Below are 115343 nucleotides of genomic sequence, written 5' to 3'. Positions count from 1 at the left end.
CTACCGTAAGTTACATTGCTGCTCATATAAGCCATATTGGTGCGATCCCCAATAACAATATCGCTTCCTTCAAGCACACCTATCTTCTTTTCTGAAGGTAATGATTCTCCGGTCAATGCGGCTTCCTCTGTTTTCAAAGAAGCAGCTTCTAACAGTCTAATATCCGCCGGAACTACATTTCCAGCTTCCAGCAATACGATATCCCCAGGTACGAGATCTTCACTTTTAATCTCTGAGACCTGTCCTCCACGTCGCACTCTGGCATGCGGAGAGGACATACTTTTCAGGGCATCTAGCGCCTGCTCTGCCTTATTTTCCTGAATAACGCCAAGTACCGCATTCAGGATGACTACCAACAAAATAATGACTGTATCTGTCCATTCTCCCAAAACCCCAGACAATACTGCCGCCACTAGCAAAATAAAGATCATTACATTTTTAAATTGTTCAATAAATTTTCCTAGCAGAGATTTGGTTTTTGCTTCTTGAAGTACGTTCTTCCCATACTGCTCCAGAAGTTTAGCGGCTTCACCGGAAGACAAACCATCTTTCCTAGTTTCCAGCCTTTTGAGCACTTCTTCCTCACTTAGTGTATGAAAAGGTACCTGCCCCTGCGATTTTGGATCATTTGAGTTCAAGACAATAGCCTCCTTCCGGGATTGAGATTCTGGTAAAACCTCTCATATGAGTCTTACCCAAAAAAGGCACGGTGATTCTAGAACGTTATGTACAATTTTAGAAATTAAGCTGTTCCGTCTGCTTGACTCGATCAAAGCTCTTGAATCTAGTCCCTTGATAAAGGAGTTCTCCTCGATCCCCTTCTACAATCAGACCAAAATCCTGATCTCGAACCTGCAATTCCAAGCGTCCACCATCTTCAAACTCAAACGTCACATAATAACTAGTATGTGCGCTCGATTCACCCGATCCACCCCATACCTCAGTCCGTTTCGTTACAGCTTTAGAGCTAGCTTTTATCAAGGGACTTGCGTTGTTGGCTATCCAGCTTCTCACTGATTTATAAATTATAAAGACGAAAACACCTAGAATAAACAAAGCAAATAATTTAAAAAATAGGGGCATCTCATGAATGAAACTTCCGAAAAAGCTTCGTTTATCAAAACCGTTAAAATCCTGCCATTCGCTCAAATTCATTCCTCCTGACTGATAGAAGATAATAAAAGTCTTCTTTTCTACGAAATACGTCATTTTTCCCGTTCGGTTTCTTGTTTTCATCGTTTTCAAATGAATTTTTTTCACAAAACAATTTGGAATCAAATGATAAGGTATGGTATGCTTTTTATACTACATACAGTTGGGAGGTGTTATTTCGGTGCAATATATAGCGCGCTTGTCACTACTTTGGTTTCTTCGTATAGTCCTAATTCTGGGAATGATGTTTTCTTTTCCACCGGTTTGGTCTGGCGGATTATTCACTACGGAGCAAGAATCAACGACAACCGAAATTGAACGCTTCGAGCGAAAGTTTATAGCTCCCGTAAGGACGGTACCCCAAATAACTCCTCAAATAGGAGCCATCAAAATAACTGAACAGTGGGGAACTAAATCTATTGCGGTAGCCGCGATACTCCCTGTGCTTTCTTTTGTATTCCGTCCTGTGATCTATAAATTCTTGCTTCGACTGCGACTGTACCTGTTAAAATTCACTTCTCACTTTCTAATATCACGCAATGCGAATTTCATCTCTATCTTAAATGATTGTTACTGAGGGTCATTTAGAACTTCCATTGATAAAAATTCGAAGAAAGCGAAATAATTATAAGACACCTAAATGTAGGCTAGACTTTCATGGATTATAGAGAATCGGATTTAACGAGAATCGGTAAAAATTTGTTATGCAAACTTACTTCTAGCATAGGAATCAAAATGGATCTATAAATTATTGGATACAGTATATAAATTAAAGAAGTGACATGCTGTTAAAATTATCCCAAAAAGCTGTCGCTACCTACGAAATGAATAAAGTTGTTTCCCCTGCTAAAGGAGGAAAAACATTGCAGACTAAGACAACACAACATAAACAATTACGTAAAAATTCAGTATTCCGAGTTCTAACCGTTATTGCAGGAGCACTACTTGCCGCAGTAGGATTAGAGTTATTTCTCATACCACATGGGCTTGTAGTTGGTGGAATCACAGGTTTATCGGCATTATTCGCTCATACCACTGAAATGCGGCTGGGATTGTTTCTTTTTCTATTCAATCTACCTTTTATTTTCATGTCTCGAAAGCAAGTGAATCTTCGCTTTGCTCTGTATACTGTTCTAGGATTAGCTTGCTTGACCATCGCTTCTCTTGCTCTACACCGTTTTCCTGCAGTGATTAGTGATCCTTTACCTGCTGCTATGGCAGGTGGCATCTGTTTAGGACTCGGTATCGGTATATCTGTCCGATTTGGTGGTGTGAACAAACATGCAAGTGATCAAGGATATTCACTTCTAAGTGGTGGACCGCCAAAGTCAACCGAAGTCGTCATCATGATTCTGAACTGTGCTATTTTGCTTATAGCAGGCACACTATTTGGCTGGGAGCAAGCCATGTACTCCATTATTGCTTACTTATTGGCCTTCGAAGGTGTGAGATTCTCACTCCGAGGGTTATCCGATTCACGCGCTGCATGGATTACCAGCAATAGTTGCATGGATATCCAGGAAGCTCTCGAAAACTCATTAAATCGAGAAGTTGGGCTTGCTGAAGGCTCCGGGCAAAATGGAGAGCTGAGCACATTGTTTTGTCTCATCAACAAAATGGAAGAACATCAATTGCGGACCATTGTTCTTAATTGTGATCCTGACAGCCAAATTGTGCTCAAATCAGCTGCCAGTGATCAAAGATTGAGTAACCTGCCATCCTAACTAATAGGGCAGTACGATGAGTAGGATGATTACGTCTTCTTTGTTTGAAGGTAACCTTTATGATTCCACGTAATAGAAATAGCGTTTCTCCCGTGTATGGGGGGAGCGCTACTTTTGCGATATCAACCGAGGTTCTTTCGCTGGAATTGCGATATCCTGCAAAAGTACATCTTTTGGCTCAGATATCAGCTCCATTAAGCCCAAATCCTGCTAATGTACAGGAATATCCTCATTTATGGCTCGAAGGCTTCTTCTGATGCAAGAATTCCTGCAGATTTGCAGGAATCAATACTTTAACCCTCCTCGTATCATCTAAAGATGTACTTTTGCAGGAATTTCACCGGAAAATTATTGGTTAGTCTACATTCGTTAATCAGCATTGGTCAGTCAGCACTTGTCAATCTACGTTCGTTTATCAACGTTAATGAGCCAGCGTTTGTTTGTCTGCTTTTCCCTAGAATTCATCCTTGATTCACACAAAAAAAAGCTGTATCAAAAGCAGCATTCACTACTTTTGATACAGCCTCTACTCCTTTAGCTAGCTGAGAATTAGACCTAAGATCTAGCCTATACTCGCTAGCACACTTTCCTAACGGAACATTCCCCACAAACGGATCAAGTGGAAGGTGTTGTTTGGATCAATTTTCTGAGCGATAATAAATTTCACAATTTGGTCTTCCTGCGTCGAGGTCAGTTTCTCGTTCAGTACACCTGACGCATTCCGTACCAACCTGCGAACAACTGCCGTGTCCTGTAGCTCTTGTTTCGAGACGCCGTTAATCATATTTTTAATACGATCTTTGACAGTCGCGTTTTTCATCTTCAGCTTGATGCGTTCCACGAGCTGAGGGCTAATTCCGAATTGTTGATAACCCAAGTGTAGCACCTCCCGTCATATCCAATCTTTCACAGTATATGAGGCTTAGGAGCTAGATGTGCCTACTTAGTCAATTAATTCCCCTTGGAAAATTTGCTCGCCTTGTAAATAATGCCGAAGAGGTGCATATTCAGGAGATGTCCAGAACTTCTCATCCTTAAGCAGCTCTGCCACATCATCACGCGCCTGCTCCAGCACTTCAAAGTCAGCCGTCATATCCGCCAAGCGAAACTCCGGTAATCCACTCTGCTTGGTTCCAAAAAAATCACCTGGACCACGCAGCTCCAAATCTCTCCGCGAAATCTCAAATCCATCATCGGTGTCCGTCATAGCAGTCATTCGTTCACGCCCGATTTCAGATTTCGGATCAGCCACTAGTACACAATAAGAGGCATGCTGACCTCTACCAACCCGTCCACGAAGCTGGTGCAGCTGTGATAATCCGAACCGGTCTGCATCCATAATAATCATCAACGTGGCATTAGGAACGTCTACACCCACTTCTACAACCGTTGTGGATACTAAGAGTTGCAGTTCATTGTTGTAAAATGCTCGCATCACTTCATCTTTTTCAGCTGGAGACATCTTTCCATGCAAAAGCCCAACTTTATAGTTAGGAAAAGCTTGGCTCATCTGAATATGTAAATCTATAGCATTCTGTACATCCAGTTTCTCCGATTCTTCAATGAGCGGACAGATCAGATAAGCCTGACGTCCCAGCTCTATTTCACGCTTAATCAGATTTAGGACACGATCCATGAGATCATGCTTGACCCAATAACTAGTTATTGGCACTCGGCCTTTCGGTCTTTCCGACAGCGTGGATACATCCATATCTCCAAAAACAGAGATCGCAAGTGTACGTGGAATAGGTGTTGCAGTCATCGTAAGTACATCCGGATTATATCCTTTACGCCGCAATACACCTCGCTGGTTTACACCAAACCGATGCTGCTCGTCCGTAACTACAAGACCCAGATCACGGAAAAATACATCCTCCTGAATCAATGCATGCGTTCCTACAACAATATCGAGCATCCCCATTTGTAGTGAAGCTAACAATTCTTTACGTTTCCGTCCAGTTACGCTCCCTGTTAACAGACCAACCGTAATTCCAAACGGCTCAAACATCTTCGTAAGTGAACGCATATGCTGCTCTGCTAAAATCTCAGTGGGCACCATAAGCGCACCCTGAAAACCAGATCGCACGGTGGCAAAAAGCGCGACGGCAGCTAGTACCGTTTTGCCGGAACCCACATCACCTTGAAGCAGTCGATTCATGCAATATGGTGATCGCAGATCATGTAAGATCTCCAGCTCCACTCGTTTCTGAGCATCTGTAAGCTCAAAAGGTAAGCTGCGAACAAACTGGCGCACGGTTGCGTTATCTACAGTATGAACTACACCATCCATCCTACCGCGATTGAGTACCCGGAATGCCTGCATCTTCAACTGGAACAGAAACAACTCCTCATACACCATCCTGCGGCGTCCCTGCTGCCCTTCACGCGTATCCTCTGGCCTATGAATGGTAGCAATCGCCCGTTTACGGGGCATAAAATCATATTGCCGCATAATAGAATGTGGTAGTATCTCGGGAATTAAATCTCCATACTGTTGAAGCGCCTGATTAATACTTTTCCTGATCCACGACTGCGTGATCTTTCCACCGACGGAATAGACCGGCTGTAGAGTCCCTGTCTTCCCTTCCCCACGATCGGGGAATTCAAAATCCGTCACTGTAATTTGATTTCGCTTCTGATCCCATTTACCTGTGAGTACAATTTCTCTTCCCACAGTAAGTTGCTCACGCACGTAATGACGATTAAACCATGTAGCTGTGAACATCCAAGGCTCAGCAACCATTTTACAACTAAGTCGTGACTTGCCTCCAAAACGTTGCAGTACAGGGATACCGATCACTTTAGCCTCTGTAGTCACTTTATCCCCATGTTTGGTTTCACTCAGCGAGCGCGGGCGATAATCCTCATAACGGAACGGATAATACTCTAACAAATCCTTTACTGTAAAGACGCCAAAGGCGTGAAGCTCGCTTTGCTTTTGAGCACTCACGCCAGTTATGTTTTTTACTTCAATTTGATTTAATGACAGTGTCATATTCATCCCTCATTTTGCAGGCCAAATGAATACAGCTAACGTACCGTTTCCGACATGGCTGCCCACGACAGGGCCGACGTTCGTCAGCACTTTCTCTTCTAGTGTAAAATGTCCTGACAGCTCTTTCAGGAACTCTTCACCGGAAGCCGGTTCAGCCGTATGACCCACGGCCACATTGATTTTGTCTACACCTTGAATATCCTTCTTAAATAATTCAATCATACGGGCAATAGCCTTCTTACGGCCTCTAACTTTCTCCACCGCATATATTATTCCTTCTGCATCAATAGACAGGATCGGCTTAATATTAAGAAGCGTTCCCAGAATGGCCGAGGCCTTTCCGATTCTCCCGCCTTTTTGTAAATATTCAAGTGTATCTACCAAGAAGTAAAGCTTACGAGATTGGCGCAGACTTTCTACAGCTTCAAGAATCGCTTCGGGACTCTTATCTTCAGCAGCCAATCTGGCGGCTTCCACCACCATAAATCCAAAACCGTAAGAAGCGGAGAGAGAATCTACTACAGTGATCCCTTCTCCCTCTTCCTCCAACATCGATTTAGCCAATAGTGCTGATTGGTACGTACCGCTTAGTCCAGAAGAAATATGAAACGAAAGGATAGGACTTCCCGGGTAACGTTCCAAAATATCTCGATACACATTCATGTATTCAACCGGTGAGGGTTGAGAAGTAGTCGGCAACTGTGACGAGCGGGGAAGTCGCTCATAGAACTGCTCCGGCGTCATATCCAGATTGTCCCGGAAAGCCTCTTCGCCGAACATCAAGGTCAAAGGGACGACCTCAATGCCATACGCTTCCGCCATTGCTGGCGGGATATCAGATGTGCTGTCGGTGACGATAATGGTACGATTCATGGATTATCTCCCCCATACTATAATTTTGCCAACTACGTAATTAGCAAGTTACTCCTGAACTGTTATAGAACCCTAAGCATCTACCTATAGCTCTACGGAGAAAAGATAATAATAAAGGGGTTGGCCACCCTCATGAATCTCAACTTCCACATTCGGGTAAGTTTCTTCCAGCCACTCGCTTAAGGAATCTGTGACCTCAGAATCAGTTTCTGCTCCAATAAGGATCGTAACGATTTCATCGCCATTCTCAAGCATATTGGACAGCAGCGCTTGACTTGCAGCTAACAGATCATCTGCGGCAGCGACAATTTTGGAGTTCGAAATTCCGATAAATTGCCCGGATTTAATCTCCAGATCATCAAAGCTTGTATCACGGACAGCATTTGTTACTTGTCCTGACTTGACCTGTGAGATTGCTTCTAGCATGTTCCCAGAATTAGTCTCCACGGAATCCTCTTCTTGGAACGCGAAGGCTGCAGCGATTCCTTGAGGAATGCTCTTGCTTGGAATAACTGTAATCTCACGTTCGCCTTCCAAGAGCTCCTTAGCTTGCTGAGCGGCAAGAACAATATTAGAGTTATTCGGCAGAATGTAAACATGCTTCGCAGAGATGGAAGAAATCGCGTTCACGAAATCCTCTGTGCTAGGGTTCATAGTCTGACCTCCAGCTAGGACTACGTCCACACCGAGGCTTTTGAAAATATCTGCAATCCCAGCGCCTGATGATACTGCGATGAAGCCGTAAGGCGCCAAATCATCTGCTGGTGGTTCAGCTGGAGCTGATTGTACACGGCTCTGCTCATCCGGCATATCCGCGAAAACATCTGGCATAGGTGCAATATCCATACCTGCAGTTAACAAGTCACGGTGTTGCTCACGCATATTGAGAATATGAATCTGCGTAATTTCCCCATAGAGGAGTGCCAGATTCAAAACTTCACCTGGAGCCTTGGAATGCACATGCACTTTAATGGTTTCATCATCCGAAATTACAATAATGGAATCTCCATTTACTGACAACGCTTTCCTAAAGGTTTCCTCATCAAAGTCCGTTCTCACGTTACCACCTAACTGGCGATTAATGAAGAACTCCATATCATATAGAAATTCTATGTCCTCTGTTGAAAGCTGTGATTGCGCAGAAGACTGTACGGAAGACAGTTCGCTTTCAGGTTTCTTTAACACCGGTACCGGTGTTGGCACGACTGGTGCCTGAGGTTGTCCTTTTACAGGTTCAGACACACCGGAGCTTCCGCTCGTCAGATGCTGGTGAAACCCTTCATAAATATAGACCAGTCCTTGACCGCCAGAGTCTACGACACCGACTTGCTTCAAGACAGGCAATTGTTCCGGTGTATAGGCTAAGGCTTCCTTTGCTTTGGCCAATACCTCTGTCATGAGCTCTGTAACATCTGTAGTTCGGCGAGCATAGTAGACAGCATGTCTTGCAGCCTCTTTTGCCACTGTAAGAATAGTTCCTTCTACAGGCTTTACAACTGCTTTATAGGCTGCGTCCACTCCACTTTGTAGTGCAGCAGCAAATTGCTGTGTGTTTAGCTCATCATGTTGAGCTGCAGATCTGCTAAATCCTCTGAACAATTGAGATAAAATAACACCGGAGTTCCCCCGTGCGCCCATTAACAAGCCCTTAGAGAGTACACCTGCACATTGACCGACAGACGTTGTATTATTTTTCTTCAATTCATTCGAACCTGCGGTCATCGTCAAATTCATGTTAGTTCCGGTATCTCCGTCTGGAACCGGAAAAACATTTAGGGAATTGACGTGTTCTGCATGCTGTTGCAGCTTATCCGCTCCAGCCAATACCATAGCGGTAAAATCTGTTCCGTTTATAGAACGCTTACTCAATTGAGAATTCCCCTTCCTAACTTCATGCCTAATCATTCTATGATTAACAGGACATAATGCACTAATTTACATTGTACTATAAGTATTAAAAGAAATAAATGTTTTTGAATCGGTTGACGTAGCAAAATTTGCTGTGATATTATAGATAAGTATTGTTTTATGCAGGTGTTAGGAATAAGGAGGTGTAATCTATGTCCCGCAAATGTGCAGTAACAGGCAAGAAACCGAGCAGCGGCAACCACGTGTCTCACGCCAATAACCGCAACCGTCGTTCTTGGGGAGTTAACGTTCAGAAGGTCCGTATCCTCGTGAACGGTAAACCAAAACGCGTGTACGTCAGCACCCGTGCTTTGAAAGCCGGTAAAGTTGAACGCGTTTAGTCTTTTGCAATTTTAAAGACCGAGCGATCACTCATATGAAGCAAAAAGCACCCTTTACATTTGTAAGGTGCTTTTTTTCATGTTTTCTTTTCTGTTCCAAGCCCAAGATCAACTCTTCTGAAATGTGTTCAAAATCGCTTTAACAAAACCTCCCAAAAACCTTGGCAGCTTAAACGTGTAAAATTTCATGGTTTACCCTCCCATCAATTCATGCCGTACGCAGGAGACTTTCTTCTTGTTCTAACGGTAACGTACTGCAGTCCTCCCTGCCAAAACAAAAAAGGCTACATGAGATTTCTGCTCATGTAACCATATTTATGCGTCGAGGACTTGGCCTATACCTTTAGTCGTAATAGCCTATTTTTTTAACGAAGTGCCGCTTCGGCTGCTTCTCGAATCTCAAGGATCGCTGCAGCACGATCACTCCGGCCAAAAACTGCATTTCCTGCAACTAAAACATCCGCCCCTGCACTGACAACCAATGGCGCTGTAGCTTCCGAAACACCACCATCGACTTCAATAAGTAGATCTGGATTGACTTCATTCGCCCATTCTCTAATTTGAGTAATTTTGCGCAAAGTGTTAGGAATGAATGCTTGACCTCCAAAGCCAGGATTGACGGTCATCACGAGAATCATATCCACATCCTCAAGCACCTCACGCACCACTGATGCCGGAGTGCCAGGATTAATAGCTACTCCTGCCTTAAGACCCAATTCCTTGATCTGATGCACCACACGGTGTAAATGAACGCAAGCCTCAGCGTGAACAGTAATCACACTAGCGCCTGCGGCAGCAAAATCAGAAATGTAACGTTCTGGAGACTCAATCATTAAGTGAACGTCTAGTGGAAGCTTGGTATGTAACGAGACCGCTTTTACAATTGGTGGACCAAGCGTTATATTCGGCACAAAATGCCCGTCCATTACATCCACATGGATCCAATCCCCGCCACTGACCTCAGCTTCTGCAACCTCTGAACCTAAACTTGCGAAATCGGCAGACAATATAGATGGTGCAATTCGTATCATGACTTAGTACCTCCGCTTTTTATCTTTCATTTCATTAAAAAATAATTTGTAATGTTCATACCGGCTATCAGCGATATTCCCAGCTTTCCATGCCTCGATAACTCGGCAGCCTGGTTCATGCTGATGACTACAACCACGGAATTTACAATCCCCAGCATAGTTAGCAAATTCACGGAAACAAGTAGAGAGCTCTTCAACCCCAAGCTCAAGAAAATCAAGCTGACTAAAACCAGGGGTATCCGCTACAAAGCCGCCCCCGCCAATATCCATTAATTCTACATGGCGGGTAGTATGACGACCACGGCCCAGACGTAAGCTGATCTCACCTGTCTCCAGTTTAAGTCCTGGCACAATACGATTCAATAAGGTCGACTTTCCTACCCCAGATTGTCCGGCAAATACACTAATACCACCAGTAAGCCGCTCTCTTAGTTCATCACTGCCAGCTCCTGTAATTGAGCTTGTAACCATCACTTCATAACCAATATCCTCATAGAGCTCTTTAACATACTTAGTGGCTTCACCATTATCATTAGCCAAATCCTGTTTGGTCAGAACGATTAAGGGTTCCAGTCCCGAGTGCTCAATATGAACTAGGAACTTGTCCAATAGATTCAGGTTCATATCAGGCTCCCGCACAGAAAATAATAGAACGGCAAGGCTTACATTCGCTACAGGTGGACGAATTAACTCAGATTCTCTAGGGAGAAGCTCATCCACCATCCCTTCACCATGCTCAGTCAGCATATAGATCACGCGGTCACCTACAAGAGGAGCGATCCCCTTTTTCTTAAGTATGCCTCGGCCTCTGCATTGAACTGAAACTTCCTCTGTTGCAATTAATCCTTCACGAAGCGGTTTTACGTAATAATATCCGCTTAACGCCTTTACTATTATTCCTTCAGGCATACATAGTGAGCCTTCCTCTCCTGATTTTGCGAAAATGACCCAAGTTTGAACATCCCCGGGTCACTTCGCTGCCACAACTATTCAAGCACTTCTGCCCTGATTAGTTATCGCTTTTATCTTTAGATTTGTCTTTGTTTTTATTATTATGCTTGTCATCATTTTTATTACTGTTCTTGTTGTTAACACTATTGGTCGATTCATTATTCACCGAATTGTTAGTAAGGAATCCCGTCTGATTGACTGATCCAGTATTAGTAGACCCTTCGTTGTCTGAACTTGGAGGCAGGATCTCAGGCTCAATGGTCGGTTCAGCAGTAGGTGTAGGATCTATCGGTGTCTGAGTCGGCTGCGGAGTCGGAACCGACGGTGGTTCAGGTTCTTGCACCGTGCCATTCTTCGCATCAATATATGGAATCACATAAGTGTCTAAAAGCACACCATCTCGGGTAACAATAACAGAGCCATCTTTATTCGGAGCAAGCACTAGATTAACGGACAACACTTGGCTCTTTCCAATGGTACGCGTTCCCCAATCTTGTTTTTCACCATTATTGCGCGCATCAACGAATTCAATTCGAATCTTGCTTTTCTTTCCATCCTGTGCAGGAGCTACTGGTACATTAAAGGTATAATTCAGGGCTTCAGGTGGATAACCTGTACTTAAGTAAATCGTAATCGCTGTTCCAGGTGGAACAGAGGTACCTTTCTCATAAGCCCAAGTCTTCGTTACCTTACCTTCATCAACTGTGAAGCTGGATTCTTCCTTTACATCTCCGAGGACCAGTTTAGATTCTTCCAAAAGCGCCTTAGCTTCACTCTCCGTCTTACCGATGAGGTCTGGCATCGTGACACTTTCTTCTCCTTTGCTAACGTAGAGGGTGATTGAAACCGTCTCTGGATCAAACTCGCTGTCAATGGCTGGGTCTGATTTTACAACCTTACCCACCGCCGTATTTTCATCGAAGAGAGGTTCATTCTTAATTTGATTCTGGGGTACACCCTTTGCTATTAGCGCTTTAACCGCTTCGTCAAAGCTTAAATTTGTAACATCTGGCATCTTAGTTAATGGTTTCGCCGTATTCACAGTTAGTATTAGGGAGGCTCCCTTTTTCACTTTGGCGTCCTTTTCCCTACTTTGCTTCATGACCACATTCTCTTCGAAATTCGGACTGTAGTCATACAGTATAGGATCAGCAACCTCAAGCCCCAAATCCTCAAGTTCAGTCTTCGCTTGTTCCAGCTGTTTACCGACCACGTATGGAACCGATACCTCAGGAACAACTAATTGGGATTTAACGTACCACACGAGACTGGCCATAGCCAGCAGTAACACTAAAGTTAAACCAATCCATAATGCAGGTTTAGTCCATTGTTTTTTACCTTTTTTCACAGGTACCGGATCGTCATCATCATCTTCATCATTATCCATCCGGTCGTGGCGATGATTACGATTTCCATTGCTTCTTTGGATCGGTTTAATCGCTGGTATTACCCGCGTTCGATCCTCGTCTTCCTCATCGTTAAAAAGAACTTTTGCTTCACTACGGCGCTCCGGCAACAAGCAGGTTTCTAAATCCTGCAGCATTTGCTTTGCAGACTGATAACGCTCTTCCGGATTTTTACGCATCGATCTTAGAATTACATTCTCAACGCTTTGCGGAATAAGTGGATTTATGAGCCTTGGCTCTTCAAACTCTTCTTGCAGATGCTTTAGAGCTACGCTAATCGGACTCTCCCCTAAGAATGGAAGACTTCCGGTAAGCATTTGATAGAGTACAATCCCTAATGAATACAGATCGGATTTCTCTCCTGTTGAGACACCTTTAGCATGCTCTGGTGAGAAATAATGAACGGAACCTACTACAGAGCCTGTCTGAGTAATGGTAGTAGATGTTACCGCACGAGCAATACCGAAATCCGTTACCTTCACCCGGCCATTGCGCCCGATCAATATATTATGTGGTTTAATATCCCGATGAATAATTTGATTCTGATGAGCGTGATCAAGTGCATCACAGATTTGTGAAGCGATCCTTACGGACTCGTCAACCTGTAATGGTGCTCGTTCTTTTATAATTTCATTAAGATTCTTGCCCTCAATATATTCCATGACAATATAATGAATTTCGTCTTCTTGTCCTACATCGTAAATACTAACCACATTCGGATGAGACAAAGATGCAGCTGATTGCGCCTCACGCCTAAAACGGCGGATAAATTCCTCGTCATGAACAAATTGATTACGCAATACTTTGATGGCGACGTTTCGGTTTAAAAGAATGTCATGTGCTCTATAGACGAGCGCCATTCCACCTCCGCCGATCCGTTCGATGACTTGGTAACGGCCGCCCAGTTCGTGACCGATCATCAATCCCACTCCTTTGTTTCGGGCACAGCGGCCTCTCCATGATGTTCTAACAAAGCGACGCTAATATTATCGCCGCCGCCAGCAAGCAGTGCCAACTGAAGTAAGCGGTCCGCTCTTTCCTCTAACGGTATCTCATGTATTCCCGCTACCTTGCCCAAATGCTCATTGTTAACAAAATTACTTAAACCATCACTGCAGAGAAGCAAAAGTTCCCCAGGTAGCAGGGTAACAGGGGCTAAATCAACCAGCACCTCAGCATCTGTTCCAAGTGCTCTCGTCAGCACATTCCGTCTCGGATGATTATCTAATTCCTCCACACTGATCTGACCGTTCTTGAACAGCTCATTGACTAGCGTGTGATCTTCGGTTAATTGAACTGCTGCACTGTCCTTTATTAAATAGGCTCTGCTGTCTCCGATGTGGCCAATATATCCGTTTGAACCATTCATCAGGGCAGCAACGACAGTAGTACCCATATTGTGGTACTTATCGTCGCTGGAAGCCTCCTTGAAGACAGTGCTGTTAGCTTCCAAAATAGCAGCTGATAACGCATCACGCAGTGCTTCGTCCTGAAGCTCAGGCAGGAGCCCGTCTAGGGTATTCCTCATCGTCTCCAAAGCAAGCCTGCTCGCGGTTTCACCAGCCTGATGTCCACCCATCCCATCGGCAATTATGCCGAGTGTATAACCGTGGCGCGTCGCGCCGATCCAGACCGAATCCTCATTGACAGAGCGCACTCGGCCAATATCGCTGGCATGAACTGTTCTGATCAAATATCCTCACCCCAACTCCATATGTTTGGCACGCAGCTGTCCGCATGCGGCCGCGATATCATGGCCTTGCTCACGGCGAATGGTAACATTCACGCCGTTATCAGCCAAAATACGTTGAAACTCAAAGATATCATTGCGTGAAGTACGTACATATTTCCGCTCTGGCACGTGGTTTACTGGAATCAAATTGACGTGGCACAGCATGTTCTTAAGCACACCTGCTAATTCCTCAGCATGCTCCGGCTGATCATTCACCCCGCCGATCAATGCATACTCAAAGCTGACCCGTCGCCCCGTCTTAGCTTGATAATAACGTAAAGATTCAATCACATCATCAAACGGAAAGCGGCGGTTAACTGGCATTAGCTTCGAACGCAGTTTGTCGTTAGGTGCATGAATCGAAATCGCCAAATTTATTTGTGTATCTTCTTCTGCAAATTTATAAATGCTCGGCACAATCCCGCTAGTGGAAACAGTAATATGCCGTTGTCCGATATTTAGACCTTTCTCATGAATCATAAGACGCAAGAATCTCATTGTTGCATCATAGTTCTCAAACGGCTCACCAGTACCCATGATAACAATACTGCTGACACGTTCACCCCGCTCATCCAAGATCTGTTGAGAGCGTACAACCTGAGCTACAATTTCACCCGCTGTCAAATCACGTTTCAATCCACCAAGCGTAGAGGCGCAGAAAGTACAGCCGATTCGGCAGCCTACTTGAGTTGTTACACAAACGCTATTTCCATAATTATGTTTCATGATAACTGTCTCGATCGCATGATCATCATGCAATCCAAACAGGAATTTTACTGTTCCATCTTTCGATTCCATTTTAGTAATCTCAGTGAGCGCTGCAATGGAGAATTGCTCGTTCAGCTTCTGACGAAGTCCTTTAGACAAATTGCTCATGGATTCGAAGTCACTTACACGTTTTACATACAACCAATCAAAAATCTGTCCACCACGAAAAGCAGGCTCACCGTTATCTTTCGCCCACTGCTGTAACTCTTCTAAAGAAAAATCATATATTAAAGGTTTCATTATTATTAGCACCTGTTCTTTCATAAGGATATGCGTATTATTTCTCATTCTTCCTATTTTAACACAAATTTCAGAGACGGTAAAAGAAATAGCCCGCCGTACGTTAGCCCGGCGGGCGGAAGATACAACGATTGTCAGTAAATTTGCTATATTACAAGACTCTTTGAAGCTTGGAGATATAGAACCCATCACTGCCATAATGATGTGGCAATAACTGAATCCCCTCACCTACAGCCAGCGCAGTACCTTCCAATCTCCCCCACAGCGGGGAAGCAAATGTTATAGAAGTGAAATCAGGATTTTGCTCCAAAAAGGCAGCTACAACCTCACTATTTTCCGTTTGCTCAGTCGTACAGGTACTATAAACCAGAACACCACCCGGTTTCAACAGTTTAGAAACAGACTGCAGCAGCTGACCCTGCAGTGATGCTACACTTACAACATCCTCAGGCTGCTTACGCCATTTGAGATCTGGCTTACGGCGGATTACACCAAGCCCAGAGCAAGGCGCGTCCAAAAGAATTCTATCGAAGGAATGATGCTCTAAGGTATGCTCAAGCTCCAGTGCATCTGCACTGCCTGTTACTACGCTTTCGAGACCTAACCGTGCAGCTTGATCCGAGATAAGCTTAGCTTTATGTGGATGCAGATCGTTAGCGAAAATAGATCCTTCATCTTTCATCAGCTCGCCCATGTGGGCCGTTTTGCCCCCAGGCGCGGCGCAGCAATCAAGCACTCTCATTCCAGGCTCAGGTGCAACAGCTTCAGCTACAAGCATGGAGCTTTCATCCTGAACAGATAGATATCCATCCCGGTACCAGGATGAAAGAGCCAGATTACCGCCGCCTTTTACAACAATACCATAAGGACTTACTTCAGAAGCAGAAGCTTGCAGACCTTGTTCAATCATCTGACTCAATAGGGCTTCACGGCTAATCATCGTAGTATTTACGCGTATACTGACAGCGGGTGGCTCATTGTTAGCAGCGCAAATAGCTTCCGCAGTGTCAACACCATACTCCGTAATCCAGCGTTTCACTAACCATATAGGATGGGAATACTGAATAGATATCCGTTTCGCAGGACCCAATCCATCAGGTATTACCGGCAGATTTCCAGCGCGCAGCACACTACGAAGCACGCCATTAACCATACCCGAAATTCCTTGATGGCCCTTTTTCTTAGCTATATTAACAGCCTCATTTACAGCTGCATGAGATGGTATGCGATCCAGGTACATAATTTGATATAAGCTTAGACGCAGTAAATTACGCACCCAGGGCTGCAATTTAGCGATCCCTTTGCTAACAAATTCCTCGAGCACATAATCAAGTGTATTCATCCGAGAGATGGTACCATAGACAAGCTCTGTAACTAGTCCAGCATCTTCTCTGCTGAGTGCAGACTTCTGCAGACTGCTGTTCAGCAATAAGTTGCTGTAAGCCCCTTGTTGTTCGACTTTAACCAGGATATCAAGAGCGATATCGCGGGCAGAAGCTGTAGCAGCTTTACCTTTATTTCCGCTACTGCCCTTTTTACCACTCACTGCTTTATGATCGTTACTATTTTTATTGCCAGAGCTATGACTCACTCCTGATCGGCCCGCACCGTTACCGCCCGCGCTCAACCTAGCACCGTCCCTGGTTTCATAACACCGCCACGGCTAAAATCCGCAGCACTCATCGCTTTCTTACCAGCAGGTTGAACCGTAGTTAGCAGCAGACTTCCGTCTCCTGTCTTAACCTCGACACCATGTTCAGTGACCGAAAGTACCGTTCCTGGCGCACTATCAGTTGATTTCTGCTCAGCAGGAATTTTTGAAGCCCATACTTTGAAGGTCTCTCCATTCCAAAGCGTAAACGCACCGGAAAAAGGTACTAATCCACGAATTCGATTATAGTTATCACGTGAGCCAGCGTTCCAATCCAAACGCTCATCCTCACGATTTAGGTTAGGAGCAAAGGTCGCTTGACTGTCGTCTTGCGGGGTCGCTTGAACAAGGCCGTTTACTAATCGCGGCATTTCAGACTTCAAAAGATCACGTCCAGCAAGGCTAAGCTTCTCGAACATCGTGCCGGAAGTATCCTCATCCTCGATAGCCACCTCGACGCGCGAGATCATATCTCCAGTGTCAAGTCCTTCAGCCATATACATCAAAGTAACGCCGGTAACCTTCTCACCGTTAATGATACTACGTTGAATCGGTGCGCCACCCCGGTATTTAGGAAGTAGTGAACCATGAACATTCACACAACCATTACGCGGTAAATCTAATACAGCTTTAGGCAAAATTTGACCATAAGCAGCTGTAACAATCAGGTCAGGCTCATATGCAGCTAGCTCTGCGACAGCCTCAGGCTTGCGCATCCGTTCAGGTTGGAGCACAGGTAAACCGAGAGATAATGCGGCTTCTTTAACTGGTGAAGGAGCCAAGATTTTTTTACGTCCTTGCGGTCGATCCGGTTGGGTGACGACTGCTACAACTTCATAGCCTTCATCCATCAGCATTTGCAAGCTTGGTACCGCAAAGGCTGGGGTTCCCATGAATACAATCTTCATATCCTCACTCCTCAGTCTCATTGCGTTCAGCTGTCATCTCGTATACTTTCTCAGCGATATCGGTAAACAGTACTCCGTTCAGATGGTCAATCTCATGTTGAAAAGCCCGTGCAAGTAAACCACTGCCGGTAATGGTAATTTCTTTTCCTTCACGGTTAAGACCACGCACGGTTACTGTCTCTGCACGGCGTACATCACCATTCAATCCGGGAATACTAAGACATCCTTCAGGTCCTAGCTGCTCCCCTTCTGTACCGATGATTTCCGGATTAATCATTTTGATCAGCCCGTGCTCTTCATCTGCATCCACCACAATTAGGCGCTTCAAAATACCAACTTGTGGAGCTGCCAGCCCTACACCTTCAGCGTCATACATCGTATCAGCCATATCATCTAACAATTTTTTAACATTAGGTGTAACTACAGTTACTTCTTTTGCTATTTTGTGCAACACTTCATCCGGTTCCTTAACGATCATACGTATCGCCATTAAAAACACCTTCCCGTTCTGTACATCTCTATATTTAGAGTTTATTGATCTAGCTCTTTTTTTACATTGTAACATGATAACGATTTACATCAACATTTGCGGATCAACATCAATGCTGATCTGGAGCCCTGTATCCCGTACAGAATCCTCCAACTCCTCAGCCACTTGTCGAACAAGCCCTATCACATCGATGGCGCCGCGCCATTTTATCATACATTGGAATCTATATCTACCCTTTAAGCGAGGGATTGGAGAAGCTACGGGACCTAACAGATCTAGTACATCCGTGGTTAGCTTATCTAGACTCCCATACCATCTTAGATTTCTGGCCTTCCCCTGCAGATTCATAGCGTAATTCTCTGCCATCCGGAGTAGTAGCGGTAACTGCTCATGGGATAATGTAACGAGTATCAGTCTGCAATAAGGCGGATAATGTAGCCCTCTGCGATGCTTCAGCTCTTCCCTTACAAAAGAGAGATAGTCATGCCCGCTAGCATGAATAATAGAATAATGTTCTGGTGTATAGGACTGAACAACGACCTCACCCGGAAGCTGATGCCGACCTGCTCTTCCAGCAACTTGTGTAAGCAATTGGAAGGTCTTCTCCGCTGCACGAAAATCGGGCAAGTTCAAGGCTGAATCTGCTGTAATTACGCCAACAAGAGTTACGTCAGGAAAATCCAAACCTTTTGCTACCATCTGAGTGCCTAGCAGAACATCCGCTTTTTTGTCTCTGAATTGATTCAGCAGCTTCTCATGCGAACCTTTTTCTGTCGTTGTATCCACGTCCATACGAATCACCCGTATCCCAGGGAACAACTTACCAAGCTCTTCTTCCACCCGCTGCGTCCCCGTTCCGAAGAACCGGATATGCTCACTTCCACACTCTGGACAAAGTTTAGGTGCTGGTTCAGCATGACCACAATAATGACAACGCAAATTGTCACTACGACTATGATACGTTAATGAAATATCACACTCGGGGCAGCCTGCTACATATCCGCAACTCCGGCACATAACAAACGTCGAGAAACCTCTACGGTTAAGCAATAACACGGTCTGTTCTCCACGTTCCAGTCTTTCAGCCAATGCAGCATGAAGCTTTCGACTGAACATTGAGCGATTACCTTCTTTAAGCTCTTCCCGCATATCCACGATATTTACCTTCGGTAGTTCGTTACCAAGCGCGCGGGTAGGCATCTCTAGAAGGACTGGTGAAAAATGAATATCACTCTGCGCTCTAGCAGCATGATAGCTTTCTAACGAAGGCGTGGCGGAGCCTAAAATCACGGCTGCCCCACACTGTTCGGCTCTGCGAATCGCTGCATCACGGGCATGATATTTCGGATTTTCCTCCTGCTTATATGAGGTTTCATGCTCTTCATCCATAATAATCAAACCTAGGTTAGAGAACGGAGCAAACACCGCTGAACGGGCGCCAACGGCAACTGTAGCCTTTCCTTCACGGATTTTGCGCCACTCATCATAACGTTCGCCAACAGATAATCGGCTATGCATTACCGCAACACCACTTCCGAAGCGCCCCTTAAAGCGCTCCACCATCTGCGGCGTTAATGCGATTTCTGGGACGAGCACTACGGCCTGTCTACCCTGATCCAAACAACGTTTGATACATTGCAAATAGATTTCTGTCTTACCACTCCCCGTAACGCCATGTAACAGAAAAACTTCATGGAGCTGTTCTTCTAGCGTTCGTGAAATACGTGTGTATACAATCTCTTGTTCTGCTGTAAGTGGCAGAGGCGTAGTAGGCTTAAAATCACGTCCTTGATAAGGGTCGCGATAGACTTCGATTTCACTGATTTCGATAAAGCCTTTTTCCTCTAAACCCTTCACGGTGCTTGCCGTCACTTGAAGTGCAGACAAGACTTCCTTAAGCGCCATTGGGAGTGTAGATTCCCTTTCAATCAGATAGCTAAGCACTTCCTTCTGTCGCGCGGACTTTTTGGGGAATTTATTCAACGCCTCACGAGCAGCCGTGATCCCTATCGCAAGATCTACTGCTTTCAGCTTCTTCTTGCCCATTTTATCTTTAATCGATTGGCTCTCTACAAGAACTCCACGTCTTAGCATGAACTTCACCGTCTCCGCAGCCTCCGGAAATGCACGGGTGAGCTGCTTCATGGAAACTTCGCCATTACGTCCGATAAACTCAGTAATTAGTCGTTCCTCATTCCCTGTATCTGCAAACATAGGGAATAATTCATCATCAGAAAATGCTGCTTCTTCTTCCACATTTCCTAGCGAAATCAGTCGTTCTGCCTTCCCTTTTAGAGCAGTGGGCAGCATCGCTTGCAGGGCTGAAATTCGTCTGCATGCATATCTTTTACTCATCCAGTCCGCTAGCTCAACTAATTCAGGAGATAAAGGTGGAAGCAAATCCAGCACCTCTTGAATAGCCTTAAGACCAGGATTCACTACTGTTTCACCTGACTCCAGAGAAACGACAAAGCCTTGCACTGTGCGGTGTCCAAACGGGACCGCTACTCGGCTGCCCACTTCAATCCATAACTTTAGTGATTCTGGAATACTATAATCAAATGGCCGGTCAGTGCTGCGTACAGGCACATCCACAATGACCTTGGCAATATCCATTATAATGAAGCTCCAGTAATTCGCTCTGCCACGAGCGTCAGCAAGCGGCGAGCGACCTCATCCTTAGACAATTGTGGCAATTCGAGCACCAATCCATCTTCATCATAAATCGATACAATATTCGTATCCGATCCGAATCCGGCTCCTGCAGCCGCTACATTGTTTGCAACAATGAGATCGCAGTTTTTGCGGACCAGCTTGTCCTTTGCATAAAATTCTGTGTTTCCCGTCTCCGCAGCAAAGCCGATCAAGAACTGCTTGTCTTTGTTCTTACCTAGCGTTTCCAGAATATCCGTTGTTTTTATAAGCTCAAGTGTCAGTGTATCTCCACTTTTTTTAATTTTGGATGGCTCACTTTGCTTAGGCCGGTAATCCGAAACAGCAGCCGCCTTGATCATGATATCGCAGCTATCCCACTGCGCAGTAACCGCATCGTACATTTCTTGTGCAGATTGAACACGAATGACATTCATATCCGGGTCCTGCGGAGGCGCTTCATCTGTTCGCGCAGCAATCAAGGTAACCTCAGCACCCATTGCACGTGCAGCACGTGCCAATGCAAAACCCATCTTACCGGAGGAATCATTGGAGATATAGCGTACCGGATCAATCCGTTCTACTGTACCACCAGCTGTGATGACGATCTTTTTACCCTTGAGGGGACTAGACTTCACACTTTCTTGCAACGCAAAAAAATCCTCAACATAACTTACAATAGTCTCCGGTTCCTCTAAACGTCCTTTACCCACGTAACCACATGCCAGCAGACCTTCTCCAGGCTCAATAAACTGAATACCTCGTTTAGCGAGGGTATCCAAATTGCTAAGTACAGCGGGATGCTGATACATATGAACATTCATAGCCGGTGCCACCATTATAGGTGCAGTAGTAGCGAGTAACGTTGTGGATAACATATCATCCGCAATTCCGTGCGCCATTTTAGCAATAATATTTGCAGTTGCTGGTGCTACTATCACAAGGTCCGCCGAATCAGCCAAATCAATATGCGAGATGGAGGATGGATCCCGTTCCTGGAATGTATCGCTATATACTCGTTGCTTCGACAGTGACTGTAGAGTTAATTCTGTAATGAACTGCTTTGCCGAAGCTGTCATAATGACATGAACCTCGGCTCCTTTTTGGACAAGCTTACTGGTCAGGGCTGCTGCTTTGTAAGCGGCAATTCCCCCTGTAATCCCAAGTAAAATAGTCTTCCCCTTCAAGCTCTTCAACATGATCTCCCCCCTGTTCCCTTCTCTTACAACGAATGATCTAATTCTTAAACTTCTTATATTTTGAGAAAAAAATAACAACCTTCCGGTTGTCAGAAACAGCCCGGTCTTGGGCTATCAGCATTCATTAAAGACCCATAATTGCTCCATAACCCAAGAAGAAACGGCATCGCCTAATAACAAATAGGCGGTATCCGTTTCTACAAAAGGTCATATCTAAATAGACTTGAGACTACTCTTCACCACGGGTAAGCGTAATGCGATCTTCGTAAATTTCTTCAAGAGCAACACCGACGAATTTATGCGATCTAGGGTTCTTCACATCTGTCTTGCCACCCTCACGCAATTGTCTAGCACGACGTGCTGCGGCTACAACGAGCGAATACTTACTGTCAACCTTGGTCATCATTTCATCAATTGATGGATATAGCACAGGGACACCTCTTCATAGTTTACTGGTAATACCTTCAGCCTTGCAGCATTCATTATCTAACTTTACAATGTTCGGCGATAATAATGCTTTCTATTCTCTTACAGGCCAGATCAATCTCATCATTTACAACAGCATAATCATAATGCTGCATTAGATTAATCTCATCCTCCGCTACAGTCATGCGGTGATCGATCACATCTGGATGTTCCGTACCCCGTCCGCGTATGCGGTCCTTCAGCTCATCCATAGAAGGTGGAAGAAGGAACACAAAAATACCTTCAGGAAATTTTTCTTTAACTTTGAGAGCTCCCTGAACCTCAATTTCGAGAATAATATCTTTGCCGCTATTGAGAGTTCTCTCTACAAAATCACGTGGAGTACCGTAAAAATTACCTACGTACTCCGCATATTCAAGCAGTTGATCGGCTTCTATCATAGCCGAAAACTCCTCTTTGCTTTTGAAAAAATAATTCACGCCGTCTTCCTCACCCGCACGCGGACTGCGAGTAGTAGCAGAAACTGAGTAGACAAGTTCGGGCATCTTCGGTCGTAGCGCAGTACATACAGTACCTTTACCCACGCCGGAAGGTCCGGATAATATGATGAGCAATCCTTTTGACATAATACACTCCATTTAGTTGTTATTCGTCGTTGTCGTCATCTTTACTGGATAAGCGATGCGCTACAGTCTCCGGCTGTACAGCCGACAGAATGACATGATCACTATCTGTAATGATTACGGCACGAGTCCGTCGGCCATAGGTGGCGTCGATCAACATATGTCGATCTCGAGCCTCCTGGATAATACGTTTGATCGGTGCAGATTCCGGACTGACGATGGAAATAATGCGATTGGCGGACACAATATTCCCAAAGCCAATGTTGATAAGTTTGATTGCCATGTTCCGGTAGTTCCCCCCATAAAGTTCTATGCTATTGCCTGTTCCCGGCTACTCTATGTTTGCCGCTTGTTCGCGAATCTTCTCCAGCTCAGCTTTCATGTCTAGCACAAGACCCACGAGTGTTAAATGATTACATTTCGATCCGATTGTATTCGTCTCCCGGTTCATCTCCTGAATGAGAAAATCCAGCTTGCGTCCTACCGGTCCTTTCCCCTTCAGGAGGGTTCTGCATTGTTCGAAATGACTATACAACCGGGTCAACTCTTCATCAATATTACAGCGATCTGCAAAAATAGCGATTTCCATCCCGAATTTATGCTCATCAAAAGCGAACGTCCCATCATTTAACTCATTTAATCGATGACGAAGCTTGTCACGATATTCAATGATTACAACAGGTGCAAGTTCGACCATTTCAGCATGCATGGATTCTAGATGATTGAGACGCTGTTCAATATCAGCGGCTAGAAAACTGCCTTCACGGGCGCGCATCTCTAGCAGAGATTGCAAACTCTGCTCAAGTCCCGTCTCCAACATTTCAGAGTAGTCTTCTAAGGCCGCGGACACGGCACCCGCAGCCTCATCTTTGCTTTCCATAATACCGGGTATAGAAAGTATATCACGTAGAGTCAACTCACCGGACAAACCATACTCGTTCTTAAGCTGATCTGCTGCCTTAAGATAAGTCATGACAGTAGAGCGATTCAGAACCGGTCCGGAAGACGACTCATCGTGCTCTCTATTGATGGTAACATCTATCCTTCCCCGTTTGACGTGCTGCTGAACCTTTCTTCTCAGCACATCCTCATAACCCGTCCAATCCCGGGGCATCCGCAGTACAACTTCGCAGTACCGGTGATTCACCGATTTCACTTCGAACATAATCTTGTAGCCGCCGAATTGCAGGGACGATTGACCGTATCCGGTCATGCTAAATGACAACGGAATCACATCCATTACACTATTGTAATTGATTATTACTAGCGAAACAAGGGGGACAATTTACGTCCTGATTTCTCCCATACATACTCGATCAGCTGTGCGCTCATATCATAGAACATAAACGGTGTCATCAAATAGATCCCATTGAAATGGGCAGTTGCAACATCTAACAACTCTTTAGCGATGGCGACCCCTTCAGCTCTTCCTGCTTCTCCTTCAAGTCCCTTCATGCGATTCCGAACATCATCCGTAAGCTGGATTCCCGGAACCTCGTTATGCAGGAACTCTGCATTACGCCCACTAGCCAATGGCATCACACCAATAAACACGGGAATATCCAGATGTGCAGTTGCCTCAGCGATCTTTACGATAAGCTCCTGATCATAGACAGGCTGAGTCATAATATAATCTGCACCAGAGGCAATTTTCTTCTCCAGTCGCTGTACGGCCTTATCTAAATGTTTCACATTCGGGTTAAAGGCAGCACCGATAACAAAATTCGCTTTCTGCTTCAAAGGTTTACCTGAGAAGGAAATACCATCATTCAACTGCTTAATCATACGAATAATTTCAAAAGAGGTTAAGTCGTAAACCGAACTTGAGCCGGGAAGATCTCCGAATTTCGCTGGATCTCCAGTCACCGCTAACACATGATCAATTCCTAGCGCATCAAAACCCATCAAATGCGATTGGGTACCAATCAGATTGCGATCGCGACAAGCAATATGCACTAGTGGACGGAGTCCAGTTTTAGCATGCACCAAATGGCCCAAAGCCATATTGCTCATCCGTGTAACCGCCAGTGAGTTATCGGCGAGTGTCAGCGCATCCGCACCTGCTCTTCTCAACGCTTCTGCACCCTTCATGAACTTGCCGATATCCAAATCACGAGGTGGATCAAGCTCAACGATAACCGTATGACGTTCCTTGACTAGATCAAGCAGGTTCGGCTCACGACCATCTCTTCCCTCATCTTCGCCAAAATGCTCCTGCAAAGATACACGCTCCACAGTCGGAAGCGTCGGTTCTGGAAGTGGCTGAGGTACGTAATCTTTCAATGCGGAAGAAATTTCAGCAATATGCTGCGGAGTAGTACCACAGCAACCCCCAATAATTCTGCAACCCATTTCTGCAAAAGTAACTGCCATTTGTCCGAAATATTCCGGTGAGGCTCCATACCGATATTCTCCATCTACATAATCCGCAACGCCCGCATTCGGATAGACCGAGGTAGGCAGAATAAGATTGCCTTGTACCGCTTTTAGTGCTCTCTTAATCCCGTTTGGGCCAGTATTACAGTTAAATCCGATGATATCCGCTCCATCACCTTCTAAGATCCGGAAAGCCTCTGGTAAAGTCAATCCATCTAATGTACGTGCCGATTCATCCACAGCAAATTGGCAAATGACTGGGAGAGTACTATGTTTACGTACTGTTCTTAGCGCAAGATGCAGTTCCTCGACATCGTAAAAGGTTTCTAGCATAATACCGTCTACTTCTTCTTCTAATAATGCTGTAATCTGCTGTGTAAAATACCTCTTCAACTCTGTCGATGAGAGATTTGCACGCTTACCGGCGCGAATAGAGCCTACAGCACCTAATACATAGCCTGTATCTCCAGCAGCTTTACGAGCGATTCTTACTCCGGCGCGATTAATTTCTTCAACCTTGGACTCCAAACCATATTTGGACAGCCTGTCAAAATTCGCTGAGAAGGTGTTGCTTTCTAGCAGCACTGCTCCTGCATCGATATAGCTGCGATGGACATCTTCGATAACCCCCGGAGAGGTCAAATTTAATTCTTCGTAGGAAATGCCGACAGGGAAACCCTTCTGATATAAATAGGTACCCATCGCTCCGTCTCCGACCAATACTTTGTTTCCCCATGCGGAACGTAAATCCGGCTTCACTGCAAGATCCTCCCCTGTCACATTAGGTTCTACTTTAGTTTCATACTAATGTAACATAAATCGCTATGGATGATAAGCTTTCATAAGAAAAGCAATCAACCCCCCAGTGGTATGCATGATCAAGTATTAAAAGCCTCATACTAACGTTAAAAACAATAAAAGGGGTATTTAAGTGAAGAAAAAAACAAGAAAGCTTCTGATCCGAAAATACACGGTAATTCTACTCTTATGCATTCTCTGCTTATTATTTCTGTATTTGGGAGATTGGATGTACGGATATGGTCTGGGCAATATCGGTTATATTCTAAATTACTTGCTATATACCCCCTCTGAGAAAGTCGCTGCTTGTATTTTATTGCTATGCCTGATTATTCCCGATATCCTAGCCTGGAAGACGGGGCATCAACCAGAACGAGGAGGGGAACTGTGACTTCTTATCGCTGTAATAATAATTAGGAGCAATGGAATCAACACCATAAAGAAGGGAAAAACCGTGTATAGCAGTTTCCCTCCCTCTTCAATATGTTCTGTGAAGCTTCGGGCATTCAGCATCGAACTGAACAGGATTATTAGAGCTACCGGATACACCATTCTTCGGTAAGGAATCTTGAACAATTCTGAAATCCCAATAAGTGCTGCTGCAAAAAAAACAGACAATTTGAAAAAAACACCGATTATTAGCACCATGACAATTAGAATATCCACACGTTGAATAAAATCGGAGATAGAGATCTTACTGATCGTAGGCATTAAGGGGAACGGAGAACGCCTGACAATATCTGTACCAAGCACCGATATATTTAAGGCCATGGTCATACTTAACAGTATACCTGATACAAATATGCCCGCTGCGATTACCCAAGGACCTTTTTTAACGTTATTCAGATAGGGCATAAGCATAGTAAAACAGATCATTTCACCAAAAGGGAAAATGTAGTTTTGATGTAAAACAGAAGAAACAATTGGCTTAATTCCATTCTCAAAAACAGGGAGCAAACGGTTCAAATTAATGGAGCCCGAGAACATTAACATGCTCGAACAAAATAAACCGATTAATATCACAATCACCGCAAACACCAACGAAGTTCGGGACAGCACTTCTACTCCTTTATGCAATACATAAGCACTAGATAATACCATTAACATCGCTACAATGAATAACGGCGTCCTGTGCATAGTAGCCATAACTAGCATAGAGCTACCATCTCGCAGATCACGACCAGCCAAATTAAGAAATATCACGATATAAGCTATGGATATCAAAGAACCCACATATTTGCCAAATAGTTGCCGGATATATGCCGTAAGGGGCAGATTCGGAAACTTTCTATAAAGATAGGCATATCCTGCAAAAACAATTAATCCTATCAAATTCCCCAGCAATATGGAAATCCAAGCATCCTTATCAGACTCCATTCCAAGATTCACTACCAGCGCCGTCCCTAGTTCAAACAACACTGTCAGGGTGAAAAATTGAAGTAGTCCTATTTTTATATTTCCCATAGCTGCCCTCCTAAATTATCATTTCTTTTTGGACTGAAAAGAATCACTCCGCATGTCGGTATGCCGAATAACTATATCCACATTAAACTTGATCTCACAGGTTGCAAATATGCTATCCCAATGATCTTTTACTTGCTTCCACCCCCGCGGATTCTCTCGTTCTACAACTTCACCAAATCCAAGATAATCGCTTTTTAACAAACGGGCTGCTGAGACAGCTGCATGTAACTTATCATTGATACTCTGTTCTAGAAGTTCCGAAAGATTATTTAAGACCTTGGGATCTGTCAAATCCAAAGCATTAGGTGATTCTTTTAAACCTGCCTGCTCAGTGATATTTATTGTGATTACCGGATGCTCGGCGTCCTTCGCATCAGCATGAATATGTACCTGAGATAAATACACGATGAACGCTACATATTCATCCTCACCAATCGAAACCACTACTGGAATTTGTGTAATTTTATTCTTTAGCAGGGCAGTACCTATAGCTTCATCACCTCGTAGCCAGCCTATCAGCTTGTCCTCTTTAAATGCAGCGAAGTCTGTAACTCTAAGAATGGCCTCAGGATCTATATTTTTCAAACTGTCGTTATTATCTTTTTTGTCCAATTCCCCTGTTACTATTACCCCATTGACGATAGGCCCACCACCAGGAATTTGAATACCACGAATTATATCGTCTACTTCCATCCGGTAATTATATCCATACTGTTTAGAGGTCGTCTGCAGCTTCTCCACTAGATCATTGGCGGGTATTTTGCCAAACGTAGTCATGGTCGTCATACTATCTACCGCCGGCTGTCCCTTTGATATAAAAATAAAACTGGTTAGCCTAGTTTCACTCTCTCTTTCTAGGACATCCATCATATCTTTGATACCTTCGCGAGCAAACTTTTCCGAAATAACGATCACTCGGATATGTCCTAAGGACAAGAAGCGCGCAGTCTGACGTGAGGCATTAGCCAACGCTTCAAACATTGTACGTCCACTGCCTTTATATACTACGACTGGCGAAGTACCTCTGGCGTTCTCGCCAGAGATTTCGTCAGCAATTATAATCTGAAAAGATAATACATATTTCTCCTCATCTGTAGGACCTCTATCAATAGCCACTCCAGAAACGATTGCCCTTCTATTTAGCTCCACACTGTCCCAGCAGCCTGTAAGACTGAGAAATATCAATAAACAAAGCAGGACAACCCCAATAAAAATAGTGCGATTACTCTTCATCCTGCACTCCTTTTTTTGGATGCTCTGCCCCAGTAGATTTTTCAAGGATTTTAGGAGAAATATTCTGTTCATGTCCTGTTGAGATCTTCTTTCCTTCCGAAATGCCTTCTTGCCTCTTTGTTGTAGAAACTTGCTCCGTTCTCAAAGCCCATAAGGGCAGTCTTAAGAACGCATCTTTTTGACCATGTGAGGATATAGGCACAATAGGGGATAGATAAGGGACACCGAATGAACGCAGACTATTCATATGTGCAAGCAAAACAATTAAGCCTAAAGTAATCCCATAAAAACCAAACATACCGGCCAGCACTAAAAATCCGAAACGGATAATTCTACCTGCTATCGCCATGTTATAAGCAGGTATAGCAAAGCTCGCAATCCCTGTCAGCGCTACTACAATAACCATAACCGGTGTGATGATTCCTGCTTCTACTACTGCCTGTCCCAAAATAAGAGCACCAACAACGGATACTGTCTGTCCTACTGCACGCGGCATTCTTACTCCAGCCTCTCTAATGATCTCGAACGCTCCTTCCATCAGGATTGCCTCCACAAAAGCAGGAAAAGGTACATTTTCACGTTGTGATAATAGATTGATTAACAGGGTTGTAGGAATCATCTCATAATGGTAAGTGGTTAACGCTATATAAACGGAAGGTCCAAGAATTAGTACAATAAAACTGATATATCGAACAAGACGCATGAGAATTGCAATATCGAACCTTTGAGCATAATCCGAGGCAGACTGAAAAAACAGTGTAAATACCGCAGGCAGAATCAATACAAACGGGGTGCCATCTATAATGATCACAACCCTACCCTCTAATAGGTTCGTCGCTGCAACGTCAGGCCGTTCACTATTATTAATGGTTGGAAAAGGTGTGAAGGTTTTATCCTGAATTAGTTCTTCAATATAACCGGATTCCATGATGGCATCGACATTAATCTGTTGTAGCCGATTTCTCACCTCTTCTACCAACTTCTCGTCTGCATTGTCTTTAATGTACATGAGGGCCACATCTGTGTGAGTTACCTTTCCGATCTTTAAATGTTCTAGTCTTAGCTTAGAAGACTTAATTCGTCTCCGAATCAAGGAAATGTTCGTAGCTACAGATTCAACAAAACTATCCTTTGGGCCTCGCACGACTAGCTGGGTGGATGGTTCGCTGACGGAGCGAGCTTCTCCTCCCTCGGTCTCACACACAATTGCACTGTCATAACCTTCAATCAGAATGACCGTTTTGCCAGAAAGGATCGCCAGTAGAACCTCATTCCACTCCTCTTGCAGCTGTGCTTGACCTATTTCCAAAGCACGGTTCAATACGAATTCCTTAAGATCATTTGTTGCAGAGATGTTCTCTTTGAGCATTTCGTCTGTAATTCCGAGTAACGAACTGATTACGAATTCATCGACCGTTTCCTTGTTGACAAGCCCATTAAGATGAATCACTGCTGCTTGAACGGGACTCTCACCTCCGATCTTTACCTGACGAATTTTGAGATCAGGACTATGACCCAACTCATTATCTATTTGGTCGAGCGTTTGGTCCAAATCATCGGTAAGCCTCGGAATTCGAGTATCTTCATGAACTGAGGCTCCTTGTTGTTCCTTAGCGGATTTGTTTCTTCTGTTTATCCCGTTTATGTTCAACAAGGTCCCCCCTTTTTTCAATCTTAGGGGTATTATTCTCGGTTATCCCTTCCATTATTCGGCTACATAAAGTCGCAAGGATGTGGAAACACAAGAAGGCAGCCCAAGAGATTCTCTTGGGCTACCTTCTTAAGTATTTTTCTAAATGGCTACACTACCTGTGAATGCAACCTCAGCAGGACCTGTCATATACACATGGTTATCCTCTTCATTCCATTCAATGTACAGATCGCCACCCTTTAGACTAATCCAAGCTGCTCGGTCCGTCAGACCATTTAGCACAGAAGATACTAAAGTTGCGCAAGCTCCAGTCCCACAAGCAAGTGTTGGTCCAGCTCCACGTTCCCATACCCGCATATCTACTCTGCCTCGATCTAGAACCGTCGCGAACTCAACGTTTACCTTTCTCGGGAACAATGGATGTACCTCTAGCTTAGGTCCCCATGTCGCTAGATCGAAAGATACGGCATCTTCTACATAAATAACGCAATGAGGATTACCCATAGATACTGCAGTAAACTTAAATTCGGTTCCATCCGATTCAATCCGCTCTGAGAGCACGGGTTCTGCATCAATAGCTACCGGAATTTGAAGACCGGACAATACAGGTTCACCCATATCAACCGTTACAGTTTCCACTACACCGTCTTTTACATTCAAGGTAACCTTTTGTTCTCCGGCACCAATCGTTTCAATAACAATCTGCTCGGAGTTTACCAGGCCATGATCGTAGACATATTTGGATACACAGCGAATGGCATTTCCGCACTGCTCTGCTTCCGAGCCATCAGAATTCATAATGCGCATCATGTAATCGCCGCGTTCAGACGGAAGGATGTATACAAGTCCGTCCGCACCAATTCCAAAGAATCGATTGCATAACGTTACAGCAAGATCCGCTGCATTACTTGGTAGCTCTTGCTCGCCGAAAACTACGATGAAGTCATTGCCTAGACCGTGCATTTTTGTAAATTCCATTGAAAGTCCACTCCTAAAGGTTATGTTAAGTTAGATACGAGCTATTTACTGCAACAAGTATACCTTTAGGAATGGAGCGTTACTATTAACTTTATGCCGAAATTTTTGTACTTTTTATCATCGAATTACTGCCGCTACGACCTCGATTTCGTTTACCGCCCCAAACACTGCCAGCCCCCATCAAGAAGGTCGGAATCCCCGCAGTTACAAATACTAGACACCATTCACGGAAATTAAGCGGCACTGTTTTGAAGACGGGCTGGAGAAATGGAATATACATAACAGCCAGCATCAAAATCACGGATGACAAAACAGCAAGAACTAGGTACTTATTCTGGAACGGATTTCGATGGAACACCGAACGAGAACTGCGGCAATCGAAGACATGAATCAACTGGGCCATAACGAGTGTCGCAAAAGCTACGGACTGTGCTCGAATCAGCTGCGCTGGATTTTCTGGTGCTACACGTAAGGTTAGCCAAAATGCTCCTAACGTACATAAACCGATTAAAAATCCACGGCTTATGATCTTCCACCCTAAACGACGGGCAAAAATATTTTCCTTTGCACCACGCGGCTTATGCTCCATTAAGTCCTTCTCAGGCTGGTCAACACCAAGCGCCATCGCTGGCAGTCCGTCTGTCACCAAGTTGACCCATAAAATTTGAATAGGCACTAATGGCAGAGGCAGACCGAGCATCATGGCAAAGAACATGGTCAAGATTTCCCCTACATTTGATGCGAGCAGGTATCGAATGAATTTACGAATGTTCTCATAGATGTTTCTACCCTCTTCAATGGCAGCTACAATGGTTGAGAAGTTGTCATCCCCTAGCACTAATGAAGATGCTTCCTTGGTCACATCTGTTCCGGTGATCCCCATAGATATTCCTATATCTGCCGCTTTGATGGCTGGAGCATCATTGACTCCGTCTCCGGTCATAGCCACAACATGACCACGGCGCTGCAAAGACTTCACGATACGAAGCTTATGCTCTGGAGATACGCGGGCGAATACGTACACATTATCCGATACTTTATCCAGCTCATCATCATCCATCCGAGTCAGTTGAGCTCCTGTTAATACTGTGCCCCCACGTTGCAGAATTCCTAATTGGTGAGCAATGGCCTCTGCAGTCGTTCCATGGTCCCCAGTAATCATCACAGTCTTAATTCCTGCTCGGCGTGTGACGCTAATGGCATCGCGAACTTCACGCCGTGGCGGATCAATCATTCCAGCCAATCCGATAAAGACAAGTTGGCACTCCGCATCCTTTTCACTATCCACATTTTCACTTGGACGCATATCACGATAAGCCATACCTAGGACACGAAGTGCACCTGAAGCCATTTGCTCATTGGCATCAAGTACTTTCTGCCGCAATGTTGGCGTTAAAGGCACGACACCGCCCTCCCAGAGCATATACGAACAGCGATTAAGCAGCACATCAGGCGCGCCTTTCGTACATACCATCCGTCCTCCGGGATGACCAATAATAACTGACATTAACTTTCGCTCGGAATCAAAAGGAAATTCCTTCTCACGGGAGTATGTTACGGCTAGCGTCTGGGCAGTCAAACCCATCTTCCCTGAAAGCGCTACTAGAGCTCCTTCCGTTGGATCTCCTTTGAGTTCCCAGATCGATGAGCTGTCAGAAGATTTATCAACTACAATGTCCTTATCCTTCCCTTTACGCTTACCTCGCACTTCGGTCGGAAAGGTCTCAATAATCTCTGCATTACTGCACAAAGCACCCACCTGTAGCATCCGTCTTAAACTTTGATCATTTTTGAGATCTACCGGTTTACCTTTCTCCAGAACCTGTCCGTTCGGAGCATAACCTTCACCTGTTACTTCAAGGCCACGTCCGCCCGTCCATAATCGGGTCACCGTCATTTTATTCTGAGTCAATGTACCCGTCTTGTCCGAACAGATGACGGATGCGCAGCCCAAGGTTTCCACTGAAGGTAATTTACGAACGATGGCCTTTCGTTTGATCATCCTCTGCACGCCCAGCGCAAGTGCGATGGTTACAATGGCCGGAAGCCCTTCCGGAATCGCAGCGACCGCCAAGCTTACCCCGGCCAAGAACATTGCTGTGGCAGGCTGTCCATGTAAAATACCGGCAGCTACAACTACAATAGTTAAACCTAGTGATACATAGATCAAAATTTTTCCTAACTGCTCGAGACGATGCTGAAGGGGAGTCTCCTGAGATTCTGTATTCTGGATCAGGTCTGCAATCTTACCCATCTCTGTGTCCATACCCGTACGAATTACGATAGCTTTACCAGTACCCCTGGTTACCATTGTGCCCATGAACCCAAGATTCTTCTGATCGCCGAGCGGAATCTCCTCCGCGCGGATCACATCCGAATGCTTCGAGACAGGCAGCGATTCCCCAGTTAGCGCGGATTCCTCCACATATAGAGAACTGCAATCTAGCCATCGTATATCCGCGGGTATTCGATCACCACTCTCCAGCAAGACAATATCACCTGGTACTAACATCTTTGCTGGAATAACCTCGCTGTTCCCCCCACGCAGTACTTTGGCAGAAGGCGCGGAGAGCTGTTTTAAAGCTCTTAGCGAACGTTCGGCGCGGAACTCTTGAACAAACCCAAGGGCTCCGTTTAAAAGGATAATCGCGATGATCGTGATGGCATCCAAATATTCGCCAAGCAAACCGGATACGAGCGTCGCACCCATAAGCACAAGCACCATGAAATCCTTAAACTGGTTCAACAGCAGGGTAAACGGGGATACGGTCTTTCCTTCGGACAGCTCGTTATACCCATTTTGCTTCCGTCGCTCCGCGGCATCCTCTCCACTGAGGCCCGTCCTCGGATGGACATTGAACATTTTCTGCAGCTCTTCTGCACCGAGCCGGTGCCAACTGTTTTGTTCCATGACTTTTCTTTCCCTCCCGGTCGTTTCTTGACTTCCGGCGGCGCACAGCTTTTCCACCTGTTCATGACCAAGTGTATTCAAGGTCGTCCAATAATATCACCGCCTAACCAATTCCCCTTTTGCGCGAATGTCCCAAAGTATGGCATCATAGAGAGGTAAGCTTAAACGTCTTCGGTGTTCTTATAAGGGCGGTAAGCGTTTAAACAAGAAATATAAGATATAAAGTATGATGTGAAACTTATACTTTCTTATATTTTCAGAAATTCATTTCACGTCGACAGGAGAGCTTTATCATGGCATTAGACGGCATTGTTACCCGAGCTATCGTGCACGAACTGCAATCATTCATTGGTGCGCGTATAGGAAAAATATATCAACCGAGCAATCACGATCTTATCTTCAACCTGCGGGGTGCCGGTGGCGGCGGCAAGCTATTGCTCTCTGCTAATCCGACATATCCGCGTCTGCATCTTACAGAAAGAAGCAGCATAAACCCCTCAGAAGCACCTATGTTCTGCATGCTCATGCGTAAGCATTGTGAAGGTGGGGCTATTGAGAGTATCACTCAGGTAGGCATGGAACGAATTATTCACATAAATGTTAAGACTAGAGATGAGCTTGGAGACGTCTCTGCCAAAAAGATCATCATAGAGCTCATGGGACGGCATAGTAATATCATCCTTACTGAGCTCAGCACAGGAACGATCATAGACGGCATTCATCATGTTACTCCATCAATCAGCAGCTACCGGATCGTAATGCCTGGTGTCGCTTACACAGAGCCTCCTCAGCAACACAAGCTGAACCCTCTGGAGATCGATAAAGAACGATTTCTCAATTTGATCTCAGCTGCTGAAGAATCCGCTCTACTGGAAGAAGATGAGAAGGAGGCCGAACCGGAAGAAATCATTGAAGGTGAGCTCGCCAACCTGATTACAAAAGAAGAGGTTGAGCAGAAACCTGACGGCTCAGGCGGTCCTTCCCCATCTGCTGACCCGGTAGGCTGGATGGTGCATGCCTTCAGCGGAATGAGTCCACTTGTTGCCGGAGAGATTTCTCTTCGTCTCAGAAATGACCTTGCGGTAGGCGATACACAGGGATCTGCACCAGAATTTCCAACAAAGTTATGGGACGCCTTCCAGTCTGTAATGGGACCTGTCCATAATTGCGAATTCTCTCCTGTTTCAGGTGCGAATGCGAAAGGGAAAATGATTTTTTCCGCTATTCCGTTATCTCTATTGGGTGAGAATGCGAAGCAATATAACACGATTAGTGAGTGCATGGAGGATTATTACGGGGATAAAGCTGAACGTGATACGGTGAAGCAACGGGTAAGTGATTTGATCCGTTTCCTGAGCAACGAACGTAGCAAAAACGTTAAGAAGCTTGCCAATCTACAGAAGGATCTAGACGAAGCGCAAGACGCAGATCGCTATCGTATTTGGGGTGAATTGCTATTCGCGTCCTTACATGCCGTGTCCAAAGGAGATAAAGAAGCCTCTTTGGTCAATTATTATGACGAAAATCAGGCAGAAATGGTCATCCCACTCGACCCTTTATTAAGCCCATCGGATAATGCACAACGTTATTTTAAAAAGTACAACAAATATAAAAACAGCCTCCTTGTCATTAATGAGCAGCTGATTAAGACCCATGAGGAAATATCCTACATGGAAAGTTTACTTCAGCAGCTTGCCCATGCCTCATTGAATGACATTGAAGAGATCCGCGACGAGCTTGTAAGTCAAGGATATCTTCGCGACCGAAGCAAAAAAGGCAAGAAAAAGAAAAAAGCAACCAGACCCACATTGCAGGTCTTCACCTCGTCTGAAGGCATCGACATTTATGTCGGAAAAAATAATTTACAGAACGAATACGTCACTAATCGACTGGCTTCACCTAATGACACTTGGCTGCATACCAAGGATATTCCTGGTTCTCACGTTGTCATCCGTAGTGAGGAATTTGGAGATGCCACACTGGAAGAAGCCGCCCAGCTTGCCGCTTATTTCAGTCAGGCGAAGCAGTCAAGCAGTGTGCCTGTAGACTGTACACTAATCCGCCATGTCCGCAAACCGAGTGGCTCGAAACCCGGATTTGTGATCTATGATCATCAGAAAACATTGTTTGTCACTCCAGATGAAAATCGCATTAAGAGTCTTCCAAATACGCTGAGAAGCTAATTAACAAAAAGAACCGGCTGTCGTCCATTTGTGGATGACAGCCGGTTTTCGTTTTTCAGTATATTATGTTCAACTGATTGAACTTAGTTTTGACGTAACATGCCAGCAACCTTCTTCAACTGTTCCAGCGCTTCAACAGAAACCGTAACACTACCGATATCTCCATGGAATACAACACCTTGGCGGGCACCATGAAAATCCGAGCCACCGGTTATAATTAAGCTGAATTCTTCAGCCATGGTTAGGTAACGCTCTGAATCAGCGGGTTCGTGATCCGAATGATAAACCTCAATCCCTTTAAAAGCCCCCTGCTCCATAATCCCTCGTACTAACTGGTCGTCACCATATAGGCCTGGATGCGCCAATACTGGAGACCCACCCGCCTCGATGATCCAATCACAGGCATCCTCGGGCGTGATTCGTGGGGGTGACACGTAAGCCGCTGCACCTTCGGCTAAATACTTATTGAACGCATCTCTCATATCCGTAGCTGCTCCAAGACGAACCAGCTCATCAGCAATATGTGGTCGCCCAATACTCTCATCAGGCTTCAGTTCCCGTCCAATTCCCGCGACAACTGCCTCAAGCGTAATTTCAATCCCAAGCCCACGTAATTTTGAGAGGATCGCCTCATTCCTTAGTGCCCGGGTTTCTCTTAGCCCTTCCAAACGGGAAAGAAACAACTCATTTTCTGGATCTACGTAGTATCCAAGGACGTGAATATCTTTTCCTCCAGCACGAGTGCTGATCTCTACACCCGGTACAACAGTGATTCCGTATTTCTCTCCTGCTTTGAGAGCTTCCTTCACACCAGCCACAGTATCATGATCCGTTATGGCAACTGCGATTAGTCCCTTCTCTTTAGCGAGACGTACATTTTCCTCCGGTGGCTGCATGCCATCAGAGGCTTGAGTATGCGTGTGAAGATCGCATCGTGAGGCGTCAATATTCTCCGGTCTGTCGCCCTTCAGTTCATCCAGTCTAGTTTCATTCTCCATTTCTATCACCTCTATCGCTAGTTTCTAAGTTTCCTGCCTCTGGTCATATTGCTTTAGTTATCATTCGAATGCTCGCGCAAAAAAGTCAAGAACGTCACTGCAGAAATTGGCAGCAGTGTCGATTTTAGATGAATGGCGTAGAATTGTCTTTTAAATGAGGCATCCGAGATATTCACGATTTTCAGTAGTCCAAGTGCAACCTCATGTTTAACAGAAGAAGTCGAGATAATAGTAACCCCAAGACCTGCCTCCACTGCCGACTTCACAGCACCCGTACTACCAAGCTCCATCACTATTTTCATCGATCCCGGATCAAGCCCCTTCGAGAAGAGCTGCTCTTCCATCACACGCCGCGTTCCTGAGCCCTGCTCACGCAGGACAAAAGGGTGCTGAAGCACCTCCTCCAAAGTGACCTCTTGCTGCTCTGCAAGCGGATGATCATGGGGCACAATCAACTTCAATTCATCCCCCATCACCGGCTCAATCACCATATCAGGATGTGTTACCGACGCTTCAATTAAACCAAAATTCAACTGATGTTTTAGGATTTCCTCCATAATTTGCGAGGTATTCATGACCTTCATCATGATTGAAATGTTCGGATACTGCTTTCCAAAAGGACCTAAGAGCCGTGGCAGCACATACTCCCCAATGGTAAGGCTTGCCCCAAGCTGCAAGCGCCCTTCCAACATATGCGTAAACGCCGACATCGCTTGATCCGTCTCCCGCATCAATTGGATACTGCGCAGCGCGTATGGCATTAACGTATGACCTGCTTCGGTGAGCATGATTTTTTTGGTAGAACGATTGAAGAGCTTGGTTCCAAAATAATCCTCTAGCGCCTGTACTTGCATGGTCACTGCTGGTTGAGTCATATGTAATGTCTGTGCCGCTGCCGAGAAGCTTCCTCGCTCTAAGACAGTATAAAAAATATGTAATTGATGAAAGTTCATGCTCTGCAACTCCTTGTGCTATCTATAAAAGAAACTTAAGTAAGGGATTATGTACGATATGAAGCTTATATATTCTTATTTTCAAAAAGGACATGCAGCCACCGCCGCATGCCTCCTGTTCGTTCTTTATACACTATTTACGTTTACGCTTCTTCTTCGTTAGCTTAGTGCGGCGGGAATTGCGCAGCAGCGAAAAGTAAGTTTTTAAATCTCTCAACTGTGGAGTCGCAGAGATTCTTCCAAGAAACGAAACGATGATCATAGAATATAATGGCTGACCTGAAATATCTTTTTCACCTATCAATTCCGTGAACTCAGCGATTACTACAGAGTCATCGTCAATTAAATACGCGTTAAAATCACTGTCTGAAAAGGGCTTGAGCCGATTCTGCATCAGGCACTGCCACATCCATGCGGCGACCTCTTCGTCATCGCTTACACCTTTACTGATCCGGTCCAAATAACGACTCTTCGCATGATTTGTTATAACGATGTCAGCGACCCTGTAGTCGTTCAGCATGATGTGGAAGGGCTCGTAAGAACTGGGCCAATCCGTCCCTTTGTTGCGCATCATCATCACACTCCACCATAAGGGTCTTTGTATGTACTTAATGTTGTCATCTTACCTCATTGCTGAAAGTTGTACAAGTTCCAGAGCACGGAAGAAACCGCGGTTACCCGAGATCTGCGCATAAAAAAACAGGTGCTACTTAAGCACCTGTTCATCTCCAAGAATTACATACCGTAGTTACGGGACTTGTCCGGCCCATTACTGGTATACTCTGTCTTAATTTCGTTACGATAGGATCTTTCGATCTTACGAACGTAGGAGAGTCTGCGGACATTCTTCATAACTTCCTCGGCACGTTCTGCATTTACATACATCACTGCATAATGCATTTTCCGAGAAACATAATGTAATGTTCCGTATTTCTCAAGGTTACGTGCCGCTTTAACGTCACTTACCCAAATGATGTATCCTGTCCGTTCCGCAAACATAAGCTAAACCGCCTTTCTCTCTCTAAATCCTAAGGGAAGCTTATCCGCAGGAGCATTTTCCCCCGCTACCGCATCCACCTTTAGGGGAAGGATCATTGCTTGGTACTTTAATGCTATCCGATACTGAAAAAGCAATCGCTTCCGACATGGAATGCAGAATGTCATCAAGAGTCTTCTCCGCCTGCTTAAAACGAGCGACCTCTTCAAACTTCTCCAATTCCGCTTCTACTGCCGAAACCTCATCCTTCGCTGAATGATAGTTCGGATGAAAATGTCCGAATCGCTGTGTTTCTTCAAACAACTCCTTCTTGGCTTGAAGCTGTTTGACCATGGCCTGAATTTCTGGGTTCGAATCAACCCGTCCTTTCCAGTATAAGTAATCCGACACTTCGGCGGATTGATTAATCATATCGCCTAATTCATAGGCGTATGTCAGCACTTCAGCCATATCGACCGTATTTAATTCCGCTACGCTCATGAACTCAGCTCTTTTCTACGTTAATGTTCTACCGAATTCAGTAGACTTTTCTATCATACCATAATCACTCGCTTCAGCAGAAGAGGAATTTCTTCGCCTTTTGGGAATTACTAACTTCATTTCCTTCCAGTCTTCAGGGGCCAGCTCTATTTCCTCAACCGTTTCACCATCGTTATACAGCAGATGGCCTTCCACTTTCCAAGGATTACCTTTTATTCTGGAGGGGATGAAATCTAACATTTGGTCCTTTAAGGAAAACCGCACCTTAATTCCCCATTTCAGCCCTTGTTCCATTACTTTCTGAGCGGTTGAGCTATGATAATGGCGCCATTCCTTGCTCCAGATCTGTGGCACATTTTCTCCACCTAATAAGATATCCTCCTCCTGCTCAGGAGAAATAACTGGTAGGTTTAAAAAGGGATTCCCTCTGTCGAGTAGCCTTAGTTCAGGATTTAGTACTGGAAGTGAATACAACGCTTGCTCGGTTTCGGCTTCTTGATGAAATGAAGTCCATTCAGCATCCACCTCTTCCTCACGTCCTCCAATCATCCTAGAAGGGGCCAATCCTGCTAAGGACAGCTCCTTACGCATCTGCTCCACAGACTCCGGAGATACAAGAAAATGAAGCGGTCCGATACGTTTAAGGCTCTCTTGCAGTCGCGGATGGGCTGCAATAGCCCCTCCGTCCTCCTCCGTCTGACAAGTCAACAGAATCACTTCAGAGAGTGATGTTCGGCCAATGCTCTTTCCCCATTGCTCTAAAGATAGCTCCACCACAGATGGCAGACCACCCAGTGCATGATCTTTAATCCAAGCTATCGCTTCTTCTGGAGGCATCCCTCGCTCTGATGCATGCACTAGCATCTCACGAGTCAGTCGGAAGCTCCACATCGTATCTGTTTGCAGTAGTTCAGCGCATTCAGCTAAAACCCAGCGCACAGTATAGAGAACATCCGGTGGAATCAGGACTTCAAAATCGGGTTGCACAATAAACTGATCATTCGAATACTCTGCCACAGAATCAGGAAAGATCTCTCTACTGTACATCAGCTTTGGTTTTGCAGCAGTCCAGCGAAAACACTGGATACCCTCAGGCGTGCTCCCCAGTTCACACCATCCAAAGCCTGTTAGACAACGAAGCCAGTTTAAGCTTGATTGTTCCAGCTCTTTCCGGGAAACTGTTCCAGTTAAATTCATATCTGCCATCCAGTCCAGAAGCTCAGGCAACGCTGTCCATTTCTCTGATACAAAAGCATTGCTGGTTATTAAATAGCGAAAATGCTGATCGGCAGGCCCAATGCTTCCAAAACGATGAATAACAATCCCATACAGGATATCAGTCATTCTTGTCTCAGGAAGTTGCAACCAACGTCCCAGCATATCCTTGTCCAGTCTATAGCCCGTTTTCAGTCTGGTAATATGCCCAAGACACAACATGATATCTACTACAAGAGCCGCTGACAGAGCATCCATTTCATTCGAAGGAGTGCCCATAGAGAGCCCCGCTAAATGCTTTTCCTGAAAAGAAAGCTGAGCCGCTAAACGATTTAAATTCTTTTTATGAATAATTCCCTTAGCGGTCAAAGGCAAGCCTTCACGAGCCATGAACAGCAAGGCCCGAAACAGATCTACTGCCAGTCCAGCACCCGCCTCCATGGATAGATTCACTGAATAACCCTCAATAAACTTAGGCTGGTATGGGAAGAATTCTTGTTCTAGCACTAATAATTGCTCAACAGGAATCTGATACAGCTTCTCCCCCAATATTTTATGCCTCGCAGTTAACAACCCCGCGCGCCGCAGTTCATTCATTGCAAGCTTTTGCTCTGCCCGGCAGAGCGTCGTAGGACGCCACCGCTCTTCTTTCCCCTCGTCAAAGGGTTGGGCCGCGTAAGCAGCACATAATCGCTTTAAGACCTCTAGGGCTTCCGCTGATAGCTGGTTCAATGGATCGTTCGCTCCTTTCCGTTCGGCACCATTTTAACGACATATTCATACCCCTGTTCTGTTAAAAACATGCGGCGGCGCATAGCGAATTCCTGCTCCCGGCTATCTTCAGATACCAGTGAATAGAAGTACGCTTTGTTCTCACCCGCCTTCGGACGCAAGATTCGACCCAAGCGCTGGGCCTCCTCCTGCCTGGATCCAAAAGCTCCTGAAACCTCAATAGCAATCGACGCATCTGGCAAATTCACCGCAAAATTCGCTACTTTAGAGACAACAAGCACCTGTATTATTCCCTCGTTAAAAGCTGCATACAACTCATCTCTTTCTCGCTGCTTCGTTTTACCCGTAATCAGAGGTGCACCGATCTTATCCGCCAGTTCAATTAATTGATCGAGATACTGTCCAATAACCAGAACCGATGATCCCTGATGGGCTTTTAGAAGCTCGACTATAACCTCAGCTTTTGCAGGATTGCATGAGGCCATACGAAATTTCTCTTTCGCTTCCGCATACAAATACTTCTGTCTCAGCTCAGAGCTCATCGGTACGATCATCTCGACACATTCTACCTCTGCAATCCAGCCCTGCTGCTCCAGCTCCTTCCAAGGCATGTCGTAACGCTTAGGCCCGATCAATGAGAATACGTCCCCTTCCTTCCCGTCTTCTCTAACCAGAGTTGCAGTGAGACCTAGTCTTCTAGTAGCCTGAATATCTGCTGTAGCCCGGAATACTGGAGCTGGAAGCAGATGAACCTCATCATAAATAATCAAACCCCAGTTGCGTTCATTGAACAGCTTCATATGGAGAAAAGGACCGCCTTTGGATTGACGGTGCGTTAATATCTGATAGGTAGCTATAGTAACAGGCCGCACTTCTCTTTTTTCACCGGAGTATTCGCCAATAGACTCATCAGCCAAATCGGTTCGCTCAAGCAGCTCATCTACCCATTGTCTTACCGAAGTTGTATTTGAAGTTAAGATCAGTGTTTCGCATTGTAGACTTTCAAGAACAGCCAGTCCCACTACCGTCTTACCCGCTCCACAAGGCAACACAACTACCCCGCTGCCTCCCTGCCCTTCTATGCCTTGAAACATCTGGACAGCCTCCTGCTGATATTCACGCAGTCCAAAAGCTTCACCTTTCGCTCCATCCTTTGCGTGATTGTGAGACTCCTTCCAGGTCAAACTTAGAGCTTGTCCGACATGATAACCAGCATAATCCAGCACAGGGTAGCCTAGTCTCATCAGCTCTTGCTTTAAAAGCCCTCTGTTCTCCGCACGGCATGAGCTTTCTAGTGGATTTATTCTCTGCAAACCTAACTCCTTTAGACCTGATTCATTAACTAGTCCATTCAGAATCTCAGCTGTCTCAGCCCTAAGCGTAATGATCTCATTCGAAGTCTCCTGACCGTGAAGGGTGAGCTTTCCATACCTAGAGAGAAGAGTTGCGATCTCATCCTCCAGCCCGGCAGGAACACCCCAGCGCGCGAGTTGATGCAGACTCGAAATAATCGTTTCAGCTGTATAATTAAGCGCTGCAGCATTCCATAATGATAATGGAGTGATTCTATAGGTGTGATAAGCCGGAGGACTCTTTACGAGCTCTGCAAAGGCTCCTAGTTCTTTCCTAGCCTTCTCAAAACCAGGATGTGCACATTCCAGTAGAATCGTCCGATCCCTTCGCACAATGCAAGCCCCTGTTTCATTCATAACGTTCCCTCCCGAACCATTAATTTTATTCAAGCCTGCGCTATGTTATCTGCTTACATTCATACAAGTAAAAACGCCTTCGGCGTCCCAAAAGGACGGTAAGCGTTTATGCGAGAAATATTAGGATAATGTATAGTGTGAAATCTATATTTTCTTAGATTTGAACAGGAAAAAGCTCATCCCCGCATAACGGTCATGAGCTTCCCTATCAAACTATTTAATGTAAATGTTGCTGCGAAATATCATGAAGCGCTTCTCCAGCCTCGTCCGCAAAAATGTTGCGCACAGCCAAGTCACCGATGGACACTACACCTATCAGCTTCTGGCCACTAGTCACAGCCAATCTGCGAATTTGCCAGCTCGACATCAGTTCTGCAGCCTCATCTACAGATGTATTCTCTGAGACGGTCTGAATTTCTCTACTCATTACCTTTTCCACAGTTGTTGATCCAGGGTGTTTAGCCGCGTAACCTCTAATCACTAGATCACGATCTGTAATTACACCGAGTAATGTCTTATCGTCTTCATTATCAATGACTGGTATAAATCCAGTGTCATGATCTCTCATTTTAACAGCGACTTCATACACATTATCCAGTAGTGTGACTGTTACAGGCTCCTTCGTCATAACCTCTTTCACTGTCTTCAAGAACGAACCCTCCTAAACGTAATCTCCATGTTATGGAATAGGTTCTCCTCTATGAAACGAAATTATACGATTGTCTTCTCTTGCAAACAGGAATTCGCCATAGCGATTAATAATTTCATCCCATGCAACATAGCATCCTCGTCAAAATCAAATTTGCTATGATGATGCGGGTAAGCTGCATCTTTATCTGGATTCCCAGCCCCTACGAACATAAAGCAGCCAGGAATTTCTTTTACATAGTAGGCAAAATCCTCAGCTGGCATCAGCTTTTCCATCCGAATCACTTGAACAGCTTCTCCTAGTGCTCCTGGTGCCACCTCGGAAAAACGCTGGTATTCGCCCTCGTGATTTACGAGTGGCGGATATCCCATCACATAGTCTATCTTAGCTTCCGCACCGTATGCGCCAGCTATTGAAACTGTCATTTCTTCGATTCTGCTGCGGATCAGATAACGGGTCTCCTCGTCGAACGCCCGTACGGTTCCTGTAATGCGACAATGCTCAGCAATGACATTCTGGGCGAATCCCCCTTGAATGGTTCCTACACTAAGAACAGCGGGCTCCAGCGGGTTCACAGAGCGGCTTACGATGCTCTGAAGCTGAGTCACAAGCGCCGCCCCGGCCACAATACTGTCTATCGTGCGATTCGGCATACCGCCATGTCCGCCCCGGCCGATGATATCAATGAAAAATTCATCAGCAGATGCCATAAGAGGTCCTGGCGCACTGCCCACGGTCCCCATTGGAAGCGGAGTCCACAAATGCAAACCATACACCGCATCCGCGCCTTCCAGCATGCCTTCGGCAATCATCCCCTGTGCACCACCCGGGCATACCTCCTCCGCTGGCTGAAAAAGAAAACGCAGCTCCCCTTCTAACTCTTCAAGGCGGCTGCTATAGTAAGAGGCTACACCCAGCAATATTGAAGTGTGTCCATCATGCCCACAGGCATGCATAACTCCTTCATTTTGCGAAACGTAGTCATTCTTATTCTCCTCTTTAATAGGTAGTGCATCCATATCCGCGCGAAGGACTACCGTTTTCCCCGGCCGATGTCCTCGCAATATACCCGTTACACCATACCCAGACGTGCTTCTCCTAACTTCAATGCCGAATTCTGCTAACTTGTCTGCTATAAATGCTGACGTTTCCTTTTCATGAAAAGACAACTCCGGATGACGGTGTAAATGGCGTCTCCATTCCACGATCTCCGGCATGAGAGAATCAACCGCTAAGCTCTTCATACGTTCTCCATCCCCTTCTTCATAAACCCGCATCAATAGCATGCGACAGCAGTCCTGTACACTTTGTTCCAGCCGTATACGGCTATAATTCTTTTATTGTAGCAGAAACGCAAAAAACTGGGTATCGTTAGGAGGTGCCTACTCTTGCACAACGTTTAGAAACATACTATCATGAGGTAGAACATCAGCAAACGGATCATGAATTCATCATTATACTTCATAAGGGGGATATGCGTGCTATGATTTTTGAGAACACGGGCCTCGTAGGATTGAAGAGTGATCTTCTCTATCTGGACGAGAGTGCGACAAAGGCTGGCTTCATTCGCTGGCAATGGGAATACTATCGTGCCACTTACGACTGCAAAATTGAAGACCCACAGGATGGTGGCGAATACTTTCTACGCATCAACACTCGCGCTGTCGAGGGGAAGCTGGAGAAAGCTGATGCCGTACTTGCAATTGAAGCCGTATACTTAGGGAAAGCAACATTCCCCCATGGCCTGGAGTATGACTCCCCGGTGCCTAAACCAGTATTGGACACTGCTGCTACTCGGATTCTCGAATTAAAGCAGCTGTTGGAGGCTTGAGTAACAGAAAGGGAACGACGAAACAAAATGTCAGCCTGCCCAAAAGAGGAACACCCGATTTCCAACTACTCATCTTAACACTACTACTCGTGGGTTTCGGTCTAGTCATGGTCTTCAGTGCTAGCTCCAGTTTGACCTTAGCAAGCTCGAAGTTCGGTAATGACCCTCTATATTTCATGAAACGCCAAATGATTTGGATCGCACTTGGAATCGTTGTTATGTTTATAGCCATGAATATTCACTACAGCAAATTCAAAAAGTGGTATGTCCCTATCTTCATCATCACCGTTATTCTCCTGCTAATTGTAGCCTTCTCCGAAAGAATCAATGGCGCCAAGAGCTGGTTAAGTATCGGGAAGCTAGGGATTCAACCTACCGAGCTGGCCAAAATATCAATTATCCTGTATCTCTCTGCACTGATTACCAAAAAAGGTGAACGGTTTAGAGATTTCCGTACAGGATATATCCCTGTAATGGTCATTGTGGGTATAGTTGCCGGACTTATTATGATGCAGCCAGATTTGGGCTCATGCCTTATTCTCGTGGCTACCAGTGGACTTGTCATTTATGCAGGCGGTGCCAGCATGAAGCATATCCTTGGCTCTATTGCACTCTTGGTGCTAGGCGTAGGAATTGTTATGGGGGCTAAAGCAGCGATTGATTCTCTTTCCCCCGCAACCGACAAAGTAGCCGCCAATCAGGACTATAGAAAAGGCCGTATTCAAGCTTTCATAGATCCCTATCAGGATGCTGAAGGCGAAGGATATAATATTATTCAGTCTTTGACCGCTCTCGGACAAGGTGGAGTCAGTGGCTCTGGCTTTGGCAAAAGCATTCAAAAGCTGGATTATCTTAAATACCCGTATACGGACTTTATTTTCCCCGTCATTGGTGAAGAATTCGGCTTTGTAGGAACGGCATTATTTCTGATGTTATATCTGTATTTTATCTGGCGAGGTATTTTAATCGCATTAAGGTGTAAGGATCCCTTTGGCACACTAGTTGGCATTGGTATTATGGGCCTCATTGCCATTCAGGCCTTTGTCAATATTGGTGGCGTAACGAAGACGATTCCGCTTACTGGTGTAACCTTGCCATTTATCAGCTACGGCGGTTCTTCACTTCTTGTGAGTATGCTGTCCATGGGAATTATGCTGAGCATTTCAAGAGAAACTAATCTTCCAGCTAAAGAGGAAGTCACGAAATCTGTAACTACGGTTAGACAAGTTCGTTCCCGGTAAGATTCATAAATCCGGATGTAATGGAATATATAAAAAAGCAGTCCAAGTTAAATATCTTGGACTGCTTTTTTGTGTACAAGCTCTTTTGCATTAAGCAATTTCATCGTTCTTAAAGGCTACGCCTTCAACTTTGACATTCACTTCAACAATATGAAGTCCAGTCATGCTCTCCACAGCTTCGCGTACGTTCTGTTGAAGCATCCGGCACACTTCATGTATCGGAGTTTCATAGAGAACTATTATACGCAGGTCTACTGCTGCTTCTAGCTGTCCCACTTCAACGGTAACGCCCTTTTGGACGTTCTTGCCACTAAGACGCTTTGCCCAGCCCTCTGATAGGCCACCTGACATGGCTGCAATACCTGGAGTCTCCAAGGCAGCCAATCCGGCAATTTTCGAGACGACGTCATTTGAAATTCGTATATTTCCCATTTCCAATTGAAGTTGTTCTGCCATGCCATATCCCCCCTTAACTCATTATCAATTATTGTAATTCCTAAACAGGCTAAAAAGCAAATCAGTTTCTCGCTTTCTCGTTTACACTTAGGAATAATTTGGGTATATTGATTATGAATTGATCCTGAATACATAGATTGGAGTGTACTTTACATTGAAAAAATGGATTTCACCAGCTTTGCTGGCAATTACCTTTATCCTTAGTGCCATAGGACATTATGCAGATTGGGACCACACGCTTCAGTTCGTTCTCTCTGCAGTAGCCGTTGTGTTTGTGGCTGGCTTTCTGGGCCGCGCTACAGAAAGTGTAGCACATTATGCTGGACAGCGGTTAGGCGGATTCCTAAACGCTACCTTCGGTAATGCCGCAGAGCTAATCATTGCCTTTTTCCTAGTGAAGGAAGGACTGTTCGACATGGTGAAAGCCAGTCTTACCGGTTCCATTATTGGCAATCTGCTGCTTGTCCTCGGTTTAAGTATTTTCGCTGGCGGAATGAAGTTCAAAGTACAGAACTTTAACGTAACCCTTGCCGGTATGAACGGTTCCCTTATGATCGTAGCGGTGATCGCTTTATTTGTACCGGCTATGTTCTTCAATACCCATTCCATAACTGAAAAAGATACAGATGTGCTGAGTTTAATCGTTGCTGGGCTGCTCATCGCTTCGTACATGGCCTGGCTGGTCTTTTCCATGATTACGCACAAGAAACATCTAGAGGACGTTACAGAAGCCGGTAAGGAAGAATTGGCTCATGAGCATGCACCTAAGTGGTCCAGAAACAGATCCATCCTTTATCTACTTCTTGCTACCGTGATGGTAGCCTTTGTGAGTGAGTGGCTGGTAGGGACGCTTGAGACACTAACTGAGCGCTTTGGATTTAGTGAACTATTTGTAGGCGCCTTCCTCGTGGCAATCATCGGTAATGCCGCAGAACATAGTGCAGCCATTATGCTAGCCATGAAGAACAAAATCGGTGCGGCAGTAGAAATAGCTGTCGGGAGCAGTCTTCAAATTGCACTATTTGTAGCGCCTGTACTTATCTTCGCCAGTTATTTCATGGGTGATACTATGGACATTGTGTTTACAACGATCGAAATTGTCGCCATTGGTGTCGCCGTCTTTATTGCCAAATCAATCACTCAGGATGGTTCGACCAACTGGTATGAGGGTCTCTTGCTATTAACGGTTTATCTAATTCTCGGAGTCTCCTTTTATCTAGTATAAATACCTACCTATTCATTCTATAATTCTCAAAAAAAACGCACATGAGTGACGATCTTCCTCATGTGCGTTTCTATGAATACTATAAATCAAAACTTATTCTTCTTTTGCTTTGTTATTCAATGCCTCATAGAGTACTGCTAAATTCCGCTCCAGCTTACTCAGCACCATTTTACCGGTAATCTCTGGCACCAAACCTGCTCTAACCGCAAAATCGACCTCTCTTGAGAAACCGTACATTTGGGTATCGAGCACTTCCTCATAGAGAGGGCAGTAGCGTGTTGCCAGATTTTCCATCTGCACTTCAATAAGTTGCTGAATTTTATCGGCATCTTCTTGTAGAAGATTGATCGCTTTAAGATTAAACTGTTCCTGTAATTCCGACGAAGTCATGCCTCTTCCCCCCCATGTCCAAAAGTTAAGCTGCTTTTACTATTTTACTTAATATTAGTCGAAATCGGATATCAATACAACAATTCTGTTTATACTAACCATTTATTTGAAAGAAGCAGCTATGTTGTTTATAAGGGCTGGCATTAATTCCTCATCTATTTCTAGAAAAAACGCCCCACCGTAAATCGGTAGGACGTCTTTACATACAACTATTACTCAGCTACAACTGTAAAGTTCAAACCGTGTTTAGCAAAAACTTCACTCATTGCCTTCTTAGCTTCTTCTGCATCTGTTCCGTGAACATGAAGCTCGTAGCTTTGGCTTGATACCAAAGTCGTGAACAAACCAAGGATACTCTTAACATCAATGTACTTGTTGTCCGCTTGAAGAACGATTGAAGAGTTGAACTGACCTGCCGTTTGAGCAATATCAACGATTGCCGCATTGTTACTGGACATAGAAATCCCTCCGCAACTTGATTATGAAACATAAGTCATTTGTAATCATTTCTTATGATACCTTGAATCCGCTTACTTGTGCAAGGTGTTTTCTTACTTTTACAGCTTATTTCAAGTTTTCAGGATTCAGACCTTCCAGTTCTGGTAACACGAAGATTCCATCCTTACGGATTAATACATCGTCAAAATAAATCTCCCCGCCGCCATAGTCTGGACGTTGGATTAATACAAGATCCCAGTGAATGGAAGACCGGTTTCCGTTATCTGTAACATCATATGCTTGTCCTGGTGTAAAGTGCAGGCTGCCTGCAATTTTCTCATCGAACAGAATGTCATTCATTGGGTGCAAAATGTAAGGGTTAAAGCCTATGGCAAATTCTCCAATGTGACGTGCGCCGTCATCTGAATTCAGGATTTCATTCAAGCGAGCGGAGTCATTGCTTGTTGCTTCAACAATTTTACCGTTCTCGAATTTGAATTTGATATTTTCAAAAGTCACTCCGTTATAAACGGATGGTGCATTATAGCTGATCGTTCCATTTACAGAATCACGAACAGGAGCGCTGTAAACCTCGCCATCCGGAATATTCTTTTGTCCAGAGCATTTCTCTGCACCGATTCCTTTGATGGAGAATTTAAGATCTGTTCCAGGACCTGAAATATGTACCTTATCTGTTCTGCGCATGAGATCAGCCAATGCATCCTGAGCCTTGTCCATTTTGGCGTAATCCAAATTACACACTTCGAAATAAAAGTCCTCAAATGCTTCTGTACTAATATTTGCAAGCTGAGCCATACTCGCATTGGGATAACGTAATACTACCCACTTCGTATGCTTCACGCGTTGTTCACTATGCACTGGATGGGAATACAAAGAATTATACAATTTCATATTTTCTTCTGGAACATCGGACAGGTCATTTACATTCTCACCTGCACGGATGCCGATATAGCAATCCATTTGCTTCATCCGGTTCAAGTCAATTTCAGCCCATGTCTGAAGACTCTCACGTGTTGCATATTTAAGCATGCTGCGTAGGACTGTACGATCTGTCAACTGAACAAAAGCATGACCGCCAGCTTTACCGATTTCCTCAACAACAGCTTTGATTAAATCTCTTTCATTGCCAATCATTTCTACAAGCACGTTCTCGCCTGGCTGAACATCTACGGAATAACCTACAAGATTTGCCGCCAGCTTTTGAATTCTGGGATCTTTCATTGTGTACTCTTCCTTCCTCTGTCTGAAAAATAAGCATGCTGTTCTATTGTAGCACGCCCTTTATGGAGCGCAAGACCTGCATAACCATATAAAGATTAACGGTAACCTGTGAAATCCACCTTAGATACATAAGTTTCATTTTCAGATATATTCATCATTTCACCGGAATAGCTTACTTTTCGATTCAAGGTAAGTCTTCTGGGAAGATTATGCTTTTTATCAACCGTTAGGTGGTAGACCGTTTCTACATTAGCCTGTTTCAGCTTTTGCTGTAGCTCATTATTTTTCTTCTGCCACAGCTTCTCCAAAGCTTTCGTCACTGCCTGATCAGCCTCTGCGTTGTTCTCAGCGGATTCGGGGACTTTAGGACGAAGGTTCTGCATTTCTTTCTCCAATTCAGCAGACAGCTGCTTCCTAGCCTCTGAAGGCGTCAATTCGATTCGCAGCACACTTGTCCCTCTGCCTGCTCCAGCCTCTTCGGTTACACTCTTCTCCATGGACTCAAGCTCCTCGAGTTGCTTTAACGGATTAAGCGCAGGTAATGGATTTCCCTCCTCCGAGGAATTTTCAGTAGTCTGAAGTTCCCATCTGCCCTCTTTTTTCTCTAACTGACTGTAATAAGGTTTCAGAGCATATGCGCTACTCTTTAAGTCTTTAACGCCATCAGCTGCTGCTTTTTTGGTCATAGATTTATCTGGAAGAAGCGTGTACAGCTTGACCTTTTTATGATCCTTCACTGTGCCTCCGTAGAACAATAAGGATTCAGGAACCGTTGTTCCCCCTCGTTTCAGCATATTCGCCCCTTCAAAAACAACCTCATCACTTCCAGCCATCCCTGCCAACGCCAAACTTAAATCTTCCTTCGCAGGTTTGTCTCTTATGACGCTACATCCGCTACATAACAGGCAAAACAGTGTCAGAACTAGAGGGACTCCTCCCTTAAGTAATAATAGCTTTCTCACGGACCTCAGGCCTTTCTCGGAGTATTTTACTTAAGTACAACCCACGTATAGGGTTCTCCCTTCCTGCAAGCCTTATACCGCAATTAGAGCCAGAATAACTGTGCATATAAAAAAAGAACCCATGAGGCTTACCTCACGGGTTCTTAATATTGCTATCATTTTCTTTCGTATCAAAAACAACTTGGTTCCGGCCGTTATTCTTAGCTTTATACAGCGCCATATCCGCTCGATAAAATAATGACTCAACACTTACTCGATCGTCCATCCAGCTCCATTCCGCTATTCCGCAGGATACCGTTACACTAGGTTCGGTTTCTTCCATAACGCGTTTGCGTATACGCTCAGCTACATAACCCGCCTGCTGCATTCCCATTAACGGTAAATAAACGGAGAGCTCCTCCCCACCCCACCTCGCAGCAATGTCGCCTTGACGGATGGAAGATTTCACAATTTCACTAACCTCTTTTAGAATCTTATCGCCTTTTTGATGACCATAGGTATCATTCACGATTTTGAACTGATCAATATCCACAACAATTAAACAACCGCAGAAGTCCGTAGACTGTCTTTCTTTTATCTCTTCGTCCAAATAATGACGAGCATAGAGACCTGTTAGGCTATCTCTATTCGCAAGACGTCTGACTTCAGCATGTAGCCTGGCGTTACCTACTGCTAGACCAATATGTCCCGCCATCGCCTGCAATAGCCTGTAGTTGTCATAGGAAAAATAATGAGAATCTCGATGTGCCAGCATAATCGCACCTCGCACTTCTCCACCTACACTAAGAGGTGTGGCAATCAACGACTGCGAACCGGTAGCATTCATTAGTCGGGAAGTTGTCTTAGGATTATCTATGTAGTCAGACATGATCAGTGACTCACCTGTGGAATACACCTTTCCACCTAAACCTGCCCCTACTTCTAATACTTCATTCTGCAATGAGGAATGGTTGCAGGCAATAACTTCTAGGCCACCCTTTTCCTCATTCATATGTAAGATACAGCAGTAATCTGCACCAAACATTTCAAGTAGCTCTTCAAACGCAAATTGAAAAATATCGCCTAAACGCAAGCTTTGATTCAAACGCTGGGTAAGCTCATTACTCATGCGAAGCTCACGGATTAGCTGATTGGAGCGCTCATAAAGCTTGGCGTTCTCAAAAGCAGTCCCTGCCGTATCGGCTACCATTGTGAGAAACCGTAAATCAACGTCAGGGAAGATTGGATTATCCATCACCATATGGAATACCCCATAGACCCCCTGCTTACCACCTAACGGAAGCCCTATTTCTACATTTCGATGATTTTCATCACTAGTGTGCATCGCAACACGTCCATCCTTGAACGCCCTGGCACAGACATCATCACTGGACATGTGGAAAGGTAACGGTTTGACCTGAGGATTAGTGCTGCGATGATCTTGTGACATATACAGGTCGAGTCTGGCTCCAGGATACATCGCAGAAATGCTATCAATGACTTCCGAAAGTACAGCATCTACATCAATATTGTCATGCATCCGCTGGACAATCTGAAATAACAATGAACGACGATTGCTTTCACGTTCTGCATGAATATGGGTACTTGCAAGATCAGCTACAAATATATGTTCAAATTTATGATAAAAACAGGTGCGGTAATGCAGCGACATAGCTTCTGCAGTATCTCGTCCACCCATTTCATATTGTTGCGTAGGCATAGAACAGCCCAAAAACGCAAAAATTTCATTGTCGACGCGAGTGAATAGCGGTATGGTAAAAAAACTCAGATCCTTACCTTCTACGGTTAACGGAACGGCAGAGATTGTTTCTGAAATCAAGCTAGAAGCCGCCGCCTGTTCCCACTGCTGCCTCCATAGTTCTTGTTGATCCAAACTATTGTTTATATATTTACCTTCAAAATTCAGCACACACCATTCCCATGATCTAAAGAATGGAAGGACATTGAGCCCACCAAACCATTCATTGAAACTGTCTGCAATCAAATTTGCTAGATAAGGGAAGTCATGCGTTACTATTTCCGTTTCCCTAAGCCAGGCGGTGGGATCTTCGGAATCTCTACTAGCGTGTAAGTTGTCCTGTAACAGCATACGGCTGTCTTTATGGACGTATGCTTTCTGCTCTGACATAACGAAGATCCCCTTTGCATCTTGATTAAGAAAACTATCTTCCCTAGTAACAACTAATTAACTATATTTTACTCCCTTTCTTTGTGCATTGCATTATATTTTCATCATTTCCGGGACTTTTTTTTAGGACCAAAGAACTATCGACAAAGATTGACAAAAACTCTTTTAATAAGCGCTTGACTTTATATACTGTATTCATATAATATTTATTGTTGAACAAGACTGTAACAAGTCTTACTTGGGCGTAACGTTGTGTCACCCTCACGCATTTCGTTACTGCCAGGGCAGCGGCTGAACTTCCCTGGCAGTGTGGAAGCCATTAATGCTAATCACGGATACGAAATGCGGCGCAAATAGGCCCTACCCTGAAATTTCAATTATAAAGGAGTCTACTATAACATGGCACGTTACACCGGACCTAAATTCAAACTCAGCCGCCGTCTGGGAATTTCCCTTAGCGGTACAGGAAAAGACTTGAAACGCCCTTTTCCACCAGGACAACACGGAGCTAACCAACGCAGAAAAGTAAGTAACTACGGAATGCAGCTTTTGGAAAAACAAAAACTGCGTCACATGTATGGTTTGGGAGAGAAACAATTCAAAACTCTCTTCACTAAAGCACAAAAGCTTCCAGGTCTTGCGGGCGAAAACTTCATGTTCTTGCTTGAAAGCCGCTTGGACAACCTAGTTTACCGTCTTGGATTTGCTAACTCTCGTGCTGGTGCACGTCAGTTGGTATCCCACGGACACGTAACTGTTAACGGCAAAAAAGTCGACATCGCTTCTTACCGTGTAAGCTTGGGCGACGTTATCGGTCTTCGCGAAAGAAGCCAAAGCATGGCTTCCATCAAAGAAGCTCTTGCTAACCGTTCCCACCTTCCAGCTTACCTGGAATCTGCTGAAGGATCTTTCGAAGGTAAATACATTCGTTTGCCAGAACGTTCCGAGCTTTCCCAGGATATCGATGAGAAACAAATCGTCGAGTTCTACAACCGTTAATATCTCGCTTATAGCGAGTATGACCAAAGCCTCCGGATTTATCCGGAGGCTTTTTGTTATTCTAATAGGTAATGAACACTCCGACTGCATTCAAAATCGCCAATTTGTGCTATAATAATTCCGTTAAAAGGAGGAATTATCGTCGATGGTTCAAGAGAACAAGAAAAAAAACGTAAAGAAGCCTTCACCCCGCAGATCTGGGCTTAGCAGGTTCGGTTCTGTAGTTAAGTGGATGTTTATTCTTGGCATAATAGGCATTCTGTTCGTCGGTGGTGCAGCAGCAGGATACGTCACTTCCATGGTGAAAGATGAACCTGTTCGCTCTGAGGAAATGATTCAACAGCAAGTCGGACAAAATGCGATCACCGGATTCGCATACTTCCGTGATGGCGCACCGATCGGCCAGCTTCGTACAGAAGAAGATCGAAGGCTCATTCAATACAACGACATCCCCCAGATTATTATTGATGCAGTTCTCGCGATAGAGGACAATAATTTCAATGAGCATAATGGCGTGGATTTCAAAGGCACCTTACGTGCCGTCAAACAAAAGATATTAAATGAATCCGTTCAGACCGGAGGCAGTACACTTACTCAACAGCTCGCAAGACGTGTATTCCTCAATCTGGATCGAACAGAAGATCGTAAAGCAAAAGAAATTCTACTTTCACTTAGACTAGAGCGCTTCTTGACCAAGCAAGAGATTTTAACGGCTTATCTGAACAAGGTTCCGTTCGGTAATGGCTCGAATGGCTATAACGTATTTGGGATTAAAGCTGCATCCAAAGGTATATTCGGTCTGGATGATCTAGACAAGTTGAATATTGCTCAAGCGGCGTATTTGGCCGGTCTTCCACAGCTCCCATCCGCTTATTCAGCATTCAATGGCGTTGGAGAATTCAACGCAAAGGCGTTCAATAGAGCTATGGATCGTCAACAGCTTGTACTTCGTCGTATGCTAGAGGAGAACAAGATCACTACCTCCCAATATGATGAAGCACTCAAGTTTGATATTAAAAGCTCTCTCGCTCCTCACACTAAGAAAGCCTATGCTACATATCCATACCTAATGATGGAGACGGAGCGTAAAGCAGCTGAGATTCTTTTGTCACTAAATGAAAAGAATAACAGTACAGCTGATACCAATAGCTCTAGTGATAATGCCGTACTTCTTGAGGAAGCAAGACAACAGTTAATGACCGGCGGTTACCGAGTCTATACCACGATTGATAAGAAAGTATACAGTGCAATGCACAGTATTTCCGAAGATAGTAGTAATTTCACCAAGGACAGCAAAACAAAAGGTGTTGAACAGACGGCTGGCATTTTGATCAACAACAAGACCGGAGCCATTCTCGGTATGATTGAGGGCCGCGATTTTAATATCGAGCAAATGAACTACGCAACCCAAATGGTCCGGCAACCCGGCTCAACGATGAAGCCGATTTCAGCATACTTACCTGCCTTAGATGCAGGACTGATTCAACCTGCTGGAATCTTAGATGATGCTCCAATCATTTTGAAGGATGGCGGGAAAGGCTTCCATATCCCTAAAAATGCTAACAATCGCTATCAGGGTTTAGTTACGGCTCGCTATGCACTTAATAAATCCCTCAACCTACCGGCGCTTAAACTTTTTAACGAGAAGGTCGGAATAGAGGATGCTTGGGCCTTTACTAAAAAGCTAGGGATCACTACACTCACCGAAGATGATTACAGAGCACAGACTGGGGTTATAGGTGGTCTTCGATACGGTACATCCGTTGAGGAATTAACCAATGCCTATTCCGCCATTGGCAATAAGGGAGCATTTAATGATGCTTATATGATTGAGAAGATTGTGGATTCGGAAGGCAAGATCGTTTATCAGCACAAGGTTAACCCTGAACAAGTATTCTCTGAGCAAACTGCTTATCTAATGACCGATATGCTGCGTACAGTAATCACAGAAGGTACTGCAAGCACAGTAAGAAGAGATTATAAACACTTTAAAGACGTTCCTATTGTAGGTAAGACTGGCTCCACTCAGAACTATGGAGATGTCTGGTTCATGGGCTACACCCCTGATGTCACACTTGGCATGTGGGTTGGTTATAAGGAGCAAATTAATACCCTTACAGGAGATACACAAAAACGACAAGCGCAGACCTTATGGGCTAAAGTCATGAATGCTGTTATCGATAAGCAGCCAGACTTGTTCGTTACAGACAAATTCACACAACCTGAAGGAATTACCAAAAAGACAGTTTCCGCATACAGCGGTAAGCTGCCAACGGCTCTAACTGATAAATTTACAACGGATCTTTTCAATGCGAAATATGTACCTAAAGAGAGCGACGATGGGATTTCCAAAGCCAAGTATATTACTTACAATGGCGTCAACTATATCCCACTCGAAGGTACACCGGAGGATTTCCTGAAAGAAAAAATCGTCGTTAAACGTGAAAAGCCGATCCAGGAATTAGTTAAGGAGCTCTTGGCAGCCTTCCCTAAGATGAAGGAGCATAAATCGCTGGAGTATTATATGCCAGCCGATGCTAAGACAGATTTCCCTACTGAAGTCGATCCACGCGTGGACGACGGTACTTCGCCTTCTGCTCCTGGAAATGTAAGTGTCTCATACAGCACTGGAAAAGCTGTGATCAGCTTCTCCCCAAGCGGCTCTCCAGATGTAGTAGGGTACCGCTTATACCGTTCTTTAAACGGCGGGTCTTTCCAGAAGCAAGCTGTAATTATGGCTGACGAGAGCAAGGTATTCTCGCCAGGAACACCTGCCAGTGCCAATGCAACATTCTATGTCAGCGCTGTTGATGTCGCAGGTAATGAGACAGCTTCTGGTAGCGTTGCTGGAGGCACTACACCAACTCCGGAAGCAACACCAACTCCAGATCAGCAACCGGAGACAACGCCTCCTACAGGCTCTGAGAGTACACCAGGAGAGGATATCGAGATTCCTGGAACCATTCTACCTACGCCTACTTCAACGCCATCTGGCGAAGGTAGCAGTAACGGAAACAGTAATAGTGGTACAGCCGGCAATGCGACTGGAAACCATTAACCGGTAGTCCGAAGAATAACTTCACACAGCAAAACACCGTTCCCTTGAATTCATTAGGGAACGGTGTTTTTTTATGATCCATTCTAATCTTCTATCGTTGATAAATCGCCAGTAGGGAGATGAAGCTCCCAAGCCTTTAATACACGCCGCATGATTTTACCTGATCGTGTCTTAGGAAGTTTATCCTTAAATTCAATCTCTCTCGGCGCAGCATGCGCAGACAGTCCGGCTTTAACAAATGCCGCGATCTCCTCTTTGAGTGCAGCTGTAGGAGTATAGCCTTCTCTCAGCGAAATGAAAGCCTTGATAATTTCCCCACGCACCAGGTCTGGTTTACCAATTACACCCGCTTCTGCCACAGCAGGATGCTCTACCAATTTACTCTCCACTTCAAAAGGTCCTATACGCTCACCAGAAGAGTTGATAACGTCGTCAATCCGTCCTTGAAACCAGAAATATCCATCATCATCCATATAAGCAGAATCACCAGAAATATACCAACCAGGAATGCGGAAATACTCCTCATACTTCGCCTTATTGTTCCAGATCGAATTCATCATGGATGGCCAAGGCGTCCGTATTGCAAGATTCCCCATTGAGAATGGTGGGAGAACATTGCCTCGATCATCTAAAATCGCAGCTTCAATGCCTGGCAACGGACGGCCCATAGAACCTGGTTTGATATCCATTCCAGGATAATTACAGATCAGTTGCGCTCCCGTCTCTGTCATCCACCAGGTATCATGAATGCGCTGGTTGTAGAACTTATCTCCCCATCGCACGACTTCAGGATTTAACGGTTCTCCAACAGACAGGACATGGCGCAGGCTACTCAAATCAATTCCCTGAATTGAACTCTCTCCTGCCCCCATCAACATACGAAATGCTGTAGGTGCACTGTACCAAATACTAACCTTATTTCGTTCAATCGTCTTATACCAATCCTGAGGACTAAAGCGTCCCCCTCTCACGACATTCGTTACCCCATTTAACCAGGGAGAAAATATTCCGTAAGATGTTCCTGTCACCCAGCCTGGATCAGCTGTACACCAGTAAATATCATCTGGACGTAGATCCAGCACCACTCTACCTGTATAATAATGTTGAATCATTGCTCTTTGCACATGATAAACGCCTTTAGGTTTTCCTGTAGAACCAGATGTATAATGCATGATAAGGCCATCGTCCAGGTCAAGCCATTCCAATTCGAGCTCAGAAGACGCGTTATCCATCTCCTCAGTGAAACCTAAGTTACCTTGCTCGAAATCAGAGGTACCGCCTACTAGAAAAATATGACGCAAATTCGGAAGCTCATCTCGCTTCACACGATGAAGTAGTTCAGGTGTAGTAACCAAAGCAACCGCACCACTATCTTCCAGCCGGTCCTTAACTGCTGTTTCCATAAAGGCTTCGAACAGAGGGCCCGCTATTGCCCCAATCTTCAGAATACCTAGTAAACTAAAATATAGTTCCGGTTGACGAGGCATAAAAATAAATACCCGATCTCCCTTACCGATACCATATTTACGCAATACATTTCCGAACCGATTCGACCGTTCCTGCAAATCGGCAAATGTATAGGATTCATCCCGCACCGCATCACTGTAGAGCAGGGCCGTTGCCGCTCCCCGTCCTTCTTGAACGTGGCGATCCACTGCTTCATGTGCCATATTAACCTTTCCAGTGTCATACCATGAGAAGTTACGTTCAACATCCTCCCACTTAAAATTGGCTACTGCCTGGGTGTAATCAGACATATTGGAGCTCTGCACACGGCCAGGCAAAATTTCGCTATGGACTTGACCCATCACTCTTGCCTCCCTCACTCGTTTGATTTAAGCTTTAAGGGTAAGACTCTTCTCTTAGATAATGATGTCAATGCAATGAATGTGAATTTTTTATGTCTGAATTAGTATAACATAGCAAACGTTTACATTCCATATTTTATCATCCGAAAGGAGCACAGCTATGGAGCATCGTAAAATCCCTGTTTCCCATACGCTTTCATATAAAGGTAGAACAATAACAATAAGCGGCCCCCGATCACCAGAGGACCTTAAAGTCCTCCATATGCATCATGATCTTGATGCCTTCCGCAAGCCGATTGAACAGCAAGAAGCTCTCATAGAGATCGCTAGCCTGCCAGAAGGACGTATAATTACAGCTGTAGAGGATGGCACTATAATAGGCTATGTAACCTTTCATTATCCGGATGAAATGGAGCTTTGGTCGCAGGGAGGAATGATGGATCTAATTGAGCTTGGAGCTATTGAGGTGAGTAATGATTATAGGGGAGCCGGACTAGGCCGGCTGCTGATTTCCACTGCTTTTGAGCAAGAGCAATTGGAGAATTGTATCGTCTTTACAACAGAGTATTACTGGCACTGGGATTTAAAAGGCAGTGGGCTGGACGTATGGGCCTATCGCCAAATGATGGAGCGGCTAATGAAAACCGTAAATATGGTTTGGTATGCTACGGATGATCCCGAAATCTGTTCACATCCAGCAAACTGCCTAATGGTTCGCATTGGACAAGAGGTACCTATGTCCTCACAGGAGACTTTCGACAGGGTACGCTTTAGACAGCGCTTCATGTACTAAACGAGTATTAAAGGTGCTGCAGCATATATTCTAAGATAGAATGTGAGCGCCCTGAGGCTTCCACCGTGAACTCCTTAAAACTCACATTTGCTGACCCGTCAGACTTATCAGACATCGAACGAATAATAACAAAGGGAGTGGCGTTCATCACACACACTTGTGCAACCGCCGCCCCTTCCATCTCCACGCACGCTCCGTCCAATTCCTCTCTTAATTTGGCTACAATCTCCGCATTAGAAATGAATTGATCACCTGAAAGTACTTTGCCGACCAAGTACTTTTGGCCTAACTCGTTACACGCCCTCTCAGCAAGGAGTACCAATGAAGGGTCTGCCTGAAAGACAGAATTATCTTGATAAGGTATTTCACCTTTTGAAAAGCCAAGTGCTGTAGCATCCATATCATGTTGAACACAAGTAGATGATATAACAATATCTCCAATATTCAATTCAGGGTGTACAGCCCCAGCAACCCCAGTAAACAACACACGAGACACACCAAAGGAATCAATTAGAATTTGTGTCGTAACTGCTGCATTTACTTTACCTACCCCGGATTTACAGAGCACTACAGACTTTCCTAATATATTTCCTATGTAATAATGAATTCCTGCCTTGACCTTCGTCTCCTTATTCTCCATCCTTTCTAGTAATAGCTTAATCTCTTCATCCATCGCACCAATTAATCCGATTATTTCAGGCAAAGATAACGCCTCCTCCGATGATTTACTCTGTAAAAAACATAAAAAGCTCCAAAAGGAGCTTTTTACGGAAATACTGTTTAGTTCTTAAATTACTTATTCAGATGATTAACAGACAGGCGGAGAATCGTTTCATGAGGCAAGATAACCCGCGGATTCTCAACCGTCTCTTTCTTCATGAGTTTCGTCAAAAGTCTCATTGCTACCGCACCTAGGTCATACATAGGCTGGGCTACAGTTGTCAACAATGGACGAACCATCGAAGCCATACGGATGTTATCCACACTAATAATGGAGAAGTCATCCGGTACCTTCAGGCCTTCATCCTGAATACTGTGAATTGCACCAATAGCCATCTCGTCGGTTGCGGCAAAAATAGCGGTTGGCTTCTTCTTGAGTCCAAGGAAATACTTCATAGCTTCGACACCAGATTCATAGCGGTAGTTACCGATACGTACCAAGTCTTCTTGATACTCGATTCCAGCCTGTTCAAGTGCCTTCTTATAACCATGGAAACGTGCATATCCATTCGCAGGATCCTGGAGTGTACCACTGATCATTGCGATTTCTCGGTGACCGTGACGAATCAAAGTATTCACTGCATCAAAAGCAGCGGTTTCATGATCGATGTCAACGGAAGGATAAGTTCCCTTCTCATCCCGTGTAGCACATAGGACAATCGGAACTGCAGAAGTCTGGAAAGCTTGAATATGTTCTTCGGTTACCGTACCACCCATGAAGAGCAGACCATCGACCTGTTTCTCCAAAAGGGTATTGATGACACGGATTTCCTTTTCTTTACGCTTATCCGCGTTACACAATATGATATTGTAATGATACATGTTCGCGATATCTTCAATCCCGCGTGCAATTTCTGCAAAAATCGAGTTTGAAATATCTGGGATGACAACCCCAACGGTTGTCGTTTTCTTACTGGCAAGTCCTCTCGCCACGGCATTGGGACGATATCCCAAACGCTCAATCGCTTCAAAAACTTTCTTCCGGGTCTGCGGTTTCACGTTAGGGTTATTGTTCACAACCCGTGATACCGTAGCCATAGATACGCCTGCTTCTCGAGCTACATCGTAAATGGTTACCGTCAAATTACTCTCTCCATTGCGATAAATTTTATCGTTCGACTAATTAAAAATATGATACGACACTTTGTACAATTGTGCAATGATAACGCTTCATTTTCCTTTCAAAATTTCTTTCAAGGCTGAAGACGTAACCCCTAATTACAATTTTTAACTAGTGTAGGTTTCCCTATTCACGAGCACAATAATGTAACTTCTATCTATCGTAACAAAAAGTGAGTGAAAAATCCAACATTCCGTGAAAGTTTTTCATTATTTTCACAGAATGTTTTAATAATTTGCGTTTTTAGTCGTTTGGAACGTTAATTGAGACAGTCTTCGACTAGTTTCTTCCATCCAATTCTGGTCTTTAAGCCCCTCAGCTAGTCGGTATAGATCAAGTAACATATCCACTCTAGCCTGAATTGTCTCTCGGATAGCCAACTCTAATTCTTGAAATCCTCCGACAACAACCTCTGTCAAAGCTTCTTTTAGGACACTAGCTAATTCATTTCTTTGAGTAAACGAAAAATCTTGTCTTGGCACATCCGCGTTCAATTCTTTCACTAGCTTTCCTAGATCTGCTTTAATATACGACAAGGGCTCATAACTAGTACATTTCGGACAAGTATAGACAGGGACATGTGTAATCTTCACCCTCGTATTAAAAATCAATGAATGCATATGTAAGTTCATGAGGCCACCACAGCTACACAACTTCTCCATTAAGTTATCTGTATACATCTTCTACACCTCTTGCAAGAAATGAATTAAGTACAAAGTATGACTTTTCAATTTCTATATTCGACCTCCCTCGATTAAAACCCTCTTTAATTGCATATAATGATTAAATTGGCAATTCGTCTATAATTTACAACCCTTTAGATGACTTCGTATTTTAAATTTGATAGAATATGAAGGATCATGTGATACGAAAGGAGCTTAACAAAATGAGACTAGATGGAAAAAAGGTCATAGCACTCGTAGACGATGAATTTGAAGATTTGGAGCTCTGGTATCCCGTGTACCGAGTAAGAGAAGAAGGCGCTGAGGTTCACTTGGCAGGTTTGGAAAAAGATAAAACATACATCGGCAAATATGGTGTGCCTGCAAAAGCGGAGTACTCCTGGGACGATCTTAATGCAGCAGATTATGACGGGATTTTAGTTCCTGGCGGCTGGGCTCCTGATAAAATCCGTAGATACAGTGCCGTATTAAAGCTAGTACAGGATTTCAATGCAGCTAAGAAACCTATTGGGCAGATTTGCCACGCAGGCTGGGTATTAATTTCCGCTAAAATTCTGGAAGGTGTAACCGTCACCTCCACACCCGGCATCCGTGATGACATGGAGAATGCCGGAGCGATATGGAAAGATGAAGCTGTGGTTACGGATGGACATATTATTTCTGCTCGTCGACCGCCAGATCTTCCGCCCTATGGCAAAGCTTTTTGTGATGCGTTAGCTGGGGAATAAACAGTAGAAATAAAGTTTAAAATCAAACAAGCCCTGTCTCTCCATTTGAGGAACAGGGCTTTTGATTTGCTTCGCTCGACTTTGGAGCTATTTACTTAATTCTAATGGACGCTTTCTCCTTGATTTTGTTTGGATAAGAATTAAACCAGAAAGTCAACGGCTGGGGTAGCTTTTCCTTGCCTACATTGAAGAGATAGGTTACTGTAGTTCCCTTACTACTTTCATTAAACTCTCTATATCCTGAGTAATCATTTTTGATAGTTTCCATCATATGCCCGCTTCCAGAGCTATCTTCAAAATAATCGCTCAATGCAAAATAATAAAGCGACTCCTTATCTTCTTTAGGAATAAAATAGTCCAATACCAGAATTCCCTGCTCTTCGTCCTCCATTCTTTTGGAAATCGTCAGATTGCTATCCGGTACCTTCAGAATCTGCTGTGTTTCGGTATTAATCACAAGCTCAAGCTTAGATTGATCTAGAGCAGAAATCCCTTCAATTTCAAACTTAATCGGATCATCAGGTCTCATATTATCATTATGATAAATATTCGATCCACTTACCCACATTAATTCCTCTTGTTGCTCTCCTTTTCCGATGACAAGCTTAGGTGAAAGCATATTAAATATCCTCATTGTATTCTTTTGGTCATATCTTTCCCGCATATAAATACCCGTAGGTCCAATATAGATATTCTCCATATTAATTTGCTGTCCGGCGATGGACAGACTATCCTTTAGATCAACTCTTTTTCCTTGAATATAAGCCTTGTTGGTATCCATTGGAATCTGAATGTTTAAAGATTTCTCACCGCTTGATAAAGCTAGATCATCAGGTGCTGGAAGCAACCTTAGAGAAATATTCAATGGGTCTTCCAACTCATCCTGATATTCATCCCATACGATTTGCTCGTACATACGAGTTGTCCCAGGAGATCCAACCTCTTGTGCGTTAATAGTGCTAAACCCGCTGTATCCTGTGCGATAAATATTACTTTCAGGAGTCTTTTTCAAGGATAGTCCAAACAGCTGCATTTTCCGATCTGTATTGTTTTCAATTGTATACAGAACCGCAATTCCTCTTCGATCGGCCATAATTCCATTAACCGTCCACTTTATTCCATCCTCCTCAGCTGAAGAAATATTTACTTCCTTCATCATCCCTGCGTCAAGTGCCGATGTGATGGTCAGATTATTAGCGATAGTCGGGCGGAATACCTCAAGCGATCCCCAGCTTTTTGGTGGTAACTGCGCACGAACAGGATTGGCCATCTGATGTGCCCAAGGTACAATAATTATTAAAGCGATGGCTAGGACCGCCAACACAACAACAGCGTATCTTTTTCTAAAAGAGAATCTTTTGTGGCTACCTTGCTGCATCCCCTTGCGAATCGCGGCATCCAGCTTAACATCCGGGATCTCCTCAGCCTCGACATCAATTCTCTGAAAATAATCGTTAAGCAGCTTTTCTTCAGACTCAGCCATAAAATAGATCCCCCTTCCGTTTCATTCTATCACGCAGCTGTTTCAGACCTTTATTGAGCCATGTCTTCACGGTGCCCTCCGGTTTATCCAGTACCTCTGCAATTTCTGCAAGGGTCATATCCTTGTAATATTTGAGTACAAGCACCTGGCGATACTTCGGCTTTACCCCTTCCAACGCCTGTTCCATGTCTAATCTGCGGTCGCTTTTCATCTCCATGATCCCAACATCACTTCGAGCAGCTTCTGTGACAGCGTTCCTCTTTCTGCGCTTCAACTCATCGTTACAGCAATTGATCAGAATACGTGTTAGCCATGGAGCAAATCTCTCGGAGTCTTTTAAGCTTTTACGTTTAATCCATGCACGGCAGGTTGCCTCCTGTAGAACTTCCAACGAATCCGCTTCGTTTCGTAAATAGCTATAAGCAATGCTGTATAGCTTTCTTTTCTGTTCAGCTACCAGCTCATAAAATATGTTTTCATCCGTAGCGACTATTTCCATTTCGTCATTAATAATGTGTTCCATGCTTGTTTTGTCCTCCCCCCTTGCTTTCACGCATAAATCATTCCTGTGCAACTCGCTCTATGTATAGACTGCTCCGAAGCGCAAACGGTTTTGTTTTTTTATAAAATACAAAAGAAAAAGGCCCGGCAAGAATGCCGAACCTTGATGTGGACTTGATGATGGAGCGCTTGATAACTATGAAGAAGCTTTCTCCTTTGTTTCCACGCTCGTTCCAAGCGTAATACCGCTTTTCTGAGCATAAGCACTTAGGATTTCTTCTGTCTCCGAGCTTGTACGATGATGGAAGCAAGCTTTGGCAACCCTTGTAGCGTCTATAGCCAGTGTATTCAGGGTACGGTGTTTAACCTTCAGCAGTGCCTGTGGCGACATGCTAAGATCACTAATCCCTAACTCCAGCCAAAGTGGTAAAGAACGCTCATCTGCCGCCATTTCACCACATACACTTATATCTATTTTTGCATTACGGGCTGCTTCTACAGTCATACGGATCATTCGCAGAACCGCTGGATGATATGGATGATACATATGCGCAATTTGTTCATTCATACGATCTACGGCTAGTACATATTGCACCAAATCGTTCGTACCGATACTGAAAAAGTCAACTTCCTCAGCAAGTAAATCCGCAATCATAACCGCAGCTGGAACTTCAATCATAATACCGACTGGAATATTCCGATTAAACGGTATACCCCGTAGCTCCAGTTCAGCCTTCACTTCTTCCAATACTGCTTTTGCCGCCTGTACTTCTTCTACGGAAGATATCATAGGGAACATTAGCTTTACATTCCCGTATGCGCTCGCCCGCAAAATGGCGGTTAGCTGAGTTTTGAACATATCTTGTCGATTCAAGCTGATTCGAATGGCACGATAGCCAAGGAACGGATTCTGTTCTTCTGGCAGCTGGAAGTAATCCAGATGCTTGTCCCCGCCTATATCCAGCGAACGGATCACAACCATATTGCTGCCTACCTTCTCGACAACCTGTTTGTACACTTCAAATTGTTCATCCTCAGTTGGAAAAGAACTGCGATCCATGTAAAGAAACTCTGTACGGAATAGACCTACACCCTCGGCTCCATACTTGAGCGCTAAATTCAGTTCTTTGACGGAGCTGATATTACCGGCCAATCGCAGGTTAACGCCATCTTTAGTTACGGCATCGACTGTAGCAAGCAATTCCAGTTGTTCTTTCTTTTTATGCTGCTTATTCCGAAGAGAAACATATTCATTGATCGTTACCTCATCAGGATGAATTTGCACAGATCCCGTGTCTCCATCTATCACGAGCATGTCTCCGGTCTGAATAGGGTTAGACAAATTATTCTCCAAACCTGCCACGAGCGGAATGCCCAGTGCACGAGCCATAATGGAGGAATGTGAGGTTTTACCGCCCATCATAGTAACAATACCTAGAACATAAGTTGGGTTCAAGTGAGCTAACTGGGAAGGAGATAACTCCTTCGCAACGAGAATATACGGCTGTGTATCCGATGGCAGCGTGACCTCAGGAGCACCTAAAAGATGCTTTAACAGACGGTTACCGACATCCTTGATATCCACCGCCCGCTCCTTCATGTATTCATCATCCAGCAGATCAAACATCGCTACAAAATGATCAATCGCTTCCTTAACAGCCACTTCCGCCGCCTTATACTGGCGTTCAATAATCCCCCGGATTTCGCTCATAAACACCGGATCATCCAAAATCGCCAGATGAGCATCAAAAATGCTGGATTCCTCCGGACCGACTACTTCTCTGAATTCTTTTTTGATGAATTCAATCTCGTCCTTAGAGGTACGGATACCTTCGTATAAACGCTCAAACTCCTTAGCTAGATCCACTGGGTTCACTTGTGTGTCTGGTAAGCTCCACTCCCAGTTCGGTAAGACAAAGGCCTTCCCGATAGCTACACCTGCTGCTGCGCCTATGCCTTGTATCATCCTTCTATCCCTCCAACGTTACTTTCATGTAAGACTACGGACATTACTGAAGATTGCCCCTTTTTAACATTTTTAAATGGAGCATAGCTCCATGATTTTACTCGATCAGGATTCGTAATCACCATTGGTGTAGCCAGTGAAGCTGCATGCTCACGCAAATAAGCGAGGTCGAATTTAACAAGCAATTGACCTGGTTCCACGCTGTCGCCTTCTTTCACAACCGCCTCAAATGGCCCTTTAAGCTGCGAAGTGTCGATCCCTATATGCATAAGTACCTCCAGCCCTTCCGGCGTAGCAATACCAACGGCATGCATTGTAGGATAGACGTGCATAACCTTCCCGAATACAGGCGAAGTCAGCTCCCCTTTTTCCGGCAAAAATGCAACTCCATCACCCACCAGCTTCGCTGCAAAGATGTGATCCGGCACTTCCTCAATGGGCATCATTCTACCCTGCATCGGAGAACTGAACAATACCTGAGGCAAATCACGAAGCATTAGCTTATTAATCTCCTCGCGGATCAACTCTGAATACGTACCAAATACTACCTGGACATTCCCGCCACCGAGCTTGATAATCCCAGCAGAACCAAGACCTTTAAGCGCCCCTGTATCTATAAATCGATCATTATGGACGGTTAGCCTCAAACGAGTGATACAGGATTGTACTTGTACGATATTCTCCTTACCACCAAGCGCCTCCAAGATCAATGGTGCCTGATAAGGGATGTTTCCTGCCCAATCACCGAGTTCCGAACCTTCTTCACGCCCTGGTGTTGGGATCTGAAAACGGCGAATCGCCCAGCGGAACAAGTTATAATATACAATCCCATAAGCTATACCGATCGGAATTAACAACCAAGCCCTCTGGGACAGATGCATATTCAAAAAGAAATCAATAGCCCCTGCGGAATAGGAGAACCCATGATGAATCCCCAACATGTAGGTAATCACCATAGCAAGACCGGACATTACTGTATGTACCGCAAATAAGTAGGGAGAAGCAAACAAAAACGCAAATTCAATCTGCTCCGAAACCCCGGTTAGAAAACAGACCAGAGCCGCCCGCACAAAAGTCTTTTTAATCTTAGGCTTCAAGTCCTCGCGCGCTTCCTGAATAATTGCAAAAGCAATGGCTGGCAGTGCGAACATCATAATCGGAAACAAACCCGCCATAAAAATGCCCGCCGTAGGATCGCCTGCAAAAAAACGTGGCAAATCCCCCTGAACGACAGTGCTACCATCAGGAGTTGTAAAGTTTCCAAACTGAAACCAAAACACATTGTTGAGAATATGGTGAAGACCGAAGGCTGTTAGTACTCTATATAGCACTCCATAAATAAAAACGCCAAAGCCGCCTGTCTGCAATATCCCTTGAAAAAGATCATCCAGTCCTCTTTGCAGCAGTGGAGAGATCCCTAACATCACCCATGCAAAGCCAGCCGAAAACAATCCCATGAACAGCAAAACAAAACGCGAACCTCCAAAAAACTGTATCGCCTCTGGAAGCTTGATATTTTTGAACCGGTTTTGAGCGATACCGGCAACTATACCCAGCAAAATTCCGATAAGTGTTGCAGGTTGTACAAGCCCGTCTCCCATATGGGTAACAATCCGGTCATAAGTGAACATTCCAGCCAGTGCTGCAAGACCCGCCGTTCCAGCTTGATTGGATAATCCCCATGCTACACCCACAGCGAACAAATAAGGCATAAAATAAAAGATTCCCTGCCCAGCGTATGTAGCCACTTCGGATACCGAAGAAAGTCCCCATGCAGACCAAGGTAAGCTGCCCAAACTAAGCAAAATGGCTGCCGCCGGCAGTACCATGGTAGGAAGCATTATGGCTCTGCCCAATTGCTGCAATGATCCGAGCCAATTCAAGGCTACCCTCTCCTTTCTTTCTATATTGAATGGTAAGCGCTGCGGGGGTTTTTGTCAAAATAAACTGAAGGAAAAGATCAGGATATAGTTAAAACAAATACACACTCACTCCACAATAAAATCACCTAGAAACACCATTCTATGGGCTCAGGATTCCAAAGCACTAAAGCAAACAATGCTAAAGTTGGTTAAAACCGATAAAAGTTACTCTGAATGAATGTGCGTCTCTAATAATGCTTCAAGTGTATGAGTTATATTTATTGAATGAAGTTTTGTCTGCTGACTGAGTCTCTTTCTTTTGCTGCCGATGATAAAAGAAGATGTTAATTGTACTTTGTACAACTATTTATATCCTAGAAAAACTGAAATCCATATAAGTGTACTTTGTACAATTATTTTTAATAATTTCACCCTTTTTCTTACCTTTGGTGTGTAATAAGTGTACAAAGTACAACTAAACCACAATAGAACAGAGATATTTCCGATATAGTTGTATATAGTGCAATTATTCTCCCTCTCCTACCATATTTGATCTGGTCGCATAGCTTTCACTTCGTATTGTCGAACCCGTTCTCCCGTAATTACAGGCTTTATTAGCCCCTTCTCACTCAACGAATGCAATAATCTGCGCGCCGTTCGAAAGTTAATGCTGAAATGAGTGGTCACATCCTTTGGACGGATCGCCCTACCCAGTCGCCAAGCCAACCGTAGAACCTCCTTCTCCTCAGACAAAATATCCACGCCTGCAGATTTGCGCGCCAAATGAGGTGCCAGCACCAATTGCAAAAGCATCCGGCACACCTCGGGGCGGTGCTGAAGATCATCAACAGAAAAATGAATCATTTTCCACCCCATTCCGGTCAGAAAAGTGTCCCGATTAACTGCGTAGTTGAATCTCTCGCGGTCCATGTCCTTCACATGACTTTGAAACCCGTCGCACTCAATCCCGAGACTGCCGCCGCTCTGCGGAAGAAAAGCGAAGTCCAGAAACTGAGATTTACGATTCCAGTCGTACACTTCGTATTCTGGATGCAAATCATCAAGGCTCTCAAACAATGGCCACCATACATTCTGCAAGAACAACTTCTCCGCATAATTATGCCCTCTAACCAGCCTCCCCCTTCTTTCTCCTGATCTTTCAGTCAAGTGCTTGTTAATGAACATACCATGTGCTTCTTCAAATTCCATTATGGTATCCTCCCCTATAAAAATAAAAAAAACGCCCTTCACCGCAAATCATGCGGATAAAGGACGTTCTTCGTCTAACTTCAGTATAACAAGCTCAGTTAGTGATTTGCATTAGAAATTGCACAGTCTGTACAGCGAATCGTAATCAAACGATGCTTTTGATCTTGGCTGTTCTTTAACATTAAATTCGCAACTACTTCAGCGTCAAAAAATTTAGTTCGCTGGTTTGTTAGTTTGTTCTTTTGTCTGTCGGCTCGTATGCTCGCCGGTTCATTGTTCACTCGTTGTTGGTTCGTTTGTTGATTTGTTTGTCGGCTCGTAAGCTCATAAGCTCGTCAGTTCATCGTTTGCCCGTTCGTCGGTTCGTTCGTTCGAAATCCCTTGATACACGCTCTGATCATCATTTTTTCAATAGTCAGATAAAGTGTTGAACTACCGAACCTTATGCCCGAGTACGCCCATGCATCGTGATCGCTTCTTCGACCTTGATACAACGGTCCATAATCGCCGTCATACCGTTCTCAGCGGCGATTTCAGCGGCTTCCTGGCTGATTATACCCTGCTGAAGCCAGAGCACACGTGCGCCGATTTCAGCGGCCTCCTGTGCGACCTTTGCGCAGTATTCGCTTCGACGGAACACATTAACAATGTCCACCGGCTCTGGAATTTCCGCTAACGTATGATAGCACTTTTCTCCCAGTATTTCACCATCAACCAATGGGTTTACAGGAATGATCCGATATCCCCGACTTTGCATAGCACCCGCGACCATATAGGAGGTACGGTCTGTTTTGTCAGACAGGCCAACAACTGCAATATTACCAGCAGAAGCAAGGATATCTCCGATCTGTTCCCGACTTGGATTCTCAAAGCTCATACATAGTGCCCCTTTCCATAGTTACACTTTATGATCCTTATTTAACTGAAGCTAAATTCGCTAGCTCCCTTACTTCTATTGTACCCACTCCACATTCGCACCAAGCGCACGCAGGTGATCAAAGTATTGCGGATACGACTTAGCGACATGGTGAGCATCCTTGATCAATAGTGGTTTACGCGCTCGTAAACCTACTACTGACAGCGCCATAATTACACGGTGGTCGTAATGCGCGTTAATCGTCACACCACCTTCGACGCCTTCAGGCATGCCGTGAACGATAATTTCATCGCGGCGTTCCTCAACATTGGCTCCTGCACGAGTCAACTCTGCCAAGTAATCAGTTATACGATCACATTCCTTATACCGAAGGTTCTCAACGTTATAGAATCGTGAAGTGCCTTCAGCAAATACGGCAGCAGCTACCATAGCCAGCACCGCATCGGTTGCAGCATCTCCGTCGAATTCAACAGCTTTTAGAACGCCGTTCCCTTGTACGTGAACTGTTCCCTCTTTATGAGTAAGCGGTACTTCCATCATACGCAACACATCAACAATGGCTCTTTCTCCCTGCTTACTCTGTTCCACAAGTCGATGTACCTTAACATCTGACTTTGTAACCGCAGCTGCTGCTAGAATAGCCGCAGAGCCAGGATAGTCACCTTGAACGGTATACGTTTTTGCCGCATAGGCTTGACGACCTGGCACTTTAAAGGACATATAATCATCCGCCGCATGAACCACAATTCCAGCCTGCTCCAATACTTCTAGCGTCTGACCTACGACAACCTTTGATTTCAAATCATCAAGGACAATAATTTCACTATCTTCTTCAAGCAATGGTGTCAAGAATAATAGAGCACTTAGGAACTGGGAGCTGACAGCACCTGAAACTGTAATTCTACCCCCAACAGGTTTGCCACCGCGGATCGTGATCGGCAACTTACCTTCATTATGCTCTACCTTCACACCAAGCTGTTCTAGAGACACGATCAGGTCGTCATGTGGACGTTTGCCCAAGGAGTCAGGATACGTATTAACGAATGTGACCTCAGGGCTTAAAGCAGCTACAGCCATTAGAAAACGTAATACTGCTCCTGCATTCCCCACATTAAGCTCCTTAACATCCTTAGGTTTGCGACCAAAGCCTTGAATCACAATCTTCTCATCATCTTCTGTGAGTACAGCTCCCAAATCTGCAATACAACGACGGATGGCATCGCTATCTTCACTATGTGCCGGATGATAAATCGTACTTACGCCTTCTGACAATGCGGCAACCAGCAAATAACGAGTGGTATAGTTTTTGGAAGAGAGGGCCCCAAATTCTCCTTGCAGGGATGGCGTTGGCCTAACAATAACGTCCATAATATAAACTCTCCTTAGTAGATATAGTTGTATGTAGTGCTCGTTTGACAGGGTATTCCATGCTTGTGTTATCATTAAACCATTCTTCTGATGAAAAGAGGTCACAACCATGCATAATGTTCCACAAATTACACCGCAAGAATTGCGGCAGTGTCTAGAGACAGGGGAAGACCTTGTACTCATCGACGTTCGTGAAGACGAAGAGGTTGCCTTCGGGATGATTCCCGGTGCACAGCATATCCCCATGGGAGAAATTCCACACCGCACTGAGGATATTCCAAGCGATGCCAAAGTGATCTTTATTTGCCGTTCCGGTGCTCGAAGCCAGCGTGTCTGCGAATATCTACAACAGTTTGGCTATCATGCTACAAATTTAAGCGGCGGTATGATTGAATGGAATGAAACACTCTCTTAAAAGCTCAGCCGCGGTAATGCATTAAAATATATTGCGACACTTCTGCCGCTGTCAGTCCCGTTGTATCGACCGTGTAATGCGCGAACAGGTAAGCTTCTCGACGGTCTTCCATGATACGTCTAACCCGTTCTTCTGCATTGCCGGCGAGCAGCGGACGATTCTGATCTCCACTAACGCGGGCAATAATCTCTTCTTCTGTTGCCGTTAGCGCAACCACATGCCCTTTACTCAGCATTAAATCTGTATTCCCCGGCGCCAATACCGCGCCACCACCAGTAGATATTAATTTATTCTCAGACTCTAGCATACGCTTTAGTACTGCTGTTTCCACGCTTCGAAAGTAATGCTCTCCATCTTCCGCGAAAATTTCTGCAATACTTCGGCCTTCAGTTTCAACAATGACATGATCCAGATCAACCAGCTCGTAACCCAGTTCCTCGGCCAAAATAGCGCCTACTGTTGACTTCCCCGTTGCCATCATCCCTACTAAAATAATGTTCTTATTTCTTTGCTCTTCGTTGAACCCTTTAAATTCTTCTGTATCCCCAGTCATGTCTATCCTCCAACCGCGATATTTGTCATATCATAACACAGGGTCAAAACATTAGACAATCTGCTTCACATAGTAAATACACATCAAAACTTCAACAAAAAAGGCCCGAAAGCCTCCCCATTTCTGGTGAAGCAATTCGGGCCACTTTTTTAAAATATAAGAAAGTACAAGTTTCATGTTATACATTAACCTTATATTTCTCGCATAAACGCTTCTTACCGTCCTTTAGGGACGCCGAAGGCGTTATTGCTTATAACCGTAATAAACTAGATTATTCTGCAGACATCCAGTTGTGGTGGAAAACGCCTTCTTTGTCTACACGTTTGAACGTATGTGCGCCGAAGTAATCGCGTTGAGCCTGAAGCAGGTTCGCAGGCAGTCTCTCTGTACGATAGCTATCATAGTAAGCCAATGCGCTGGAGAATCCAGGTACTGGAACACCCATCGTTACAGCTGAAGCGATAACTTTACGCCATGCGGATTGATAATTATCCATAACATCCTTGAAGAAAGGATCAAGCAATAGGTTCTTAAGATCTGCATTGTTCTCGTAAGCATCCGTGATGTTTTGTAGGAAACGGGAACGGATAATGCAGCCACCGCGCCAAATTTTAGCCAACTCGCCATATTTCAGATCCCAACCGTATTCGTCGGAAGCTACGCGAAGTTGAGCGAAACCTTGAGCATAGGATACGATTTTACTTGCAAACAATGCTTTACGCACGTTCTCGATGAATTCAGCTTTGTCACCATCAAATGGTGTAGCTTCTGGTCCGTTAAGCACTTTGCTTGCTTCTACGCGCTCATCCTTCATTGCAGAGAGGAAGCGTGAGAATACGGATTCGGTAATCATGGACAAAGGTACACCAAGATCCAATGAGCTTTGGCTTGTCCATTTACCAGTTCCCTTTTGGCCAGCGGAATCAAGGATCACGTCAACCATTGGTTTACCAGTTTCTTCATCATACTGAGCAAAAATATCTGTAGTAATCTCGATCAGGTAGCTGTCGAGCTCACCGCTATTCCACTCTTTGAAAATGTTGTGAAGTTCTTTTGCATCCAGACCTAGAACGTCTTTGAGCAGCTGGTAAGCTTCACAGATCAATTGCATATCACCATATTCGATACCGTTGTGCACCATTTTAACATAGTGTCCCGCACCGTCTGGTCCGATATATGTACAGCAAGGCTCACCGTTAACTTTAGCTGAGATTGCAGTTAGGATTGGTTCAACTAGCTTATACGCGCTTTCTTGACCGCCAGGCATAATGGAAGGACCTTTTAGAGCTCCTTCTTCACCGCCAGAAACCCCAGTTCCGACAAAGCGGAAACCTTTTTCTTCCAGATATTTACTGCGACGAACCGTATCAGGGAAATAAGCATTTCCTCCGTCGATAATAATGTCGCCTTGATCAAGATGCGGCAACAGTTGCTCGATGGTAGCATCAGTAGCTTTACCAGCTTGAACCATGATCAGAATTTTGCGCGGTGTTTCCAGCGAAGCTACAAATTCCTCAACGGAAAATGTGCCTACGAGGTTTTTACCTTCCGCCTCAGCAAGAAGATCATGTGTCTTCTCCGGTGAGCGGTTAAACACGGATACGGAAAAACCTTTGCTTTCGATATTTAGAGCCAAATTCTTGCCCATTACCGCCAAGCCAATAACGCCGATTTGTTGTTTTGCCATCTGGTCCTCCACCCTTTGCACCCTATATTTTTGGGAAATCCATTTCTCGCAGTATAAGAATACCACCCTTTATCAGAGACAGCAAAGCCTGCCCTGCGAATAAAGATCAAATTCATCGACAAATCCATTGCCAATATGAAAATGATCACAATGACTATTTTAACGTTTTTAGCACCAGAAGTGAACCCCTGTCTGCAAGTTCTCAAACAAATCTAAGACACCCCGAAATTCGGGGTGCCCCTAAGCAACTTATTTCGGCACCTTGTTTACCATTCTAACATATACAATTCCTTCGTCAAAAAGGTAAGCTGAGCTCGGCATTTCTCCGCGCGAATCATATCCTCAGCCTTAAGTGCATCATTTAATCGATCCAACTGCTCATCCACTTCAATCCGGCGCTGGCGAATTCGTTCCTCTCCTTCAACAGAATAATAGAGCTTGGTCAGCTCCTCATCGGTGAGCATAGGCCCCTTCTGGTATAAGACTCGCTGCTGATAACCCGAGATTTCGACAAGACGAATCACTTCGCCGAACAAAATATTTTCAATAATAATCTGACGGTCCCGGAAGCGCTTTACAATGGCATGCCCTCGCATGTCCCCAATTAACTTCTCCATCCATTCTGACAAGCGAGCATCACGAATCATATAGTCACCCACGAGTTTATAGCCATCTTTGATCCTTTGAAAACGTAATTTCACCAGTTTACGACCCGTACGGACAGAAATTACAAAGACCTGTTCGTTCTCGCTCCAATATAGGGAATAACCTTTTTGAATCAAATCCTTGATCAGGTCCTGGATATGCTGTCTGTCGAAACGCAGCTCCAGGTTACAATACTCCACCTCGTCGTTTTTGTTCACGGCACTCCCCCCTAACTACTTCACATCTGCAAAGCCAACACAATTGTTCAATTTCCGATTATTTATGGCTGCCGGACCTCTTCAAGTAGTAGTTACTTTTGCGTTCGTCTTAGTCTTATTTTATACTTCAGTTTATGTAGCGGTAACTTGGTTTATTGACTATTTTTACCCGCAACAGACTTTCTCCAAACGCTGATTGAATTTTTTATTTCTTTTAGTCCTTTTAATTCCTAAAAAAAGCCGCTGACAACTAATTCTCAGGTTGTCAGCGGCTTTTCACATCTAAGGTCAACTAGTTTTAAATTTCAACTTCGTTCTGTGTACAATTAGTAAATGCAGCCCAAAGAGTATCAACATAACAATTGCACTCATCAGAAACGGAACACCGTGACCTACATGGTCCCATAGTCTCCCTGATATCACGGGTCCTGCCACCATCCCTGAGCCTTGCAAGGTCAAGAAAAGCCCCCATACAGTCCCTCGTTCCCCTTTAGGCACTTGCTTAGCCAGAAAGGCATTCCATGCCGGGAGAATAAGCGCGTAGCTTATACCGACCAATGCCACCGCGATAAAAGCAAGCGGGAGCCAGCGTACCTGTGAGAACAGGGCAAGGGAAAAGGCGGCGAGCAAAAAGCCAATGTTCAGAAACACAGTTGTTCCTATTCGGTCTACCAGCTTGCCTGCTGGAATTAGAGCGAGCACCGTAATCCCACCACCGGCAATCAGAAGTAGGCTAAACTGATTTGGACTAACATGAAGCTCCGTACGTGCAAACAAGGTAACTACAGGCGTCATCAAGCCAATGGCAAAAGCCTGAAGAAATAAGGCCGGATATAGTAGGCGACTGACTTTAAGCGTCGTTCTGACCTGATGTAGTGTTCTTTTTATACTTTCTAACGGACTAATTTTTTTACGTTCAACGACTCCACCAAGCCCCTCCATGTCCCTAACAACTGCATGAGTGCCACTTGACGAGATTCTTTTAGGTAGAAATAGGGCAACTACAACTACTACAGCAGCACACCCTAGCAGGACCAAAAAGGCTACACGATAGCTTTGTCCCCCCTGATCCATCAAAAAATTCACTACAATCGGACCGATTCCCGTTCCTGCGAGCGATGCCATCTCTACAGCACCCATAGCTGCACCACTGCTGCCGCTTTTAGTAGATCCCGCCAATTCCGTTATTCCGGTCATCACACAAGGCCAAAGCGGGGATGTCCCGATCCCAAGAATAAGACAGGCAATCGAGAGCGTAACTGCTGTTTTGGCATATATTATCATTCCAACAGCTACTAGGATCAACAACAAGGCACTTGTCATGGTCCAGCGAAATCCTATGCGCTCCATAACCCAGCCAGAAGGACTGCGGAATAGATTATCCCCCAAATACTGGAGTGCAAAGGCAAAGCCTACTACCGTAACAGATAGACCCAAAATATTCTCCATATATACGGGTAACAAAGCGACAAGTAGCGACCCTTTAACAAACTCAACTAAAAAAATAATTACCCACATCTCCATGATAAATGGCGACGTCAAACTGATATGTGTACGTTGCGCAGCTTTCGTGGACATTCTATCACATCCAAATCCTAGTATTCTGTAGATTGTTTTGTTATACTGATGCTTGCCTTAAATTTTAATATTCGCGAAAGGTTGTGACAGCATTAAATGAATCAACACCGTACTCCCCTCTTCACAGCTTTAAAAAAGCATGCCGCCGGCAATCCCGTTCAATTTCATATCCCGGGGCATAAGAAGGGGCTAGGAACCGATGCCGAATTCCGTGAGTTTATCGGCGATAACGCTCTATCCATCGATCTAATCAACATCGCACCGCTTGATGATTTACATCAGCCAACTGGAGTAATCCAGGAAGCTCAGAAGCTGGCTGCGAAGGCTTTCGGCGCCGACTATACGTATTTTAGCGTACAGGGCACGAGCAATGCCATCATGACGATGATCCTCTCTGTCTGCTCACCGGGTGATAAAATAATTGTGCCGCGCAACATTCATAAATCTGTGATGTCGGCCATTATCTTCTCCGGAGCCAAGCCTGTGTTTGTCTCGCCTGTTCAGGATGAGAATCTCGGGATAGATCACGGCATAACGACCAGTTCGCTGGAACGAGCGTTAAGGCGTCATCCAGACGCCAAAGGAGTTCTAGTAATCAATCCCACGTACTTCGGTGTATGCGCCGACCTGCGTTCGATTGTCGACCTGGCTCACCGTTACGGTGTACCCGTATTGGTGGACGAGGCACATGGAGTACTGATTCATTTTCATGAGGATCTGCCGGTATCGGCCATGCAGGCCGGAGCGGACATAGCTGCCACTAGTGTGCATAAACTTGGCGGCTCCATGACGCAAAGCTCGGTACTGAATCTTAATGCTAAGACGGGTCTGATTAACCCGCAACGGGTACAGACCATTATGAGCATGCTGACTACAACATCTACCTCATATATTTTATTAGCGTCTTTGGATACATCAAGACGTAATCTCGCGCTGAACGGTCATGAAATGGCGGAAAGAACCATCAGACTGTCCAACTACGCACGCGAAACGATCAATACGATCGAAGGCCTGTACAGCTTTGGAAAAGAGATCCTTGGGACAGAAGCAACATTTGATCATGACCCAACTAAGCTTAACATTCATGTGCGCCATTTAGGGATCACAGGATACGAAACCGAAAACTGGCTGCGCGAGAAGTACAACATCGAAGTAGAACTAAGTGACATGTATAATATTCTTTGCCTTATTACCCCAGGTGATACCCAAGAATCAGTAGATAAATTATTAGCTGCACTTCGGGTGTTGTCCGCCATTCATTACAGCAAGGGTGAAATCTACGAACTTAAGGTTCAGGTTCCAGAAATTCCACAGCTTGCTCTGATTCCAAGGGACGCTTTTTATGCGGATACGCAGTTAGTTCCATTCCGTGAATCTGCTGGCTACATTATTGCAGAGTTTATATATGTATATCCGCCTGGAATTCCTATTCTTCTCCCTGGCGAAGTTATCACTCAGGATAACATCGATTATATTATTGACCATGTGGAGATCGGACTTCCGGTTAAAGGTCCTGAAGATCGCAGCATCACTAACATAAAAGTGATTGTAGAAGCCGATCCTATTTCCTAAGACCCATCATTTTCCTAAAAAACTTCATTGATTTATACAAAAACCCGATACCATAATAAGTATCGGGTTTCTGTATATAAACATCAACTGTCATATACACAATAGAACAGCTTAATTTAGTCGCTAAAATCTATTCTTGCTGAGCAAGCAGATTGTTGTAAGCTTCTTCAACAGCTTTCCATTCTTCTTCATCTTCGATATTGTACAATACCATTTCTTCGTCTTCTTCTTCCATACGCAGAATAATGCCATCCGCTTCAGGATTTTCCTTTTCTAACAGCAGCGCGTATAGTTTCTCACCGATGTCGAAAGTTTCAACCAACACCATTTCAACATCTTCGCCCTGCTCGTTCGTCAAGGTCAGCACAAACTCCTCGTGCTCATGGTCGTGATCATGCCCGCAACCGCATGCTTCACCATGCTCATGTTTGTGATCGCTCATTGTAATACCTCACTTTGAATTGTATTATCCTACATCTGGTATACTACCACGTTAGATTAGTTCAGGTCAATTTAGAACCCTTAATTAAGAGCTGTAATTACCTTTTCTGACACAAGAACGTAATCCGCATTTTTGGAAGCTTTCATGTAGAAGCCTACCCGATATTTGCCGGTTTCTTTAAAATCATAAGTAAACTCCGAGGTCGGAAACCAGAAATTATCCTTCTGCGAGCCTTCAAGCTCCTGCGACTGAATATCCTTAACATTACCAGAGGGGTCCGTTATGGCTACTTTTACAGCTGAAACCTCTTCTGTTAAGCTATCTACCTGGGTTAATATTTTAATCTTAAGCTTGCCTACGTTTACGTTACCAAAGACCGTATTATCCTTAAAAAGAACAATATGAACATTAGGCTTAAGAATCGTCACTTTTCCAGATCCATCCCAATTCACTACCCCGCCCGCTTCTCTTGCGGGAATATATGTTTTTCCATCAATCAAATAACCGCCGTCTACAATTTCCGTCCCGTTGTTCCATACCCTGATTTTCTTACTCACAGAATCGGCGAACAATAAGGAGCCACCCATCAAGGAAAAAGCAAACACACATAAAGTGACTTTTTTCCATCTATTCATTTGAAACCCTCCAAATAATTCATGCTATTAATGTATACTTACTTTGTCTCAGCAAGTTGCGCTAATTGTAGGTAAATATTTCATTCATCTTCCGAAAAATGATATTATGTACTTGTTCAAAGTTGATATATTAGCTAACAGCGATTTCAGGAGGGTACTTTCTTATGAGTCTGAGCCTACAAATGCTAGGAACTGGCAATGCTTTTGCAAAAAACTATTTTAACAATAATGGCTTGCTACTAGCTGATGATTATACCCTACTGATTGATTGCGGGATTACAGCTCCACTTGCCATGCATACCATCGGGAAATCCTTCTGTGACGTAAACGCTACTCTAATTACGCATATTCATGCGGACCATGTTGGAGGTCTGGAAGAGCTAGCACTTACACTAAAGCACGTATACGGGAAAACTATGAGATTACATTTACCTGAGACGCTTGTTGAGCCACTTTGGAACAACACCTTAAAGGGTGGATTATATCAAAAAGATGCAGTAGCCTCCCTGACCGATATCTTCGAGGTTAAACCTATGAAACCCGGAATTACGTACAAGCTCGCTCCTTCTCTTTCGCTCGAGATCATACATACGCCGCATATTCCTGGCAAAGATAGCTATTCCCTTCTAATAAATAATGAGATTTTCTACAGCGCGGACATGACTTTTCAGCCGGATCTACTTATACGCCTTGTCCGTGAGCATGGCATCCGTATGATTCTGCATGACTGTCAGCTTGGTGGATCAGGTGTTGTTCACACCACGCTGGAGGAGTTAATGTCATTACCTGAAGATGTTCGACGTATCATCAAGCTCATGCATTATAGCGATGAACAACCTCAATTCGTCGGGCTTACTGGAGAGATGGAGTTTATTGATCAGCATGTAATTTATAAACTCTGATTATGATTAAAAAAAGACCGTACATTGACGTCCGATGACGTATGTACGGTCTTTGCCTTTAGAACTATGAGAAACTCGGAAGATTATCCAAATTGTTGGTTGGATCCCCATCCGCGTCACCGCGAATATAAGTTCCTCCGTCTTTACCTTTAAAAGCATTCACTCCGGCAATATTTCCGGCCTGTACTTCTTGAAGCGCTTGGTCATACGCCAGGACACGTCCTGTAGAGGTCTGGAAACTGGTTAAATCTCCGTCTCCATTTTTCTGTACAGCTACGAAACTTTCGCGTTCGTTATTTGGCACTTCAGCTCGCCCCTTGCACTTGGATTTGCCATCATATGGCACATCCTAGCTTGCTTCATGGAACGGTAAATTATGTGCACTATTTTTAAAGAGTTTTCTGCATCCGTACATGTAGAATACCTGCGTCATAAAAAGGTTCCGTAGAAATCACTTCATATCCTAGCTTCTTGTAGAAATTCTCAGCTTGGCACTGTGCATCAAGAATCGAAGCTTCCAGTCCAAGCTCCCGAGCAAGCTCTTCCATAGCTAGCAACAGAACACGTCCGTATCCTTTGACTCGATAATCTTTCAATACGGCAATACGCTGCATTTTGGCTGTACCTGCTTTGTAATAAATCAATCTTCCCGTAGCCACAGGTACACCTTCATCTATAATTAGAATATGGTGCGCATTCGGACCGATAACATCGTATTCATCAATTTCTTCCTCAGCCGGTACCATTTGTTCCTCTACAAATACTTTGGTACGAATATCCAGCCCCATTTGAAGCTGTTCCTCTGTAGTTACCCGTAAGATTTCTGCCGCCATGTTAGTCCCAAACTCCTCTCTCTATGTATCCAACGATAGTTGTCTATTATATAAAAATTCGACTAGAAAGAAAAGCCTGAGCATGAGAAATCGTCTTCTACGCTGCTCTAATCTGCAGAATATACTTCTTCAGGAATCGAACGATTGTATGTGTCTTGCATCACTGGTGACAATGGAGGGTACTGACCTTTTGGCTTTCCATCTAGGTTGGTCATTTCTTTGATTTCCATGACTTTTGTTGGCTTCGCCTCGGAACATCCTCCCAAAACCATCAGTAACAGCAGACAAACGCCGACTTCCCATTTCAAAAATTTAGGCATGGTTTTACTCCTTTCACCGTTCAACTGTGGTTATTCTCATTACAGCTTTGACGGTTCATGAGTTTTATAAACCATTGGATCACTTCATTGCCCGATTCTAACCCTTATAGATTCACATTTCCAACGACATGGACCATGTACATCATTCCTGCCAGAAAGCCAGCTAATACAAAATAAGCGATACCGTATTTCCAGCGTGAGCTAGCCGGCACATCGTAATACTTATCGTTCTCGTAGACCGAATAGCTAATATCACAATTCATCTTAAGATGAAGCCCATTCTCTAAGGTCACAGGCTCTAGCTGCGAGATACGTACCTTTTCAATGATGCATTGTTGCGGAAGCGTAGCTCTACCAATGTAGTTCAGTTGATCCCATCTCACCCCTACATACTGCTGTCTTTCCAAATCACTGTAAGTAGTAAAAGGTAAATCTCTTCTATGCTCTGGTCCTGGAATCATGTAGCCTGCATCTCTAAGTGGCTCTACTGGAATTAAGAAACTCTTCGTTACAGAATAAAGGCGATTGTTAGTGCGTCTCTTCACATATTTGTTATACAGATCGTAAGCAAATAACGCCCAAATAATAAAGAACAAGATCGAACGCATATAGATGATGATGGCTAAACCACCCACGAGCCCCACAAGCCACAGCCAGCGCGTCACCGCGGTTGCAATACGGCCACCGTCAAGCGGGTGAATCGGCAGCAGATTGATCAGATTAAGTAAAAAACCTATGTAAGCCAAGGAATAGAGAAGTGGACTATCCATGTAATAAGCCGCCCCAAAAACGGCTGTAGCCCCAATGGTTCCTAAGATCGGACCTCCAAAAGCAATATAAGCTTCCGTCTGGGCATCCAGCGGCTGTTTTTTCATTGTAATTAAAGCTCCCAAAAACGGTATAAACAGTGGAGCGCTGACTGGAAGCCCGATCCGTTTCGCTGCTATTACATGTCCTAATTCATGGACTAGCAAGAGCAGGACAAAGCCCACGGCAAACCCCCACGGGTAAATCAAAGCATAAGCCCATATTGAAATCATCATTGAGATTAACGGCCCGGCAATTTTACCTATTTTCAGAAGAGACAGAATCGCCTTTCCTTTAAACAGGAGCATCGCCGCCCCGCCCCCCAACCATTTCCATGGCGTGGAAGAATCCTTTTTCTGCTCATTTTGCGGCAAGTTCTCAAGCTCCTTTTTCTTTCAATTTTTATCTAACTGCTGTACATTACCATCCATTTTATCATAAGCGCTTAAGGAGTATTTCCATAAAAAAGCACTCGGCTAAGTATACGACGCAACTTTTAGAATCGTTTCATCATCAAACAAACAGATAATGGATAATTTTCACTATTATTCAAGAAAAGACAGTAATTCCGCTTCAATCCCCCCCACCTCACACAAAATAACCCGAATTTTATAGTTACCCTATAGGCTAACGCCGTGAACGTTATAGGCTACGAACCATAGACTGTTATCAGGGTTATTCAATTGAGGAGGTTATTTATGGATACAAATGCAAATTTACATCAACAGGTTAGTTGGAATTGTATGAACAAATACGTTGGTATTACAACGACTGACGGTCAGTCCTTTGATGGCTTTATTGCCCATGTAGATCAAAACTATGTTACTCTTGCGGTTCCTAGCAACGAAATGGTAGAACGTTTAAACGGAATGCCTACACACGAATCGGCGTATAGACAATTTGGATTCCGGCCTGGCTTTTTCCCAAGACGTCGCTTCTTTCCACGACGCATCCCTTTTTTCGGAATAAGCGATATATTTCTACTCCCGTTCTTTATCTGACGTGGCTCATGGGGATGGAGCGGCATCCCCTTTTCTTATTATTTTAAAGACTATGTAAACTATCATCCCTATAGATTGTAAAAAAAGAATTGCCATCCTACTCTATCGTATGGTATTATGAAATTCGTCGCAGGACGGTAGCTCAGCGGGAGAGCACTATCTTGACAGGGTAGGGGTCATGGGTTCGAACCCCATCCGTCCTATACTGAAAAAGCCTTATTATATAAGGCTTTTTCTTTTTTTTAGGGATGTTTATGTTTTGATCGAAATACGAATTGGTGCCATTATGGTGCCCTGTAGTAGACTAAAGCAAAAGTGGTGCCATAATCGGCACCACTTTTTTTCACCCCTGTAACCATTTTAGAAATACATCCTTGGATACTTTTATCATCTTTCCTACCCGCACGATATGAAATTGACCCGAGTTTAATAGCTCATATGTTTGACGTTCACCTATACCAAGTATTTGTTGGATTTCCTTCGCTGTAAGTACTGAGGGATAATCAGAAGTAGTCTTATATATTTGTTCAATCACCCTTCTCTTCCTCCTTCTCGATTACTAGATTCAAATCCAAGGCCAGCTTATAAAAAGCCTTCCAACGTATCTTGCTATGAAACCATACGGATACCTTTTATTGAGAAAGGTCTGCTGTCAGGAAATCAGCATCACTCTCTAAGACTTTATATGTAGTGCTCATGACTACTCACTTTCTCTTCTTTCGATATTTCTTGATTAAATAAAACAAAACAAATCCCAATAGCACCAATCCAAGTATGAGTATATATAGAATTGCTGGATTCCCCCAGTAAAGTATGTATCTCTATACTGATAGTTTTCATTATTCATAATAACAGATTAATTAATTTGGAACATTATGTATATGTACTCTATATCACTGGTAAGAAATATTTACCTGAATTAAAAAATACCCCACCAGTTATGGCAGGGTAAGGTGCTTCTGTTACAGTTATTTTATCGGCACTTGAACAATGTGTAAATAATTTTATTTAGCTGAATATTCATCTACACTGAAGGTAAGGATCTTGTCAAAAATCACATACTCAGTACGTTTGCTGAATGGTCCCTTATTATTATCATGTTTATTAATAGCAAACTTAGCAGGTCCTGTTCCAGCATCGTGTGCATCATACCATTCCAAAAAGGCTTTTACTTCTGTATTTGATAGGTCGAATTCTTTCTCAAGACCAGCTGTTAAAGTAATTGTAAGTATAGCCCGATCACCAGATGGTTCTGGATCTGGCACTACTACTCCTTGTGGTTTGGCAGTTGCTTCATTAGAGTAATTGCTTTCTCTACTTTCATTTATTGCAGCTACCACATAATAGTATGTTGTTTCATTAATTACAGAAGTGTCGGTATAAACTGTGTTTGTTACATTAGTAGCTATCGTTTCATAAGGGCCTCCAGCTGTTGTACTACGTCTAATTTTATAACCTATCCCATTAGAACTCGCTGTCCAGCTTAATTCTACTTTAGAATTTCCAGCTATTGCTTTTAAATTGGTAGGCGCACTTATGGTTGCATCAATTACATTTCCATCTTTGTCAATATCAACAGCATCAAAATCAAATATTGAATAAGTACCCGAATTTACAGCACTTATTTCTACTGAATGCAACTTATTTTCTAAATTCAATTTTTCAAATAAAAGTGTTACCCCTTGTGCTGTGCCATTTGCCGAATAAGCATATTGTGTTCCATCAATAGTAATCTTGATAGATGTTTGTCTATCAAGCCCTCTATATCTAATCATTCGAATACTTTTTCCGATAAAATTAAACTTGACAGTATGTAATACAGGACTCAGAGTATACTTTTGTGTAAGGCCAGATGATAGTGGGTTGTTAGTATATGTTCCCCAAGAAGGGCCTTCATAAACGAATGTAGAATTTGTGTCTTCGATCCGCTGCCAGCCAGACTCTGGAGTAGGTAACGCTTATCCAACCGATGCTGCATATGTATTTGATTGAAACGAAAAAAACGACACTAAAACTATTAATGATAGAACTAACTTAGACATACCATTCTTCCAATTATTCAACAAAGAATTCATCTCCCTTTATATGTATACATAAATCCTACACTAAATAAAGGCGAACAAATAGTCTGTTATTCGACAAATATTAACAGTATAATTAAGAGTTTACAGGAAATTTGTGGATTATTTCTTTGATGAAAATTTGTCGCTTAAGTAAGGCTGTGAAATAAATATAATAGAATCAGATATAAAACCAACTCCCATAATTTACCATAATATATAGTAATATGAAATTAAAGGAGCTGAGTATCTTGAAGAAAGCAATCATCAGATTAGTGGCCGGTATGTTAATCGGTTCGGCAGAAATGGCCGCAGCTGTGACCACTCAGACTGTTCAGGCTGCCCTTGCAAAATTCACGTTTTCAGTCGATGGTCAAAAGCAAACACTTAAGAATGATCCACTTGTATATAAAGGCACTCCATATCTACCAGTACGCGAAGTAGTTGAAATGACAGGCTATGGACTGGAGTATGACAACACGAAGAAGTCCATTGCTCTTAAATCGAAAGGAGGAACTATTGTGGAAAATGATCAATTAACAAGTACAACTTATACGATAAAAGGACCCAATTAGTTGAACTATTAGATAAGAAGTATCCCGACATAGCAAAACAATGTTCTATTGCTATAGCGCTAACTCAGGATGGACAACTTCATTTTGGTGACCAATCATTTAAATTATCATCAGATGCAAATTCAAATATCGATATTACTCCGCTTATTGATGCTGGTATTATCTCGCTGAACGATGTTCAATATTTACCTCCGCTACGACTCATAATAAATATCTGGCTGACGACTGTAGCCTCAATACGCCCGAGAGTATCGGGCGTAAGGCTAATTTCATGGAACTTCCCTCGTTCAACCCATCCACTTCCGTCCTTACTCAAGTATGGAATGATATCATTGTCTTCTCCACTTGTCTCTGTAAATTGTACAGCATTACCATCGACTCTTATAGTGATTTTGGTTCGTGTAGGACCTGAATAAATACCGTAGTCTATACCATGTGTATGTGCACACGCTGCATCTGAGCATCTTATATTATTACTGGTACTTTAGGCATCTATAGTCCCCTCTATATAAATTTTCCCGGTGTGTAATCCGGATTATGATTATGCCCCCCATTTGGAACCACTGGATCGCTTGAAATCCCTGAAACCATTATCTCCCAGCCAGTTGCCGGATCTGTGTAAACGATGTTGTTGTTACCAAGATTAAGATCAAAGAAATCTCCATCCATCATGTGCAAGGCGTTAACTCCGTTCTTTGTGAAAGTGAGGTTTTTGGAATCGATAACTATGCGGCCACCTGGTGCAAATGATCCGGTGAATCCTATTTCATCCATGTGGTACCGGCTCCCATTTGCAGTAAGAGTCCCGATACCATGCATAATTGCTTGGTGTAGTCGTTCACGGACAAACGTAGCCTTCATACCGCCCTCTCCGCTCATTTTGGTAACGAAACTTATCTCCCGTACAAATGATGCCTTTATGTTTCCTTCTCCTTCAAGGAGTGCTGAGCCCGTTGCAATAACGTTAACTCCAGCTTTCAAATTACCTTCGCCACGCAAGACAGCACTTCCGAACAAAAATAGAAGGGGAGTTTGAAATGAAAAAAGTCTACAGAATAACTATGGGTTTCCTGGCACTCATATTGTTATTCTTACCGCTACAGTTGGACACGCCGCCGGAACTGCTGTAAGTGTTAAGAATTATACATACAAAGGATACCCCTATATCCAAATTGTGAAGTCTAACTATAAAACCAACACAGATGCCATTAATAAAGTTTTAAAATGGCATGCAGTGAACAACGCTCAGGCATCTGAAAATATGAAGAAAGAGGATGATTTTTACTCTATCACAAGCAAAGTACAGTTGTATTATAATAAAGATGGTAAGCTTTCAGTTGGCTATTATGATTACATGTACGCTGGTGGAGCTCATGGCATGTATGATACTACAATCTTTAATTATGACCTAACCACTGGAAAACAGATAAGTTTAAAAAGTATCTTGAATACCGATGAGAAAAAAAGCAAAGCAAAAAAATATGCAGTTTATGTTTTGAATGCAAAATATAAAAAAGGTGCTAACCTCTTTGAAGATGTCATCAACGATCCACCATTTGATGTTTCCAAAATGCCTTTTTATTTAAGAGATTCAGGGATCACAGTTAGATTTTATCCTTATGATGTAGCACCATTCTCAGAAGGATTTGTCGACATTACCATCCCATATTCAGAGATCAATAAAAAATAACCGGTAAAGGGAGCTTGTAAAAAGCTCTCTTTTTTATTCCTTAGAAGACCCTTCCCGCTTGCTGAATGCCAACTCAAGCAATCCCGTAGCTAACAAACCAGCCAATCCCCCAGCCTACAACCGAAGTACAAGTTCTAGCTCCATAAATGGACAAGCAGCAGCGCCAACCAGTAAGCCGATAACCAAACCAATCAGTGGTAATATGTTTTTAGGTACGTTAACAGTAGTCTTCACGAACTGTACTCCTGCCAACACAAAAACGGCGATCACAGAGGCGAACGCCAGTACATTAGTTAGGTTTTGATTGTCCATTATTTATCCTCCAATCTCGTGATCAAAAGTCCAGCGCGAGCAAGCACCGTTATTACTCGATAGAAGTCCAAACTCCCAACTTTAGGTGTGTCGATTAATCCTGCATCAAACGCTGCTTGTACAGCATCATTTGCCCAAGCAGGTATTTCAGTTAGGCTTGCCCTACTCTCCAACTTATCCACCCTAGATAAAACTTTAGCGATACTCTGCCCTTGCTCTGGCATAGCTTGTTTAAGTACATCTTTGCTATTGGTAAGCCCAGCCACTGTATCCGATAAAGCCTTGATCTCCGACCGCAATGAGGAAAGTTCTTTCTTTTCTTCTGCTGACAGTTCATCCGCCTCCATAAGTTTAGTAGGCGGTGTCTTCCCCACAAGTAGATCCTTTACAGTCAATCCGAAAAATGAATTGAGTCCATTTGTCCCCTCATTATCTCTGTATAGGACTTTACTAACTCTCCGCCCGGTACAAAGTTTTTGTCGTATGATAAGAAAGTCAATCGCATCCATTTTTTTATTCAGGAGATTCCCCTATTAAAAAAACTCCCCCAGTTCTTCTGAAGGAGTTAGAATTTAGCTTGATTTTCTAAAAATCGTGTCTTTTATTTTAATTCTAGTTAAATGCATTTCTCCCTCGCGTGGATATAGCTTGTCTCTAGTGAAATGATTAGTGATAATTAAATATGGAAATCCTTCTGGTATCAGACTATTTCTTCCGTGGGCAATGCCCATAAATACCGGAGCTTTTGAACCAATGTCAGTCTCAAGTATTCTTCTCCAGCTCTCACCTTTATCTGTAGTAATCCAGATTGAAGACCTTTTTGTTAAATCGTCATCCCATTCATCATGAGCAAGAGCATAAGCAATTAGCGTTCCCTTCACAGCATGCAAATCGTAAAACGGCGCGTTGTCAGGATTTTTATCAAGTATAAGCTTGGTTTCAAAAATATCATCATCGCCAGATGATTTACGGATTTGATTGATATATCCCTTACTATCAGGATTCTTATTGCCATTAAAGAAAAAATCAGTTCCCCATATTCTACCATCTCTGAAATACGTTAATCCCGTGTCGCCACCAAAAGGATCGGGTCCTAAAATCGTTTTAAAGGTCTCGCCCTTATCTATACTTTTGAAAGTCATTTTTGGTCCGTCACCAGCTGTAACGTATAAAGTATCCGTGTAAGGGTCTACAGAAACTTGGTGAATATGTCGGTCGACAAATTGAGTGAAATAGGAATTTTTTTTCCATGTTTGACCATCATCCACGCTCTTATAAAGATAAGCAGCATTTTTTTCTATAATGCCATACTGACCTATATAAAGAATGCCCTGACTATCTTCGGCTATACTCCAAGGTGTGGCTGTTGTTCTAGAGTCAGTTAACTTAAGAGAGATGACGAAATTTAGTTCACTCTTTTTGTTCAATTCTCTCTTAGTCTCGCTACGATAAACATTCCCATCCTCTAGACCCACAAAAACATATCCTTTGCGCGAAACATACACCGCTCCATATATTGGAGGTCTTGCTTTTCCTCCTCCAATAGTTGCAAAATCAAATACTTCACTCCAAGAATCTCCATAATCATTAGACCATTTAAGAATACTACCACTGATTCCCCAAAGAGAGTAATCATCATCAATAAAAGGGTGATATATATCTGTATATATTTCCTCAATTTTGTTATTCTTTTGGATATCAAATCCAGATATAAACCCGATGCACAAAATGATGATAATTATTCTAAATATCAAATTTTTTCTTTTATTCAATTAATTCCCTCCAATCTTTTTTCATTATAACTCACAATTAAAAGTTTTTGAACAAAAATAAAAGACTTTATAAGAAGTAACTTTGTGTAGACGATATCCAATGAAAGTCACGTTTTCAATGGGAAAGAACTTTTTTATTAATAAATCACAAATCCCGTTCAATCATCTCGTCCCCGGACACATGCCAGCGTGGGATTACTCTGTTATACCAGATCCAGATTAAAGTGCCTTCCGCTGGCCTCTGTGACCAGAATGTTGTCTGATTCCGGCTGCTCGAAGACATTAGAAAAAGCGTGGATAACGTTGCCGTCAGCCTCCACGCGTATATAGTGTTTATACATGTCATTCCTCCTTATAGTTCGGCATCTGCTACAAAATGGAACGCTGTCCGACTACTGCTTGGCGTATTGCACGCTCCCACTGCGTTCCAACCTCTAAATCCATTATCTGAGGATTGGTTTTCTGTTGTAGTTAATGTAGTCTTTAGTACACTGCCAACAATACTTACTCGCGATGCCGTACCATCCAAGGCGAATAAATTGAACGTTGCTATCCTTTTCCTATCTTTAAATGACAAATGATAACTGGATATGTCATTAGTAGGTGCACAAGGGGGTAATGGTCCAAGCCACAACTCCATAGTTGTAGCTACATTCGTAATACCTTAAGCATGCTGGTAATTCTTTCGCAAAGGTCCGTGGCTGAAACGGAAGGATTCAGCTCCGGCGTTGACTTGTAATTGTGTAATGTTGATAATCCCGGACCCGCGCATCGTCTCAAGCTTAGACTCTCCAACTCTTACCCCAAGTGTCGACCCCATTGATATGATATTGCAATTTCCATTAAATCATCTTCATTGTTCCCAAACGTTTTCCCTGCGAGTGAGTTTGTATCAAAAGTGACGATATACCTGGTCAATGTACTTGTAAGGCGTAAGCTTGAACCATTGATAACTTCTATGCACTTGGTGAACCTCCAGAACCGTTGTTCTGCCGAAGCCATACACCATGTTTTTTACCTGAGATATTGGAGTTCGCAAAAAGGATACCGTAAACTTTTAAAATCAATTCCGCAATCAATATCCAGATGGAGTAATAATCGATATTTATTTTGAACGCATCAATAAATATAGGAAGTAAGGCACACTCAGCATTGTTACAATAATTCCTGCGGGAATATCCGACTTAAAGCTGACCGTTCGAGCAATCGTATCCGCTACAAGCAGTAATAGCGCACCAATAAGTGCTGAAGTTGGTAGAAGTACTTTGTAGTCGTGACCTACCAACTTGCGCGCCACATGTGGACTAATCAATCCTATAAAGAAGATCGAGCCCCCGAGCGCTACACAGCCAGAAGTAATGCATACAGCCGCAATCGCCAGACGCAAAAATTTCTTCTTTACAGCGACTCCTAATCCTATCGAAATTTCGTTACCTAGCACTAAGACGTTCAATGTCCTGAAATTGGAAAGAATATATGCAAATAGCAGCAATACCCAAGGTGCCAGCAAGCTGATATAAGACCACTTGTCACCCCATAAATATCCTGCTTGCCAACGCTGCGCAAACTCATACTTCTGGTCATCAAGCTTTAAAGTTAGGAATAACGACAGCGCACTAAACCCCATATTGATCGCAACACCAGTCAAGACAAGTCGTGTAGAAGAAATCATACGACGTTTTCTATAGGCTAGAATATAGATCAGAGCTGCTGCCAGCAGACCACCTAAGAATGCCATAGACGGCAGTAATAATGTTATAGCGGCGCCTTGAATGCTTACCGTTGAGATAATCAGCAACACCATAAGACCTGAACCTGAGCTAATACCAAGCATGCCGGGATCAGCAAGATCATTGCGCAGCAACGCCTGCATAACTGCACCTGCCAGTGCCATCCCAAATCCAACAAGTATCGCTAATACGATCCGAGGAAGACGAAACTTATAAACAACGAGATTATGTTCCTCCGGACCTTGTCCAAGCAATACTTGAGATACTTCAAGTGGATTGAGGGACACCTTTCCCATATTAAGACTAAGAATAGCTCCTGCAATAAGCAGTATTATGAGAGATAGAATCCATATTGCAGCCTTATGCGATTTAACAACATTCATTTGAAGGCTCTCCTCTCTTTGCTCGCAATTAGCAAGAAGAAAGGAACACCAATCATTGCAAAAATAATGCCCAGTGCTGTCTCCGCCGGACGATTAATCAGCCTTCCTGCGATATCCGCTACTACCATAAGTGCGCCGCCGTAAATGGCTGATGCCGGAATAATATAACGATAATCTACACCTACAAAAAAACGCATAATATGCGGTATAATCAACCCTACAAAGCCGATTGGCCCTACAAGTGCAACAGCTACACCCGCTAGTAAAAGGACCGCAAGCGTAGCTATCATCTTAACGAGAACGATCCGTTGCCCGAAGCCTTTCGCGATCTCTTCCCCCAAGTTTAAAACGGTGATAGAGCGTGCAATGAATAGTGACAAAGCCAGTCCACCTAAGAACCAAGGTATAACTAGCCTAATTTCCACCCATGTTGCTCCAGCCACACTTCCCGAAGTCCAATAAGCAAGGGCACGACCAATTCCATAGTTTAATGAGATAAATGACCCCACAGCTCCAAAAAGCATTGTAATTGATATTCCAGCTAGCACCAGTCGTTGAGGTGTCATTCCTGAACGATTCCATGAAGCGGCAAGATACGTTAATCCTGCTCCAAGTCCTGCGCCAATAAAGCTAACCAGCAAGGTTGTTGTCTGCAGTTGCCCTGGAAGAAAAACCAGTGTAACGGCCATTGCAAGAGCTGCTCCTGCATTTACTCCCATTAATCCGGAATCTGCTAAGGGATTTCGCGTATAACCTTGCATAACCGCTCCTGCTACCGCGAGACACATCCCCGCAATAATATCAGCTGCTGTACGCGGAATTCGAAGGGCATGAATAATCTGATGCTCGGTCAGTTCTGGATCAAAATTAAAAATCGCTGTCCATGCCATCTTCAGGCTCATGGAAGCAGAGCCAAAAGAGATAGAAGCCGCTACTGAAAGCAGCAGCAGCAATATCCCTAGGAGTAAAAACAGACCGAAATACGATTTCCCTCTTAAATTAGGGATAACAGCTGTTCTATCATCTAGCTTTCTATTTTTTTTCATACGCTGACACTAGCTTCTCAACTACAAAATCTAGCTGCTTATCTAGAGAGTAGATATCGGAATAATATGAAAAATCAAACCCAATTTCGATCAATCTACCTTTTTTGATTGCTGGAATGCTGTTCCAAATAGGGTTGTCCGACAAATCATCAGCCCCATCCCATACAGAGCGGAACACGAAGTCTCCTATATACTCAGGTAACACTTCTAAGGAAACAAACCCTCCAGTAGCCTTCTCCCTGCCATCAATCTTCTTCTGAAGAATCTCTGGTGCCTTTAGTCCTAAATATTCATAAATGATCTGAGATCCTCTTCCGTAAAGCTTGCTATCGATCACCGCCATCTCTTTTTTGCCGCCCTCGATAATGGTTACCGTCTTATCTAAAATTCCAAGTTAACCAAGCTTCTGCTTACTTTTCTCCAACTTCTCATGGAAATTATCTAATAAAGCTTGTGCCTCCTGCTCCTTGCCAAATACCTCGCCAATCTTCATTATACGTTCGTCCGTCGCCATTTTTTCATAAGGAATTGGAATGGTTGGTGCAATATCCTTAAGGATTTCGTAAGTTTCTTCAGAAGCAGCTATGATCAAGTCCGGCTTTACTGCCATAATAGCTTCTGGATTAGGCTCATACCATGAACCAAGATCTTCAATACCTCCCAGCTCTTCTGCAAAGGCCGCTCCTTCAAAGACACTCGAAGTACCTACTGGCTTAATGCCGAGGGCAACAAGATCCCCTTGAAGGTATAACACGACAACCCTCTCTGGATTAGCTGGAACGACAATATCTCCCTTTACCGTAGAGATAGTTCTTGTCTGAGCTTCTTTATTGTTATTGTCAGTTGCAATTGAATTATTGGCTGATGATGATGTAACTTCAGAAGCTTTGGATCCCTTAGAATTCGTGGCAGTAGAACCAACGTTTGCAGATCCGCATGCACTTAAAAGCAAAGTAAAGCTAAGCAGCATCGCTACAATAAAACTTGATGTCTTTGTTATTCGCATAGGTGAAGACCCTCCGGTTATTTTATTATGATAACTATAGTGATAATGATTATCATATTCAACAACATTATATCGGGAGGATATGTTCTCGCCAATGGAGAATCTGGCGGTGGTAAATGGACGATTCTCCGATGAGCTCACCTGCCTGCTTTCCTTGCGGAATCGGATGGGAGATTGACCATTATATTTACTAAACATACGACTGAAGTAATATACATCGCTATATCCAACTTCTTCTGCAATATCGCGAAGTGGAGCATCGGTACATCGTAATAGCTCTTCTGCATGTTCAAGCCGGTATCGTATCAAATATTCGATCAAGCTGAACCCCGTCTCCCCTTTAAAACGCGTTGATAAATGACGAGGGCTATAATTAAATTGCTCCGCTATTGATTCTAGTGATAAATTGTGACGATAATGCACCTCAATATAACGGACAACCTGCCCAATGACATCCGGTTGCCTCAGGTTAATTCCATCCTTTGTAAACTGCTTTAATAATTCATGTATAAACTGATAGAACAAGCCTTTAACTTGAATTCTTTCCAATAAACTTCCTTGTGCCCAGAGTTGTTCCATTGCCATTAGTTGATAGTGCAGTGGCAATGGCTCTAAAGACTCGAAGCCATACTGCATCCGAAATGGATTGCTTCGTTCCAAAAGTCTTGCTAAATCCTTTCTTCCTGGTAAGGAGGCTCTATAGAATAATAAATAGTATTCAAAAATCTTCCCTGCCTCTATGCTTAGTCTCATACCCTTGCCACCATGCACGATAAAATGACGGTCTGCGTCGTAATCTATACCGTTAAGATTCAAGCTGGCCGCACCCCGCACACAGTAGATAAATCCACATGCAGGTAATATATAGCCTTGCAGCTTGTCCCCAGGCTCCATCACAGCATGTCGAATATCCAGCACTTTAACGGCTGCATAATTCCATGCGGCAACATGATCTTCCAACTTCATCTTGCATTTCACTCCGATCCGTTACACAATCTATTTAAGTTAATTACATCTTAAACAATGATAATGATTATCAATTAGTATTAGGCAGCTCTTCTATTTTGTCAATCGCTGTTTATTATCGTGCTTGCTGATAGCTTCGCATAAACTTCGAAAAGTCAAAAATAACATCGCCATGAATCTATAAACAACCACGAAAACCACTGGTCTAAGGTGTCCCCAACCTTTCCAATAACCTTCTTTGATGACATCAAATTCGCACAGCGTTGATTTCCATTCTTCTGGAACCGTTTATCTCTCCTTATGGGGTCTCATCCCTATGATTCCTTATCTAAACGTTACTTGAACTAAACAGGAACAATCTCTCAACATTGCATCTCCTATAATTTAGCATTAATATAAAATAATGAGACTTACTGAAAATCGTTAATGAGTATCGTTTTGAGGATTATTGCATTTTCGCAAACTCACTAAGGAGTAGGAGTGTTTTTTATATGTTATAGGGGAAAACGAATATTGGGACCAATGACTGAAGCTGATGCTCTACGTGAATGGTTTACTCTTTCCGGTACAGTGAAGGACATTTATATTATTGAGGTTGATGAGAACAATAAAGTAAGGCGCCAGATTGGACCCACAAAGAAGAAAAAAAAATAAGCATAGCCTGCAGCAACCTACTATAACTTGATTGAAAAAGAGATAAAACGTAAAAAAGCCCCACCGACCTTTATTGGTTGATGGGGTGTTTTATTAAAATGGAAATTTAGTAAGCGAGAATATTAAGAGTACCATCCCAACAATCGAAGACAGAGCAGCCATTTTATCTTTAGTTTTAAAATAGGTAGCTCCTCCATTAAAAATCAGAGCTCCACACATCCCCATCATTGTCCAAGACATGATCACTTGATCCTGACCGCGGAAAAATAGTATTGCCAGAATGATTGTTGCTGCACTAAATAAAATACCGAACAGCCTTAGTGCTTTCAGCAAAAAATCCCCTCCCGAAATATAATGGGCTAATGAATTTGCAGCTTACTCGATATTACAAGAAAAAATGTAGCCAATGGGCCACAAAGCAATGAAATTAAAAACCAGTTTAATCCACTCCTATTTTTACCTTGTGCTAACCCAGCATTTATTAATGCCAATGTACCCCATCCAACAAAATACCCGTTATCCATCACGCACACGACCTTTCAACATCATTTTATAGGAATACGAATATCCAATATAATGGTTTCATCATAAGCAAATGTTGCAGGGATTTGTTATACATGCTGAGATTTCAACAACTACTTTATTCTTGTGGCGATAAGCTGGATCGTTTCATCAGAGTCTTTTACAAGACATTTCAAAGTAATGCCCAGGACAAGTGAAAATAAAGAGATCATAAAACAAATGACTGTAATCATTGCTCCTCTTAAGTCATTTGTGAAATTATAACGCAAGATTTCTGAGAAGCTGCTAGTAGAAAAGAAAATTATAGTCAAAATAAAAAACAATCCAAAAACACAAAATAGAATGTTTGATATTTTATTAACTCTTTCAAAATAGCTCATGTATTCAACTCCTCTGATCAAGATAATAATCCACCAAGACATAAATGGAACCGGCAATACCAAAAAGGATAATGGCTATACTACTATTCAAATGATATTCCTGTATAAAGCGTTCATCGTATGCCTTGTAAAAGAAAACATATCCCCCGATACCACTCAGAAGCAATATCATTATGCGGCTAATCAAAGGATTTGCAATCATTCGAACAACCCAAGAGAAAGGAAAAATTATAATTGGGTAAAGAACGGCTGAAAAAAGAAATGCTAAGAAAATAAAAACAAATCCTATATTTTGAAACCCGTAATATTCAGTCGTACTGATCTTATTTCCTTCCAAGAGCTCTAATCCAAAAGAGGCCAACGTGAACAGAATCGTCGAAACAAACCATAACATGATATGCTTAACTACACGCAAAGTAATCCCACCAATTTTATGCTTTATATATCAGCCATTTTATTCATAAGTTCTATTGTTAAATCTGCTTCCAATAATCATTTAGCACTTGGTTCTATTGAAGTTAAAAAAGGTTTTTGCCCTATTCTACTATTATAGGAAACAAAGTACTCCTCATTTATATTAATCAACTTAAATATTCCTTTTGGGATTGTGACTGTAGTTTGATCACCGCTCATATTTTGTACTACTATTTCTCTTTTATCTACTGACACTACATTAACAACAGCAGATGTACTTGCCATCAAAAGGTACCATATTATAAATAAAAAAATGATCAAAGGAAGAAATGAGAAGATTTTACGATTATTCATATCTATCACCTCAGAGTAAGGATCATCTAATGGGCATGGTAGTTACCTCCTATCCATTGCCGAACAATTCTTGTATGTATTTTTCCGACATATATTCTCTAAATTCTTTATCTAATAAGTATATTTCATCTTGTTTTATCCACTGGTAGTTAAAAACAGTTCCACAGTCCTCTCCTTCACCCTCTCCAGTGAATCTCCACTTTTCAGGTAATCTTGTTTCTGGAATCAGAAGGTAGTCATGTCTTTCAACATTTGCATCTATATAATCCTTATAATAATATTGTGTTCCTATTTTCTTTACTAATTTAAATTGTTTAAGTCCACTTTCTTCTTGAATTTCCCTGAATAAGGCTTCTTCTTCTGTTTCCCCGGCATCGACATTACCACCTACTAATCTAAAGGGTACTTCTGGTACATTAAGATAAACTAATAAGGTCTTTTCTCCAACTTCATTGTCTTGCAAAATAAATCCGTATACCTTCTTTCTAATCGGTTTCCCTATTTTCATCGTGTCCCCCTTATTTAGCTTTTTATAAACGAAAATAAAAAAGTATTTGATCATTGATCAAATACTTGCTCAGTCGTACGGTGTTATGAATATATGCTCCCTTGTGGTCATCTACGTTTACGCCATTCGAACATACCATAAATTTACTTTATTGTATTCTGAAAACCTAAATTAAACAAGAGTAACTCTTTAATTCTCACCGCTGATCAAAAAAGCACTCCGCTTCTGTTTAGCACATTACAATCTATTGTGCATTTTATATAGAGAAGCTTAATAGAAAGGGGTGGATCAGACTGGCAACTCGTCAACCTGATTTGGTATTGATCACTTGGAGCAGAAATCCTTTGGTTCGTGGCTCTGCACGTAGGATTATTTCTGTCCGCATCATTGGAAATGCTGAGCCTTGTCGACCTAGCTTAAGACCCAACGGGCTACTTGACACCGCCTTAGCTTGTTTATTAGATAATGACATTGGTTTTAAAGTTGTGTTTCGTAAAAAAACTTCAAGGATTAGCGGCTATTTGCTGTTACAACGCCATTAATATTTTCAGAGGGCAGCTAAGTTGCTGCTCTTTTTTAACGTTGAATAGAACCTGAATCTTATCGAAATTAGGTGAGTCCATGAACTTACAAGATGTAAAGAAGAGCTATGATTTAATCGTAAGCTTAGGTATGTCTTGTGCTCCTGCTATAAATATGCAAAGAAATAACTTGAGAACATTCTCCATGCCTCTTGACTGGATGATTTCTTATTCATTAACTGATGTAAACAGACTTTATAAGAATAGATTTCAGAATTTCATGGAGTTAACAAATCTGAAAATGCTCGAAGAGACACATTTTTTTCTAGAGGATGGAGTGCCCGCTTATCCTAATGGAAACAAGAAAGCGTTAGTGAAATCGTATTTTATTCAGGATACCTTTTATAACATTATCTCGGTACATGATTTTCCTATCACCTTAGGTAAACATTGGTCTACGACCTATCCATCTTATAAAGCAAAGCTGGATTTACGAATTAAGAGATTTTGGGACAAATTACTAAGCAGTAAAAAAATTCTATTCATTAGATGGTTCGCCACATACGAACAGGCTGTAGAGCTACAAGCGACTTTGTCTGATATATTAAAGCCGAACGAATTCACTGTCCTTATCCTTTATCCCGTTCGTGAATTAACATCAGTACGAGAAATCCATTGGAATATTAATCATATTTGTGTGTTAGAATTTCCTGATGATATGAACGATTATGATAGCTGGGATTATATTTTGAAAGATATACAAGTAACGAGCGATTAATTTATCTCTTATTAAAAAATGACCCTTTCATGGGTCATTAATGTTGACGGCTTCGGTCAATCAAATGATTAATCATTTCTTGCGCAGCAAAAACATATGGATTCAGATATAACCTACTGATACCTACAAATATAGCAATAGGGTTACTGACTCCAAAATCGCTTTGGCTCCAAAGTGATTTTGGATTTGTAAGTTCAGGCTCTACAAGATCATACTTTTCCATCAGCCTTTCCTTTGTTCCACTATCCATTACAGCTCCGTTTTCTTTATCCGCGAAGACTGCTCCTGATGAAAAACACGCCATGATCAGAACAAAGGAAAAAATGAGTATTGCTAGTTTCTTTTTACGCATAATACAGCTCCTAATTCTTTCTATGGTCTACACTAAACTCTAAACCTTGTACCAACTCAAATATTTCTCGGGGAATCGCAGGAAATCTATGTATTCGACATTCTTGATCAGTTCTAGATCATATTCTATAAAAATAATGGGATAAAAAGTATTAAATTCTATAATACACCTTTCTCCATATAAAAACAAAAGCACCCCACAGCTATAATTAGTAGGGTACTTTTGAATAATTCTCCATATTTACAATACCAACATCCCAATAAATATTCTATGGGGTTGGAGTTCCGCCATTGGCATTTAGCGTTTCGCCACTAATATAGCTCGATTCCTGGCTAGCAAGAAATACATAAGCCGGAGCCATCTCTGCAGGCTGTCCCGGACGGCCTAGTGGTGTGCTCGCACCGAACTCCTTCAGCACTTCCTCTGGTTGCCCACCCACCACCTGAAGAGGTGTCCATACGGGACCTGGCGCCACTACATTGACTCGAATCCCCTTACCAGCGACTTGCTGAGCGAGAGATTTACTGAATGTATTGATCGCAGCCTTGGTCGTCGCGTAGTCCAACAGGATGGGCGAAGGGTTATAGGCTTGAATGGAAGAAGTGTTGATGATGGCGCTACCCGGTTGCATATGTTTCACTGCCGCTTTACACAGCCAGAACATAGCATATACGTTCGTTTTAAAGGTATCGTCAAAATGCTTCGTAGTAAGATCAGCAATATCGGGGACGAATTGCTGTTTGCCCGCTACATTGGCTAAAATATCAATCCCACCCAGCTGCTTGACCGCAGTATCGACGAGCTGTTCACAGTACTCCTCGTCCTTAAGATCACCTGGGATGGCGATTGCGGTTCGTCCTGCTTCCTGCACCAGCTTGAGAACCTGCTTTGCATCTTCTTCTTCCTCCGGCATGTAGGATAAGACAACATCTGCGCCTTCACGAGCAAAAGCAATCGCAACAGCTCGGCCTATCCCGCTGTCTGCCCCTGTAACAATCGCTTTTCGTCCAGTCAGACGTCCGGTGCCTTGATAGGTATCTTCACCTGTATCAGGCACGGGATTCATCTTCTTCTGAAGCCCCGGCTCTTGTTGCTGCTGTTGAAATTCTGGTCCTGCCTTGGTGTACTGAGTGGTAGGATCTTGCATCGTATATTGGTTAGACATCGATCAATTCCTCCTTTATTTTTAAAAAACCATTTTTTATTTAACGAACTCTTTTTTATGTAAACACAACAGTACACCGCTAAACATACCTCATCGATAGCATAGTCCTGAATATTTCCACAAAAAATACCCCAACTACCTGTTAAGGTGGCTAGGGTATCTCATACTTTAAGTATCATTAATCATTTAATGGCCTTAAATTTCCTCTGACCTGTCTGGAACCGACTCATAACGAGTACGTATTTCACGATTTTTAGCGTAGATGTATAAATCTAAAGCCACTATTCCTCTACGTGCCAATTTTACTAGCAGGACGAAGAAGTAGATTCCCAAGCCAATTGATATCAACCAAATTAAAAAGAACAAAACACCTACTCCCCCTCCGAAAAAAAGACCTGTGTGTTCCATACGATTTATCCGCTCCTTAAGCAATTTTCATTTTTTATCAGTCTATATTGCGTAAGCTTAAATAAATATATGGAAACTCACACATGAATCGGGACACCCTCCATACAGTTTCGCGTATACATTACATAAAGGAGTGATAAATCATGGGCTTTTTTATTTTCCTCTTTGTTCTGTTAGCGCTACTTAACATCTTTTTCCCACGATTCGGATGGTACATGAGATACGGATGGATGGTCAAAGGTGACGTTGAGCCAAGTGAGGCTTATTTATTAATGACCCGCGTCAGCAGTATAGTGGCACTTATTGTCCTCTTTTTTATCTGGTCTAGTTTCTGACTTATCCTAACGCTCTTAATACATCCTCAATCTTACGCTGATGCGACAATACGCCGTAATTCATCCAGGCCATGAAATCCACCTCATATACGCTGCCGTTACGTACAGCAGGCAAGTTGCGCCAGAGTTGTGTATCCAGCAGTTCCCGTCCTCCCCCTTCAAGCTGATCAAAGGTAATAAACAAATGATCCGCAGTCAGATTGGCAAGCTCTTCTTTTGTCAGGTTCACCCGATTCTTTCCACGGGTCAACTTCCGAACCAAGCTATGGGGTTGCAAGCCCAAATCATGATGAAGCACGCTTCCTGTATACCCCAAATGCTCACATCCATAGAGAGTGATTCCGTAGACTGAGATTCTTAAACAAGCTATGGTCTGACTATAGACGGAACTGGTAAGCAGCTGCTTGGCTTGCTGTGCCTGATGCTCATAATTGTCGATCACTTCCTGGACACGTTCCGTTCTGCCAAAGACGGCTGCTGCGGAATACAATGTGGCACGCCAATCCTCTTGATGAACAGGCAGCTTGAACAACGGAGCGATCCGGCTGCACTCCTCCAGATGCCAACGATGAAAGCCATTATCCAGCAAGATCAATTCGGGCGTATACCGGGAGAGCTCCTGCCAATTACGAGTCGAAATATCTACCTCAGGCACATTGTGGAGAGCCAAGTACTCTTGTTTCCCCCACTCGGCGTGAGAATATTGCGCCACAGGCGTAATATCCAGAGCCAATAGATAATCTTCCAAAAAAGGAGCAAACACCCTCAACCCATCCTGATGGAAGCTTCTGTATTGGCCTGGAGTAACACCCACCGATCTTTTAAAACGCCGATTAAAATAATACTCATTACTATATCCGACGGATACCGCGATATCATGCATACGGTCATTCGTCAGCAGTAGCTGCTGCTGCGCTCTTTCGATACGAAGCCCGTTCAAATGCTCCAAGGGAACCCTCCCTGTCACCTCTTTAAATGTTTGTGTGTAACGCGCACGTGTAATACCTGCTACTTCAGCCAACTGATCGACGGTTACGGCTTGGTTATAATGCTCCTCCATGTAGTGAATGGAACGCTGTATTGCCTCATGATCACCCGTGACCTGAACGAAAGAGGAATTTGCACGCATGATTAGCAGCAGCAGCTCCTGAAAGCGCGTATGGCCTGCGAACCATTCGATCTCATCTGTGCTTCTACGGCTATTGTAGATAGCCTCTAGCAGTAATTTACATTGTGAAAAGGGTCTACAGCTTAACAAACCAGATCGAAGGATGTCCTCTTTAGTCCTTCCTTCTATTTCACTCTGCCTGTTTTCCCCGGTTTCGATGATTTCAAAAGTAAGCCGATAAAAGCTAAGCCCCCGCTCCTCGGCATTGATTTTGCTTAATAACCCTGGTTCGAACAAGAACCCAGTACCTTTTTCCAGTGGAAACTGCCTCAACTCAGCCTCAACATACCCCTGTCCTTCCGATACAATGAGTAGCGTATGATCCTGAAACACCTCACTCTGTCCGCTTCCTGACAGGGATTGGGTTTCTATATTTATCAAGCTATAGAATAGCTTCCTTCTTTTGCTGTCTTGCAAATCTTTTGCCATTCTCCCGCCCCCAATTGAGAACCATTTTCATTCACTTCAGTGTAAAACAAAAAAGAAGGTCTATCAAGGGTGCTGATAGACCTTCTTTTTGCTATTCCTTCAAGGCAGCTGCCATTTATTTCACCATAGCTTCCAGCAGGTCATCGAGCTTCATCGAATTGGCCGTGATGGCACCAGTCTGCCAATGGGAACGTTCCATTCTATAAACATTCCCGTTCTTCACTGCGGGTAGGCTCTTCCACAGCGGCCCATCAAGAATTTGGATCGCTTCCTGATTACCTTCAGTATCCCAGCCCCCGTTGTCAGGGAATACGATGATATGATCCGCTTCGAGCTGAGGAATAAGTTCTTCGGAAATAATAGATTGATATTCAGTCATTTCTGCAGCCATAGGCACGGGTGTCAGGCCAAATTGAGAATAAATCACACCGATAAAACGGTTTTTAACACCGAACAAAGCAAAGGTCTTATCCGCTACGTTGAGCCGGATCACTGCTACTTTTTCTTGCCCCAGAGCCTGTTGCAGTTTAGCTTTTCCATCTGCCACTTTCTGATCATACTCGGCGAGCACAGCCTCAGCCTTCTCCGGAATACCGAGCGCATCTGCAATCGCTGTAAGTACTTGTCTTGAGTCCTGCAGCGCCGCCTCAGGGAGACGATACGTTGGTGCTATCTTGGAATATTGTTCATACCTCGCCGCATCCGCACCTCCGTCCGCAATAATCAAGTCAGGATCTTTCTCCAACAACGCTTCCAAGCTTCCGGTGATATCAAATTCTGGCACATCGAGATTTAAGTAATCCTGTTTGCCCCAGCTTGGATGATACCACTGAACCACCGGGGTAATCCCCAATGCCTTCAAATAATCTTCAAGGTAAATCCCGGCCACCCGTTTAGGGTTGACTGGAATCTCAACATCTCCGAATTCCCCTGTAATCGTCCGAGTTGCAACCTCTTCCGAAGCATTTCCACTTCCTTCGCTCGGTGTGCTGCTAGCTGAGGTTGATTCCTCTGCATTCTCTGTTTTAGCTACATTATCTTTCGTAGTAGTGCTATTCGTTCCGCATGCTGCCAGCGCGGTCAATGCCATAATAAGTACTGCTGACCATAAAAACTTCCGACCCCATCTTACCATTATCCCTTCACTCCAATGCTATATTTTCATTGATTATCATTCTCAATAATCATTATCACAATAGTAGCATGACTTTTATATCTTTCAATGCACTTTCTCTGCAAAAATCTTATACAAACTATTAACTAGTTTCTTCCCTTCTTCACAAATTTCTTATTATTTACGATTGATTTATACAATGCTTTCGCTTACAATAAACTCATAAACGCGCGTTTATGAAAAGAGGGGAAACATGCGCAGCGAAGATATAGCTAAGTTGGCCGGGGTTTCCCGAAGTACGGTATCCCGCGTGATCAACAATTATTCCAACGTCCCTGAAGAGACCCGGGCCAAAGTGCTGCGGGTGATTGAGCAACATCAGTACGAACCGAACAGCTTTGCAAGGGCTTTAGCCGGTAAGAAGACCGATACGATCGGACTCTTCGCCATCAGTATGAACGAGAAGGAGAATACTACCCGAATTTATCAGAACAATTACTTTGCTCCATTCGTTGATGCCGTAGTCGACACCTCGAATGCCCGCGGATGTTATGTACTGATTCATACGGTTTACTCTCCCGACGATTTCATCAAGGTAAAGCAAGCTTTTCTTCAAAAACGGATTGACGGTGGTATCATTGTCGGCACTCAAAAGGATATTAATATCGTCCGAGAAATGGTAGGGCTCGACTCTCCTCTCGTATTAATTGATTATGATATTTCTGAGATTATGTCGGAGCATCTTGACCGCAATCATCTGGCCATTGTGAACTCCAAAGATTACGAGGGCACCACAGAAGCGATTGAATATTTGATCTCTCTGGGTCATCAAGAGATTGGCATCATCTGTGGGCAAATGAATACGTACTCTGGACGAGAGCGTTATACGGCTTATGAAGATACGCTGAAGAAACATGGCCTTCCTGCAAATGAGAGATTTATTCTGAAAGGTGATTTTCTGAAAGAGACTGCTTACGAAGAAGTTAAGAAGCTCCTTGCTTCTGGAGAACCTTTGCCAACAGCCTTCTTCTCCTCCAACGATGATATGGCTATATCAGCGATGGAAGCGTTCTCCGAACACGGAATCATTGTCCCTGAAGATCTCTCCATGGTTGGATTTGATGACATTCAGCTAGCATCCCGTATTCAGCCTAAGCTGACCTCTGTACGCTTGCCGATCTATGAAATGTCTAAGGCTGCAGTTGAAAAAGTAATCGAGCTGTGCGATTCACAGCAGCCGACGTTTAGCACGATCAGCTTTCCAGCTCGTTTAGTGGAGAGAGATTCCTGTCAACCGCCGAAGAAATAGCTTAAGATCAATCCTTCGCTGAAGAAATCTACATATTTTTCCGTGAAGCTGCTATTTGATTCGGTATCGAAACTACTGCTTTAATTGTCCTGCTTAAAAGCATTGAAAAAACTCCCTTCCCTCGAGGGAATTTTTTCTGAAACTTATAAACGCGCGTTCACAATCGAAAGGAGACTTTCTCACATGAAATTCGGAACCTTTGACGACACTCGAAAAGAGTATGTAATTAACACACCTAAAACCCCTTACCCTTGGATTAACTATCTTGGTAATGAGCAATTTTTCGGACTTATTTCCAATACAGCTGGTGGCTACACCTTCTATAGAGATGCTCGTCTCAGAAGATTGACCCGTTACCGTTATAACAATATCCCACTGGATACCGGCGGCCGCTACTACTATCTTTATGATGATGGTGATTTCTGGACCCCAGGCTGGATGCCAGTAAAACGTGATCTCGACTTCTACGAATGCCGTCACGGTCTTGGCTACACTTCCATTACTGGCGAACGGAACGGAATTTCTGTGAACCAGCTTGCTTTTGTCCCTATGGGTCATAATGCAGAAGTACATCGTCTTGTAGTGAAGAACACGGGCTCCGCTAAAAAATCCGTGAAACTGTTCTCTTTTGCAGAGTTCTGTCTCTGGAATGCACAAGATGATATGACTAACTTCCAACGCAATCTCAGTACCGGTGAGGTTGAAGTGAAGGATTCCGTTATCTATCACAAAACTGAATATCGTGAGCGCAGAAATCACTATGCTTTCTACTCCGTAAATAAAGAAATCGCTGGTTTCGATACTGATCGTGAAGCTTTCGTAGGGATGTACAACGGTCTGGAAAGCCCACAAGCTGTAGTTGCAGGCGAACCTACTAACTCCGTAGCTAGCGGCTGGTCCCCTATCGGATCACACGCACTTAACATTACGCTTGAACCAGGTGAAGAACAAAGCTTCATCTTTGTACTCGGCTACATCGAGAACCCTGAAGAAGATAAATGGGAATCCTTGAATGTAATCAACAAAAAACCAGCAGAAGCTATGATCGCACAATTTGCTACAGATGCTCAAGTAGATGCTGCACTCGCTGCACTTGCTGCTCACTGGGATAACCTGCTGTCTAAATATCAAATCCAAAGCGGCGACGAGAAACTGGATCGCATGGTTAACATCTGGAATCCATATCAATGTATGGTTACCTTCAACATGTCCCGTTCTGCTTCCTACTTTGAATCCGGTATTGGCCGTGGTATGGGCTTCCGTGATTCTAACCAAGACTTGCTCGGATTTGTTCATCAAATTCCTGAACGTGCTAAAGAACGTATTCTCGATATCGCGGCTACACAATTTGAAGATGGCAGTGCCTATCACCAATACCAACCACTCACTAAAAAAGGTAACAACGAAGTCGGCACCGGCTTTAACGATGATCCGCTTTGGTTGATCCTAGGAACGGCTGCTTACATTAAAGAAACTGGCGATACCTCGATTCTTGATGAGCAGGTTCCTTTTGACAGCGATCCGAATAACACCGCTACGCTGTTCGAGCACTTGAAACGTTCCTTTGAGCATGTGACTAATAATCTCGGACCTCACGGTTTGCCACTGATCGGGCGCGCAGACTGGAATGACTGCTTGAACCTCAACTGCTTCTCTACTGAGCCGGGTGAATCTTTCCAAACTACTGCCAACATCGAAGGTCGCGTTGCGGAATCTGTATTTATCGCGGGTCTGTTCGTCTTCGTTGGACCGGACTATGCTGAAATCTGCCGGATGCGCGGACTTAACGATGTAGCTGTGGATGCAGAAGCTAAGATTGACAACATGAAAGAAATCACATTGACGCACGGCTTCGATGGCGATTGGTTCCTGCGTGCTTATGATCACTATGGCGACAAGGTCGGTTCCAAAGAAAATGAAGAAGGTAAAATCTTCATCGAACCACAAGGGATCTGCGTAATGGCCGGTATCGGTGTGGAAAATGGTCAAGCTGAAAAAGCTCTATCATCCGTACAAGAGCATTTGGATACTAAATACGGTATCGTATTGCAACAGCCACCGTATTCCAAGTACTATCTGAACCTGGGTGAAATTTCTACGTACCCTCCGGGCTACAAAGAAAATGCCGGTATTTTCTGCCATAATAACCCTTGGATCATGATCGCTGAAACTGTACTTGGACATGGCGACAGAGCGTTTGAAATTTACGCAAAAATTGCTCCTGCTTACCTGGAGGATATCAGCGAAATTCACCGCACAGAGCCTTATGTCTACTCCCAAATGATCGCAGGTAAAGATGCCGTTCGTCACGGGGAAGCTAAAAACTCCTGGTTGACTGGTACTGCTGCATGGAACTATGTAGCCATCACTCAATCGATCCTTGGCATCCAAGCGGATTTCAATGGTCTGAAGATCGATCCTTGTATTCCTACTGAATGGGATAGCTTTGAAATCACACGTGTCTTCCGTGGAGATACTTATGTGATTCAAATCAAAAACCCGAACCATGTATCCAAAGGTGTAGTTAGTCTTACCCTGGATGGCACAGCTGTAGAAGGTAACATCATTGCTCCAGTTGGAGACGGTGCTGTACACCAAGTAGTTGTAGAACTGGGTTAAAAAAATCCGCTCAACCGTTCACTTGAACGATTGGGCGGATCTATAATTAACGCTGGATGACTCCTGAACTCTTCAGGGGTCTTTTTTTTTTACCCTTCCACAACATCTGCTCTTAAATCACTCGCAACCTCAAGCATTCTCGGGATCACAGCTTCATTATTTCCAGAAACGTAAATATCCCCTTGATAATGCCTAAATGGGATTGTAGTATCACCAAAGCTCCACATAAAGAAATCTCCCTCAATGGACATCGTAGTGGCGCCTGCTACTGTATAAACTGATGTATAGGTGAAATCAGGTTTGGATGCGAAATACTGCTTGCACTCTTCTAAAGATATGGTTTGTGTTGAACCTCCATCATTTTGCATAGCTCGTGTAATTCGATAACGTTTGCTCATTGTGATGCCTCCAATATTTTCTGTAAAATAATCAGCTACCTTGTCCCGATCAAATATAGCATACAATAAAGCGTAAATCCCAGCTATCCTAAACCTTAAAGTTGTTTCTGCGCTAACAGCATAGAGGTTCTCACGTAAGGAGATATTGCCCACGAATAAGGGAACTTCAATTGCCCAAACACTCGATATGGCGAAAAAACCTGCAAAAGTACATTTTTCTAAGATGAAAGGAACGCTACAGCACTGATTCCTGCAAATCTGCAGTAATTTTCGTTTCAAAAGTAGCTTTGAGCCCTTAAGCATGGAAAATACTGCACTTTTGCAGGCTTTGGACTTTATAAAGATGATATTGCTTTAAAAAACTGTACTTTTGCAGGTTTTCTGTGGTTTGGTGAACGGCGTGGATGGAATGGTTGAGTGAGTATTAAATGTGTGAGAATTAAGGCATGAGAATCAGAGCGTAAGAATCGATAGAAATGGCAGGTCTAGGTCTCCTGAGTCCGTATGATGTCTGTCTCGCTAGTTAATTGGATTCTTTTGAGTGGTAGGAACTCCCTATCCCTCACATACTATGTAACATAAGACTTTTTAAGCCTGATTCATAATCAGGTTTTTTTGTTCAACTGCAATTTTTTGGAAGTGACAAGCATATTTATAGACATGCCTTTAATGTGGAGATGTTAAATATGCGGCCATTAAGATACCTTATCATTCTTTTAGGAAGCTTACTCGTTGCTACGGGAACTAATTTTTTTCTCGTACCATATAAAATCCTGGATGGGGGAATAATAGGGATAGCCCTCATTATTAATTATTTATCCGACGCTAAAATTGGCGTAGCTATAATTCTCTGCAGCTTTCCTATCTTTCTGCTCGCTTGGTTAAAGGAACGCGATATCTTTTACAACAGTGTACTCGGCCTATTGATCTCATCATTTCTGATCGAGCTTCTCGGTCCTTTCCAATATCACTTTCTATATTATTTTGAGTTTGGTTCCATTTCTAGCGCCATTATTGGCGGTTTTTTGATGGGAACGGGACTTGGGATTATGCTGCGGTTTAAAGCAAGTACGGGGGGCACCGATCTGCTCGCTCAATTTATAAAAAGGTATGTCCCGCTGAACCTTGGATTCATCATTTTTTTGACCGACTTTATGATTATCGGCGCGGGAGGACTCCTGATTTCCAAGGAAACCTTCTTCCACTCCATCCTCACGATTATCTCTGGGGGCGTGGCTACGGGTCTATGCACACTTGAGACGAAATAAATGGAAATAAATAAGAATACACACGATCATACGTTCGTATTATAATAAGGAGAAAAAATATAAGGTATCTCTACCTCACCTGGAGCGTGTGAACCTATGAATAAAGAGCGTGTCATTATGCTATCTGATTGCCAAAGCTTCTATGCCTCTGTGGAAAAAGCCTCTAATCCGCAGTACAGCAATAAGCCGCTGATCGTTGCTGGAGACCCAGCTAGACGGAACGGTATTGTGCTGGCTGCCTGCCCTATAGCCAAATCCTATGGCATTACTACCGCTGAGACGTTGAAGGAAGCGCTGGCAAAATGCCCCGAAGTCATCGTAGTCAGACCACATATGCAGCAATATATCGATGTCTCCTCTCAAATCACAGATATTCTACGTAAGTTTAGCGACCAGGTAGAGCCCTATTCTATCGATGAACAGTTTATTGATGTCAGCGGTAGCCTCAGCTTATTTGGCAGTCCAAGGGAGATCGTTACCGCCATTCAGGATCTAATTCGTAGAAACACAGGTGTGCGTGCGCGCATCGGCATTGGATATTCCAAGGTTACCGCCAAAATGGCTTGCGACCTGTGGGCCAAGAAGAACGCGGATGGTATATTCACCCTCGCTAACGAGGAGCTTCCGAATGTGCTCTGGCCTCTCCCCATTAGCGAGCTGTTCATGGTAGGTCGCCGCATGTCCGCCCATTTCCAAAGCATGGGTATTACGACAATTGGACATTTGGCACAGATGCCGCTAAGCGAGCTGAAATGGCGCATGCGGGAGAAATTTCACAAAAAATGTGATATCGACGCCGAGCTATATTGGCGGATAGCCAATGGCATCGATGACAGCCCCGTGAGCCCAAGCACCTATGAAGTCGCACCCAAGAGTGTCGGGCACCAAATGACGCTTCCAAGGGATTACTATAAGCTGCAAGATATTAAGACCATCATTCTTGAGCTATCTGAGCTTGTATGTAGACGTTGCCGCAAATTGAAAGTACATGGTGCAGTCGTGTCTATCGGCTGCCAAGGTGCCAGCTTTGATGACCCCACAGGCTTCTCAAGACAAACTACAATGAGCGATCCTACAAATGCCACCCTGCTGGTATATGAGGCAGCTCTTTCTCTCTTCAAGCTCCACTGGGACGGTCAGCCTGTGCGTAGAATCCACTTAAGCCTGTCCAATCTATCTGACGAAAGCCAGTACCAGCTAACCCTATTTGAGTCTCGCCCTCACTATCGTGAACTCGAACGTGCGACCGATGCCCTCAAGAATAAATATGGGGAGACGATCATTGGGCGAGCAGCTTCTTTTACAGATGCCGGGCAGCTTAAGGACAGATCTGGAAAGATCGGCGGACACTATAAATAAAAACTATATTAAAATACACACCATATCGTTTATAATGCTATATTGGGGTTGTTATTTTCACGTAGATGAAGCGACAATCGAAATATGTAAACATAGATAATCACATTCCAGAGGAGGACCGGAGAAGTTGGATAGCACGAGCAACACTAACACTACGTATTATGAAATCGTTGATCTCTGTCTTCTTGCTGGCAAGATCATGCTGCAGAATGGTGCAGAAACATCCAGAGTTGAAGATACGATGACACGAATGGCAGGATCCCTCGGGTTCCCAGGAGCACATAGCTATGTGACGCCAACCGTTATTATGTTCACCACAAATAGAATAGAACCTGTTAAGTTATACAGAATTGCGGAGCGAACAACAGATCTGCAGAAGGTATCGGAGGTCAATGACATTTCTCGGCGTCTAAGCGAACGTCAGATTACAGCTGAGGAAGCTCGTGCAAAATTAGGAGAAGTCGATGAAGCCTCACCTGTCTATCCCGTATGGCTGCAGATCTTAGCAGCCGCCCTTACTGGTGCTTGCTTCACCGTTATGTTTAAAGGCAGTTTGTGGGATGCTCTCCCCGCCTTGCCGATTTCCGGACTGGGCTTCGCTGCGGTCATTTATCTGCATCGTTTAGTGCAGACTAAATTCTTCGCAGAGTTTTCTGCTTCCTTCCTGATCGGACTTCTAGCCTTCTGTTCTGTAAAGCTGGGGATTGGTCAAGAGATGGACAAAATCATTATCGGCTCCGTTATGCCTCTAGTACCCGGACTACTCATTACTAATGCCGTTCGTGATCTGATGGCCGGTCATCTGGTCTCAGGCATATCCAAGGGAGCCGATGCCTTTCTAACTGCATTTGCGATCGGTACAGGTATCGGGCTTGTACTATCACTATTTTAATATCCATGTGAAAGAGGTTAGCCCTTCATGATTTTGCAACTTATAACCAGTTTTATCGCCGCGGCAACCTTCTGTATTCTATTTAATGCGCCTAAGCGCTCACTACTACAGTGTGGTTTTGCCGGAATGGTGGGCTGGATGGTGTATGTGCTTCTTAATGTAGAGTTCGGGCCTGTTGTAGCTACGTTTGCAGCTAGTGTAATAGTGGGCATCGTCAGCCAATTTTTTGCGCGATCCTTCAAAATGCCGGTTATTATTTTTAGTGTAGGTGGTATTATCCCGCTTGTTCCGGGTGGTCTCGCTTACGATGCTATGCGTAAATTTGTGGAAGAGGACTATACTCTGGCTGTTGAAATCGCTGTTCGGGCATTAATGCTCTCTGGAGCCATTGCAGCTGGACTTGTGCTAAGTGATGTAATTGGACAAATGTTCCGTCGTCGTGCAATCAAATAACAGCATACTTCTTCAAAAAAAAGAAATCGCCTGTTGGTACAATGGTGGTCACCCATCCATCTCCCAAGGAGCGATTTCTTTGTTCATCTCTATGCAAATAACGCTTCAGGGAAGACTAAAGGCGCAGCACCCGGATGAATACTATTGATGCTAGTGTTCTTGATCCAGGACAGCCCTACAGTACCCTCACCCGCATGAACAGCCACAGCAGGAATATAGGTCATAATCTCAGTTCGTATGTCAGGCGCCATTGCTTTGATGTCCTCTTCTAGCTTGAGTGCCATCTCTAAATTATTCGAATGCATGATACATACATCACTAACAAGCCCTACATCCTGTTTAAATATCTCCAAAAGCGCTTGTTGCGTCTTCTTCATTGTACGGATTTTCTCCACAACAACGACCTTCCCTTCGTCAAAACGAAGCAGCAAGTTTATACGCAGCAATTGGCTAAGTACAAATTGTGATCCAGAAACACGTCCACTGCGATGAAGCTGTGTCAAGCTTGCAGGAATTAAGTAAAAGGACATATTCTCAATAATATTTTCAATCTTCGCTTTAATTTCTAGTCCAGAAAGACCCTTCTTCTGCCAATGTATACCGCGCATGATCATTTCTCGGATTGGATAAGCGCCAACCTTGGCATCAATTCCAATTACATTGGCCTCCGCTATTTCGGCGCCTTGCATCGAAGCATTGTAAGTGCCACTGAGCTCTGAAGAAAGATGTACAGCAATAATTTCATCGTATTCTTCCTTCAACCGTTCGTATAGCTCAATAAACTCACCGATTGGAGGCTGTGAGCTGCCTACCTTTTCATGCTGGCGCATTTTCTCATAGAAGTCATCGATCGTAATATCTATATTCTCTTTATAACATTCGTTGTTAATAATAATCCGTAACGGAATAATATATACATGATTATTCTTAGCGAACTCCGGATCTATGATACTTGTACTGTCGGTTACCCAGGCAATTGATTTCATGGTCATTTGTCACTTCTCTCTCTCATAAAAAGGAATAGTAGAATGAATGAGGAGACAAGGGCCAAGAATTCCAGACCAGTGAATCACACGCTCATCCTGAATAATCAACTTAAGAATTGAACAGCGGTTAAGTAATCCGCGTATTCGTAAATTATACAGGATAACAAGCGTTAATATAGGCAAAACAGGTCTTTCATGCAAATTTCAATCCATTTAATTCAACATTATTCGACATTTTTTCACATTATATATGACGAATATACCTATCCTAATAGAGCCACTTCATGTTATGAAAAAGCTAAACCACAGCAAAAATATCCCCGT

Annotated in this window: 111 protein-coding genes, 1 tRNA gene and 1 pseudogene (1 of these 113 cut by a window edge); 28 read left to right on the top strand and 85 right to left on the bottom strand. The window is 43.7% G+C overall.

What is annotated here, in order from left to right:
* Together MKY99_RS11975 and MKY99_RS11970 are read right to left on the bottom strand one after the other, a co-directional pair.
* Positions 1 to 638, bottom strand: the beginning of a protein-coding gene (locus MKY99_RS11975) for a calcium-translocating P-type ATPase, SERCA-type (RefSeq protein ID WP_339270658.1). Its footprint begins 2089 nt before the window's first position; only the first 638 of its 2727 coding nucleotides appear in the window; its start codon is at positions 636 to 638; the stop codon falls past the left edge of the window.
* A 97-nt stretch (positions 639 to 735) separates the two neighbouring features.
* Complete coding sequence (locus MKY99_RS11970) at positions 736 to 1149, bottom strand: DUF2500 domain-containing protein (RefSeq protein ID WP_231573434.1); 414 nt, start codon at positions 1147 to 1149, stop codon at positions 736 to 738.
* A 184-nt stretch (positions 1150 to 1333) separates the two neighbouring features.
* On the opposite strand from MKY99_RS11970, the gene MKY99_RS11965 reads away from it, so the two are divergent.
* The gene (locus MKY99_RS11965) at positions 1334 to 1729 is read left to right on the top strand and encodes a hypothetical protein (protein ID WP_149644195.1); all 396 of its coding nucleotides are present in this window, start codon (positions 1334 to 1336) and stop codon (positions 1727 to 1729) included.
* A gap of 286 nt (positions 1730 to 2015) precedes the next feature.
* Complete coding sequence (locus MKY99_RS11960; protein ID WP_339247458.1) at positions 2016 to 2876, top strand: YitT family protein; 861 nt, start codon at positions 2016 to 2018, stop codon at positions 2874 to 2876.
* A gap of 589 nt (positions 2877 to 3465) precedes the next feature.
* Here MKY99_RS11960 and MKY99_RS11955 read toward each other — a convergent pair.
* From MKY99_RS11955 to MKY99_RS11940, 4 genes are all read right to left on the bottom strand, one after another.
* Entirely contained in the window at positions 3466 to 3753 is a 288-nt protein-coding gene (locus MKY99_RS11955) for a stage VI sporulation protein F (protein WP_042187408.1), read from the bottom strand.
* 66 nt (positions 3754 to 3819) lie between these two features.
* Complete coding sequence (recG, locus tag MKY99_RS11950; RefSeq protein WP_076282907.1) at positions 3820 to 5871, bottom strand: ATP-dependent DNA helicase RecG; 2052 nt, start codon at positions 5869 to 5871, stop codon at positions 3820 to 3822.
* A gap of 9 nt (positions 5872 to 5880) precedes the next feature.
* Positions 5881 to 6744 carry a DegV family protein gene (locus MKY99_RS11945; RefSeq protein ID WP_076282908.1) on the bottom strand — a complete coding sequence of 288 codons (864 nt, stop codon included), beginning with the start codon at positions 6742 to 6744 and terminating at the stop codon, positions 5881 to 5883.
* Positions 6745 to 6828: 84 nt separating this feature from the next.
* Positions 6829 to 8613 carry a DAK2 domain-containing protein gene (locus MKY99_RS11940; protein WP_339270651.1) on the bottom strand — a complete coding sequence of 595 codons (1785 nt, stop codon included), beginning with the start codon at positions 8611 to 8613 and terminating at the stop codon, positions 6829 to 6831.
* Between the two features lie 191 nt (positions 8614 to 8804).
* Here MKY99_RS11940 and rpmB point away from each other — a divergent pair, with 191 nt between their 5' ends.
* Positions 8805 to 8993, top strand: a complete 189-nt coding sequence (gene rpmB / locus MKY99_RS11935; protein ID WP_036686205.1) for a 50S ribosomal protein L28 — start codon at positions 8805 to 8807, stop codon at positions 8991 to 8993.
* 108 nt (positions 8994 to 9101) lie between these two features.
* On the opposite strand, the gene spoVM is transcribed toward rpmB, so the two are convergent.
* The 16 genes from spoVM to MKY99_RS11855 form a co-directional block, all read right to left on the bottom strand.
* Positions 9102 to 9182: a stage V sporulation protein SpoVM gene (gene spoVM / locus MKY99_RS11930; RefSeq protein ID WP_020431362.1), complete on the bottom strand. Its 81-nt coding sequence runs from the start codon at positions 9180 to 9182 to the stop codon at positions 9102 to 9104.
* A 176-nt stretch (positions 9183 to 9358) separates the two neighbouring features.
* A complete protein-coding gene (gene rpe, locus MKY99_RS11925; RefSeq protein ID WP_339270649.1) occupies positions 9359 to 10024 on the bottom strand; it encodes a ribulose-phosphate 3-epimerase in 666 nt (221 codons plus the stop codon).
* A gap of 3 nt (positions 10025 to 10027) precedes the next feature.
* Positions 10028 to 10933 (bottom strand): ribosome small subunit-dependent GTPase A, encoded by a 906-nt coding sequence (gene rsgA, locus MKY99_RS11920; RefSeq protein WP_042187397.1) that lies wholly within the window; start codon positions 10931 to 10933, stop codon positions 10028 to 10030.
* Between the two features lie 100 nt (positions 10934 to 11033).
* Entirely contained in the window at positions 11034 to 13301 is a 2268-nt protein-coding gene (pknB, locus tag MKY99_RS11915) for a Stk1 family PASTA domain-containing Ser/Thr kinase (protein ID WP_339270647.1), read from the bottom strand.
* A complete protein-coding gene (locus tag MKY99_RS11910; RefSeq protein WP_094868546.1) occupies positions 13301 to 14074 on the bottom strand; it encodes a Stp1/IreP family PP2C-type Ser/Thr phosphatase in 774 nt (257 codons plus the stop codon). The genes pknB and MKY99_RS11910 overlap by 1 nt, the downstream gene beginning before the upstream one ends.
* A gap of 6 nt (positions 14075 to 14080) precedes the next feature.
* Positions 14081 to 15121 (bottom strand): 23S rRNA (adenine(2503)-C(2))-methyltransferase RlmN, encoded by a 1041-nt coding sequence (gene rlmN, locus MKY99_RS11905; protein ID WP_042187390.1) that lies wholly within the window; start codon positions 15119 to 15121, stop codon positions 14081 to 14083.
* Between the two features lie 151 nt (positions 15122 to 15272).
* Complete coding sequence (gene rsmB / locus MKY99_RS11900) at positions 15273 to 16667, bottom strand: 16S rRNA (cytosine(967)-C(5))-methyltransferase RsmB (RefSeq protein ID WP_339271603.1); 1395 nt, start codon at positions 16665 to 16667, stop codon at positions 15273 to 15275.
* A gap of 77 nt (positions 16668 to 16744) precedes the next feature.
* Positions 16745 to 17680: a methionyl-tRNA formyltransferase gene (gene fmt / locus MKY99_RS11895; protein WP_149644189.1), complete on the bottom strand. Its 936-nt coding sequence runs from the start codon at positions 17678 to 17680 to the stop codon at positions 16745 to 16747.
* Positions 17681 to 17684: 4 nt separating this feature from the next.
* Complete coding sequence (gene def / locus MKY99_RS11890) at positions 17685 to 18170, bottom strand: peptide deformylase (RefSeq protein ID WP_042126884.1); 486 nt, start codon at positions 18168 to 18170, stop codon at positions 17685 to 17687.
* Between the two features lie 84 nt (positions 18171 to 18254).
* The gene (priA, locus tag MKY99_RS11885) at positions 18255 to 20786 is read right to left on the bottom strand and encodes a primosomal protein N' (protein WP_339270642.1); all 2532 of its coding nucleotides are present in this window, start codon (positions 20784 to 20786) and stop codon (positions 18255 to 18257) included.
* Positions 20786 to 22021: a bifunctional phosphopantothenoylcysteine decarboxylase/phosphopantothenate--cysteine ligase CoaBC gene (coaBC, locus tag MKY99_RS11880; RefSeq protein ID WP_339270640.1), complete on the bottom strand. Its 1236-nt coding sequence runs from the start codon at positions 22019 to 22021 to the stop codon at positions 20786 to 20788. The genes priA and coaBC overlap by 1 nt, the downstream gene beginning before the upstream one ends.
* Before the next feature lie 229 nt (positions 22022 to 22250).
* Positions 22251 to 22451: a DNA-directed RNA polymerase subunit omega gene (gene rpoZ / locus MKY99_RS11875; protein ID WP_036686188.1), complete on the bottom strand. Its 201-nt coding sequence runs from the start codon at positions 22449 to 22451 to the stop codon at positions 22251 to 22253.
* Between the two features lie 52 nt (positions 22452 to 22503).
* Complete coding sequence (gene gmk, locus MKY99_RS11870; RefSeq protein ID WP_076282916.1) at positions 22504 to 23073, bottom strand: guanylate kinase; 570 nt, start codon at positions 23071 to 23073, stop codon at positions 22504 to 22506.
* Positions 23074 to 23092: 19 nt separating this feature from the next.
* A complete protein-coding gene (locus tag MKY99_RS11865; protein ID WP_006209218.1) occupies positions 23093 to 23353 on the bottom strand; it encodes a DUF370 domain-containing protein in 261 nt (86 codons plus the stop codon).
* Between the two features lie 48 nt (positions 23354 to 23401).
* Positions 23402 to 24295, bottom strand: a complete 894-nt coding sequence (locus tag MKY99_RS11860) for a YicC/YloC family endoribonuclease (protein WP_042187381.1) — start codon at positions 24293 to 24295, stop codon at positions 23402 to 23404.
* Between the two features lie 38 nt (positions 24296 to 24333).
* Positions 24334 to 26205, bottom strand: a complete 1872-nt coding sequence (locus tag MKY99_RS11855) for a bifunctional homocysteine S-methyltransferase/methylenetetrahydrofolate reductase (RefSeq protein ID WP_339270637.1) — start codon at positions 26203 to 26205, stop codon at positions 24334 to 24336.
* A 172-nt stretch (positions 26206 to 26377) separates the two neighbouring features.
* Between MKY99_RS11855 and MKY99_RS11850 the strand changes: the two genes are divergently transcribed.
* Complete coding sequence (locus tag MKY99_RS11850; protein WP_339270635.1) at positions 26378 to 26635, top strand: hypothetical protein; 258 nt, start codon at positions 26378 to 26380, stop codon at positions 26633 to 26635.
* On the opposite strand, the gene MKY99_RS11845 is transcribed toward MKY99_RS11850, so the two are convergent.
* The 5 genes from MKY99_RS11845 to MKY99_RS11825 all read right to left on the bottom strand — a co-directional run bounded on the left by MKY99_RS11845 (position 26608) and on the right by MKY99_RS11825 (position 34481).
* On the bottom strand, positions 26608 to 27708 hold the full coding sequence (locus MKY99_RS11845; RefSeq protein WP_076299456.1) for a GerAB/ArcD/ProY family transporter: 1101 nt from the start codon (positions 27706 to 27708) through the stop codon (positions 26608 to 26610). The genes MKY99_RS11850 and MKY99_RS11845 overlap by 28 nt on opposite strands.
* An 18-nt stretch (positions 27709 to 27726) precedes the next feature.
* Positions 27727 to 28941 carry a Ger(x)C family spore germination protein gene (locus tag MKY99_RS11840; protein ID WP_339270633.1) on the bottom strand — a complete coding sequence of 405 codons (1215 nt, stop codon included), beginning with the start codon at positions 28939 to 28941 and terminating at the stop codon, positions 27727 to 27729.
* Positions 28931 to 30592 (bottom strand): spore germination protein, encoded by a 1662-nt coding sequence (locus MKY99_RS11835; RefSeq protein ID WP_339270631.1) that lies wholly within the window; start codon positions 30590 to 30592, stop codon positions 28931 to 28933. The genes MKY99_RS11840 and MKY99_RS11835 overlap by 11 nt, the downstream gene beginning before the upstream one ends.
* Positions 30593 to 30733: 141 nt before the next feature.
* The gene (gene dapF, locus MKY99_RS11830; RefSeq protein ID WP_042187374.1) at positions 30734 to 31570 is read right to left on the bottom strand and encodes a diaminopimelate epimerase; all 837 of its coding nucleotides are present in this window, start codon (positions 31568 to 31570) and stop codon (positions 30734 to 30736) included.
* A gap of 91 nt (positions 31571 to 31661) precedes the next feature.
* Positions 31662 to 34481 carry a calcium-translocating P-type ATPase, SERCA-type gene (locus MKY99_RS11825; RefSeq protein ID WP_042187372.1) on the bottom strand — a complete coding sequence of 940 codons (2820 nt, stop codon included), beginning with the start codon at positions 34479 to 34481 and terminating at the stop codon, positions 31662 to 31664.
* A gap of 293 nt (positions 34482 to 34774) precedes the next feature.
* Between MKY99_RS11825 and MKY99_RS11820 the strand changes: the two genes are divergently transcribed.
* Complete coding sequence (locus tag MKY99_RS11820; RefSeq protein ID WP_339270629.1) at positions 34775 to 36664, top strand: NFACT RNA binding domain-containing protein; 1890 nt, start codon at positions 34775 to 34777, stop codon at positions 36662 to 36664.
* Positions 36665 to 36747: 83 nt separating this feature from the next.
* Here the strand turns inward: MKY99_RS11820 and MKY99_RS11815 are convergent, their stop codons facing one another.
* From MKY99_RS11815 to MKY99_RS11775, 9 genes are all read right to left on the bottom strand, one after another.
* Entirely contained in the window at positions 36748 to 37662 is a 915-nt protein-coding gene (locus tag MKY99_RS11815) for a PHP domain-containing protein (RefSeq protein ID WP_339270628.1), read from the bottom strand.
* A 53-nt stretch (positions 37663 to 37715) separates the two neighbouring features.
* A complete protein-coding gene (locus tag MKY99_RS11810; RefSeq protein WP_042187365.1) occupies positions 37716 to 38615 on the bottom strand; it encodes a selenium metabolism-associated LysR family transcriptional regulator in 900 nt (299 codons plus the stop codon).
* A gap of 133 nt (positions 38616 to 38748) precedes the next feature.
* Positions 38749 to 39186, bottom strand: coding sequence for a hypothetical protein (locus MKY99_RS11805; protein ID WP_042193736.1), 438 nt, complete (start codon positions 39184 to 39186; stop codon positions 38749 to 38751).
* A gap of 164 nt (positions 39187 to 39350) precedes the next feature.
* Positions 39351 to 39614: a YlbG family protein gene (locus MKY99_RS11800; RefSeq protein WP_042126853.1), complete on the bottom strand. Its 264-nt coding sequence runs from the start codon at positions 39612 to 39614 to the stop codon at positions 39351 to 39353.
* Positions 39615 to 39654: 40 nt separating this feature from the next.
* Positions 39655 to 40092, bottom strand: a complete 438-nt coding sequence (locus MKY99_RS11795) for a YlbF family regulator (protein WP_076282926.1) — start codon at positions 40090 to 40092, stop codon at positions 39655 to 39657.
* Between the two features lie 15 nt (positions 40093 to 40107).
* Positions 40108 to 42039, bottom strand: a complete 1932-nt coding sequence (locus MKY99_RS11790) for a helicase-associated domain-containing protein (RefSeq protein ID WP_339270626.1) — start codon at positions 42037 to 42039, stop codon at positions 40108 to 40110.
* Complete coding sequence (locus MKY99_RS11785) at positions 42036 to 43748, bottom strand: DNA repair helicase XPB (protein WP_339270624.1); 1713 nt, start codon at positions 43746 to 43748, stop codon at positions 42036 to 42038. Before MKY99_RS11785 ends, MKY99_RS11790 begins: the two co-directional genes overlap by 4 nt.
* A 217-nt stretch (positions 43749 to 43965) precedes the next feature.
* A complete protein-coding gene (locus MKY99_RS11780) occupies positions 43966 to 44397 on the bottom strand; it encodes a CBS domain-containing protein (RefSeq protein ID WP_339270622.1) in 432 nt (143 codons plus the stop codon).
* Positions 44398 to 44459: 62 nt separating this feature from the next.
* Positions 44460 to 45641 (bottom strand): M20 family metallopeptidase, encoded by a 1182-nt coding sequence (locus tag MKY99_RS11775; protein WP_042193734.1) that lies wholly within the window; start codon positions 45639 to 45641, stop codon positions 44460 to 44462.
* A 239-nt stretch (positions 45642 to 45880) separates the two neighbouring features.
* On the opposite strand from MKY99_RS11775, the gene MKY99_RS11770 reads away from it, so the two are divergent.
* A complete protein-coding gene (locus MKY99_RS11770) occupies positions 45881 to 46228 on the top strand; it encodes a YugN family protein (RefSeq protein ID WP_042187352.1) in 348 nt (115 codons plus the stop codon).
* Complete coding sequence (gene ftsW, locus MKY99_RS11765) at positions 46225 to 47469, top strand: putative lipid II flippase FtsW (RefSeq protein WP_339270619.1); 1245 nt, start codon at positions 46225 to 46227, stop codon at positions 47467 to 47469. The genes MKY99_RS11770 and ftsW overlap by 4 nt, the downstream gene beginning before the upstream one ends.
* 90 nt (positions 47470 to 47559) lie before the next feature.
* Here ftsW and MKY99_RS11760 read toward each other — a convergent pair whose 3' ends face one another.
* Positions 47560 to 47925, bottom strand: a complete 366-nt coding sequence (locus tag MKY99_RS11760; RefSeq protein ID WP_042126837.1) for an Asp23/Gls24 family envelope stress response protein — start codon at positions 47923 to 47925, stop codon at positions 47560 to 47562.
* 154 nt (positions 47926 to 48079) lie between these two features.
* On the opposite strand from MKY99_RS11760, the gene cax reads away from it, so the two are divergent.
* Positions 48080 to 49150, top strand: coding sequence for a calcium/proton exchanger (gene cax, locus MKY99_RS11755; RefSeq protein ID WP_339270617.1), 1071 nt, complete (start codon positions 48080 to 48082; stop codon positions 49148 to 49150).
* A 93-nt stretch (positions 49151 to 49243) separates the two neighbouring features.
* On the opposite strand, the gene MKY99_RS11750 is transcribed toward cax, so the two are convergent.
* The 5 genes from MKY99_RS11750 to MKY99_RS11730 form a co-directional block, all read right to left on the bottom strand.
* Positions 49244 to 49540: a YlaN family protein gene (locus MKY99_RS11750; RefSeq protein ID WP_042126833.1), complete on the bottom strand. Its 297-nt coding sequence runs from the start codon at positions 49538 to 49540 to the stop codon at positions 49244 to 49246.
* A 212-nt stretch (positions 49541 to 49752) separates the two neighbouring features.
* A complete protein-coding gene (locus MKY99_RS11745; RefSeq protein ID WP_042126831.1) occupies positions 49753 to 49998 on the bottom strand; it encodes an HPr family phosphocarrier protein in 246 nt (81 codons plus the stop codon).
* Positions 49999 to 50104: 106 nt separating this feature from the next.
* The gene (locus MKY99_RS11740; RefSeq protein WP_076282932.1) at positions 50105 to 51220 is read right to left on the bottom strand and encodes an aminopeptidase; all 1116 of its coding nucleotides are present in this window, start codon (positions 51218 to 51220) and stop codon (positions 50105 to 50107) included.
* Between the two features lie 95 nt (positions 51221 to 51315).
* On the bottom strand, positions 51316 to 52068 hold the full coding sequence (locus MKY99_RS11735) for a hypothetical protein (protein ID WP_339270614.1): 753 nt from the start codon (positions 52066 to 52068) through the stop codon (positions 51316 to 51318).
* 247 nt (positions 52069 to 52315) lie between these two features.
* Positions 52316 to 54310 carry a diguanylate cyclase gene (locus tag MKY99_RS11730; protein ID WP_339270612.1) on the bottom strand — a complete coding sequence of 665 codons (1995 nt, stop codon included), beginning with the start codon at positions 54308 to 54310 and terminating at the stop codon, positions 52316 to 52318.
* Between the two features lie 399 nt (positions 54311 to 54709).
* Between MKY99_RS11730 and rpsD the strand changes: the two genes are divergently transcribed.
* Together rpsD and MKY99_RS11720 are read left to right on the top strand one after the other, a co-directional pair.
* Positions 54710 to 55309, top strand: a complete 600-nt coding sequence (rpsD, locus tag MKY99_RS11725; protein WP_042187338.1) for a 30S ribosomal protein S4 — start codon at positions 54710 to 54712, stop codon at positions 55307 to 55309.
* A 145-nt stretch (positions 55310 to 55454) separates the two neighbouring features.
* Positions 55455 to 58367, top strand: coding sequence for a transglycosylase domain-containing protein (locus tag MKY99_RS11720; RefSeq protein WP_339270609.1), 2913 nt, complete (start codon positions 55455 to 55457; stop codon positions 58365 to 58367).
* Between the two features lie 83 nt (positions 58368 to 58450).
* On the opposite strand, the gene acsA is transcribed toward MKY99_RS11720, so the two are convergent.
* Positions 58451 to 60175: an acetate--CoA ligase gene (acsA, locus tag MKY99_RS11715; RefSeq protein ID WP_339270607.1), complete on the bottom strand. Its 1725-nt coding sequence runs from the start codon at positions 60173 to 60175 to the stop codon at positions 58451 to 58453.
* Between the two features lie 160 nt (positions 60176 to 60335).
* Here acsA and MKY99_RS11710 point away from each other — a divergent pair, with 160 nt between their 5' ends.
* Entirely contained in the window at positions 60336 to 60968 is a 633-nt protein-coding gene (locus tag MKY99_RS11710) for a GNAT family N-acetyltransferase (RefSeq protein WP_076299464.1), read from the top strand.
* Positions 60969 to 60975: 7 nt separating this feature from the next.
* Here MKY99_RS11710 and MKY99_RS11705 read toward each other — a convergent pair whose 3' ends face one another.
* The 3 genes from MKY99_RS11705 to MKY99_RS11695 all read right to left on the bottom strand — a co-directional run bounded on the left by MKY99_RS11705 (position 60976) and on the right by MKY99_RS11695 (position 63488).
* Positions 60976 to 61671, bottom strand: coding sequence for a 5'-methylthioadenosine/adenosylhomocysteine nucleosidase (locus tag MKY99_RS11705; RefSeq protein WP_076299465.1), 696 nt, complete (start codon positions 61669 to 61671; stop codon positions 60976 to 60978).
* A gap of 89 nt (positions 61672 to 61760) precedes the next feature.
* On the bottom strand, positions 61761 to 62771 hold the full coding sequence (gene ccpA / locus MKY99_RS11700; RefSeq protein ID WP_042187330.1) for a catabolite control protein A: 1011 nt from the start codon (positions 62769 to 62771) through the stop codon (positions 61761 to 61763).
* A gap of 264 nt (positions 62772 to 63035) precedes the next feature.
* Positions 63036 to 63488, bottom strand: a complete 453-nt coding sequence (locus tag MKY99_RS11695; RefSeq protein ID WP_339270603.1) for a hypothetical protein — start codon at positions 63486 to 63488, stop codon at positions 63036 to 63038.
* A 206-nt stretch (positions 63489 to 63694) separates the two neighbouring features.
* On the opposite strand from MKY99_RS11695, the gene MKY99_RS11690 reads away from it, so the two are divergent.
* The gene (locus tag MKY99_RS11690; protein WP_339270601.1) at positions 63695 to 64219 is read left to right on the top strand and encodes a type 1 glutamine amidotransferase domain-containing protein; all 525 of its coding nucleotides are present in this window, start codon (positions 63695 to 63697) and stop codon (positions 64217 to 64219) included.
* 91 nt (positions 64220 to 64310) lie between these two features.
* Here MKY99_RS11690 and MKY99_RS11685 read toward each other — a convergent pair whose 3' ends face one another.
* The 7 genes from MKY99_RS11685 to aroA form a co-directional block, all read right to left on the bottom strand.
* Positions 64311 to 65702 (bottom strand): DUF4179 domain-containing protein, encoded by a 1392-nt coding sequence (locus MKY99_RS11685; protein WP_339270599.1) that lies wholly within the window; start codon positions 65700 to 65702, stop codon positions 64311 to 64313.
* Positions 65695 to 66225, bottom strand: coding sequence for a sigma-70 family RNA polymerase sigma factor (locus MKY99_RS11680; protein ID WP_339270598.1), 531 nt, complete (start codon positions 66223 to 66225; stop codon positions 65695 to 65697). Before MKY99_RS11680 ends, MKY99_RS11685 begins: the two co-directional genes overlap by 8 nt.
* Positions 66226 to 66399: 174 nt before the next feature.
* Positions 66400 to 68169: a phosphoenolpyruvate--protein phosphotransferase gene (gene ptsP / locus MKY99_RS11675; protein WP_042187321.1), complete on the bottom strand. Its 1770-nt coding sequence runs from the start codon at positions 68167 to 68169 to the stop codon at positions 66400 to 66402.
* Positions 68166 to 70052, bottom strand: coding sequence for a glucose PTS transporter subunit IIA (locus MKY99_RS11670; protein ID WP_042187319.1), 1887 nt, complete (start codon positions 70050 to 70052; stop codon positions 68166 to 68168). The genes ptsP and MKY99_RS11670 overlap by 4 nt, the downstream gene beginning before the upstream one ends.
* Positions 70053 to 70571: 519 nt before the next feature.
* Complete coding sequence (locus tag MKY99_RS11665) at positions 70572 to 71240, bottom strand: hypothetical protein (protein ID WP_339247382.1); 669 nt, start codon at positions 71238 to 71240, stop codon at positions 70572 to 70574.
* A 442-nt stretch (positions 71241 to 71682) separates the two neighbouring features.
* Positions 71683 to 72117 (bottom strand): CoA-binding protein, encoded by a 435-nt coding sequence (locus MKY99_RS11660; protein WP_076282945.1) that lies wholly within the window; start codon positions 72115 to 72117, stop codon positions 71683 to 71685.
* Positions 72118 to 72192: 75 nt separating this feature from the next.
* Positions 72193 to 73485: a 3-phosphoshikimate 1-carboxyvinyltransferase gene (gene aroA / locus MKY99_RS11655; protein ID WP_042187311.1), complete on the bottom strand. Its 1293-nt coding sequence runs from the start codon at positions 73483 to 73485 to the stop codon at positions 72193 to 72195.
* A 109-nt stretch (positions 73486 to 73594) separates the two neighbouring features.
* Between aroA and MKY99_RS11650 the strand changes: the two genes are divergently transcribed.
* Complete coding sequence (locus tag MKY99_RS11650) at positions 73595 to 73900, top strand: rhodanese-like domain-containing protein (RefSeq protein WP_042187309.1); 306 nt, start codon at positions 73595 to 73597, stop codon at positions 73898 to 73900.
* A gap of 4 nt (positions 73901 to 73904) precedes the next feature.
* On the opposite strand, the gene MKY99_RS11645 is transcribed toward MKY99_RS11650, so the two are convergent.
* The 4 genes from MKY99_RS11645 to MKY99_RS11630 all read right to left on the bottom strand — a co-directional run bounded on the left by MKY99_RS11645 (position 73905) and on the right by MKY99_RS11630 (position 78581).
* Positions 73905 to 74453 carry a shikimate kinase gene (locus MKY99_RS11645; protein ID WP_339270595.1) on the bottom strand — a complete coding sequence of 183 codons (549 nt, stop codon included), beginning with the start codon at positions 74451 to 74453 and terminating at the stop codon, positions 73905 to 73907.
* 271 nt (positions 74454 to 74724) lie between these two features.
* Complete coding sequence (gene gndA, locus MKY99_RS11640; RefSeq protein ID WP_042187305.1) at positions 74725 to 76140, bottom strand: NADP-dependent phosphogluconate dehydrogenase; 1416 nt, start codon at positions 76138 to 76140, stop codon at positions 74725 to 74727.
* A 266-nt stretch (positions 76141 to 76406) separates the two neighbouring features.
* Positions 76407 to 77003, bottom strand: coding sequence for a hypothetical protein (locus MKY99_RS11635; protein WP_042187304.1), 597 nt, complete (start codon positions 77001 to 77003; stop codon positions 76407 to 76409).
* 288 nt (positions 77004 to 77291) lie between these two features.
* A complete protein-coding gene (locus MKY99_RS11630) occupies positions 77292 to 78581 on the bottom strand; it encodes an MFS transporter (protein ID WP_076282948.1) in 1290 nt (429 codons plus the stop codon).
* 96 nt (positions 78582 to 78677) lie between these two features.
* On the opposite strand from MKY99_RS11630, the gene MKY99_RS11625 reads away from it, so the two are divergent.
* Positions 78678 to 80153, top strand: a complete 1476-nt coding sequence (locus tag MKY99_RS11625) for an aminotransferase class I/II-fold pyridoxal phosphate-dependent enzyme (RefSeq protein ID WP_042126789.1) — start codon at positions 78678 to 78680, stop codon at positions 80151 to 80153.
* 130 nt (positions 80154 to 80283) lie between these two features.
* Here MKY99_RS11625 and MKY99_RS11620 read toward each other — a convergent pair whose 3' ends face one another.
* Positions 80284 to 80595 carry a DUF1292 domain-containing protein gene (locus MKY99_RS11620; RefSeq protein WP_042187300.1) on the bottom strand — a complete coding sequence of 104 codons (312 nt, stop codon included), beginning with the start codon at positions 80593 to 80595 and terminating at the stop codon, positions 80284 to 80286.
* 80 nt (positions 80596 to 80675) lie between these two features.
* Positions 80676 to 81230, bottom strand: coding sequence for a copper amine oxidase (locus tag MKY99_RS11615; RefSeq protein WP_042187298.1), 555 nt, complete (start codon positions 81228 to 81230; stop codon positions 80676 to 80678).
* A 164-nt stretch (positions 81231 to 81394) separates the two neighbouring features.
* Between MKY99_RS11615 and MKY99_RS11610 the strand changes: the two genes are divergently transcribed.
* Complete coding sequence (locus MKY99_RS11610; protein WP_339270593.1) at positions 81395 to 82132, top strand: MBL fold metallo-hydrolase; 738 nt, start codon at positions 81395 to 81397, stop codon at positions 82130 to 82132.
* A 64-nt stretch (positions 82133 to 82196) separates the two neighbouring features.
* Here MKY99_RS11610 and MKY99_RS11605 read toward each other — a convergent pair whose 3' ends face one another.
* The 4 genes from MKY99_RS11605 to MKY99_RS11590 all read right to left on the bottom strand — a co-directional run bounded on the left by MKY99_RS11605 (position 82197) and on the right by MKY99_RS11590 (position 84466).
* Positions 82197 to 82436 carry a DUF3892 domain-containing protein gene (locus MKY99_RS11605; RefSeq protein WP_042187294.1) on the bottom strand — a complete coding sequence of 80 codons (240 nt, stop codon included), beginning with the start codon at positions 82434 to 82436 and terminating at the stop codon, positions 82197 to 82199.
* An 85-nt stretch (positions 82437 to 82521) separates the two neighbouring features.
* Positions 82522 to 82965, bottom strand: coding sequence for a GNAT family N-acetyltransferase (locus MKY99_RS11600; RefSeq protein WP_042187292.1), 444 nt, complete (start codon positions 82963 to 82965; stop codon positions 82522 to 82524).
* A 107-nt stretch (positions 82966 to 83072) separates the two neighbouring features.
* A complete protein-coding gene (locus tag MKY99_RS11595; protein ID WP_076282950.1) occupies positions 83073 to 83285 on the bottom strand; it encodes a hypothetical protein in 213 nt (70 codons plus the stop codon).
* A 104-nt stretch (positions 83286 to 83389) separates the two neighbouring features.
* On the bottom strand, positions 83390 to 84466 hold the full coding sequence (locus tag MKY99_RS11590; RefSeq protein ID WP_339270590.1) for a site-2 protease family protein: 1077 nt from the start codon (positions 84464 to 84466) through the stop codon (positions 83390 to 83392).
* 324 nt (positions 84467 to 84790) lie between these two features.
* On the opposite strand from MKY99_RS11590, the gene MKY99_RS11585 reads away from it, so the two are divergent.
* A complete protein-coding gene (locus tag MKY99_RS11585) occupies positions 84791 to 85093 on the top strand; it encodes a hypothetical protein (RefSeq protein ID WP_042187286.1) in 303 nt (100 codons plus the stop codon).
* 131 nt (positions 85094 to 85224) lie between these two features.
* A tRNA-Val gene (locus MKY99_RS11580) sits at positions 85225 to 85296 on the top strand.
* 140 nt (positions 85297 to 85436) lie between these two features.
* Here MKY99_RS11580 and MKY99_RS11575 read toward each other — a convergent pair.
* Positions 85437 to 85628, bottom strand: a complete 192-nt coding sequence (locus MKY99_RS11575; RefSeq protein ID WP_076280846.1) for a helix-turn-helix domain-containing protein — start codon at positions 85626 to 85628, stop codon at positions 85437 to 85439.
* A gap of 469 nt (positions 85629 to 86097) precedes the next feature.
* A complete protein-coding gene (locus tag MKY99_RS11570) occupies positions 86098 to 86868 on the bottom strand; it encodes a fibronectin type III domain-containing protein (protein ID WP_339270587.1) in 771 nt (256 codons plus the stop codon).
* A 536-nt stretch (positions 86869 to 87404) separates the two neighbouring features.
* Here MKY99_RS11570 and MKY99_RS11565 point away from each other — a divergent pair.
* Positions 87405 to 87728: a stalk domain-containing protein gene (locus MKY99_RS11565; RefSeq protein ID WP_339270585.1), complete on the top strand. Its 324-nt coding sequence runs from the start codon at positions 87405 to 87407 to the stop codon at positions 87726 to 87728.
* A 504-nt stretch (positions 87729 to 88232) separates the two neighbouring features.
* Here MKY99_RS11565 and MKY99_RS11560 read toward each other — a convergent pair.
* The gene (locus tag MKY99_RS11560) at positions 88233 to 88709 is read right to left on the bottom strand and encodes a hypothetical protein (protein ID WP_339270583.1); all 477 of its coding nucleotides are present in this window, start codon (positions 88707 to 88709) and stop codon (positions 88233 to 88235) included.
* 106 nt (positions 88710 to 88815) lie between these two features.
* Between MKY99_RS11560 and MKY99_RS11555 the strand changes: the two genes are divergently transcribed.
* Positions 88816 to 89418: a DUF3298 domain-containing protein gene (locus MKY99_RS11555; RefSeq protein WP_339271600.1), complete on the top strand. Its 603-nt coding sequence runs from the start codon at positions 88816 to 88818 to the stop codon at positions 89416 to 89418.
* Between the two features lie 33 nt (positions 89419 to 89451).
* Here the strand turns inward: MKY99_RS11555 and MKY99_RS11550 are convergent.
* The 10 genes and pseudogenes from MKY99_RS11550 to MKY99_RS11505 all read right to left on the bottom strand — a co-directional run bounded on the left by MKY99_RS11550 (position 89452) and on the right by MKY99_RS11505 (position 96633).
* Positions 89452 to 89730, bottom strand: a pseudogene (locus MKY99_RS11550) (holin).
* Positions 89730 to 90125: a hypothetical protein gene (locus MKY99_RS11545; RefSeq protein WP_339270581.1), complete on the bottom strand. Its 396-nt coding sequence runs from the start codon at positions 90123 to 90125 to the stop codon at positions 89730 to 89732. The pseudogene MKY99_RS11550 and the gene MKY99_RS11545 overlap by 1 nt, the downstream one beginning before the upstream one ends.
* 177 nt (positions 90126 to 90302) lie before the next feature.
* Positions 90303 to 91502 (bottom strand): hypothetical protein, encoded by a 1200-nt coding sequence (locus tag MKY99_RS11540; protein ID WP_339270579.1) that lies wholly within the window; start codon positions 91500 to 91502, stop codon positions 90303 to 90305.
* Between the two features lie 203 nt (positions 91503 to 91705).
* On the bottom strand, positions 91706 to 91843 hold the full coding sequence (locus tag MKY99_RS11535) for a hypothetical protein (RefSeq protein WP_179085709.1): 138 nt from the start codon (positions 91841 to 91843) through the stop codon (positions 91706 to 91708).
* Between the two features lie 11 nt (positions 91844 to 91854).
* Complete coding sequence (locus MKY99_RS11530; RefSeq protein ID WP_339270577.1) at positions 91855 to 92031, bottom strand: hypothetical protein; 177 nt, start codon at positions 92029 to 92031, stop codon at positions 91855 to 91857.
* A 135-nt stretch (positions 92032 to 92166) separates the two neighbouring features.
* Positions 92167 to 92322, bottom strand: coding sequence for a hypothetical protein (locus MKY99_RS11525; RefSeq protein WP_339270575.1), 156 nt, complete (start codon positions 92320 to 92322; stop codon positions 92167 to 92169).
* Positions 92323 to 92607: 285 nt separating this feature from the next.
* A complete protein-coding gene (locus MKY99_RS11520; RefSeq protein ID WP_339270573.1) occupies positions 92608 to 93615 on the bottom strand; it encodes an iron ABC transporter permease in 1008 nt (335 codons plus the stop codon).
* Positions 93612 to 94661 (bottom strand): iron ABC transporter permease, encoded by a 1050-nt coding sequence (locus MKY99_RS11515; protein WP_339270571.1) that lies wholly within the window; start codon positions 94659 to 94661, stop codon positions 93612 to 93614. The genes MKY99_RS11520 and MKY99_RS11515 overlap by 4 nt, the downstream gene beginning before the upstream one ends.
* Positions 94648 to 95004, bottom strand: a complete 357-nt coding sequence (locus MKY99_RS11510; RefSeq protein ID WP_339270569.1) for a hypothetical protein — start codon at positions 95002 to 95004, stop codon at positions 94648 to 94650. Before MKY99_RS11510 ends, MKY99_RS11515 begins: the two co-directional genes overlap by 14 nt.
* Positions 95005 to 95055: 51 nt before the next feature.
* Positions 95056 to 96633 carry a helix-turn-helix domain-containing protein gene (locus tag MKY99_RS11505; RefSeq protein WP_339270567.1) on the bottom strand — a complete coding sequence of 526 codons (1578 nt, stop codon included), beginning with the start codon at positions 96631 to 96633 and terminating at the stop codon, positions 95056 to 95058.
* A gap of 513 nt (positions 96634 to 97146) precedes the next feature.
* Here MKY99_RS11505 and MKY99_RS11500 point away from each other — a divergent pair.
* Positions 97147 to 97287: a hypothetical protein gene (locus MKY99_RS11500; RefSeq protein WP_156113100.1), complete on the top strand. Its 141-nt coding sequence runs from the start codon at positions 97147 to 97149 to the stop codon at positions 97285 to 97287.
* 93 nt (positions 97288 to 97380) lie between these two features.
* Here MKY99_RS11500 and MKY99_RS11495 read toward each other — a convergent pair whose 3' ends face one another.
* From MKY99_RS11495 to MKY99_RS11485, 3 genes are all read right to left on the bottom strand, one after another.
* The gene (locus MKY99_RS11495; RefSeq protein ID WP_076282962.1) at positions 97381 to 97620 is read right to left on the bottom strand and encodes a hypothetical protein; all 240 of its coding nucleotides are present in this window, start codon (positions 97618 to 97620) and stop codon (positions 97381 to 97383) included.
* A gap of 1061 nt (positions 97621 to 98681) precedes the next feature.
* Positions 98682 to 98957: a hypothetical protein gene (locus tag MKY99_RS11490; protein ID WP_143763994.1), complete on the bottom strand. Its 276-nt coding sequence runs from the start codon at positions 98955 to 98957 to the stop codon at positions 98682 to 98684.
* A 49-nt stretch (positions 98958 to 99006) separates the two neighbouring features.
* Positions 99007 to 99465 (bottom strand): NUDIX domain-containing protein, encoded by a 459-nt coding sequence (locus MKY99_RS11485; protein ID WP_052404253.1) that lies wholly within the window; start codon positions 99463 to 99465, stop codon positions 99007 to 99009.
* 621 nt (positions 99466 to 100086) lie between these two features.
* Here MKY99_RS11485 and MKY99_RS11480 point away from each other — a divergent pair.
* A complete protein-coding gene (locus MKY99_RS11480) occupies positions 100087 to 100764 on the top strand; it encodes a DUF1796 family putative cysteine peptidase (RefSeq protein WP_339270565.1) in 678 nt (225 codons plus the stop codon).
* A gap of 37 nt (positions 100765 to 100801) precedes the next feature.
* Here MKY99_RS11480 and MKY99_RS11475 read toward each other — a convergent pair whose 3' ends face one another.
* Positions 100802 to 101116 carry a hypothetical protein gene (locus MKY99_RS11475; RefSeq protein WP_339270563.1) on the bottom strand — a complete coding sequence of 105 codons (315 nt, stop codon included), beginning with the start codon at positions 101114 to 101116 and terminating at the stop codon, positions 100802 to 100804.
* Between the two features lie 268 nt (positions 101117 to 101384).
* Positions 101385 to 102281 (bottom strand): SDR family oxidoreductase, encoded by an 897-nt coding sequence (locus MKY99_RS11470; protein WP_076282970.1) that lies wholly within the window; start codon positions 102279 to 102281, stop codon positions 101385 to 101387.
* 551 nt (positions 102282 to 102832) lie between these two features.
* Between MKY99_RS11470 and MKY99_RS11465 the strand changes: the two genes are divergently transcribed.
* Complete coding sequence (locus MKY99_RS11465) at positions 102833 to 103024, top strand: DUF6199 family natural product biosynthesis protein (protein ID WP_042187270.1); 192 nt, start codon at positions 102833 to 102835, stop codon at positions 103022 to 103024.
* Between the two features lies 1 nt (position 103025).
* On the opposite strand, the gene MKY99_RS11460 is transcribed toward MKY99_RS11465, so the two are convergent.
* Together MKY99_RS11460 and MKY99_RS11455 are read right to left on the bottom strand one after the other, a co-directional pair.
* The gene (locus MKY99_RS11460; RefSeq protein WP_339270560.1) at positions 103026 to 104621 is read right to left on the bottom strand and encodes a helix-turn-helix domain-containing protein; all 1596 of its coding nucleotides are present in this window, start codon (positions 104619 to 104621) and stop codon (positions 103026 to 103028) included.
* A gap of 115 nt (positions 104622 to 104736) precedes the next feature.
* Positions 104737 to 105756 carry an ABC transporter substrate-binding protein gene (locus tag MKY99_RS11455; protein WP_339270558.1) on the bottom strand — a complete coding sequence of 340 codons (1020 nt, stop codon included), beginning with the start codon at positions 105754 to 105756 and terminating at the stop codon, positions 104737 to 104739.
* A gap of 232 nt (positions 105757 to 105988) precedes the next feature.
* Here MKY99_RS11455 and MKY99_RS11450 point away from each other — a divergent pair, with 232 nt between their 5' ends.
* Together MKY99_RS11450 and MKY99_RS11445 are read left to right on the top strand one after the other, a co-directional pair.
* Positions 105989 to 107044 (top strand): LacI family DNA-binding transcriptional regulator, encoded by a 1056-nt coding sequence (locus MKY99_RS11450; protein ID WP_339270556.1) that lies wholly within the window; start codon positions 105989 to 105991, stop codon positions 107042 to 107044.
* Positions 107045 to 107227: 183 nt separating this feature from the next.
* A complete protein-coding gene (locus tag MKY99_RS11445) occupies positions 107228 to 109663 on the top strand; it encodes a glycosyl transferase (RefSeq protein ID WP_339270554.1) in 2436 nt (811 codons plus the stop codon).
* An 89-nt stretch (positions 109664 to 109752) separates the two neighbouring features.
* Here the strand turns inward: MKY99_RS11445 and MKY99_RS11440 are convergent, their stop codons facing one another.
* Positions 109753 to 110061 carry a hypothetical protein gene (locus MKY99_RS11440; RefSeq protein ID WP_042187261.1) on the bottom strand — a complete coding sequence of 103 codons (309 nt, stop codon included), beginning with the start codon at positions 110059 to 110061 and terminating at the stop codon, positions 109753 to 109755.
* A gap of 677 nt (positions 110062 to 110738) precedes the next feature.
* On the opposite strand from MKY99_RS11440, the gene MKY99_RS11435 reads away from it, so the two are divergent.
* The 4 genes from MKY99_RS11435 to MKY99_RS11420 all read left to right on the top strand — a co-directional run bounded on the left by MKY99_RS11435 (position 110739) and on the right by MKY99_RS11420 (position 114033).
* Positions 110739 to 111329 (top strand): YitT family protein, encoded by a 591-nt coding sequence (locus MKY99_RS11435; protein WP_339247323.1) that lies wholly within the window; start codon positions 110739 to 110741, stop codon positions 111327 to 111329.
* 96 nt (positions 111330 to 111425) lie between these two features.
* Positions 111426 to 112688, top strand: coding sequence for a DNA polymerase IV (locus tag MKY99_RS11430; protein ID WP_339270552.1), 1263 nt, complete (start codon positions 111426 to 111428; stop codon positions 112686 to 112688).
* A gap of 127 nt (positions 112689 to 112815) precedes the next feature.
* Positions 112816 to 113580: a threonine/serine exporter family protein gene (locus MKY99_RS11425; protein WP_042187254.1), complete on the top strand. Its 765-nt coding sequence runs from the start codon at positions 112816 to 112818 to the stop codon at positions 113578 to 113580.
* A 27-nt stretch (positions 113581 to 113607) separates the two neighbouring features.
* Entirely contained in the window at positions 113608 to 114033 is a 426-nt protein-coding gene (locus MKY99_RS11420; RefSeq protein WP_042126727.1) for a threonine/serine exporter family protein, read from the top strand.
* An 89-nt stretch (positions 114034 to 114122) separates the two neighbouring features.
* Here the strand turns inward: MKY99_RS11420 and MKY99_RS11415 are convergent, their stop codons facing one another.
* On the bottom strand, positions 114123 to 115025 hold the full coding sequence (locus MKY99_RS11415; RefSeq protein ID WP_331281430.1) for a DegV family protein: 903 nt from the start codon (positions 115023 to 115025) through the stop codon (positions 114123 to 114125).
* Between the last annotated feature and the right edge of the window lie 318 nt (positions 115026 to 115343).

The organism is Paenibacillus sp. FSL R5-0470, from assembly GCF_037975205.1.
Lineage (GTDB): Bacteria > Bacillota > Bacilli > Paenibacillales > Paenibacillaceae > Paenibacillus_AQ.
Note: the sequence above shows the minus strand (reverse complement) of the source record. Positions and strands in the feature narration are given on the sequence as shown.

Bases quoted from the DNA above. Each gene is read 5' to 3' on its own strand.
- MKY99_RS11695 (WP_339270603.1), bottom strand. From the start codon at position 63,488: ATGTATACAGATAACTTAATGGAGAAGTTGTGTAGCTGTGGTGGCCTC.
- MKY99_RS11440 (WP_042187261.1), bottom strand. From the start codon at position 110,061: ATGAGCAAACGTTATCGAATTACACGAGCTATGCAAAATGATGGAGGT.
- pknB (WP_339270647.1), bottom strand. From the start codon at position 13,301: ATGATCGGTCACGAACTGGGCGGCCGTTACCAAGTCATCGAACGGATC.
- fmt (WP_149644189.1), bottom strand. From the start codon at position 17,680: ATGAAGATTGTATTCATGGGAACCCCAGCCTTTGCGGTACCAAGCTTG.
- MKY99_RS11455 (WP_339270558.1), bottom strand. From the start codon at position 105,756: ATGGTAAGATGGGGTCGGAAGTTTTTATGGTCAGCAGTACTTATTATG.
- MKY99_RS11600 (WP_042187292.1), bottom strand. From the start codon at position 82,965: ATGGCGGCAGAAATCTTACGGGTAACTACAGAGGAACAGCTTCAAATG.
- MKY99_RS11415 (WP_331281430.1), bottom strand. From the start codon at position 115,025: ATGACCATGAAATCAATTGCCTGGGTAACCGACAGTACAAGTATCATA.
- MKY99_RS11865 (WP_006209218.1), bottom strand. From the start codon at position 23,353: ATGGCAATCAAACTTATCAACATTGGCTTTGGGAATATTGTGTCCGCC.
- MKY99_RS11435 (WP_339247323.1), top strand. From the start codon at position 110,739: ATGTTAAATATGCGGCCATTAAGATACCTTATCATTCTTTTAGGAAGC.
- spoVM (WP_020431362.1), bottom strand. From the start codon at position 9,182: ATGAAATTTTACACGTTTAAGCTGCCAAGGTTTTTGGGAGGTTTTGTT.
- coaBC (WP_339270640.1), bottom strand. From the start codon at position 22,021: ATGTTGAAGAGCTTGAAGGGGAAGACTATTTTACTTGGGATTACAGGG.
- MKY99_RS11450 (WP_339270556.1), top strand. From the start codon at position 105,989: ATGCGCAGCGAAGATATAGCTAAGTTGGCCGGGGTTTCCCGAAGTACG.
- MKY99_RS11430 (WP_339270552.1), top strand. From the start codon at position 111,426: ATGAATAAAGAGCGTGTCATTATGCTATCTGATTGCCAAAGCTTCTAT.
- MKY99_RS11845 (WP_076299456.1), bottom strand. From the start codon at position 27,708: ATGGGAAATATAAAAATAGGACTACTTCAATTTTTCACCCTGACAGTG.
- MKY99_RS11480 (WP_339270565.1), top strand. From the start codon at position 100,087: ATGAACTTACAAGATGTAAAGAAGAGCTATGATTTAATCGTAAGCTTA.
- MKY99_RS11515 (WP_339270571.1), bottom strand. From the start codon at position 94,661: ATGAAAAAAAATAGAAAGCTAGATGATAGAACAGCTGTTATCCCTAAT.
- MKY99_RS11570 (WP_339270587.1), bottom strand. From the start codon at position 86,868: ATGATTAGATATAGAGGGCTTGATAGACAAACATCTATCAAGATTACT.
- MKY99_RS11775 (WP_042193734.1), bottom strand. From the start codon at position 45,641: ATGAAGAGCTTAGCGGTTGATTCTCTCATGCCGGAGATCGTGGAATGG.
- MKY99_RS11620 (WP_042187300.1), bottom strand. From the start codon at position 80,595: ATGAGCGATCACAAACATGAGCATGGTGAAGCATGCGGTTGCGGGCAT.
- MKY99_RS11660 (WP_076282945.1), bottom strand. From the start codon at position 72,117: ATGAGCTTTGAGAATCCAAGTCGGGAACAGATCGGAGATATCCTTGCT.
- aroA (WP_042187311.1), bottom strand. From the start codon at position 73,485: ATGGACGTTATTGTTAGGCCAACGCCATCCCTGCAAGGAGAATTTGGG.
- MKY99_RS11645 (WP_339270595.1), bottom strand. From the start codon at position 74,453: ATGACTGGGGATACAGAAGAATTTAAAGGGTTCAACGAAGAGCAAAGA.
- MKY99_RS11760 (WP_042126837.1), bottom strand. From the start codon at position 47,925: ATGGCAGAACAACTTCAATTGGAAATGGGAAATATACGAATTTCAAAT.
- MKY99_RS11630 (WP_076282948.1), bottom strand. From the start codon at position 78,581: ATGTCCACGAAAGCTGCGCAACGTACACATATCAGTTTGACGTCGCCA.
- MKY99_RS11745 (WP_042126831.1), bottom strand. From the start codon at position 49,998: ATGTCCAGTAACAATGCGGCAATCGTTGATATTGCTCAAACGGCAGGT.
- MKY99_RS11475 (WP_339270563.1), bottom strand. From the start codon at position 101,116: ATGCGTAAAAAGAAACTAGCAATACTCATTTTTTCCTTTGTTCTGATC.
- MKY99_RS11795 (WP_076282926.1), bottom strand. From the start codon at position 40,092: ATGAGCGTAGCGGAATTAAATACGGTCGATATGGCTGAAGTGCTGACA.
- MKY99_RS11535 (WP_179085709.1), bottom strand. From the start codon at position 91,843: ATGTATAAACACTATATACGCGTGGAGGCTGACGGCAACGTTATCCAC.
- MKY99_RS11625 (WP_042126789.1), top strand. From the start codon at position 78,678: ATGAATCAACACCGTACTCCCCTCTTCACAGCTTTAAAAAAGCATGCC.
- priA (WP_339270642.1), bottom strand. From the start codon at position 20,786: ATGGATATTGCCAAGGTCATTGTGGATGTGCCTGTACGCAGCACTGAC.
- MKY99_RS11615 (WP_042187298.1), bottom strand. From the start codon at position 81,230: ATGAATAGATGGAAAAAAGTCACTTTATGTGTGTTTGCTTTTTCCTTG.
- def (WP_042126884.1), bottom strand. From the start codon at position 18,170: ATGGCGATACGTATGATCGTTAAGGAACCGGATGAAGTGTTGCACAAA.
- acsA (WP_339270607.1), bottom strand. From the start codon at position 60,175: ATGGGTCAAGTCCATAGCGAAATTTTGCCTGGCCGTGTGCAGAGCTCC.
- MKY99_RS11585 (WP_042187286.1), top strand. From the start codon at position 84,791: ATGGATACAAATGCAAATTTACATCAACAGGTTAGTTGGAATTGTATG.
- rpe (WP_339270649.1), bottom strand. From the start codon at position 10,024: ATGATACGAATTGCACCATCTATATTGTCTGCCGATTTCGCAAGTTTA.
- MKY99_RS11690 (WP_339270601.1), top strand. From the start codon at position 63,695: ATGAGACTAGATGGAAAAAAGGTCATAGCACTCGTAGACGATGAATTT.
- MKY99_RS11490 (WP_143763994.1), bottom strand. From the start codon at position 98,957: ATGAATAATCGTAAAATCTTCTCATTTCTTCCTTTGATCATTTTTTTA.
- MKY99_RS11815 (WP_339270628.1), bottom strand. From the start codon at position 37,662: ATGGAGAATGAAACTAGACTGGATGAACTGAAGGGCGACAGACCGGAG.
- MKY99_RS11720 (WP_339270609.1), top strand. From the start codon at position 55,455: ATGGTTCAAGAGAACAAGAAAAAAAACGTAAAGAAGCCTTCACCCCGC.
- MKY99_RS11710 (WP_076299464.1), top strand. From the start codon at position 60,336: ATGGAGCATCGTAAAATCCCTGTTTCCCATACGCTTTCATATAAAGGT.
- MKY99_RS11820 (WP_339270629.1), top strand. From the start codon at position 34,775: ATGGCATTAGACGGCATTGTTACCCGAGCTATCGTGCACGAACTGCAA.
- MKY99_RS11680 (WP_339270598.1), bottom strand. From the start codon at position 66,225: ATGGAACACATTATTAATGACGAAATGGAAATAGTCGCTACGGATGAA.
- MKY99_RS11525 (WP_339270575.1), bottom strand. From the start codon at position 92,322: ATGGGGTCGACACTTGGGGTAAGAGTTGGAGAGTCTAAGCTTGAGACG.
- rlmN (WP_042187390.1), bottom strand. From the start codon at position 15,121: ATGAAACCTTTAATATATGATTTTTCTTTAGAAGAGTTACAGCAGTGG.
- MKY99_RS11785 (WP_339270624.1), bottom strand. From the start codon at position 43,748: ATGAATGAAACAGGGGCTTGCATTGTGCGAAGGGATCGGACGATTCTA.
- dapF (WP_042187374.1), bottom strand. From the start codon at position 31,570: ATGGAATTTACAAAAATGCACGGTCTAGGCAATGACTTCATCGTAGTT.
- MKY99_RS11420 (WP_042126727.1), top strand. From the start codon at position 113,608: ATGATTTTGCAACTTATAACCAGTTTTATCGCCGCGGCAACCTTCTGT.
- MKY99_RS11460 (WP_339270560.1), bottom strand. From the start codon at position 104,621: ATGGCAAAAGATTTGCAAGACAGCAAAAGAAGGAAGCTATTCTATAGC.
- MKY99_RS11470 (WP_076282970.1), bottom strand. From the start codon at position 102,281: ATGTCTAACCAATATACGATGCAAGATCCTACCACTCAGTACACCAAG.
- MKY99_RS11945 (WP_076282908.1), bottom strand. From the start codon at position 6,744: ATGAATCGTACCATTATCGTCACCGACAGCACATCTGATATCCCGCCA.
- rpmB (WP_036686205.1), top strand. From the start codon at position 8,805: ATGTCCCGCAAATGTGCAGTAACAGGCAAGAAACCGAGCAGCGGCAAC.
- MKY99_RS11510 (WP_339270569.1), bottom strand. From the start codon at position 95,004: ATGGCGGTGATCGATAGCAAGCTTTACGGAAGAGGATCTCAGATCATT.
- gmk (WP_076282916.1), bottom strand. From the start codon at position 23,073: ATGTCAAAAGGATTGCTCATCATATTATCCGGACCTTCCGGCGTGGGT.
- MKY99_RS11800 (WP_042126853.1), bottom strand. From the start codon at position 39,614: ATGTTTGCGGAACGGACAGGATACATCATTTGGGTAAGTGACGTTAAA.
- MKY99_RS11770 (WP_042187352.1), top strand. From the start codon at position 45,881: ATGATTTTTGAGAACACGGGCCTCGTAGGATTGAAGAGTGATCTTCTC.
- MKY99_RS11520 (WP_339270573.1), bottom strand. From the start codon at position 93,615: ATGAATGTTGTTAAATCGCATAAGGCTGCAATATGGATTCTATCTCTC.
- MKY99_RS11825 (WP_042187372.1), bottom strand. From the start codon at position 34,481: ATGGAACAAAACAGTTGGCACCGGCTCGGTGCAGAAGAGCTGCAGAAA.
- MKY99_RS11810 (WP_042187365.1), bottom strand. From the start codon at position 38,615: ATGAACTTTCATCAATTACATATTTTTTATACTGTCTTAGAGCGAGGA.
- MKY99_RS11665 (WP_339247382.1), bottom strand. From the start codon at position 71,240: ATGGAATTTGAAGAAGCACATGGTATGTTCATTAACAAGCACTTGACT.
- ptsP (WP_042187321.1), bottom strand. From the start codon at position 68,169: ATGATACAAGGCATAGGCGCAGCAGCAGGTGTAGCTATCGGGAAGGCC.
- MKY99_RS11610 (WP_339270593.1), top strand. From the start codon at position 81,395: ATGAGTCTGAGCCTACAAATGCTAGGAACTGGCAATGCTTTTGCAAAA.
- MKY99_RS11485 (WP_052404253.1), bottom strand. From the start codon at position 99,465: ATGAAAATAGGGAAACCGATTAGAAAGAAGGTATACGGATTTATTTTG.
- rsgA (WP_042187397.1), bottom strand. From the start codon at position 10,933: ATGCCTGAAGGAATAATAGTAAAGGCGTTAAGCGGATATTATTACGTA.
- MKY99_RS11730 (WP_339270612.1), bottom strand. From the start codon at position 54,310: ATGTCAGAGCAGAAAGCATACGTCCATAAAGACAGCCGTATGCTGTTA.
- gndA (WP_042187305.1), bottom strand. From the start codon at position 76,140: ATGGCAAAACAACAAATCGGCGTTATTGGCTTGGCGGTAATGGGCAAG.
- MKY99_RS11685 (WP_339270599.1), bottom strand. From the start codon at position 65,702: ATGGCTGAGTCTGAAGAAAAGCTGCTTAACGATTATTTTCAGAGAATT.
- MKY99_RS11595 (WP_076282950.1), bottom strand. From the start codon at position 83,285: ATGCCTAAATTTTTGAAATGGGAAGTCGGCGTTTGTCTGCTGTTACTG.
- MKY99_RS11650 (WP_042187309.1), top strand. From the start codon at position 73,595: ATGCATAATGTTCCACAAATTACACCGCAAGAATTGCGGCAGTGTCTA.
- MKY99_RS11445 (WP_339270554.1), top strand. From the start codon at position 107,228: ATGAAATTCGGAACCTTTGACGACACTCGAAAAGAGTATGTAATTAAC.
- MKY99_RS11465 (WP_042187270.1), top strand. From the start codon at position 102,833: ATGGGCTTTTTTATTTTCCTCTTTGTTCTGTTAGCGCTACTTAACATC.
- rpsD (WP_042187338.1), top strand. From the start codon at position 54,710: ATGGCACGTTACACCGGACCTAAATTCAAACTCAGCCGCCGTCTGGGA.
- MKY99_RS11750 (WP_042126833.1), bottom strand. From the start codon at position 49,540: ATGACTTCGTCGGAATTACAGGAACAGTTTAATCTTAAAGCGATCAAT.
- MKY99_RS11805 (WP_042193736.1), bottom strand. From the start codon at position 39,186: ATGCGCAACAAAGGGACGGATTGGCCCAGTTCTTACGAGCCCTTCCAC.
- MKY99_RS11840 (WP_339270633.1), bottom strand. From the start codon at position 28,941: ATGAAGAGTAATCGCACTATTTTTATTGGGGTTGTCCTGCTTTGTTTA.
- recG (WP_076282907.1), bottom strand. From the start codon at position 5,871: ATGACACTGTCATTAAATCAAATTGAAGTAAAAAACATAACTGGCGTG.
- MKY99_RS11505 (WP_339270567.1), bottom strand. From the start codon at position 96,633: ATGAAGTTGGAAGATCATGTTGCCGCATGGAATTATGCAGCCGTTAAA.
- MKY99_RS11740 (WP_076282932.1), bottom strand. From the start codon at position 51,220: ATGAAAGATCCCAGAATTCAAAAGCTGGCGGCAAATCTTGTAGGTTAT.